112 protein-coding genes (2 of these 112 running past the window's edge) are annotated in these 115,343 nt (G+C 39.8%); 67 read left to right on the top strand and 45 right to left on the bottom strand.

Annotation, left to right across the window (positions count from 1 at the left end):
- Positions 1-659, top strand: the 3' portion of a protein-coding gene (gene hemE, locus EMK97_RS09245; RefSeq protein ID WP_130601502.1) for a uroporphyrinogen decarboxylase. 409 nt of this gene lie to the left of the window's left edge; only the last 659 of its 1,068 coding nucleotides appear in the window; its start codon lies off the left edge, out of view; the stop codon is at positions 657-659.
- A gap of 75 nt (positions 660-734) precedes the next feature.
- Here hemE and EMK97_RS09240 read toward each other — a convergent pair whose 3' ends face one another.
- The 3 genes from EMK97_RS09240 to metJ form a co-directional block, all read right to left on the bottom strand.
- Complete coding sequence (locus tag EMK97_RS09240; protein ID WP_130601500.1) at positions 735-1,655, bottom strand: 1-aminocyclopropane-1-carboxylate deaminase/D-cysteine desulfhydrase; 921 nt, start codon at positions 1,653-1,655, stop codon at positions 735-737.
- A 21-nt stretch (positions 1,656-1,676) separates the two neighbouring features.
- The gene (locus EMK97_RS09235; protein ID WP_211342311.1) at positions 1,677-2,330 is read right to left on the bottom strand and encodes a DUF2959 domain-containing protein; all 654 of its coding nucleotides are present in this window, start codon (positions 2,328-2,330) and stop codon (positions 1,677-1,679) included.
- Between the two features lie 156 nt (positions 2,331-2,486).
- A complete protein-coding gene (gene metJ / locus EMK97_RS09230) occupies positions 2,487-2,819 on the bottom strand; it encodes a met regulon transcriptional regulator MetJ (RefSeq protein ID WP_130601496.1) in 333 nt (110 codons plus the stop codon).
- A gap of 204 nt (positions 2,820-3,023) precedes the next feature.
- Between metJ and metB the strand changes: the two genes are divergently transcribed.
- The 4 genes from metB to EMK97_RS09210 all read left to right on the top strand — a co-directional run bounded on the left by metB (position 3,024) and on the right by EMK97_RS09210 (position 9,444).
- Entirely contained in the window at positions 3,024-4,181 is a 1,158-nt protein-coding gene (metB, locus tag EMK97_RS09225) for a cystathionine gamma-synthase (protein ID WP_130601494.1), read from the top strand.
- Between the two features lie 15 nt (positions 4,182-4,196).
- Positions 4,197-6,725 carry a bifunctional aspartate kinase/homoserine dehydrogenase II gene (gene metL, locus EMK97_RS09220; RefSeq protein WP_130601492.1) on the top strand — a complete coding sequence of 843 codons (2,529 nt, stop codon included), beginning with the start codon at positions 4,197-4,199 and terminating at the stop codon, positions 6,723-6,725.
- A 193-nt stretch (positions 6,726-6,918) separates the two neighbouring features.
- Positions 6,919-8,292 (top strand): hypothetical protein, encoded by a 1,374-nt coding sequence (locus EMK97_RS09215; protein WP_130601490.1) that lies wholly within the window; start codon positions 6,919-6,921, stop codon positions 8,290-8,292.
- A gap of 33 nt (positions 8,293-8,325) precedes the next feature.
- Complete coding sequence (locus EMK97_RS09210) at positions 8,326-9,444, top strand: acetyltransferase domain-containing protein (RefSeq protein WP_130601488.1); 1,119 nt, start codon at positions 8,326-8,328, stop codon at positions 9,442-9,444.
- Here the strand turns inward: EMK97_RS09210 and argE are convergent.
- Entirely contained in the window at positions 9,439-10,587 is a 1,149-nt protein-coding gene (argE, locus tag EMK97_RS09205) for an acetylornithine deacetylase (RefSeq protein WP_130601486.1), read from the bottom strand. The genes EMK97_RS09210 and argE overlap by 6 nt on opposite strands.
- Positions 10,588-10,865: 278 nt before the next feature.
- Here argE and argC point away from each other — a divergent pair, with 278 nt between their 5' ends.
- From argC to argA, 6 genes are all read left to right on the top strand, one after another.
- Positions 10,866-11,900 (top strand): N-acetyl-gamma-glutamyl-phosphate reductase, encoded by a 1,035-nt coding sequence (gene argC / locus EMK97_RS09200; protein WP_130601484.1) that lies wholly within the window; start codon positions 10,866-10,868, stop codon positions 11,898-11,900.
- 9 nt (positions 11,901-11,909) lie between these two features.
- A complete protein-coding gene (argB, locus tag EMK97_RS09195) occupies positions 11,910-12,680 on the top strand; it encodes an acetylglutamate kinase (RefSeq protein WP_130601482.1) in 771 nt (256 codons plus the stop codon).
- Positions 12,681-12,737: 57 nt separating this feature from the next.
- The gene (locus EMK97_RS09190) at positions 12,738-13,703 is read left to right on the top strand and encodes an ornithine carbamoyltransferase (RefSeq protein WP_130601480.1); all 966 of its coding nucleotides are present in this window, start codon (positions 12,738-12,740) and stop codon (positions 13,701-13,703) included.
- A gap of 216 nt (positions 13,704-13,919) precedes the next feature.
- On the top strand, positions 13,920-15,149 hold the full coding sequence (locus tag EMK97_RS09185) for an argininosuccinate synthase (protein WP_130601478.1): 1,230 nt from the start codon (positions 13,920-13,922) through the stop codon (positions 15,147-15,149).
- A gap of 32 nt (positions 15,150-15,181) precedes the next feature.
- The gene (argH, locus tag EMK97_RS09180; RefSeq protein WP_130601476.1) at positions 15,182-17,131 is read left to right on the top strand and encodes an argininosuccinate lyase; all 1,950 of its coding nucleotides are present in this window, start codon (positions 15,182-15,184) and stop codon (positions 17,129-17,131) included.
- A 26-nt stretch (positions 17,132-17,157) separates the two neighbouring features.
- Positions 17,158-18,468 (top strand): amino-acid N-acetyltransferase, encoded by a 1,311-nt coding sequence (gene argA / locus EMK97_RS09175; RefSeq protein ID WP_425462192.1) that lies wholly within the window; start codon positions 17,158-17,160, stop codon positions 18,466-18,468.
- 56 nt (positions 18,469-18,524) lie between these two features.
- On the opposite strand, the gene EMK97_RS09170 is transcribed toward argA, so the two are convergent.
- The gene (locus EMK97_RS09170) at positions 18,525-21,056 is read right to left on the bottom strand and encodes a penicillin-binding protein 1A (protein WP_130601472.1); all 2,532 of its coding nucleotides are present in this window, start codon (positions 21,054-21,056) and stop codon (positions 18,525-18,527) included.
- A gap of 127 nt (positions 21,057-21,183) precedes the next feature.
- Between EMK97_RS09170 and EMK97_RS09165 the strand changes: the two genes are divergently transcribed.
- The 9 genes from EMK97_RS09165 (at position 21,184) to EMK97_RS09125 (ending at position 30,263) form a co-directional block, all read left to right on the top strand.
- A complete protein-coding gene (locus tag EMK97_RS09165; protein WP_130601470.1) occupies positions 21,184-22,263 on the top strand; it encodes a pilus assembly protein PilM in 1,080 nt (359 codons plus the stop codon).
- Entirely contained in the window at positions 22,251-22,841 is a 591-nt protein-coding gene (locus EMK97_RS09160; protein ID WP_130601468.1) for a PilN domain-containing protein, read from the top strand. The genes EMK97_RS09165 and EMK97_RS09160 overlap by 13 nt, the downstream gene beginning before the upstream one ends.
- A gap of 60 nt (positions 22,842-22,901) precedes the next feature.
- Positions 22,902-23,498: a type IV pilus inner membrane component PilO gene (locus EMK97_RS09155; protein WP_246028918.1), complete on the top strand. Its 597-nt coding sequence runs from the start codon at positions 22,902-22,904 to the stop codon at positions 23,496-23,498.
- Positions 23,498-24,037, top strand: coding sequence for a pilus assembly protein PilP (locus tag EMK97_RS09150; RefSeq protein ID WP_130601464.1), 540 nt, complete (start codon positions 23,498-23,500; stop codon positions 24,035-24,037). The genes EMK97_RS09155 and EMK97_RS09150 overlap by 1 nt, the downstream gene beginning before the upstream one ends.
- Positions 24,038-24,048: 11 nt before the next feature.
- On the top strand, positions 24,049-26,139 hold the full coding sequence (locus EMK97_RS09145; RefSeq protein ID WP_130604438.1) for a type IV pilus secretin PilQ: 2,091 nt from the start codon (positions 24,049-24,051) through the stop codon (positions 26,137-26,139).
- Between the two features lie 205 nt (positions 26,140-26,344).
- A complete protein-coding gene (gene aroK / locus EMK97_RS09140) occupies positions 26,345-26,863 on the top strand; it encodes a shikimate kinase AroK (RefSeq protein ID WP_130601462.1) in 519 nt (172 codons plus the stop codon).
- A gap of 23 nt (positions 26,864-26,886) precedes the next feature.
- Positions 26,887-27,951 (top strand): 3-dehydroquinate synthase, encoded by a 1,065-nt coding sequence (gene aroB / locus EMK97_RS09135; protein WP_130601460.1) that lies wholly within the window; start codon positions 26,887-26,889, stop codon positions 27,949-27,951.
- 56 nt (positions 27,952-28,007) lie between these two features.
- Positions 28,008-29,375: an SPOR domain-containing protein gene (locus EMK97_RS09130; protein ID WP_170176740.1), complete on the top strand. Its 1,368-nt coding sequence runs from the start codon at positions 28,008-28,010 to the stop codon at positions 29,373-29,375.
- A gap of 60 nt (positions 29,376-29,435) precedes the next feature.
- Entirely contained in the window at positions 29,436-30,263 is an 828-nt protein-coding gene (locus tag EMK97_RS09125) for a Dam family site-specific DNA-(adenine-N6)-methyltransferase (RefSeq protein ID WP_130601456.1), read from the top strand.
- A gap of 14 nt (positions 30,264-30,277) precedes the next feature.
- Here the strand turns inward: EMK97_RS09125 and EMK97_RS09120 are convergent, their stop codons facing one another.
- The 3 genes from EMK97_RS09120 to EMK97_RS09110 form a co-directional block, all read right to left on the bottom strand.
- A complete protein-coding gene (locus EMK97_RS09120; RefSeq protein WP_130601454.1) occupies positions 30,278-30,490 on the bottom strand; it encodes a DUF2970 domain-containing protein in 213 nt (70 codons plus the stop codon).
- A 17-nt stretch (positions 30,491-30,507) separates the two neighbouring features.
- Positions 30,508-30,813 carry a hypothetical protein gene (locus EMK97_RS09115; RefSeq protein ID WP_130601452.1) on the bottom strand — a complete coding sequence of 102 codons (306 nt, stop codon included), beginning with the start codon at positions 30,811-30,813 and terminating at the stop codon, positions 30,508-30,510.
- A 95-nt stretch (positions 30,814-30,908) separates the two neighbouring features.
- The gene (locus EMK97_RS09110) at positions 30,909-31,574 is read right to left on the bottom strand and encodes a TorF family putative porin (protein WP_130601450.1); all 666 of its coding nucleotides are present in this window, start codon (positions 31,572-31,574) and stop codon (positions 30,909-30,911) included.
- 384 nt (positions 31,575-31,958) lie between these two features.
- Between EMK97_RS09110 and rpe the strand changes: the two genes are divergently transcribed.
- Both rpe and trpS read left to right on the top strand, forming a co-directional pair.
- Positions 31,959-32,633: a ribulose-phosphate 3-epimerase gene (rpe, locus tag EMK97_RS09105; RefSeq protein ID WP_130601448.1), complete on the top strand. Its 675-nt coding sequence runs from the start codon at positions 31,959-31,961 to the stop codon at positions 32,631-32,633.
- Between the two features lie 34 nt (positions 32,634-32,667).
- The gene (gene trpS / locus EMK97_RS09100) at positions 32,668-33,675 is read left to right on the top strand and encodes a tryptophan--tRNA ligase (protein ID WP_130601446.1); all 1,008 of its coding nucleotides are present in this window, start codon (positions 32,668-32,670) and stop codon (positions 33,673-33,675) included.
- A 111-nt stretch (positions 33,676-33,786) separates the two neighbouring features.
- Here trpS and EMK97_RS09095 read toward each other — a convergent pair whose 3' ends face one another.
- Complete coding sequence (locus EMK97_RS09095) at positions 33,787-34,770, bottom strand: FHA domain-containing protein (RefSeq protein ID WP_130601444.1); 984 nt, start codon at positions 34,768-34,770, stop codon at positions 33,787-33,789.
- Complete coding sequence (locus tag EMK97_RS09090; protein ID WP_130601442.1) at positions 34,761-36,017, bottom strand: S1 family peptidase; 1,257 nt, start codon at positions 36,015-36,017, stop codon at positions 34,761-34,763. Before EMK97_RS09090 ends, EMK97_RS09095 begins: the two co-directional genes overlap by 10 nt.
- 217 nt (positions 36,018-36,234) lie before the next feature.
- Between EMK97_RS09090 and EMK97_RS09085 the strand changes: the two genes are divergently transcribed.
- The 5 genes from EMK97_RS09085 to EMK97_RS09065 all read left to right on the top strand — a co-directional run bounded on the left by EMK97_RS09085 (position 36,235) and on the right by EMK97_RS09065 (position 43,921).
- Positions 36,235-37,047 carry a class D beta-lactamase gene (locus EMK97_RS09085; RefSeq protein WP_130601440.1) on the top strand — a complete coding sequence of 271 codons (813 nt, stop codon included), beginning with the start codon at positions 36,235-36,237 and terminating at the stop codon, positions 37,045-37,047.
- A 178-nt stretch (positions 37,048-37,225) separates the two neighbouring features.
- A complete protein-coding gene (locus EMK97_RS09080; protein ID WP_130601438.1) occupies positions 37,226-39,496 on the top strand; it encodes a TonB-dependent receptor in 2,271 nt (756 codons plus the stop codon).
- A 548-nt stretch (positions 39,497-40,044) separates the two neighbouring features.
- Positions 40,045-42,198, top strand: a complete 2,154-nt coding sequence (locus EMK97_RS09075; protein ID WP_130601436.1) for a TonB-dependent receptor — start codon at positions 40,045-40,047, stop codon at positions 42,196-42,198.
- 5 nt (positions 42,199-42,203) lie between these two features.
- Positions 42,204-43,442: an exo-alpha-sialidase gene (locus EMK97_RS09070; protein ID WP_130601434.1), complete on the top strand. Its 1,239-nt coding sequence runs from the start codon at positions 42,204-42,206 to the stop codon at positions 43,440-43,442.
- Between the two features lie 41 nt (positions 43,443-43,483).
- Complete coding sequence (locus EMK97_RS09065) at positions 43,484-43,921, top strand: TlpA family protein disulfide reductase (RefSeq protein WP_170176739.1); 438 nt, start codon at positions 43,484-43,486, stop codon at positions 43,919-43,921.
- A gap of 58 nt (positions 43,922-43,979) precedes the next feature.
- Here EMK97_RS09065 and EMK97_RS09060 read toward each other — a convergent pair whose 3' ends face one another.
- On the bottom strand, positions 43,980-44,264 hold the full coding sequence (locus EMK97_RS09060; protein ID WP_130601430.1) for a hypothetical protein: 285 nt from the start codon (positions 44,262-44,264) through the stop codon (positions 43,980-43,982).
- A gap of 115 nt (positions 44,265-44,379) precedes the next feature.
- Between EMK97_RS09060 and EMK97_RS09055 the strand changes: the two genes are divergently transcribed.
- From EMK97_RS09055 to EMK97_RS09045, 3 genes are all read left to right on the top strand, one after another.
- A complete protein-coding gene (locus EMK97_RS09055) occupies positions 44,380-44,778 on the top strand; it encodes an MmcQ/YjbR family DNA-binding protein (RefSeq protein ID WP_130601428.1) in 399 nt (132 codons plus the stop codon).
- Positions 44,779-44,981: 203 nt separating this feature from the next.
- Positions 44,982-45,245: a DUF3081 family protein gene (locus EMK97_RS09050; protein ID WP_130601426.1), complete on the top strand. Its 264-nt coding sequence runs from the start codon at positions 44,982-44,984 to the stop codon at positions 45,243-45,245.
- Positions 45,246-45,263: 18 nt separating this feature from the next.
- Entirely contained in the window at positions 45,264-45,869 is a 606-nt protein-coding gene (locus EMK97_RS09045) for an HAD family hydrolase (protein ID WP_130601424.1), read from the top strand.
- Positions 45,870-45,902: 33 nt separating this feature from the next.
- Here the strand turns inward: EMK97_RS09045 and EMK97_RS09040 are convergent, their stop codons facing one another.
- From EMK97_RS09040 to EMK97_RS09030, 3 genes are all read right to left on the bottom strand, one after another.
- Complete coding sequence (locus EMK97_RS09040) at positions 45,903-46,535, bottom strand: flavin reductase family protein (protein WP_130601422.1); 633 nt, start codon at positions 46,533-46,535, stop codon at positions 45,903-45,905.
- Between the two features lie 125 nt (positions 46,536-46,660).
- Complete coding sequence (locus EMK97_RS09035) at positions 46,661-47,188, bottom strand: hypothetical protein (protein WP_130604437.1); 528 nt, start codon at positions 47,186-47,188, stop codon at positions 46,661-46,663.
- Between the two features lie 82 nt (positions 47,189-47,270).
- Positions 47,271-48,134: an alpha/beta hydrolase family protein gene (locus EMK97_RS09030; protein ID WP_130601420.1), complete on the bottom strand. Its 864-nt coding sequence runs from the start codon at positions 48,132-48,134 to the stop codon at positions 47,271-47,273.
- A 10-nt stretch (positions 48,135-48,144) separates the two neighbouring features.
- Here EMK97_RS09030 and EMK97_RS09025 point away from each other — a divergent pair, with 10 nt between their 5' ends.
- Positions 48,145-48,609 (top strand): S41 family peptidase, encoded by a 465-nt coding sequence (locus EMK97_RS09025; protein WP_246028939.1) that lies wholly within the window; start codon positions 48,145-48,147, stop codon positions 48,607-48,609.
- Positions 48,610-48,712: 103 nt separating this feature from the next.
- Here the strand turns inward: EMK97_RS09025 and EMK97_RS09020 are convergent, their stop codons facing one another.
- From EMK97_RS09020 to EMK97_RS08990, 7 genes are all read right to left on the bottom strand, one after another.
- Positions 48,713-49,465, bottom strand: coding sequence for a PEP-CTERM sorting domain-containing protein (locus EMK97_RS09020; RefSeq protein ID WP_130601416.1), 753 nt, complete (start codon positions 49,463-49,465; stop codon positions 48,713-48,715).
- 167 nt (positions 49,466-49,632) lie between these two features.
- Positions 49,633-51,297 (bottom strand): RluA family pseudouridine synthase, encoded by a 1,665-nt coding sequence (locus EMK97_RS09015; protein ID WP_130601414.1) that lies wholly within the window; start codon positions 51,295-51,297, stop codon positions 49,633-49,635.
- Between the two features lie 48 nt (positions 51,298-51,345).
- Complete coding sequence (locus EMK97_RS09010; RefSeq protein ID WP_130601412.1) at positions 51,346-51,969, bottom strand: LysE family translocator; 624 nt, start codon at positions 51,967-51,969, stop codon at positions 51,346-51,348.
- A 117-nt stretch (positions 51,970-52,086) separates the two neighbouring features.
- Positions 52,087-53,418 (bottom strand): IS4 family transposase, encoded by a 1,332-nt coding sequence (locus EMK97_RS09005; RefSeq protein WP_130599454.1) that lies wholly within the window; start codon positions 53,416-53,418, stop codon positions 52,087-52,089.
- 176 nt (positions 53,419-53,594) lie between these two features.
- Complete coding sequence (locus EMK97_RS09000; RefSeq protein WP_130601410.1) at positions 53,595-54,422, bottom strand: THxN family PEP-CTERM protein; 828 nt, start codon at positions 54,420-54,422, stop codon at positions 53,595-53,597.
- Between the two features lie 298 nt (positions 54,423-54,720).
- Positions 54,721-55,689 (bottom strand): NAD(P)-dependent oxidoreductase, encoded by a 969-nt coding sequence (locus EMK97_RS08995; protein ID WP_130601408.1) that lies wholly within the window; start codon positions 55,687-55,689, stop codon positions 54,721-54,723.
- A 96-nt stretch (positions 55,690-55,785) separates the two neighbouring features.
- Positions 55,786-56,271 (bottom strand): putative 4-hydroxy-4-methyl-2-oxoglutarate aldolase, encoded by a 486-nt coding sequence (locus EMK97_RS08990; RefSeq protein WP_130604436.1) that lies wholly within the window; start codon positions 56,269-56,271, stop codon positions 55,786-55,788.
- 175 nt (positions 56,272-56,446) lie between these two features.
- On the opposite strand from EMK97_RS08990, the gene prmA reads away from it, so the two are divergent.
- A complete protein-coding gene (gene prmA, locus EMK97_RS08985) occupies positions 56,447-57,328 on the top strand; it encodes a 50S ribosomal protein L11 methyltransferase (protein ID WP_130601406.1) in 882 nt (293 codons plus the stop codon).
- A 748-nt stretch (positions 57,329-58,076) separates the two neighbouring features.
- Here the strand turns inward: prmA and EMK97_RS08980 are convergent.
- From EMK97_RS08980 to EMK97_RS08935, 10 genes are all read right to left on the bottom strand, one after another.
- Positions 58,077-59,768, bottom strand: a complete 1,692-nt coding sequence (locus EMK97_RS08980) for a tetratricopeptide repeat-containing diguanylate cyclase (protein ID WP_170176738.1) — start codon at positions 59,766-59,768, stop codon at positions 58,077-58,079.
- Between the two features lie 191 nt (positions 59,769-59,959).
- On the bottom strand, positions 59,960-60,244 hold the full coding sequence (locus EMK97_RS08975) for a hypothetical protein (protein ID WP_130601402.1): 285 nt from the start codon (positions 60,242-60,244) through the stop codon (positions 59,960-59,962).
- 157 nt (positions 60,245-60,401) lie between these two features.
- On the bottom strand, positions 60,402-60,980 hold the full coding sequence (locus EMK97_RS08970; RefSeq protein ID WP_130601400.1) for a GNAT family N-acetyltransferase: 579 nt from the start codon (positions 60,978-60,980) through the stop codon (positions 60,402-60,404).
- 80 nt (positions 60,981-61,060) lie between these two features.
- Positions 61,061-61,318 carry a hypothetical protein gene (locus tag EMK97_RS08965; RefSeq protein WP_130601398.1) on the bottom strand — a complete coding sequence of 86 codons (258 nt, stop codon included), beginning with the start codon at positions 61,316-61,318 and terminating at the stop codon, positions 61,061-61,063.
- 19 nt (positions 61,319-61,337) lie between these two features.
- Positions 61,338-61,592, bottom strand: coding sequence for a hypothetical protein (locus EMK97_RS08960; RefSeq protein WP_130601396.1), 255 nt, complete (start codon positions 61,590-61,592; stop codon positions 61,338-61,340).
- Positions 61,593-61,608: 16 nt separating this feature from the next.
- Positions 61,609-61,866 (bottom strand): hypothetical protein, encoded by a 258-nt coding sequence (locus EMK97_RS08955; protein WP_130601394.1) that lies wholly within the window; start codon positions 61,864-61,866, stop codon positions 61,609-61,611.
- A gap of 19 nt (positions 61,867-61,885) precedes the next feature.
- Complete coding sequence (locus EMK97_RS08950) at positions 61,886-62,140, bottom strand: hypothetical protein (RefSeq protein WP_130601392.1); 255 nt, start codon at positions 62,138-62,140, stop codon at positions 61,886-61,888.
- Positions 62,141-62,193: 53 nt separating this feature from the next.
- Entirely contained in the window at positions 62,194-63,015 is an 822-nt protein-coding gene (locus EMK97_RS08945) for an SAM-dependent methyltransferase (RefSeq protein WP_130601390.1), read from the bottom strand.
- 123 nt (positions 63,016-63,138) lie between these two features.
- A complete protein-coding gene (locus EMK97_RS08940; RefSeq protein WP_130601388.1) occupies positions 63,139-63,735 on the bottom strand; it encodes a GNAT family N-acetyltransferase in 597 nt (198 codons plus the stop codon).
- Between the two features lie 20 nt (positions 63,736-63,755).
- Positions 63,756-65,117 carry a pepsin-like aspartic protease gene (locus EMK97_RS08935; protein WP_130601386.1) on the bottom strand — a complete coding sequence of 454 codons (1,362 nt, stop codon included), beginning with the start codon at positions 65,115-65,117 and terminating at the stop codon, positions 63,756-63,758.
- A gap of 279 nt (positions 65,118-65,396) precedes the next feature.
- Here EMK97_RS08935 and dusB point away from each other — a divergent pair, with 279 nt between their 5' ends.
- The 10 genes from dusB to acuI all read left to right on the top strand — a co-directional run bounded on the left by dusB (position 65,397) and on the right by acuI (position 75,003).
- Positions 65,397-66,404: a tRNA dihydrouridine synthase DusB gene (gene dusB, locus EMK97_RS08930; RefSeq protein WP_130601384.1), complete on the top strand. Its 1,008-nt coding sequence runs from the start codon at positions 65,397-65,399 to the stop codon at positions 66,402-66,404.
- A 58-nt stretch (positions 66,405-66,462) separates the two neighbouring features.
- On the top strand, positions 66,463-66,750 hold the full coding sequence (gene fis, locus EMK97_RS08925) for a DNA-binding transcriptional regulator Fis (RefSeq protein WP_118958520.1): 288 nt from the start codon (positions 66,463-66,465) through the stop codon (positions 66,748-66,750).
- Positions 66,751-66,976: 226 nt separating this feature from the next.
- Entirely contained in the window at positions 66,977-68,578 is a 1,602-nt protein-coding gene (gene purH / locus EMK97_RS08920) for a bifunctional phosphoribosylaminoimidazolecarboxamide formyltransferase/IMP cyclohydrolase (protein ID WP_130601382.1), read from the top strand.
- Positions 68,579-69,167: 589 nt separating this feature from the next.
- Positions 69,168-69,995, top strand: coding sequence for a class I SAM-dependent methyltransferase (locus tag EMK97_RS08915; protein ID WP_130601380.1), 828 nt, complete (start codon positions 69,168-69,170; stop codon positions 69,993-69,995).
- 45 nt (positions 69,996-70,040) lie between these two features.
- The gene (gene purD / locus EMK97_RS08910; RefSeq protein WP_130601378.1) at positions 70,041-71,333 is read left to right on the top strand and encodes a phosphoribosylamine--glycine ligase; all 1,293 of its coding nucleotides are present in this window, start codon (positions 70,041-70,043) and stop codon (positions 71,331-71,333) included.
- A 166-nt stretch (positions 71,334-71,499) separates the two neighbouring features.
- Positions 71,500-71,814, top strand: coding sequence for a YbjQ family protein (locus EMK97_RS08905; protein ID WP_130601376.1), 315 nt, complete (start codon positions 71,500-71,502; stop codon positions 71,812-71,814).
- 6 nt (positions 71,815-71,820) lie between these two features.
- Positions 71,821-72,285 (top strand): YbjQ family protein, encoded by a 465-nt coding sequence (locus tag EMK97_RS08900; RefSeq protein WP_130601374.1) that lies wholly within the window; start codon positions 71,821-71,823, stop codon positions 72,283-72,285.
- Between the two features lie 26 nt (positions 72,286-72,311).
- The gene (locus EMK97_RS08895) at positions 72,312-73,193 is read left to right on the top strand and encodes a M48 family metallopeptidase (RefSeq protein WP_130601372.1); all 882 of its coding nucleotides are present in this window, start codon (positions 72,312-72,314) and stop codon (positions 73,191-73,193) included.
- Positions 73,194-73,343: 150 nt separating this feature from the next.
- A complete protein-coding gene (gene acuR, locus EMK97_RS08890) occupies positions 73,344-73,976 on the top strand; it encodes an acrylate utilization transcriptional regulator AcuR (protein ID WP_130601370.1) in 633 nt (210 codons plus the stop codon).
- A gap of 46 nt (positions 73,977-74,022) precedes the next feature.
- Entirely contained in the window at positions 74,023-75,003 is a 981-nt protein-coding gene (gene acuI, locus EMK97_RS08885; RefSeq protein WP_130601368.1) for an acrylyl-CoA reductase (NADPH), read from the top strand.
- Between the two features lie 283 nt (positions 75,004-75,286).
- On the opposite strand, the gene fusA is transcribed toward acuI, so the two are convergent.
- Entirely contained in the window at positions 75,287-77,374 is a 2,088-nt protein-coding gene (gene fusA / locus EMK97_RS08880; RefSeq protein WP_130601366.1) for an elongation factor G, read from the bottom strand.
- Positions 77,375-77,660: 286 nt separating this feature from the next.
- Between fusA and EMK97_RS08875 the strand changes: the two genes are divergently transcribed.
- From EMK97_RS08875 to rpsQ, 12 genes are all read left to right on the top strand, one after another.
- Positions 77,661-79,127, top strand: coding sequence for an NAD-dependent succinate-semialdehyde dehydrogenase (locus EMK97_RS08875; protein ID WP_130604435.1), 1,467 nt, complete (start codon positions 77,661-77,663; stop codon positions 79,125-79,127).
- Between the two features lie 291 nt (positions 79,128-79,418).
- Entirely contained in the window at positions 79,419-79,730 is a 312-nt protein-coding gene (rpsJ, locus tag EMK97_RS08870; protein ID WP_130601364.1) for a 30S ribosomal protein S10, read from the top strand.
- 15 nt (positions 79,731-79,745) lie between these two features.
- Positions 79,746-80,384 (top strand): 50S ribosomal protein L3, encoded by a 639-nt coding sequence (gene rplC / locus EMK97_RS08865; RefSeq protein WP_130601362.1) that lies wholly within the window; start codon positions 79,746-79,748, stop codon positions 80,382-80,384.
- A 15-nt stretch (positions 80,385-80,399) separates the two neighbouring features.
- Positions 80,400-81,005, top strand: a complete 606-nt coding sequence (gene rplD / locus EMK97_RS08860) for a 50S ribosomal protein L4 (RefSeq protein ID WP_130601360.1) — start codon at positions 80,400-80,402, stop codon at positions 81,003-81,005.
- Positions 81,002-81,304 (top strand): 50S ribosomal protein L23, encoded by a 303-nt coding sequence (gene rplW / locus EMK97_RS08855; RefSeq protein ID WP_130601358.1) that lies wholly within the window; start codon positions 81,002-81,004, stop codon positions 81,302-81,304. Before rplD ends, rplW begins: the two co-directional genes overlap by 4 nt.
- 11 nt (positions 81,305-81,315) lie before the next feature.
- Positions 81,316-82,140 (top strand): 50S ribosomal protein L2, encoded by an 825-nt coding sequence (gene rplB / locus EMK97_RS08850; protein WP_130601356.1) that lies wholly within the window; start codon positions 81,316-81,318, stop codon positions 82,138-82,140.
- Between the two features lie 35 nt (positions 82,141-82,175).
- Complete coding sequence (gene rpsS / locus EMK97_RS08845) at positions 82,176-82,451, top strand: 30S ribosomal protein S19 (protein WP_118958503.1); 276 nt, start codon at positions 82,176-82,178, stop codon at positions 82,449-82,451.
- 11 nt (positions 82,452-82,462) lie between these two features.
- Positions 82,463-82,795: a 50S ribosomal protein L22 gene (gene rplV / locus EMK97_RS08840; protein WP_130601354.1), complete on the top strand. Its 333-nt coding sequence runs from the start codon at positions 82,463-82,465 to the stop codon at positions 82,793-82,795.
- A gap of 11 nt (positions 82,796-82,806) precedes the next feature.
- The gene (rpsC, locus tag EMK97_RS08835) at positions 82,807-83,502 is read left to right on the top strand and encodes a 30S ribosomal protein S3 (protein WP_130601352.1); all 696 of its coding nucleotides are present in this window, start codon (positions 82,807-82,809) and stop codon (positions 83,500-83,502) included.
- A gap of 12 nt (positions 83,503-83,514) precedes the next feature.
- Entirely contained in the window at positions 83,515-83,928 is a 414-nt protein-coding gene (rplP, locus tag EMK97_RS08830; protein WP_130601350.1) for a 50S ribosomal protein L16, read from the top strand.
- On the top strand, positions 83,928-84,119 hold the full coding sequence (gene rpmC, locus EMK97_RS08825; protein WP_130601348.1) for a 50S ribosomal protein L29: 192 nt from the start codon (positions 83,928-83,930) through the stop codon (positions 84,117-84,119). The genes rplP and rpmC overlap by 1 nt, the downstream gene beginning before the upstream one ends.
- Complete coding sequence (gene rpsQ, locus EMK97_RS08820; RefSeq protein WP_130601346.1) at positions 84,119-84,379, top strand: 30S ribosomal protein S17; 261 nt, start codon at positions 84,119-84,121, stop codon at positions 84,377-84,379. The genes rpmC and rpsQ overlap by 1 nt, the downstream gene beginning before the upstream one ends.
- Positions 84,380-84,513: 134 nt before the next feature.
- Here the strand turns inward: rpsQ and EMK97_RS08815 are convergent, their stop codons facing one another.
- Both EMK97_RS08815 and EMK97_RS08810 read right to left on the bottom strand, forming a co-directional pair.
- Entirely contained in the window at positions 84,514-84,963 is a 450-nt protein-coding gene (locus EMK97_RS08815; RefSeq protein WP_130601344.1) for an REP-associated tyrosine transposase, read from the bottom strand.
- 35 nt (positions 84,964-84,998) lie between these two features.
- Positions 84,999-85,757 (bottom strand): hypothetical protein, encoded by a 759-nt coding sequence (locus EMK97_RS08810; RefSeq protein ID WP_130601342.1) that lies wholly within the window; start codon positions 85,755-85,757, stop codon positions 84,999-85,001.
- 41 nt (positions 85,758-85,798) lie between these two features.
- Here EMK97_RS08810 and EMK97_RS08805 point away from each other — a divergent pair, with 41 nt between their 5' ends.
- From EMK97_RS08805 to EMK97_RS08785, 5 genes are all read left to right on the top strand, one after another.
- Positions 85,799-86,695 (top strand): bifunctional GNAT family N-acetyltransferase/hotdog fold thioesterase, encoded by an 897-nt coding sequence (locus EMK97_RS08805; RefSeq protein WP_130601340.1) that lies wholly within the window; start codon positions 85,799-85,801, stop codon positions 86,693-86,695.
- Between the two features lie 9 nt (positions 86,696-86,704).
- Positions 86,705-87,214, top strand: a complete 510-nt coding sequence (locus EMK97_RS08800) for a nuclear transport factor 2 family protein (protein WP_130601338.1) — start codon at positions 86,705-86,707, stop codon at positions 87,212-87,214.
- Positions 87,201-88,052 (top strand): NAD-dependent epimerase/dehydratase family protein, encoded by an 852-nt coding sequence (locus tag EMK97_RS08795; protein ID WP_130601336.1) that lies wholly within the window; start codon positions 87,201-87,203, stop codon positions 88,050-88,052. The genes EMK97_RS08800 and EMK97_RS08795 overlap by 14 nt, the downstream gene beginning before the upstream one ends.
- 93 nt (positions 88,053-88,145) lie before the next feature.
- Positions 88,146-88,355, top strand: a complete 210-nt coding sequence (locus EMK97_RS08790; RefSeq protein WP_130601334.1) for a hypothetical protein — start codon at positions 88,146-88,148, stop codon at positions 88,353-88,355.
- A complete protein-coding gene (locus EMK97_RS08785) occupies positions 88,355-89,287 on the top strand; it encodes a tRNA-dihydrouridine synthase (protein ID WP_130601332.1) in 933 nt (310 codons plus the stop codon). Before EMK97_RS08790 ends, EMK97_RS08785 begins: the two co-directional genes overlap by 1 nt.
- Positions 89,288-89,289: 2 nt before the next feature.
- Here EMK97_RS08785 and hutC read toward each other — a convergent pair whose 3' ends face one another.
- Positions 89,290-90,018, bottom strand: a complete 729-nt coding sequence (gene hutC, locus EMK97_RS08780; RefSeq protein ID WP_130601330.1) for a histidine utilization transcriptional repressor HutC — start codon at positions 90,016-90,018, stop codon at positions 89,290-89,292.
- A gap of 137 nt (positions 90,019-90,155) precedes the next feature.
- On the opposite strand from hutC, the gene hutI reads away from it, so the two are divergent.
- Positions 90,156-91,391, top strand: a complete 1,236-nt coding sequence (hutI, locus tag EMK97_RS08775; RefSeq protein ID WP_130601328.1) for an imidazolonepropionase — start codon at positions 90,156-90,158, stop codon at positions 91,389-91,391.
- A gap of 51 nt (positions 91,392-91,442) precedes the next feature.
- Here hutI and EMK97_RS08770 read toward each other — a convergent pair whose 3' ends face one another.
- On the bottom strand, positions 91,443-92,465 hold the full coding sequence (locus EMK97_RS08770) for a DUF4382 domain-containing protein (RefSeq protein ID WP_130601326.1): 1,023 nt from the start codon (positions 92,463-92,465) through the stop codon (positions 91,443-91,445).
- Positions 92,466-92,674: 209 nt separating this feature from the next.
- On the opposite strand from EMK97_RS08770, the gene EMK97_RS08765 reads away from it, so the two are divergent.
- Positions 92,675-93,820, top strand: a complete 1,146-nt coding sequence (locus EMK97_RS08765; protein WP_130601324.1) for a membrane dipeptidase — start codon at positions 92,675-92,677, stop codon at positions 93,818-93,820.
- On the opposite strand, the gene EMK97_RS08760 is transcribed toward EMK97_RS08765, so the two are convergent.
- Positions 93,817-94,530, bottom strand: coding sequence for a glycerophosphodiester phosphodiesterase (locus tag EMK97_RS08760; RefSeq protein WP_130601322.1), 714 nt, complete (start codon positions 94,528-94,530; stop codon positions 93,817-93,819). The genes EMK97_RS08765 and EMK97_RS08760 overlap by 4 nt on opposite strands.
- An 80-nt stretch (positions 94,531-94,610) precedes the next feature.
- Between EMK97_RS08760 and rluF the strand changes: the two genes are divergently transcribed.
- On the top strand, positions 94,611-95,600 hold the full coding sequence (rluF, locus tag EMK97_RS08755) for a 23S rRNA pseudouridine(2604) synthase RluF (protein ID WP_130601320.1): 990 nt from the start codon (positions 94,611-94,613) through the stop codon (positions 95,598-95,600).
- 9 nt (positions 95,601-95,609) lie between these two features.
- Here rluF and EMK97_RS08750 read toward each other — a convergent pair whose 3' ends face one another.
- Positions 95,610-97,517 carry an AMP-binding protein gene (locus EMK97_RS08750; protein ID WP_130601318.1) on the bottom strand — a complete coding sequence of 636 codons (1,908 nt, stop codon included), beginning with the start codon at positions 97,515-97,517 and terminating at the stop codon, positions 95,610-95,612.
- A 176-nt stretch (positions 97,518-97,693) separates the two neighbouring features.
- Here EMK97_RS08750 and EMK97_RS08745 point away from each other — a divergent pair, with 176 nt between their 5' ends.
- Positions 97,694-99,988: a collagenase gene (locus tag EMK97_RS08745; RefSeq protein ID WP_130601316.1), complete on the top strand. Its 2,295-nt coding sequence runs from the start codon at positions 97,694-97,696 to the stop codon at positions 99,986-99,988.
- Positions 99,989-100,231: 243 nt separating this feature from the next.
- Here the strand turns inward: EMK97_RS08745 and EMK97_RS08740 are convergent, their stop codons facing one another.
- The 4 genes from EMK97_RS08740 to uvrA form a co-directional block, all read right to left on the bottom strand.
- On the bottom strand, positions 100,232-101,170 hold the full coding sequence (locus tag EMK97_RS08740; protein ID WP_425462184.1) for a spermidine synthase: 939 nt from the start codon (positions 101,168-101,170) through the stop codon (positions 100,232-100,234).
- The gene (locus tag EMK97_RS08735) at positions 101,163-101,822 is read right to left on the bottom strand and encodes a fused MFS/spermidine synthase (RefSeq protein ID WP_130601314.1); all 660 of its coding nucleotides are present in this window, start codon (positions 101,820-101,822) and stop codon (positions 101,163-101,165) included. The genes EMK97_RS08740 and EMK97_RS08735 overlap by 8 nt, the downstream gene beginning before the upstream one ends.
- Before the next feature lie 273 nt (positions 101,823-102,095).
- Positions 102,096-102,647 carry a GNAT family N-acetyltransferase gene (locus tag EMK97_RS08730; RefSeq protein WP_130601312.1) on the bottom strand — a complete coding sequence of 184 codons (552 nt, stop codon included), beginning with the start codon at positions 102,645-102,647 and terminating at the stop codon, positions 102,096-102,098.
- Positions 102,648-102,675: 28 nt separating this feature from the next.
- Positions 102,676-105,501 (bottom strand): excinuclease ABC subunit UvrA, encoded by a 2,826-nt coding sequence (uvrA, locus tag EMK97_RS08725; protein ID WP_130601310.1) that lies wholly within the window; start codon positions 105,499-105,501, stop codon positions 102,676-102,678.
- 218 nt (positions 105,502-105,719) lie between these two features.
- Between uvrA and EMK97_RS08720 the strand changes: the two genes are divergently transcribed.
- Together EMK97_RS08720 and EMK97_RS08715 are read left to right on the top strand one after the other, a co-directional pair.
- The gene (locus EMK97_RS08720; RefSeq protein ID WP_130601308.1) at positions 105,720-107,084 is read left to right on the top strand and encodes an MFS transporter; all 1,365 of its coding nucleotides are present in this window, start codon (positions 105,720-105,722) and stop codon (positions 107,082-107,084) included.
- Between the two features lie 74 nt (positions 107,085-107,158).
- On the top strand, positions 107,159-107,374 hold the full coding sequence (locus EMK97_RS08715; protein ID WP_130601306.1) for a dodecin: 216 nt from the start codon (positions 107,159-107,161) through the stop codon (positions 107,372-107,374).
- A 133-nt stretch (positions 107,375-107,507) separates the two neighbouring features.
- Here EMK97_RS08715 and EMK97_RS08710 read toward each other — a convergent pair whose 3' ends face one another.
- Both EMK97_RS08710 and EMK97_RS08705 read right to left on the bottom strand, forming a co-directional pair.
- On the bottom strand, positions 107,508-110,201 hold the full coding sequence (locus EMK97_RS08710; RefSeq protein WP_130601304.1) for a DUF2339 domain-containing protein: 2,694 nt from the start codon (positions 110,199-110,201) through the stop codon (positions 107,508-107,510).
- Positions 110,202-110,376: 175 nt separating this feature from the next.
- On the bottom strand, positions 110,377-110,883 hold the full coding sequence (locus EMK97_RS08705; protein ID WP_246028917.1) for a GreA/GreB family elongation factor: 507 nt from the start codon (positions 110,881-110,883) through the stop codon (positions 110,377-110,379).
- 168 nt (positions 110,884-111,051) lie between these two features.
- Between EMK97_RS08705 and EMK97_RS08700 the strand changes: the two genes are divergently transcribed.
- Together EMK97_RS08700 and pssA are read left to right on the top strand one after the other, a co-directional pair.
- Positions 111,052-113,085 carry an NADPH-dependent 2,4-dienoyl-CoA reductase gene (locus EMK97_RS08700; RefSeq protein ID WP_130601302.1) on the top strand — a complete coding sequence of 678 codons (2,034 nt, stop codon included), beginning with the start codon at positions 111,052-111,054 and terminating at the stop codon, positions 113,083-113,085.
- Between the two features lie 117 nt (positions 113,086-113,202).
- A complete protein-coding gene (gene pssA, locus EMK97_RS08695) occupies positions 113,203-114,522 on the top strand; it encodes a CDP-diacylglycerol--serine O-phosphatidyltransferase (protein WP_246028916.1) in 1,320 nt (439 codons plus the stop codon).
- Positions 114,523-114,545: 23 nt separating this feature from the next.
- Here the strand turns inward: pssA and EMK97_RS08690 are convergent, their stop codons facing one another.
- Positions 114,546-115,343, bottom strand: partial view of a BamA/TamA family outer membrane protein gene (locus EMK97_RS08690; protein ID WP_211342289.1) — the 3' end only. Its footprint extends 912 nt past the window's final position; 798 of the gene's 1,710 nt are visible here — the last part of the coding sequence; its start codon lies beyond the right edge, outside the window — the gene reads right to left on this strand; its stop codon occupies positions 114,546-114,548.

Raw genomic sequence — 115,343 nt, 5'->3', positions numbered from 1 at the left:
GTCAAGTACCGCTAATTGGTTTTTCTGGTAGCCCATGGACATTAGCAACTTATATGGTTGAAGGTGGTAGCTCTAAAGGTTTTACTAAGATTAAGAAGATGATGTTTGCTGAGCCACAAACATTACACTTACTTTTAGATAAGCTAGCTGACTCTGTTATCAGTTACTTAAATGCGCAAATTGCCGCTGGCGCGCAATCTGTGATGGTATTTGATACTTGGGGTGGTGTGTTATCACCACGCGATTACAAAGAGTTTTCATTGCAATATATGGCGAAAATCGTTGATGGTTTAACTCGTCATAATGAAGGTCGCCAAGTACCAGTAACCTTATTTACTAAAAATGGTGGTATGTGGTTAGAAGATATTGCTGCGACTGGTTGTGATGCGGTAGGTCTTGATTGGACAATCGATATTGAAAAGGCCAAAGCACGTGTTGGTGATAAAGTTGCCTTACAAGGTAATATGGACCCATCTATGCTTTACGCACCATTACCGCGTATAGAGCAAGAAGTGTCGAAAATCTTAGCTGGTTTTGGTGAAGGTGGTACAGGTCATGTATTTAACTTAGGTCATGGTATTCACCCTGATGTTAATCCTGAGCATGCTGGTCACTTTATTGAGTCAGTACACCGCTTAAGTAAGCCTTATCATAAATAAGCATTTAAGCTTTGAGCATAATTTGAAAGGCCTACACAGTGATGTGTAGGCCTTTTTGCTATTTAAGCTGAGTTTTTATTTAGCCGATTCTTGTGGATATTTGAGCTGGTATCTAGGTAGCATGCTTTGATTACCGACTAAACCACCTTGATGAATGTAAATAATATCTTGATTGCTTTTACGCGCTTTTAAAAAGTCCAGTAAGCATAGCCAGCCTAGCGGATCATAGAGTAGTTCAAATTCAATACCCGTTTGTGCTTTTAGTTGCTGCCAAATTTGATAAAACTCCGCATACAGCTTACCAAAGTGATATTTTTTCCGGCTTGGCAGTATTGTCGGCCAATGAGTGCTGTTAGTGTCTAACTCGTTAAATTGCTGTTTTAAGTAGTCAGGCGTGCCCACACAAGCACAGGTCATCACTTGAAAGGGTAAATACTTTTGCAGATACAATGCGGTGGTACCTGTGCCTGCAGGTAACATAAAGACAGGGTTATTAAGCTCAAGTTCCTGGCATTGCTGAATTAACTCATTGGCTAACTGTTTTACACCAAAAGCCGCCTCTTGGCATCGACCACCTTCGGGAACGCTTAGGTGATTACGGTCAAAATCAAGACTTTGTACATAAGCTTCAAGGTTGCTGGTTAGCTCTTTTACTTCAATAATTTTCGCGCCTAGCTTAAGAGCAGCGGAATAATTACCTGTAGGTTGTGCTTTTAGCCAGTGTGGAATGGGTTTGCTATAGAAGTTAAGTTGCCAGCCTTTTAGCTTAGCAAGCGCTGCTAGCGAGTATAATGAATTAGCTTGAACTGAGCCATAACCCACCAGTGTTTTTACGTTAGGAAAGTCATGTGCTAAAAAATAGGCGAATTTACGTGCCTTATTGCCACTAAATTGGGCATGAAGTAAATCATCTCGTTTAATAAATACTTTATGACCGTGAAAATGGCAGGCTTGTATAGGTGAGTTAGCCAGCAGTTGCTCTGCTGGCTGTTGCATTTGGCTCATTACAATTGAGGTTTATGGTTCTTGCAGTAAATCTAAAAATTGTTGAGATTGCTTAATAGCTGAATTCATTTCTTTAATTAACAGTTCAACATCTTTTTTAATTGCGCCATATTCACCTTCTAAAGCGCCAATAGCACGAGCATTTAGATTATGTTTTAAGTACAAGGTGTTATCTTTTAATGCCGCTAACACAGGCGCCATTTTATCGTGTGCTCTATGCATTGATTTGATTAAGGTTTTATATTGACGTTGTGTAGATTTTAACTTGGCCTCGCTTTGTCTTCTGAGTTTAGCGCTGCTGTATTGTTCCACTTCATCTTGCCATTCATCAAAAAGTGCTTCCGCGACATCTTCAATAGCAGCTATTCTACTAGCAACTTCTTCTGACGCTTCTTTACTGGCATCATACTGATCTTTAGTTGCTTGGTATTGCTCTGCAAGATCGCCACCGTCATAGGCTATTAACTGTGAAAGTTGCTCTAAGGCAGACGTAAATTGTTCTTGAGCGTCCTTTTGCGCATCTTGAGCGTTTTCAACGCGATCTAACATGATATCGCGCTTATGTTGGCCAACAGATTCCATGGCGGAGTAATAGGCTGATTGACAGCCTGTTAAAGTGATTAATATAGAAGAAATTAACAACGCTTGTGCTAAAAGTCGCATCAGTTTGTCCTTAGGTTGAATGTTGTTAGCTAATTATAGGTATAGAAAAAGTTTATCAGCTTTGCATTCGATGTGAAATAAATCCGTGCCAAGCTAACAAAAAAGCCATAATGATTCAGTCATTATGGCTTTTTTTGCTAATTCAGTGATAGCAGCTTATTATTCTTCGTCTTTCTCTTCATAAGCACTAAAGTCAGTAATACCTTGTGCTTCTAGTAATCGACGTACGCTCGCCGGCAACTTTTCGTTATTATCTTTGGCTAAATCTTCATCATCTGGTAACGGTTGACCAGTAAAAGCATGTAAAAATGCTTCGCAAAGTAGTTCACTGTTGGTTGCGTGTCTTAAATTATTTACTTGGCGACGGGTTCTTTCGTCGGTTAATACTTTAAGTACTCGCAAAGGAATTGATACGGTAATTTTTTTAACTTGTTCGCTTTTTTTACCGTGCTCGGCATAGGGATTAATATACTCGCCATTCCACTGAGCCATGGAGATTCCTCTATAGTAGCTATTGTAATAATATATATTTTCTGGGGCTAGATTTTACCTTGTCGGAAAAGTGAGTCAAGTAGAAGTTTAGAAGTCTAAAATATCTTGACGCTTACAGTTAAAGTGTTTAGAGTTATAGACGTCCAAACATCTATACGTTTTTTTGAGTAAATGAGCGAATCTAGCTCATAAATGGAGAACACTATGTCGATTAAAAATATTACCACTTCGGCAGTACAAGCAGGCATTAATACTGATGAACATCACGGTGCAGTGGTACCTCCTATCCATTTATCTAGCACATACTCATTAAAAGGTTTCAATGAAAAACGAGAGTTTGATTACTCTAGAACAGGCAACCCAACTCGAGCAACCTTTGCTCAAGCCATTGCAGAGCTTGAGCAGGGTAGTGTTGGTATTGTCACTAGCACAGGCATGTCGGCCGTTCACCTTATTTGCCAGTTATTATCAACAGAAGATACTATTGTTATTCCTCATGACTGTTATGGCGGTAGTTTTAGGCTATTTACTCACCTAGCTCGTCGCGGCCAATTTAAGCTTGTTGTTGTTGATCAAAATGATGAAGCAGCATTTGCCCAAGCTTTAGCGCAAAAACCAAAATTAGTGCTGTTAGAAAGCCCAAGTAACCCGTTATTACGCTTAGTTGATATTGAAAAGCTAACTAAAGCTTGTCATCAAGTAGGCGCACTTGTTGCGGTCGATAATACGTTTTTATCACCAGCATTGCAGCAGCCATTAGCACTCGGTGCTGATATTGTTTTTCACTCCACCACTAAGTATATCAATGGTCATAGTGATGTTGTTGGCGGTGTTTTAGTCACAAAAGAACAGGCACTAGGTGAAGAGCTAGCCTGGTGGGCAAATTGTATTGGTATTACTGGTAGTGCTTTTGATAGTTTCTTAGCGTTACGTGGCTTAAAAACCTTACCGGTAAGAATGAAACAGCATCAAGAAAATGCTAATGAAGTTGCTAAATTCTTAAAACAGCACAGTGCAATTGACGCGGTTTACTTTCCAGGCTTTGCAGATCACCCAGGTCATGATATTGCCAAAAAGCAACAGCAAGGTTTTGGCGCTATGATGAGCTTTGAAGTAAAAGGTGGCGTTGAAGCGGTTAAAAAGTTATTTGCCAATGTAAAGTTATTTACATTAGCGCAATCACTCGGTGGTGTTGAAAGCTTGATAAGTCATCCATCAACCATGACTCATGCTGGTATGGAAATCGAAGCGCAGCTTGAAGCGGGTATCACGCAGTCATTAGTGAGAATTTCTGTCGGCATTGAAGATGTTAATGATATCATTGCAGATCTTAATCATGGTTTGAGCCAAAGCCAGTTGTAGTAGGTAGGAAAATTAATGACACAGACGCAATTAAATGTTGAACAGTCTAACGCAACAAGTTTTGACGCGGTAACAGAAAATCATTTGGCCAAGCATGCAATTCAAGTACATAAATTTGGTGGTAGTTCACTAGCATCAAGTCAATGCATAAATCGTGTGCTTGAAATAATTAAAAGCCACTGCCAAATCAATGATATTATTGTGGTTTCGGCCAATGGTGATACCACAGATCATTTATTTTCTTTATATCAGCTAGCGCAAGAGCAATTACAAGCAAGTTTAGAAGAGCAAGACCCAAGACCGTTAGAGGCTGCCGTAGCGGCGTTAAGCAAGCAGCAGCAAGCTTTAATCACAGAGCTATTAAATGCCAATAATGCTAAGCAGTTAATTCACTCTTTAGCGGCAGATATTGAACAGCTTAAAGCGTGGTTAACTGGTGATTTATCAGCGCATCACAATAATATTTTAGCCTTTGGTGAGTTGTGGTCTGCACGCTTATTATCTGCTTTGTTAAATGAAAAATTATGTCCTAGTAATAGTATTGATGCGCGAGACTTTCTTGTTATCGATAATGAGGTAGATTGTTTAGTTGATACTGCAACTAGTGCTGCGCAATTAAGACAGCATAGGCAATTTGGCAAACTTGCCGTGATCACTGGCTATATCAGTAAAGATGAGCGCGGTCATACCTGTACCTTAGGGCGCAATGGTAGTGATTATTCAGCAACCATTGTCGCCTCATTAGTGGATGCGAGAAATGTCACTCTTTGGACCGATGTTGACGGTATTTATAGTGCCGACCCTCGTATTGTACCAAGTGCGCGTAAATTGCACCGTTTACCTAATGGTGTAGCCAAAGAGCTTGGCCGTTTAGGTAACCCAGTACTGCATGCTAAAACCTTATTACCATTAATTAACCCGTTAACTGAGCATCACACCCATTTGCATGTTGCCAGTAGCTTTGATGCTCAGGTTGCAGGTACTGAAATAGGTAAATTTGGTCAGATAGCCAAACAAGAGCTATCGGTTACTTATTTAAATGATTTATTGCTTGCCCATTCAGAAAGTTTTATTGGCGAAGCGGCTAACAAGGTACGAGCTGAGTTTGCACCTATTTGTGTTGATGATAAGCAAGGCTTTGTGGTGATTACACAGGCTCAACAAAAAGCGTTAAGTCAATGGCTCGCAAGTCATGATACCGAAGTTAAATTTAATCCTGTGTCGATTATTGCCACCGTGGGCCATAAGGTGGCTGAACGTGGTGATATTAAAGCGCGCTTTAAGCGCAGCTTAAGATCTGTAAAACCATTACATTTAGTCAACAGTGACAATAGTCATAGTGTGATTGCGATATTGTCTGAGCCTTGTACACCGGAAATTCTTAATAATGTCCATCATGATATGACTAAAGATGCCCGTCATATTGGTTTAGTTGTTGCAGGTTTAGGTAATATTGGTCAGCGTTTTCTTGAGTTATTACCAAGTCAATTAGCTAAAGTAGAGGCACTTGAGAATACTCACTTGGTTGGTTTACTGTCTTCGAAGAAAGCACTGATTAACAATGATGGTATTGATGTGAACCAAGCTTTGTCTTTATTTGAGCAAGACTCACAAGGCTATGATAACCAGCAATTGCTCTCTTGGCTTAGCCATCACCCTTACGATGAACTTATCGTTGTTGATATTACCCCGAGCGAAGATTTTAGCTTGTTATATGAGCAGTTTTTTCAGCAAGGTATCCATGTTATTGGTGCTAATAAGTGGGCGGCATCTAGTAGCACAGCACATTACAATAATTTAATACAGCAAGCAGAGCGGCATCATAGTATTTGGCTTGGCAACACCACGGTTGGCGCAGGTTTACCGATTAATTTTGCCATTGATGATTTACGCCACAGTGGTGATGAAATTAATCAAATTGCCGGAATTTTCTCAGGCACTTTATCTTGGTTATTTGAAACCTATGATGGTAGTACTAGTTTTTCAAGTTTGATGTTAGATGCGTTACAGCAAGGTATTACTGAGCCAGACCCAAGAGAAGATTTATCAGGGCGTGACGTACAAAGAAAACTATTAATACTTGCTCGCAAAGCTGGTTTTGAGTTATCACTTGATGATATTGATTGTCAAAATTTGGTGCCAGAGCATTTACAAGCATTAGATACACAAGCGTTTCTTGCCAGAGCTGATGAATTAGATGAATTTTTTGCTGATCAGTTAGCCAGAGCAAATGCCGATAATGCATGCATTCGTTATGTTGCTAGATTACAAGCAACACCTCAAGATGATTCCGCTAATGGCCTTAAATTAACGGCGAAGGTTAGTTTAGAGGTATTAGCAAAAACTGATGCTTTTGCCAATTTAACGCCGTGCGATAATATATTTCAAATCAGTAGTCGCTGGTATCAAGATAATCCTTTGATTATTCGTGGCCCCGGTGCTGGGCGAGATGTTACCGCTGGCGGTTTGCATTCAGATTTGGTTAATATTTGCCAACAATTGGCAAGTAAACAAAACCAAGTGAAAATTAAAGGGATAAATTAGCCGCAACTTAGCGCAGTAATAGCTTGTACTGCGCTAAACTTTTTCCTGTTATCGCTATAGGGTTGTCATTAGCACTATAGTGAAAAATTTAGTTTCATCGGGAGTGTTGTAAAGGCTAAGCCACTATTGATTTTCTTAGTATTTGCTAGCATTATAAACTTATCTCAATTTCCGGATTTTGCTTTATTGAAGTATGCCTAGTGAATCTCCTACTCAAACATTCTTTACTCGCCAAGTCGCGCAGCTTTTAGATAAGATTTATGGCCGTACCCGTAAAGATTCTATGCTTGAAAGGGCAATTGCGTTCTTTGAAAATGATGAGTTTAGACCCTCAAATGAGCAGTTATCTGATAATGAGCTAGAGCTACAAAAGTTAGAACAAACAGAGCGTCACTCACATCTTAGCCATCTATGCGAAGAAATCATTGATTTAGCAGAAGGAGAAACCTTCGCTGAAAGTAATCGCAAATCGGCACAGTTATTGGGAACCATTCAATTATTAAGCCCTTGTGAGGGAAAAAAAGTCTCGTTAAATAATGAGTTATGCAAGTCACTCTATAAAGCAGTTTTGTGTTTACGTTTGTTAGATAAGCTTATTCTTGATGGCTTAGTGGTTGATAAGAATATTTTGGCTTATACCCAAGGGCTATCGACAGAACAATTTGAAAACTTTGCTTTGTATGATGCTGATAAACACCAGCGCTTTATTCAGCAAATTAAAGTGCCTTTGGTTATGTCTGCCTTGTTGCAAGATATAGGCAATTATCATCCGCAAGCGCAAGATATTATTTGTGGTAAAGATCGTAAGCAAAACCCGTTTCGGGTATTGGATGTTGAGAGCAGAAAGCAGCTATTGCAGGTAAATTATAAGGAAACTATCAAGTATTTACTGCAAGGCTTAGGCACGCCAAAGTTTGTTGGTAATACTAAGGCAGAAAGAGATCAGTTTCTTCAAGATGAAGCTGAAAAGCAGGCCTTTATTCAGCAATTATTGAAAAGTAGTGTCAACCCAAAAAATACCATAGGCAATTTGCTGAAAGTGCCGCAAATTTACACCTCAATTATTATGTCAACCAAGGATAGCTACAACTACAAGCTCTTGCCTCAGGTTTTTCAGGTGTTAAATAAAAATGCTGAAATTGGTGCCTGTTCGCAAAAGGTTGTTGATGCCTTATATAAAATTACCGGCATGTTTCCACAGGGCTTTGGTATTGTTTATATGCCAATTGATGAGTATGGCAATCAAGGGGATTGCTATGAGTACGCTATTGTTAATAGCTTATACCCTGAAAACCCTAAACACCCTATTTGCCGTATGGCCACAAGAAAGCTAGCTTTTATTGGTTACGGGCAAAACATCATTATTAGCCAAAAAAGTAATTTGTATTTTGCTCAGTCGGCTAAGAAGTTAGCTAGTTTAAGTAAAGAGCGTTTGAATGAAATTTTGGAGTTACTCAGTTCTAACTATAAAGAAAGACAAGAGTTAGATTTGTTGCCACGTTGCTGGCACGCCAATGAATATTTTTCAGTTAAAACAAATCAAAAATTGTGGACTAAGGTCGAATAAGTTTTTAATAGCACTTTAAATAAGGAAGTGAGCATGGCTAACTCTCAACGAATTTCTGCCATTGATTGGATGCGTGGTTTTGTCATGATTATCATGGTGCTTGATCATGTTTCCATGGCCTATAATGCTGAGCATTTAGCCAAAGATTCAGCAGCGAATTATGTGCCGGGCATGGCTTTGCCAGCAGCAGAATTTTTTACTCGCTGGATAAGTCATATTTGTGCGCCTGTGTTTGTTTTTCTAGCGGGTACCGCGCTAGCGATAAGTGTTGAGCGTAAATTGGCTAAAGGTTATGACAGCAAAGGTATAGATAAAGATATTCTACTGAGAGGCGCATTTATCGCCTTACTTGATCCAACAATTACCTCGATTTTTCAAGGGAGATTAACCTTTCAGGTGCTCTATGCCATTGGTGTCGCTATGATGTGTATGGCATTCTTTCGCCGTTTATCTACACCACAGTTATTATTTATAGCCTTTGCCTGGATTCTTGGCGGGGAGCTTGTTACCGCGCAATTTTGGTTTGTTAATGGTCAAGAGCAGTCGATTATCACGGCGCTATTAATTGGTAAATACTATACCTCTGACTTAAGTATTTCTTATGCTGCAGTTCCTTGGTTAGCCGTTATGATTATTGGCTGGGTTTTTGGCCGCTATATTTTAGATTTTGGTCAAGGTAAGGTCACTATGACACCTGCCAAACTATTAGTTATTACCGGTAGTTTAGCTTTAATTGCTTTTGTGGTTATTCGTTATCTAAATGGTTACGGTAATATGTTTTTATACCGTGAAGACTTTTCTTGGCAGCACTGGCTGCATGTGAGTAAATACCCGCCATCAGCCAGTTTTACTTTTCTAGAACTTGGGCTTATGGCGATTATTTTGGCCGGTATGATCAAGTTAGAGCAACGCATAGGTACTCGAGTAAATGGCGTTTTACTGGTATTTGGTCAAACGTCTATGATGTTTTATCTTGTCCATCGAATTTTCCTGACAGGTACTGCGACCTATGCAGGAATGAGTGACTTTACTGACTTGAAGATGACCTATGTGATTACGGGTATTTTACTCTTGTTACTCTACCCGTTTTGTTTATGGTATCGAGGCTTTAAGACAAAGCACCCAGATTCAGTTTGGTTAAAGTACTTATAAACAGTAGTGCTGAATTAAACGTGTTAGCGCTTTATTGGTTTTATCAATTTCACTATGCGCTAAGAACTCATTAGGCTGATGGGCTTGATTAATTGAACCAGGCCCCATCACTATGGTTTGACAACCTAATTGTTGAATAAAAGGTGCTTCAGTTGCATAGTTCACGGCACAGCAAGTATGACCGCTAATTTCTTCAGCAATATCAATTAAAGTGCTCGGCTTTTTTTGTTCAAAACTTGGGCTGCTTGGGTGCAACTCTTCAAACGAGATTCGTCCAGGGAATTTCTCAGCAAGCGGTTTTAATGCTTCGCTTAACCAGTGCAACAATTCATCATCAGTCATGCCAGGTAGCGATCTTAAATCAAGATCTAAATGACAGTGACCACAGATACGATTAGCATTATCACCACCAGAAATCGCGCCCATATTCAAGGTTGGACCTGGCACGTCAAACGCTTCATTTTTGTAGTTTAAATTAAACTTTTCTTTTAGCTGAATTAATTCACCAATAACTTGGTACATAATTTCAATGGCATTAACACCTAAATTTGGTTTACTTGAATGTCCTGATTGACCTTCAACACTTATGCGATGTGACATATGGCCTTTGTGCATGACCACAGGAACAAGCCCAGTAGGTTCGCCGATAACAGCAACATCAGGTTTTATCGTCTGACTTTGAGCAAAAAAGCGCGCCCCTGCCATGGTGGTTTCTTCATCTGCGGTTGCTAAAACATAGAGTGGCTTTTTCAGCATTTTAGCATCGAGGTTTTTACATACTTGCAATATGAAGGCAAAAAAGCCTTTCATATCACAAGTCCCTAAGCCGTAAAACTTATCGTCTTTATTTAAGACTTTATGGGGGTCAGATTGCCAGCGGTTTTCATCAAAAGGTACGGTATCACTATGACCAGCTAATAGTAAGCCGCCTTCGCCACTACCTAACTTAGCCAATAAGTTAAATTTATTGCTGGTGTGCGGTACAGGCTGAATTTCTATGGTGAAACCTAATTGCTCAAACCAAGTTGCCAATAGTTGAATTACCACTTCATTGCCCTGATCCCAACTCGCTTGTGTTGAGCTAATAGAAGAGCAAGCGATGAGTTGACTGAGGCTTTGGCTGAAGTTTGGCAGTTGATTCATAGAGTATTTCCGAACAAATTGAATATTTACTTAAATAATTATGCTTGATAGTTGCATAAGTACCCATAAAGTGCTAGTTTATCGGTACAGTGTAATTAACCTGCTTTCATAAGGCTACTTGAAAATGGCAATGCTTCAAAGAATGCGACGACGATAGAGATGAATTTTTAGTTTAGCTCTTTAGATAAGTAAGCTTGGGAGAGTTAGATTAGTTAGTTATTACTATTGGCATTAAGTTATTTGAATAAGTTTGCAATTGAAAAGTAGAGGGAAAAGGTTTGGCACAAGTTAAAAAAGTTGCCGTTATTGGGGCAAGTGGTTATGTAGGCGCAGAGTTAATCGGTTTACTTTGCCAACATGATAAAGTTTCATTGCAGCATTTAGTTGTTTCTGAAAATAGTACTTCCAAGGGGAAACTTTTCAGTGATCTTCATGGTCGCTGGCAGGGGATCTGTGATGTACCCTTGCAATCTTTTTCTCAAAGCTGGTTCGATGAATATGCAGCATCACTCGATGTTGTCTTTTTTGCTACCCCGCACGAATTTAGTGCTGATTGGGCGCAAGCTTTTGTTGATAAAGGCGTCAAGGTTTTTGATCTTTCCGGTGGCTTTAGACTTAAAAATGCGCAAGATTACCCACAATTTTATGGCTTTGAACATGCCAATACTCAGGCATTAGCTACAGCTAAATATGGCTTGGCAGAATGGCAAGCTGAAGATATTAAAAATACCTCTCTGGTAGCAGTACCTGGTTGTTATCCAACAGCGAGCTTATTAGCACTTAAACCTATTACCACGAATAATTTACATGTGGAAAATTCCCTGATTGTTGTAAATGGCATTAGTGGTGTTAGTGGTGCCGGGAGAAATGCCTCACTAGCGACTAACTTTAATGAAGTTAGCTTAACTGCCTATAACATCTTAAAACACAGACATCAGCCGGAGATTTCACAAGAAGCAGCCGCGCAAGTTATCTTTAATCCACATCTAGCACCTTATAAACGAGGTCTTTTAGCAACAGTTACTTTGCAGTTAAAAGCGGGTATCAGTCAAGCGCAGGTGAAGCAAGCTTTTGACGATGCTTATCAAAACAAGTCACTCGTTCGTTTAGTGGCAAGCTGGCCGAAAGTGGACAATGTCGCTCATACGCCATTTGCCGATATTCACTATCAGTTTGACCAAGATAAAGGTGTGCTCGTGGTCAGTTGCGCCATAGATAACTTGTTAAAAGGTGCAGCATCACAAGCTTTGCAGTGCTTTAACTTATCTCTCGATCTTGAAAGTCATTATTCGTTGTTGAATTACTCACATTAAGGAAAGCTTATGACTAAGCCATTAGTAATTAAAATAGGTGGTGCAATTTTAGAAAATGAATCTGCACTACAAGCGCTTTTGTCAGTTATCGCGACACTTAAGCAACACTCCGTTGTGCTTGTTCATGGTGGTGGTTGTGTCGTTGATGAAATGCTTAGTCAAGCAAATATGACAACAGAAAAAAAACATGGCTTAAGAGTTACGCCAAAAGACCAGATAAATATTATCAGTGGCGCATTAGCTGGCACGGTAAATAAAGCCATTGTCGCTAAAGCAAATAGTATGAAGCTTGCAGCCGTGGGTTTATCACTTAATGATGGTGACATGGTCAATTGTCAATTATCTCCTTTGGCCTTAGGTCAGGTGGGTGTACCTAGCTGTAATAACAGCAAGTTACTTGATGGCTTACTTAGCTCAGGCTTTTTGCCGGTTATTTCTTCTATTGGCGCACTCGATAATGGTGATTTGGTTAACGTAAATGCTGATGATGCTGCAGTTGTTATTTGTCAGTTACTCAATGCACAGTTGTTATTACTTACCGATGTTAATGGCGTCAAGGGCAGTGATGGTGAGTATTTGCCATCGCTAAATCAAGCGCAAGCGGATGAACTTATAGAGCAAGGGATTATTGCGGGTGGTATGACGGCTAAAGTGAATGCTGCGCTTAAAGCAGCAAATCAATTACGACGAAGTATCGCGGTTGCCAGTTGGCAGTCGCCGGAGCAAATTTCCCTTTTATTGGATGGTCAAGGTATAGGTACGCAAATAGCGCCTAATTAATTACTTTGCTCTCGTCTTAATTTGATAACTATAGTTGATAACCAAAGTTGAATAGATATGCCACAAAACAATACAGCATTAAGCCATTTTTTGGCTGATGACCAATTAACAAAAGCGCAAGTACAGGCGCTAATTAAGCTGGCGATTGAGATAAAAGCACAGCCTGAAAATTTTAACCAAGCCTTAGCTGGCAAATCAGTGGCGATGATTTTTGAAAAGCCTTCGCTAAGAACTCATGTCAGTTTTGATATGGGCATTGCTAAACTTGGCGGTCACGCCCTTTATTTAGGCCAGCAAAATGGCAAGTTAGGGGAGCGAGAGCGGGTTAGTGATTACGCAAAAAACTTATCTTGCTACGCAGATGCTATTGTTGCGCGTGTTTTTGAAAATAGCGCAATTGAAGGGTTAGCAGAGCATGCAAGCGTACCTGTGGTTAATGCTTTATGTGATTTATACCATCCATGCCAAGCGCTAGCAGATTTTGTTACCTTAACTGAAATCTTTGCACCTGACGATATACAAGATTTAGCTAAACTGAAACTCGCTTATGTTGGTGATGGTAATAATGTCTCAAATTCCTTGATGCTAATGGCTGCAATGTTAGGCTCAGACTTTACCTTGATATGTCCAGAGAATCATGGCCCTTCCCAAGCTATGCTAGATAAAGTACAGAGTATTGCTGCTCATTCTGGAGGCAATTTTTCATTCACAACTAATATTAATGAAATTGCTCAGCAAGATGCCATTTATACCGATACTTGGGTATCTATGGGCAATGAAGGGGCTGAAGATAAAGCTAAGCTGCTAAGTAAATTTGCGCCTTACCAAGTTAATCATGATTTGATGGCTAAAGCTAAGGCTGGTGTAGTTATGCATTGCCAGCCTGCGCATTTAGAAGAAGAAATTACAACCGCGCTTTTTGATGATGAAAACTACTCTGTAGTTTTTCAACAAGCAGAAAACAGAATGTGGGCTCAGGCGGCGGTTTTAGTTTCATTATTAAATCCTGCTCTAGCTAATTGATGAAATAGCTACGGCGAAAGTGCTCACTTAGGTTAACTAAGCTCCGCGCTTTCTTCTTGCTCTTTCAACTATTAGCTGACGATCAGACATTAATAAATATAAGCAGAATTTGATTTATCAAATTCACAGAAGATTAGAAATATTGAGAATTCAAAATTAATTAGGAGAACGAAATAGTCGCGCTTAGGCGAATATGATGTTCTGAAGGTAAAAAAAATGGCGTTAGCAAAGAAAAAACAGATTAAAAAAGTAGTATTGGCATACTCAGGTGGTTTAGATACCTCAGCAATTATCCCATGGTTGAAAGAGAATTATGATGGCTGTGAAGTAGTCGCTTTTTGCGCCGATGTTGGTCAAGGTGATGAAGAGTTAGAAGGTATTGTTGAAAAAGCTATTGCCTCGGGCGCTTCTGAATGTCACGTAGTTGATTTAAAAGAGGAATTTGTCAAAGACTATATTTACCCAATCTTAAAAACCGGCTCGGTATACGAAGGGCAGTACTTGTTAGGAACGTCGATGGCGCGCCCTGTGATTGCTAAAGCGCATGTTGAAGTTGCCTTAAAGGTTGGCGCGGATGCCGTTTGCCATGGTTGTACGGGTAAAGGGAATGATCAAGTGCGTTTTGAGTCATGTTTTGCTGCGCTTGCACCTGAGCTAACAGTAATTGCTCCTTGGCGTGAATGGGATATGGTGTCACGTGAAGATTTATTAGATTATTTGGCTGAGCGTGATATTCCTTGTTCGGCATCATTAACCAAAATTTATAGCCGCGATGCTAATGCTTGGCATATTTCTCATGAAGGTGGTGAGCTTGAAGACCCATGGTGTGAGCCGTCAAAAGCAGTGTGGACTATGACAGTTGACCCACTTGATGCGCCTGATACACCAGAAACGGTACAACTTAGCTTTGAAAAAGGTGAGTTAGTAGCGGTTGACGGTAAATCATTATCTGCCTATGAAGCGTTAATGTACTTAAATGATAAAGCGGCAGTACATGGCGTTGGTCGCATTGATATTGTTGAGAACCGTTTAGTGGGGATGAAGTCTCGTGGTTGCTATGAAACGCCAGGTGGCACAGTATTAATGGCGGCATATAAAGGTTTAGAAACATTAATTTTAGATAAAGAGTCATTGAAGTTTCGTGAGTCTGTCGGTTTAGAATTTTCTCATGTAATTTATGATGGCCGTTGGTTTACACCATTGGCGAAAGCACAGCTTGCGGCAGCTGCTTCATTTGCTGAGCAAGTTACTGGTGATGTTGTCGTTAAAATGTACAAAGGTAATGCCACGGTTACCCAGCGTCGTTCACCAAACAGCTTATACTCAGAAGAGTTTGCTACTTTTGGTGCCGATGATGTTTATGATCAAAAGCATGCTGAAGGGTTTATTCGTTTATTTAGTTTATCAAGTCGCATCACTGCACTTTCACAAAAAGACACTAAGTAAAACAGGTAAAACAAATTTAAAAGGTAAATATCATGGCATTATGGGGCGGTCGCTTTAAAGAAAAAGCGAGCTTACAGTTTAAAAAATTCAATGATTCCTTGCCGGTTGATTACCGCATGGCAGTGCAAGATATTGTTGGCTCGATTGCTTGGGCGCAAGCAATTCATGAGGTTGGCGTGTTAAATGATGATGAGTTATCACGATTAACTGATGCGCTTAATGAACTTAAGGCTTCTGTTGAACAAGATCCAAAGCAGATTTTACTTTCTGACGCTGAAGATATTCATAGCTGGGTAGAAATCCAGCTGATTGAAAAAACGGGCGATTTAGGGAAAAAGCTGCATACAGGCCGTAGCCGTAATGACCAAGTTGCGACAGATTTAAAGCTGTGGTGTAAAGAAACGGGTGGCGATTTACTGTTTGCCTTGGTGAATTTACAGCAGGCGATGATGAATCTTGCCGAGCGTGAAAAAGATACTGTGTTACCAGGTTATACCCATCTGCAAAGGGCACAACCCGTGACCTTTGGTCATTGGTGCTTAGCTTATGTTGAAATGTTCAATCGCGATATAGGCCGTTTAAAAGATGCGCTATATCGTTTGGATGTCTCGCCATTAGGCTCAGGGGCATTAGCTGGAACTGCTTACCCCATTGATCGTAATGCTTTAGCGCATCGTCTTGGCTTTAGAACTGCGACCATGAATAGTCTTGATGCTGTTTCAGATCGTGATCATGTTATTGAGCTGTTATCTGCGGCCAGTGTTTCTATGATGCACCTTTCGCGTTTTGCTGAGGATCTCATTTTCTATAACTCTGGTGAAGCGGGTTTTGTGGAAATGAGTGATTTGGTTAGTTCCGGTTCATCATTAATGCCGCAAAAGAAAAATCCAGATGCTTGTGAGTTAATTCGTGGTAAAGCCGGTCGTGTTTTTGGCTCATTAACAGGTATGTTAACCACCATGAAAGCCCTGGCTCTTGCCTACAATAAAGATATGCAAGAAGACAAAGAAGGTTTGTTTGATGCTATGGATACTTGGCTTGAGTGTATGGAAATGGCGGTTTTAGTGGCAGATGGTTTAAAGGTGAATCGCTCTCGTACACTAGCGGCAGCGCAGCAAGGTTACGCTAATGCCACTGAGCTTGCAGATTACTTGGTAGGTAAAGATATCCCGTTTAGGGAAGCGCATCATATTGTTGGTGAAGTGGTTTTAGCTGCGATTGATAAAGGTGTACCGCTGGAAGATTTAACGCTGACACAGCTACAAGCTTTTAGTGACACGATAGAGCAAGATGTTTATCAACATTTATCAATAGAATCTACTTTAGATAAGCGTGAAGCACTTGGTGGTACGTCACGAGCACAAGTTGAAAAAGCATTAGCGTCGACTCAGTCAAATTATCAGCAAGGTAAAGAAGATATTTTAAATGAACAAGTGGTTGGCGCGCCGGGTAAGCAGCAAATTAATGTGGCATTAAAGCAAGTGCAGCAGCGTTTAAATGCTCAGCGCGCCGCAGCTATGTCGGTGCGTCGGGCAAAAATGTCAGATGTTGACAGCATTCATGCTTTGGTAAATTACTGGGCTGATAAAGGCGAGATATTGCCACGTAGTCGCGATAATGTCATCCATGATATTCAAAACTTTGTTGTGGCTGAGTTAGATGGCGTTGTTGTTGGCACAGCATCTTTATATATCTACCAAACAGGACTTGCAGAAATTCGTTCGGTTGTTGTTAAGCAAAGTGCTCAGCAGCAAGGGCAAGGTCAAGCGTTAGTGCAATATTTGCTTGAGTTTGCTCATCAGATGGAATTAGAAAAAATTATTGTACTTACCTACATTCCACAATATTTTACTCAGCTTGGTTTTAACTTAATCGATAAGCATTCGTTAGCTGATAATATTATTGAAGATAGTGAGCCAAGCCCGCACAAAGATCCTGATGATGAAGTGGCGATGGAATACATTGTTGGCCAAGGTAAATAATAAGTTGAGCCTAAATGATGGACAATATAACTAATAGCGAACAAAACTACGTTAAGTGGTTTAGAAATGCTGCGCCGTACATTAATGCGCATCGTGGAAAAACCGTGGTCTTGATGTTTGGTGGTGAAGCGGTAACGCACCCAAATTTTGCCAATATTATTCATGATATTTCTTTGTTGCGTAGCTTAGGCGTAAAGCTGGTTGTTGTGCATGGTGCTAGACCGCAGATTGAAGACCGTATTGCGGGAAGGGGCATTGAAAGACGAGTTGAGAATAATGTTCGAGTAACTGACGCTGATACCTTAGTTGCAGTGAAGGATGCCACGGGCTCTTTGCGTTTGCATATAGAAGCGTTATTAACCACAGGCTTAGCTAATTCCCCTATGCATGGCTCGCAAATTCGCGTGAGTACAGGTAACTTTGTTATCGCTAAACCTATGGGGGTACGTGATGGCGTTGACTTTAAGTACACAGGCTCAGTACGAAGAATTGACTCTGATGGCATTAATATGCAGCTTGATTACGGCTCTATTGTGCTGCTCTCACCAATAGGTTATTCACCAACAGGAGAAGTATTTAACCTTGCGCTTGAAGATGTTGCCACGCAAACAGCCATTGCCTTAAAAGCAGATAAGTTGATTGCCTTAACGGATGAAGCGGGCTTGATGGATAAGTCAGGGGAGCTTATTCGTAGTTGCAGTGTTAGAACGGTGCGCACTTTATTAGATGAAAATGATTGTCACGTTAGACAATTGTTATTACGGGCAATTATTCAAAGCGGTGAGCATGGCGTTGAAAGGTGTCACTGTGTTAGCTATCAAAGTGATAGTGCGTTGTTGCAGGAGCTTTTTACCCGAGATGGCTCCGGTACTTTGATTGCACAAGATCATAAAGAGCAATTACGTACAGCAACAATAGATGATGTTGGCGGCATTTTAGAACTCATTGCGCCCATGGAAGCGGAAGGCATTTTGGTTAAACGCTCACGTGAGTTATTAGAGATTGAAATATCGCAGTTTATTATTATTGAAAAAGAGGATGTTATTATCGCTTGTGCTGCGTTATATCCTTATACCGATGCTGGCTGTGGTGAGCTAGCATGCGTGGTGACTCATCCTGATTATCGCGGTGGCAATAGAGCGCTTAGACTGTTAAATGCAATAGAAAAAGAGGCTAAAAAACATCACTTGAATAAGCTGTTTGTGTTAACTACTGTCAGTGCTCATTGGTTTCAAGAGCAGGGCTTTGTTGAAACGGCGATTGCTGCTTTGCCTAAAGGTAAGCAGCAAATGTATAATATTCAACGTAACTCAAAAGTATTTATTAAAGATATTTAATTGCCATAGTTGATTTAGTTGATTTCGTTCGCCAAATGAATATTTGGCGAACGTCTTTAAAATAACTCTTCTTCCTGTTTAGTACCACTGCCATCAAGTATATCGCTACTAGAGTCTTGGCTGACATATTCTGTTGGCGCTGTACCTAATTTAAAGTATTCAAATTGACTGGTTTTATTGGTTGAGGTTGTTAGCTTGCCTGTTGCTTTATCTATTCTGACTGAAACAATTTCAGCAGGTGGTTCAAATGGCTCTACATTTTGATCTTCTAGGGCAACTTTCATAAAAGCAATCCAAGCAGGTTGTGCTGATTTGGCACCAAACTCTTTACCTGTGATCTGGTTTTTGCCCAAATTATTGTTATAAACGGTTTGACCTAAGTTTCTGCTCGGATCATCAAAGCCTATCCAAGAGGTGGTAACTAAATGCTTGCTAAAGCCCGAAAACCACGCGTCTTTTGCTTCATTGGTAGTTCCTGTTTTACCAGCAATGTCTCGACGGTTTAATGTTCTTGCCCGCCAGCCTGTTCCTTGCCAACCGTCAGCTACTGACCAATCTGCTCCCCAAATTGCACTATTTAATGCGTCAGCAATCAAAAAGGCATTTTGTGGGCTAATGACGCGCTCAGCCTCTTTGATTTGAGTTGGTTTTAATTTGTTTGTCTCTACTTTAGTGGGCTCGAGTAATGGCTCAACTTCAGAGGTACAAGGCTGACACGCTAGCGCAGGGTTTGCTTGATAAACAACCTCGCCTTCCGAGTTTTCAATTCGATCAATTAAATAGGGCTCTATTAGAAAGCCCCCGTTTGCGAAAGTCGCGAAACCTGTCGCAACTTCTAGTGGTGTTAATGACGCTGAGCCAAGCGCTAGGGATTCATTGCGAGGTAATTCATCGGGGGAAAAACCAAAAGCTGACAAGTGATCAATGATATTATCTAAACCAACACTTTTAAGTAAACGAACGGCGATGACGTTTTTAGATTGTGCTAATGCTAACCTTACTCGCATGGGGCCAGCGTAAGTTTCTGGTGAGTTTTTAGGACGCCAAACTATACCAGCGCTTTTGTCCCATTGGTTAATGGGGGCATCGTTAACTAGCGAGGCTAGGGTATAGCCATTTTCTAAAGCGGCAGAGTAAATAAACGGTTTAATATTTGAGCCTACTTGTCTTTTTGCTTGAGTTACACGGTTAAATTGGCTTTGTTTAAAGCTAAAACCGCCAACTGCAGCCTGTATTGCGCCATTATCTGGGGAAATAGACACCATAGCAGCACTCGCTTGTGGTAATTGGCTGAGCTTATAGTCTCCGTTTGGGTTTTGAACCACTAAAATAACATCACCATATTGTAAAATTTCGCCTGCGGTTTTTGGGGGAGTATCTTGTTTTTGATCGCTAATAAAAGCTCGAGCCCAAGATAAGCCAGGCCAATTGATTTGAGCTATTTGTTGGTTTTTCAGGGTTATTTCAACTGACTGCTCGTCAACCTTAGTGACAACAGCAGGTATTAGGTTTTGATAAGAAACAACAGAATTTAAAGTTTGTTCAATCTCTTCGCTGGATAAAGGTGTTATTGCAATTGATGTATCACTTTGCTGATCTTGCTCGTTGTTTTTTGCTCTTAAAGAAGCAATTGCGCCTCGATAACCATGTCGCTGATCATAATTGAATAAATTTTCGGTGACGGCTTGTTGAGCCGCTGTTTGTAGCTTGGCACTGACTGTTGTATAAACTTTATAGCCGTTTGTATAAGCTTGCTCTTTGCCGTATCGCTCTAACATTTTTTGATGTGCCATTTCTGCAACATAAGGAGCATCTAATTCTATTTCAGCACCATGCTTTTTAGCTGTGATTGGTGCACTCTTAGCCTCTAGGTATTCTTCTTCTGAAATGTAATCACTTACTAACATACGTTGCAGTACTACGTTTCTACGAGCTTTAGCTCGTTGTGGAGAGCGTATCGGATTTAATGTTGAAGGTGCTTTTGGCAAGCCAGCTAAAACAGCAATTTGCGCTAATGAAAGCTCACTAAGCTCTTTACCATAATATACCTGTGCGGCGGCGGCAAAACCAAAAGTTCGGTGTCCTAAAGCTATTTTGTTAATGTATAGAGAAAGTATTTCATCTTTAGTCAGCAAGCTTTCAATATGGAAAGATAGAAATATCTCCCTAATTTTACGAATATAAGTTTGCTCTCTTGTGAGGAAAAAGTTACGTGCAACCTGCATGGTGATAGTACTAGCACCGCCTTTGTTTTGCCCCATTAATTGACCTAGTACCGCACGTGTCATCCCGATAGGGTCAACGCCAAAATGTAGATAGAATCTGTCATCTTCAGTAGCGAGTAAGGCATCTATCAATTGCTGTGGTACTTGCTCTAACGGTATAGGTTCTCGTTTTTTCTCACCAAATTGAGATATCAGTAAGCCATCGCTGCTGTATATTTGCATGGGGGTTTGCCACTGCACGTCCTTAAGAGAGTTAACATTGGGTAATTCATCGCGCAAATTGAGATAAAGTATAAAAGTCGCTAGACTAAGCAAAAAGATAACTATAAAACTGATTTTTAATAAATTCTTTAAAGAAAACACAATTAAAACTCAAATATTGGATAAAAATGTAAGATAATACTAGTATATCGTGTAAAAGCATGTAATAAATGTATTTATGCGCATTTTGCGTCTAAAATAATTAGAAAAATAAAATTTGTGGGCTGTTATGCTAGACAATTTATGGAAAAAGAAAATCCCGATGATGGTAGGAATCGATATCGGTTCGCATTCAGTGAAAGCTGTACTACTTAGTCAGGGAGCTGAGGGTTATGTACTTGAGGACTATGCGATTGAGCCTATGCCTCGAGGTGCCGTGATCGATCGAGAAATTCAAGATATTGAAGCTGTCGGTAGTGTTATTGAAAAAATTCGTAAGAATATTTCAAGTAAGGCGACTGATGCAGCTGCAGCGGTCTCTGGGCAGACAGTAATCACCAAAGTAATATATATGGATGTATCGCTAACCGAAGAAGAGTTAGCTAGCCAAATTGAAATAGAAGCAGATAGCTTAATTCCATACCCTCTAGATGAAGTAAGCCTTGATTTTGAATCATTAGACGTTAACGAATCAGATCCAAGCAAAATGAATGTACTGTTAAGTGCAGCTCGTACTGAGTCTATCGAAGCGCGGGTAGCAGCACTTGATGCAGGTAATTTTACTGCTAAGGTCATTGATGTTGAGTCTTACGCAGTGGGCAGAGCTTACGATTTATGTTTGCCACAACTGCCCGATGATGCCAAAGATAAAATGGTGGCGATTGTCGATATTGGCGCCACTGTAACCTTATTTTCAGCCACAAACGCTGGCAAGCATATTTACAGCCGTGACCAAATGTTTGGCGGTGAGCAATATACTCGTTCAATTGTTTCTTATTACAATAAATCATTTGATGATGCCGAAGACGCTAAGTTATCTAATGAACTTCCTCCCAATTATACCTTTGAGGTGTTAGCACCGTTTCATACGGTATTGATGCAACAAATTCGACGTGCCATACAGATGTTTTTGACAACTAGTGGTCAAGATAAGGTTGATTATTTGATCATATCTGGAGGGACAGCATCATTAGAAGGCGTTGAATCACTACTTTCTGAAGAGTTAGGGATTCATACGGTTATTGCTAATCCTTTCAATGATATGTTCATTGCAGATTCGATTAATAAAGAACAACTTGCTAATGTCGCACCTCAATTAATGGTTGCTACAGGATTAGCTTTAAGGAGTTTTACGCCATGGCACATATAAATCTGCTTCCTTGGCGAGAAGCAGCGCTCAAGGCAAAAGAGAAGGAATATTATACTATATTGACGGCAGTAAGCTTATTTGCTTTTGTTATTGTACTCGCAGTTAACTTTTACTTTCAGTCACGTATTGATGGTCAAAATAGTCGAAATCAATTTTTGAAAAATGAAATAGCTCAGCTTGATATACAAATTGCTGAAATAAAGACGCTTAATGAGAAGAAGGAAGCGCTGCAAAAGCGTATCGATGTAATTGAGCAATTACAGCGTAGCCGTAACGTTGGTACTCAAGTATTGGATGAAATAGCCAAGATTATTCCAAGCGGTATTTATATAACTGAATTGGAAAAACAAGGTAATAGTGTTCAATTGACCGGAAAAAGTGAGTCGAACAATCACCTTGCAAATATGATTAGGGCAATTGAACTTTCAGATTTATTATCAGATGCAACGCCTGAGTCAATTACTGCAGATGATGGCTCTCCTAAGCTGCTAAGCGAATTTAAGATGAAAGTTAAAATTAAAGGTTTAGTAGATGAATCCGCTACAGCGTCAGTAAATAAAAGAGCGAGGAAAAGATAATGATAAATAATGATTTATTTCATATCCTTGCTACGAAAATGAATGTGCTTGGAGGTCATTGTGAAGTTTGATGCATCTCAATTTGACAACCTAGAGTTAGAGAATATAGGACAGTGGCCTGCTGCGGCAAAGTTGTTGCTGGCTATTTTCGTCGGTGTCGCTGTGTTATTTGGCGGCTACTTTTTTATCATCAGTGATAAGATTGATTTACTTGATAGGGTTCAGAAAGAAGAAGTAAAGTTAAAACAGTCATATCGATCTAAGTATCATATTGCTGCTAATTTGGATTTATTTAGAGCACAAATGATAGAAGCGGAAGATACTTTTGCTAATCAATTACGTAGCTTACCTAATAGTCATGAAACACCTGGTTTGCTTGATGATATTACCTTTGTTGGTACAACAAGTGGTTTAGATTTTGTTAAGTTAGAGTGGCAACCAGAAATTAGTAAAGAAATATATATTGAATTACCAATTGATATTGAAGTGATAGGTCCATATCACTCTTTTGGTCACTTTGTTAGTAAAATTGCAGGTTTACCGCGAATTGTTACCTTACATGATTTTAAAATTAACCTCGCGCAATCTGACAGTGAAACCTTGAACTTGAAGTTACAAGCGAAAACGTATAGGTATCAAGAAGAGGTGACAGAGTAATGAAAAATATTATTCTTAAATTGTGTGTAGTAGCAACTTCACTTCAATTAGCTGGCTGCTTTGATGATACCAGTGATATCAAAGACTATATGGAGCAAGTGAAAGCAAAAACGACTAGACATATTGACCCTATGCCTGAAGTAAAGCCATTTCACCATGTGGCTTATGCTGCTAGTGACTTGCGTAGTCCTTTTGTTTTGCCAAAAGCTGAAGTAATACAGCAGAAAATGCAGCAAATGTCTGGTTGTTTAAGTCCTGATGTTAGCAGAAGAAAGCAACCGCTTGAAAAGTATGCGTTATCTGATCTAACCATGAGAGGGACCTTAGGGGATGAAGGGGCTTTATGGGCATTGGTAGAAGCTTCCGACTTAACTTTACATAGGGTATCTATTGGAAATTACCTTGGGTTGTACAATGGGCGAATTACTGACGTGAACACTAAAAGTGTGAAAATTATAGAATTATCTCCTGATGGAGCTGGATGCTGGGTAGAGAGAGAAGCCGAGTTGAAAATTGTTAAATCAGAGTCAAACAAGTAAAGGACATCATGATGCTATTTAATCTAACAAAAAATTATAAAGGCTTTACTGCTGTAAAAACACTCTGGTTTGCAATGTCCTTATTGGTTGCGTTAATTCCTTTTGTGGCAACAGCTAATGATGAACAACGGAATGAGTTAGTGGATATTTCTCATAATACCATCCAAAGTGATCGCTTAGAGTTGGTTTTTTCATTTGCAGATGAGATATCGACTTTACCAGAGGTTAAGTCTTCTATGTCACCAGCAATGGTGGAGGTATTATTTGAAGCCGGTGCTTTTGCTGAAAAGTTTAAGAATACAGTCATAAACCATGCAGGTGTTAAAGGTGTTACTTTAACCTCTAGAGACGGTATTGTTGTCGCTAAAATTGATTTAGAAAAATTATCGGTTTTTGATGTGGCTTTAAATGCTAACCAATTTTCCGTTACCTTTAATTATGGTGATTCTGCAGAAATTGTGGAACAGTTAAGTCCAGCAGGTGAGCAGTTTATTAATAATGTCAGCTCGATTGATTTTAGACTAAGCGAAGACAATGATGCTCAGGTATTAGTTTATTTAGATGACAGCTCAGTTGCGGTTGATGTAAATGATAAATTAGGCAAGGTAAATATTGAATTTCACAATACAGAAATTGCCGAAGAGTTATTGTATCAATTAGATGTAACTGATTTTGGTACTATTGTTAAAGGTATTGAAACCTTTAAAGAAGGCAGAAATGCTAAAGTTGTAGTAGATGTATCTACAGCCTTTACCTTTTCTCATAAGCAAGAAGCAGATTTATTTGTTTTAACTGTTAAGAAAGAAGCTGAAAAGCCACCGAGTTATTTAGGTGAGACAGATGAATTTAACGGTAAAAATATTTCATTAAACTTCCAAGATATCCCCGTAAGAACTGTTTTACAAATTATTGCTGATTACAATGAGTTTAACTTAATTACGAGTGATACAGTAACAGGTAATATTACCTTACGTTTAGATGGTGTTCCTTGGGATCAAGCTTTAAGTATTATCTTAAAAGTTAAAGGTTTAGATAAACGCATGCAAGGTAATATCTTAATGGTTGCGCCAAGTGATGAACTAGCAGCACGTGAAGCGCAAACATTACAAGCTCAGCAACAGGTTGAAGAGCTAGCGCCTTTATATTCAGAGTATGTTCAAATTAACTATGCTAAAGCAGCCGAATTTGCCGACTTAATTAAGAACGAAGATACCAGTATTCTTTCATCACGAGGCAGTGTTTCTGTTGATGAACGCACCAATACCTTATTAATTCGTGATACGGCTAAAAGTATTGAAGATATCAAGCGTATGGTGACTATACTTGATATCCCAGTGCGTCAGGTGGTTATAGAAGCACGTATGGTAACTGTTCAAGATAATTTGAATGAAGAATTAGGTATTCGTTGGGGGGTTACTAATACTGATGGTGAGTATGCGACATCAGGCTCAATTGAAGGTACACATACAGCAAATGGTATCCAACCGGGAGACAGCCCTAGTGCACCTTCTATTGCAGATGGTATGAATGTTAATTTACCTGTAACTGGAGCTGCTGGTACTATCGCATTTCAGGTGGCAAGGCTTGCCAATGGCACTATTTTAGATTTGGAATTATCAGCACTTGAGAAAGAAAATAAAGGTGAAGTGATTGCTAGTCCGCGTATTACCACGGCGAACCAAAAAGAAGCTTATATTGAACAAGGTGTTGAAATCCCTTATCAAGAAGCAGCTTCAAGTGGTGCCACCTCTGTTTCGTTTAAAAAAGCGGTATTAAGTTTAACGGTAACACCTCATATAACCCCTGATGATAAGATTATTTTGGATTTAGTAGTAACACAAGATACGGTATCAGAAGTTAGAAGTGGTGTGGCACCCGCTATCGATACACAACGTATAGGTACACAAGTATTGGTTAATAACGGTGAGACAATTGTTCTTGGTGGTATATATCAGCAAGCAATAATAAGTTCAGTTACTAAGGTTCCTGTACTTGGCGATATTCCTTACTTTGGTTGGGCATTTAGAACAACTACTGATTCAAATCAGAAAAAAGAATTGTTGATCTTTGTAACACCACGAATCGTAACAGAACACTTCTAATCACCATAACATTGTCGTTAGGTGGTGACTTTTATATCACTTAGCGACAATGTTACTTGCATTTTATAGTTAACAATTGCGATAATTACGCCCTTGAAATTTTCGAGGGAGACCTCTAATACGTCAAAAGCGTAATATTAAGTACTTTATTAAGTCGAAATGCTTTTGTGTGAACTGTTAACTAAACGAGTATTAAGTAAATCTAATGGCAGAAAAACGTAACATTTTCCTAATTGGTCCAATGGGCGCAGGTAAAAGTACAATTGGTCGTGAATTAGCAGATAGACTGCACCTAGAGTTCTTTGACTCTGATCAAGAGATAGAACGACGCACAGGCGCAGATATTGCCTGGGTCTTTGATCTAGAAGGTGAAGAAGGCTTTCGTAAGAGAGAAGAGACTGTTATTGATGACTTAAGTGAGCGTCAAGGCATTGTATTAGCTACTGGTGGTGGCTCTGTTATAAGCTCACAAGTGCGCAATAGATTGTCTGCACGCGGCATAGTTGTTTATCTAGAAACAACCATAGATAAGCAGGTTGCGCGCACTCAAAGAGATCGTCGTAGACCATTACTTCAAACCAAAGAAGATCCTCGTACAGTATTAGAAAACCTAGCTGTTGAGCGTAACCCTCTTTACGAAGAGATTGCTGATATTATTGTTAAAACAGACGATCAAAGTGCTAAAGTTGTAGCACATAAAATTATCGAACGTTTAGACTTCTAACCTACCAATTGGCAAACAAATTTATGACAACGTTAAACCTAGATTTAGGGAAGCGAAGCTATCCTATTTATATAAATTCTGGCCTTCTTGAGCAAAGTGACTTATTAGCAAGTCATATTAAAGGTCAGCGGGTTTGCGTTGTTACTAATGATGTCGTTGCCCCTCTTTATCTAGAGAAATTAAAATCTAGTTTATCTAAGTATTCAGTCGATGAAATTGTTTTACCTGATGGTGAAGCCGAAAAAAGCCTAGCTAACTTTGAGAGAATTATGTCTCATTTACTAAAAAATGAGCATGGCAGAGATTCAACCTTGATAGCATTAGGCGGTGGTGTCATTGGTGACATTACTGGTTTTGCTGCAGCTTGTTATCAGCGTGGTGTTAACTTTATTCAAATACCCACAACAGTACTATCTCAAGTTGATTCATCTGTAGGCGGAAAGACAGCAGTAAACCATCCGCTTGGTAAGAATATGATAGGTGCTTTTTATCAGCCTCAAGCCGTGGTTATTGATATTGATACTATTGATACCTTACCAGCTAAAGAGTTCAGTGCTGGTATGTCAGAAGTTGTAAAGTATGGCATCTTAGGTGATCAAGCATTTTTTGAGTGGCTTGAGCAGCACATTGAACAAATTAATGCTGGTGATAAAGCTATTTTAGCTAAAATGATCGAGCGCTGCTGTCAGTGTAAGGCTGATATTGTTGCTAGCGATGAAACTGAAGCAGGCGTGCGTGCGCTATTAAATTTAGGTCATACTTTTGGCCATGCGATTGAAGCGGAGCAGGGCTACGGTAACTGGTTACACGGTGAGGCTGTATCAGCTGGCATGGTACTTGCTGCTAAATTAGCTGTAACAATGAATTTGTTAGAAGTGTCAGAAGTTCGTCGTATAGAAGTCTTGCTTTCTGCATTTAATCTGCCGATAAATCCACCTGAGGATATGGCTTTTGATGACTTTATGAAGCATATGCGTCGAGACAAAAAGAATATTGCTGGTAAGCTGCGCTTTATAATTCCTACAGCCATAGGCAAGTCAGAAATTCGTGATGATGTCACGCCAGAGATGCTTCAACAAATTCTATAAGTTTTAGTTGGCTTTATATTGAATATATAAGCTATGAAATGATAGAAGAGTTGAGTATGACTGCGTTAGCGCCGAGTATAGATAAGCCCAACGAAAAGAATATCCAAACCAAAGTGACTGCCATTAGTGTAACTGCTCGCATAGATTATGTGCTTAAATTTTCTAAGCAATTGGTGCTAGCTGTTGATGACAATGCACAGAGCTATTCTGCTGTTGCTAGTCAATACCTATCTACCTTAGGCCAGTCACCTGAAAAATCCGAGCAAGCTTTAAATGTAGCTTTTGTTTCAGCTTCAACTAAGCTTAACGATATTCAAATGCGCTGTAGAATAATTGAGCAGCTTTTTGCAAATACCTTATTTGATCCTGAGCAGTCGTTAGCGGTTAGTATCATAAAATTGGCTAATCAGCAGCAGCAAGACATCACCATCGTTTTAGATCATGCGCAAGCATTATCTTTGCAATTAAAATATGAATTAAGTCAACTCGTTGCTATTAGCAGTAAAGCAAAGCTGGCAATTAATGTGGTCTTATTTGCGAGCCAAGATGCTGTTCGAGATATTGTAACCAATAAAGAATTGTTTAAAGGTAAGCTCACAATTGTTGATGCTAATTCGGGGCAAATAATTAAAGCTAGCCAACAACAATTTCCAGATAACTCAAAGTTAATATCACCTGCAACTTTATATAAAATATCATTAGCAGTGCTCGCTTTATTACTGTTCACTGCTTTGAGTTATTTCGCAATATCTCAGTATGAAGAGTTTAGTTTAGCTAATTTGCCTGATAAGGCTATTGAGCTTGGCTCAGAAGCAAAGCCTGCAGCTCAAGAAAAGATGCAGGTATCTAATGTTGAGCAACAAGAATTAACTGTTGCTGAATTAAGTGAGTCGGTTGATATTGCTGTCGCTGTCGCCGATGAGAGTGCCTCTGTGCATAATGATATGTCTAAGGCTGAGCTTGAATCACCTATAGAGCAAGCTAGCAATGAAGAGATAGTCTCTGCAATTGTTGCTGGGGCCTTGCAAGTCGAAACTGCAGAAGTTATTTCAGCAGATACTTCTGATGTACTGCAAGCATTAACGCATAGTGAGTTAACATCGAAAGTGGTAGCGTCAGAGAGTCATGATTTAGATGCAAATTATTATTTAGATACTGGTAATGGTTATACCGTGCAGATAGCTGGTTTTGCAAAGCTTGAATTATGGCAAAAGTTCATTGATGAACATAAAGAGTTAGCTTTGTATAGCTATAAAAGGAAGTTTGCAGACTCCCAAATGATTGTGGTTACCACAGAAGTTTTTGCAACAAAAACAGAAGCTAGTCAGGCGTTAAGTTCATTGCCCGAACAAATTAAGAGCAGAGGGCCTTGGATTAAAGCAAATTCTGCAATTGTGGGTGAAATAAATACCTTTAAGCAGTAAATCAGGCTACAATCCTGCTTCAATTTTTCATTATGATTGAAAGTAAGGCTAATAGGCAGAATGAGCAAAAAACATCGAGCATTTTTAAAATGGGCCGGAGGTAAATACGGCCTAAGTGATGTTATTGTTAAAATGTTGCCTAAAGGTGAGCATTTAATAGAGCCTTTTGTTGGTGCCGGCTCAATTTTCTTAAACACTGATTATAAAAGTTATACACTTAACGATATTAATCAGGACTTAATCAACTTATATAAAATTTTGCAAAAGCAACCTGATGCCTTTATTAAGGATGCTAAAGCATTATTTACCCCAGAAAATAATCAAGCAGAACACTACTATCAATTGCGAGCTGAGTTTAATGCGAGTAATGATAGCTACTTTAGATCATTGGTTTTTCTTTATATGAATCGACACGGTTATAATGGCTTATGCCGCTATAACAAATCAGGTGGCTATAATGTCCCTTTTGGTAAATACAAAAGACCATACTTCCCTGAGTTAGAGCTGAATTACTTTGCAGAAAAAGCGCAAAAGGCCACGTTTGTTTGTGAAGGCTATCGGGATACCTTTGCACGTGTAAAGGAAGGTGATGTTATTTATTGCGATCCGCCTTATGTACCGTTAAGTAAAACAGCAAGCTTTACTAGCTATGCAGGTAATGGCTTTGGTCTAGATGAACAAGCAGATTTAGCTAATGCAGCGGAAGAAGTCTGTGCCAAGTTACCTGTGTCTGTATTGATATCAAATCACGATACCATTTGGACGAGAAAAATATATGAACATGCCTTTAAGGTTAAGCCGATAAAGGTTGCTCGCACTATTAGCCAAAAAGCAACTAAACGAAAAAAAGTCGGCGAGTTATTAGCACTTTATAAAGAGTTAACCTGAGGTTAGTTGCCTCATCAATAGTTTGCGATAACAAACTGTACCACTAACGCCAATATTAAGATAAATACAATAACTCCGATAATACCTGCCAAAATATAGTGGCTAGCTTTACCGTGATTAAAGTCCATCGCTCTATTTTTTTCGCTTTGTACGCCAATAAAGGCAGCAAAAATACTTTTTACCACTTGGAGAAATGAATTTGAATTATGCTGACTTAATATTGGCATAATGCTGATTTCTCACCTTAGTCAAAGCTATAGTGAATTAGTTCAACAAACTCAAGAAAATGGTGGTGTGGTGATTTATTTGTGTTAGTAAGCCATGACCACCAGTTTTTCCTATGTGTTAGCACACTCTGACAAGGGTGGTTACTATGATTAACTGGTAGTGAAGAAGCTTTAGCTAAACAAGTATGCACTGCGGCAGTTTGTTGTCTATCTCGTGCTTCATATTCAAGTGCGGTGATCACACATAAGCTAGTAAAAGTGAGCAACCAAAATGAGCGTCGTATATTGCTAATGAAATGTTTAGTCTTTATCCCTACTGACATCACAAGTTCCACGTTTCTAAACAAAAAATCAAAGGTAACTTGAGTCTAGCAAAAAGTTACCTTGTTGTCTCTGATTGATTTTTAAGCGGTTATGATTAGAGATCGATGTCAATACTGTAGCTGACGTATACCTTCATATCACCTGCTGCTCCATCTAAATCTGTAGCAGAAGCGCCTAAGGTAAAGCCTGCTTTATTAAAGCTGACACCGTAATCGATGTAATCTTCACTTAGCCAATCACCTGAATAAGAGCCAAGGTGAAAGTTTATATCTGAATCATCAGTAACGGCAAAGGCATAATCAGCACTCGCGTATAAAGTATCACCTGCATCAGCACCGTCGCCAGATGTGAGTACGGCCAGCCCTAAGGTTAAGCTTGCAAATGAAATACTGCCATAGACTTCGGAAAAGTCGGCATCGCCACTGGTTTCATCTGGATATGCATAATAGATAAAGCCGACATCAAACGATAAATGTTCATTGATGTCTCCTGCGAAACCACCATAGAGATCTAGCTCGTAACTCATACCGTCGGCCCAATCGGCATTTGATGCCCAAGTGCCAAGATAGAAGCCAGAATTGCTACTATAGTCAATGCCACCAGAGATGGCAGCTTTACCATTAGTTTGTTCAACACCACGCCATAAATAATTTGATGTTGCGGCAACATTGGCAGAAAGGCCATCAATGGCGTAAGCGGAACTTGATACGGCAGAAAAAAGTAATGTTGATAGTGCGATTTTTAATGTTGTTTTTTTCATATTTATCTCTTTAAGTGTGAAAGTGGTATGAATGCCTCGTTGGCATGTTAGCTAGTTCATTAACCTAGTCTTCTTACTTCATGCACGCATAAGAATTAGCAAACTTGATGCCTTTATTATTAAGTCAATCCAACTTTAATATAGCTCAAATAAATCAATTGGTTAGGTAATGCTTTTTTCTGGATGGAGTTTTTACTTATGCTTAATTGCGCGCCATTGGTGCAAGCCCTTAATTTTTGAACGATTTTTGTGCAGAAAAGTTGGCTGTTATGATAATGGCTGCGAATAAGGCTATAGCCAGCAAAGTAGGGTTGAGGTCTGGTGCTCGCATTTGTATATTAGTTGGGTATAATAGCGGCATATTTTATTAGGCTAGTATTTAATATGTCTTCTTTTCTTATTGCTCCTTCTATTTTATCTGCAGATTTTGCCCGTTTAGGTGATGATGTTGCTAAGGTTTTGTCAGCAGGTGCTGATGTTATTCATTTTGATGTGATGGATAACCATTATGTACCAAATCTTACCTTTGGTCCTATGGTGTGCCAATCGTTAAGAGATTACGGTATTACCGCACCAATTGATGTGCATTTAATGGTTAAGCCCGTTGATAGTTTAATTCCGGCATTTGCTAAAGCAGGGGCAGATATTATTACTTTTCACCCTGAAGCGAGTGAGCATGTTGATCGTACCCTACAGTTGATTAAAGATAATGGCTGTAAGGCAGGTTTAGTATTGAATCCGGCAACACCGTTACACTGTTTAGATTATGTAATGGATAAGTTAGATGTCATTTTATTGATGTCAGTAAATCCGGGCTTTGGTGGTCAATCATTTATCCCTACAACGTTAGATAAATTAAAAGCTGTTAAAGCAAAAATTGAAGCAAGTGGTCGTGATATTCGTTTGCAAGTTGATGGTGGTGTAAAAGCAAGTAATATTGCTGAAATTGCACAGGCGGGTGCAGATATGTTTGTTGCTGGCTCGGCAATTTTTTCTCAGACTGATTACAAGCAAGCCATTGATGAAATGCGCGCAGAGCTAGCTAAAGTATCTGGCTAGTATTAATAACAAATAAATTTTTAAGGTAATAAAAATGAGTAGTAAACCTATTGTATTAAGTGGTTGCCAGCCTTCAGGCGAGCTTACTATTGGTAATTATTTAGGTGCATTAAAACAATGGGTTGATATGCAAACCAGCCATGAATGTTACTACATGCTGGTTGATCAACATGCAATTACAGTTCGTCCAGATGCTGCTGATTTACGTAAAGCTACTTTAGATGGTTTAGCGTTATATCTTGCTTGTGGTGTAGATCCAGAGCACAGCACTATCTTTATTCAGTCTCATGTGCCAGAGCATGCTCAACTTAGCTGGGTATTAAATTGTTATACGCAAATGGGTGAACTTAACCGCATGACGCAGTATAAGGATAAGTCGCAAAAATCTGAGGCAAATATGAACTCAGGTTTATTTACTTATCCGGTATTAATGGCTGCTGATATTTTATTATATCGTGCTGATCGCGTGCCTGTGGGTGATGATCAAAAGCAACACTTAGAGCTTGCTAGAGATATTGCTACACGCTTTAACAATTTGTATGGTGATGTCTTTACCGTGCCAGATCCATATATCCCTGAGCATGGCGCACGTGTAATGAGCTTATTAGAGCCAACCAAGAAAATGTCAAAGTCAGATACTAACCCAGGTAACTTTATCGGCTTGTTAGAAGATCCTAAAAAGATTGCTAAGAAGATAAAACGTGCGGTAACTGACTCAGATGAGCAAGCACGTATTTATTTTGATGTTGCTGAAAAACCAGGTGTTTCTAACTTATTGTCGTTACTTTCTTGTGCGACAGGTAAATCGGTTGCTGATTTAGTGCCTGCCTATGAAGATAAAATGTATGGTCACTTAAAAGGTGATGTAGCTGAAGCTGTTGTGGCTATGCTTGAGCCGATTCAAACGCGATTCCATCAGTATCGTGATGATCAAGCCTTCTTAGATCAGGTAATGAGAAACGGTGCGGAAAAAGCGTCTGCAAGAGCAAGTAAAGTATTGTCATCAGTATATGATGCCGTTGGTTTTATACCTCGTCCGTAATTGCGAAACCACATTTAAGGTCGAGACAACTAAAAAGATAAAAAAGGCGCTTAGCTTATATTTTATATAAGTTAAGCGCCTTTTTTGTCGGTGTCCTGCAGTAAATAAGATTTAGTTTTCTTTCGCCGCTTTATTGGCTTTTTCAAATAACTTGCTGCTGTCTTCGATGAATTCGTCAACACTACTTGATGAGGTTAATAAGAAACTTGGCGTCATTATGGTGCTGTCATAATTTGGTCGAGCACTAAATTCTGGCTTGTTACTGTATTGCACTAAATAGCTACCTCCAAAGAGTACCGTTGTTATGCTAGCGGCGATTATCATTCTGCGTTTAGCTGTCATATGAAAACCGATATAACAATTTAACCAGAGTAGACAAAATGCTAAGCCAATGGGCAGAACAGCAATAATATGAGTGAGCATTGCGCCACTAGCTGAATTAAAGGCGACTATGTTCTCCAATAGGTCGCTAAACCACATCAAGTTAAAAAACGCAAAGCTAATGCCCAGTTGTGTCATTACCCGGGCATCGTGTTTACTTAAGTGGGAAATCAGCGCGACACCGCCAGGCCATAAGGCAAATAGCAGGCTCATACCAACAGCAGGCACAAGTAGCTGACTAAAGTTAACTTCGGTTGGTTTATCTAAATAGAAGATAGTACCGGCAACAAAAGTAAATAGCGCAATACTTAATACCAGTGCTAATGGGTGGCGCATTAGGTTGATAAAGCTCTCAAACGGGCTAAAACTAACCGTTGGCGCTACTTGGTGATCTGTAAATAGAATTCTTAAATGGCTTTTACCTAAGCTAATAATATCGCCATCTTCAATAATATGTTTATCCGCAGGTTTCTTTTTCTCTTTAGGGTTTTCTAAAAAGCTGCCATTGACACTGTTGTTATCCTTAACTTGCCAAAAGCCATTGTTCAGCTCAATAGTAAGGTGAGCGGGGCAAATATGCGGGTCAGATAAGATGATGTCATTATGATAACCACGTCCGATAGATACTTTATCTTTACTTAGCTTATGACGATGTAATAGCTTTTGACCGCGACTAATTTCTTCAATAATAATTTCTTTATGTGCTAGTTCCATGATACTGCCTCCATAAATTTACGGGTAAAGGCCATGGCATTTTCTTGATTAACACCGGCTAAAGTAAAATGACTGACTAACGCTTGTTGGCCTTTATCAATTGAAGCGGCCAAATAAAGTACGTCGTAAAGTTCAGGAAAGTCTTTATAAGCTCGCGTACAAAATATGCTTTTATTGGTAATAGCTTTATTTTCTGGCATAACTAAATCATGGTGACATTGGTATTCACTCACATCATCTTTGCCCGCTCTATTGCCTGCGCCTGCACGCGCTATTTGTTGTCGGTAAAGGTGATAAAACTTATTGTCGCTAAGCTCTTTTGCTTGCATATACCTATACTCAATTTCAATACTGCCAGTAAAGAAACGAGAAGAAATATAGGTGTTTTCATCTAACGAGCAATTAGCTACTGCCGCTAAAATCAAGGCATCTTCTTTATCGGCGTTAGAATCTCCCCAACAACGAATAAAAGGTACATCAATAATTGGGATCATACCTTTACCGCCAAGCTGTTTTATTTGCCAGTCACTGTTAAGTAAGGTCGACATTAACTCTTGTTGGCTGGCTGTTAATTGTTCGGCCATTTGTTTGGCTATATTTTCAGGGGGAGATTGCTGATATTGGTTAAACAGCGCGATAAGTTTGTCGTGCGGTACTAAAAAGCCAATTTGATTACCCGATGTAGCAACGTTAATGCCAACCACTTCAGCATCTTTATTAACAACGGGGCCACCACTCATGCCCGAGTTAATTGAGCCAGTAAAGTGAATGCGATCACTAAAAGATTCTTTTTTTAAACCGTTATAAGTACCTGGAACAACTATCATACCTAAGTCATGCGGGTTACCAAGAGAATAAAGTTTTTCACCTTTATGTGGTGTGCTTTTCGATAGCTGAAAGTATTCCATTTGCTCAGTTACCTTGCGCTTAACTAAGGCTAGGTCATTAATCACATCAACACTTTCTAGTGTGAGTGTGTCACTTCTACCTTGGTTGTCTAAATACTCCATACGATACTTATCTGGGTGACGAGCAAAGCTAGAAATTACATGGTAGTTAGTGGCAATAAGTCCATCTGAGGTTATTTGAAAGCCAGAGCCTATGGAGGATTTTTCACCACTGGCTTTATCAATAAGCTTGATCTGATAAAGTGATGGCGTTAATTGAGCAAATATTTCTTCTGCTTGTTCTGTAGCGACGCTATAGCTTGAGACAATGAGCGTGAAAATAAGGGCAATAGCTTTCATTCAGCATCCTTTAAAGTGTGTTGCTTAGCTATTATGCCATTGTTTGTGGGTTTGTCATTAGGGTGTGTTGACCTTTGCTGATAAAATCTTGTTTCAATTCAATAGTTCAAGTTTGCTTGTTTGTTATTTTAAAGCTGCGTATTATTTTTTCATTATGATTATTTTTTAATGTTTCTTGTGCTTTAAAAGCCGACAAGAAAATAGTATCGAGGTGTTTGTGAATAAATTAATTAAACTTATTGGCTTGTCGTTATGTGCCAGCATAAGCTTTTTGCCTTTAGCGCATGCTAAGGCAACAGATAAGGCAAAATTGTGTCAAGAGGGTGATAGTTCTTGTACTTTCGTGTTGTTATCAGAACAAGGCGATAGCTCTGTTGTGATTAATGCTAAACGAGCTAAACAACAAATGACGCCTTATTCAACGTTTAAAATTGCTAATAGCTTAATTGGCTTAGATACCGGCATTATTAAAGATGCCAAGCAAACACTCAGCTATGACAAAGAAAAATACCCTGTGCAAGCGTGGTGGCCGCCAGTATGGAAGCTACCTAAGTATGACTTAGCCAGCGCTTATAAGTTTTCTATGGTGGCTGTTTATCGGCAATTAGCCAATGATATTGGCGAAGCTGATATGAAAAAATACTTAAAATTATTTGCCTATGGTAATCAAGATATTTCTTCCGGCTCAGATAACTTCTGGTTAAATAAAAGTATTAAAATATCGGCCAATGAACAGATTAGCTTCTTGCAAAAGTTATATCACAATGAGTTTTCAGTTAAAGAGAGCGCATTAACGACGTTGAAAGAAGTGATGTTGGCAGAGCAAGGTGAAGACTACAAAATTTTTGCCAAAACGGGGGCTGGTCAAGTGGATGATGGCTCTATGTTAGGCTGGTATGTTGGCTTTGTTGAAAATAAAACCGGTGTACATTATTTTGCTTTTAATTTTAATCGCGATACCTACAAAGAAATGAAGGCAGACCGCATTCAAATGGTGACAAATCATTTAAAAGCAGCAGGTATAATCTAATCTTTACAGGTTAACCAGTTATCTTCATTACACGAAAAAAAAGCTTATTTGCGCTATATCAAATAAGCTTTTTTTTACCTGCGACAATGTGTCGCACTTTACCTATTTCCCTTTGTTTTACGTCTGTTAACTCGTGAAAATATCACCAATTTAACAAACTTATCAAAGTGAAATTATTATGCGCTTTTCTGTAAAACCTTCAGCAATTGCTGTAAAAACAATTCTTCTTAGTGCGGTTACTTGTTCGCCGATGCTTATGGCTGATGATGCGCCAGTAGCTATTGATGATATTGAAGTGATCACTATATCAAACCAACGCCATAACGCTTTAGCTGATAACCAAAGCTATGCCCAAGGCAAAACAACCGAAGCAGATTTAGCTAACTGGTTAGCGTCAGTACCGGGGGCAAACATTAATAGTAATGGTCCAATCACAGGTATTGCGCAATATCGTGGCTTGTTTGGTGATCGCGTGGCAACCACACTAGACGGTCATCCTATCATTGGGGCAGGCCCAAATGCCATGGACACACCAATGAGTTATTCAACGCCATTAATTGTTGATTCTATGACAGTTTATCGTGGTATTGCTCCAGTATCTGCTGGTATGAATACTTTAGGTGGTGCGATTGATGTCAAGATGCGTAAAGCTGAAACTATGGGCTCAGATAAAGCGCAAGTAACTGGTGATGTTCAGGCGGGCTATCGTAGTAATAATAGTGCCACGACATTATCAGGTGTTGCCAATATTGCTAGTGGTGATGTTGCCGTATTACTTTATGGTAATAGCCAAGCTGGCGATAGTATGGAAAGTGGTGACGGTACGCTAATTGAGCCAACCGATTTTGATAAAGTACAAGCTGGTTTTGATGTCAGACATGTCACTGACAATAATTCTATTGGTTTAGGTTATCACTACACCGACACCAATGATTCAGGTACGCCAGCATTACCTATGGATATTGAATATATTACCAGTCACCGCTTTAGTTTAGATGGCAATTTTAGGCTAGCTGACTGGCAAGGTGAGTGGGCATTAGGTTATTTAGATGCTGATCATGAGATGACTAACTTCTTAATGCGTGCCAATAATAACCCGATGAAATTCCGTCGTAATACTGCCGTTGCAGATACCGCAGATTTTAAAGTCGAGATAGAAAAAGAGTTTAGCTTTGGTGAATTAAGTTTTGGTATTGATGGTTACTTTGCTACACATGACTCAGTTATTACTAACCCGAACAATCCAATGTTCAAAGTGGTTAACTTTAACAATGTTAAAGATGAGCGCTTTGCGTTTTATACTGAGTGGCAAAACCAATTTGAGCAAACCACAGTACAACTAGGTGTTCGAGTGAAACACGCCAAAGCTAATGCTGATAAAGTGAGCTCTTCTATGGCAATGATGTCTATGCCAGGTATGGACATGGGCGGTGACATGAATATGGACGATGGCATGGACATGGGCGATGGCATGGACATGGGTGATGGCATGGATATGGGCGATGGCATGGATATGGGCGATGGCATGGATATGGATGACGGCATGGGCGATATGCCGAGCATGGCTGAGCTTGCCAGCGACTTAGAAAATGATTTTAACAATGCAGATCGCAAAGTATCTGACACCAATGTAGATATCGCTTTAAGCACACAAACACAAATTTCAGAGCCATTATCAATTTATTTTGGTTTAGGGATTAAAAACCGTGCACCATCATACCAAGAGCGTTATTTATGGACGCCAATGGAGGCTACAGGCGGCTTAGCAGATGGTCACACTTATATCGGTGATATCAACTTAAAATCTGAAACAGCATACCAAGCTGACTTAGGTTTAACATGGCAGTCAAGCGATTTTATGATTGCACCGCATGTCTTCTATCAAAACATTGACGATTATATTCAAGGTACGCCAATGGAAATGGAAGATATGTCAGCAAAAATGATGGCTTCTATGATGGCCAATGATGACAACCCATTAAAATTCTCTAATGTTGATGCTAAGCTTTATGGTGCCGATGTCAATTGGTATTACAATATTAGCGATAACTTCCAAGTATCGGGTATTGCTAGTTACGTACGCGGTGAGCGTAGAGATATTAGTGACAACCTATACCGTATCGCACCGCTAAACGGTCAGTTTAGTTTTAGTTACCACAATGAAAACTTAATCACTAACCTAACTTTAGTTGCGGTATCTTCACAAGATAAAGTCTCTGCAACCAATACTGAAAAGCCTACCTCAGGTTACGGTTTAGTTAACCTTGATATTGAGTACTTTGTTAACTCATCGTTCACCATTCGTGGTGGTGTAGATAACTTACTTGATAGAGAGTATCAAAATCATTTAGGCGGTTATAACCGTGTTAAAGAAGTGGCAACACCAGTAATGAATCGCTTACCTAGTGAAGGTTTAAGCGCTTGGCTTGAAGCGACTTATTCGTTCTAGCGCTAACTAAACGAACTTAGTCTAGTTAATATCAAGGCCTCGTATAACTACGAGGCCTTTTAGTTTTAAGATACAAGCTTAAATCTAGAATAACTGACAAAGTGCGACAATATGTCACCTTGGTTTTAGCAAAAAACTTGTTAGTATAATGACATTCAAGTTAAGTCTATATGCGAAAACCTTTCATTATAAGACGCTAACTGAACCAAACTCCACTTGTGCTTCGCCAAGTCATAGCTAATAAGTAATTGTTGGTGGCGAAGCGCTACTTTTTTCAATAATTTATCAAACATTCTGGCAATAACCCTAAGCGCCTACTTAAGTAATTTTATTGAAGTAACTCCTTCTTACTAAATATCTATTCAGATAATTTACTTAGCATAAGAAGATTATAATTTTAGTGTTTATCTAGTATTTTTTCATCTGTTGATATTTGATATAAATCAATTAAATCATTGTGTTATGATTGGAAGTGCGACAATGTGTCACGCCTAATTTTGTTGCTTAATTGTTAAAATACTGCCAGTTTAATTACATGGCAAAATATAATGAAATCTCAATTTACACTCTCTCTATTAGCCTTGGTTATCGCCAATGCTAGTTATGCAAACTCAGAAGATACACCTGATGGTGCTAATGGTGCTAATGGTGCTAATGGTGCTAATGGTGCTAATGGTGCTGATGGTTCACTAGAGCGAATCACAGTAACCGCAACAAGAAGGGAAGCGCTTGACACGGACTTGCCGATGTCAGTCCATGGTGTAGGCAAGGAAGAGCTTAAGTTAGATAATGGTCAGCATGTCGCAGAGTCACTAAATAGCATATCTGGCGTATTGATTGACCAGTTATCGGGTGGTCAGGGGCATAAAGCGGCGATACGTATGCCAATTAATACCAGTGGCTATTACCTTTATTTACAAGATAATGTGCCATTACAATCACCGGCATTCTTTAATCACAACGCTTTGTGGTGGTCGAGCTTTAATTCTAACGTAGCGCGCATGGAAGTATTAAAAGGTGCAGGTACTGCACTTTATGGCTCTGGCGCTGTCGCGGCAACGGTAAATATTCTATCGGAGGGCGTGGCAGAAAAGCCACAAACAGATCTTGATATCATGCTAGGTGAAGATAGCTATGGCAAGGTACAAGTAAGTCATAGCAACCGAATAAGTGATGAAAATGGCTTTAGAGCATCAGCATCCTATTTAACCAATGATGGCTGGCGAGATCATACTGGCTCTGAGCGGGCTGAGATCAATTTACGACATGAGTATGATATTTCTGCGCAGCAGCGCATTGTGACCTCATTTGTCGCGTCTGACTTAGAGCAAGAGATGGCTGCAGGCCTAGATGATGAAAAATTTGCCAATGACAGAACGCATTCTGGGCTATCGGATGAAGTACTAGCGAGCGACCCGCTAAGAAAAACTCAATACATGAAACTTTCTAGTCAGTGGGACTACTTTGCTGGTGATGATTACTACTCGATGATTCCATACTTGCGTTATAGAACCAATGACTATACCGCGACATGGAATCAAAATATGCCTAAGGTAGAATCTGATGTGAAAACACTCGGTTTATTAGCCTTGGCGAACTTTCAGCATAGCGGCAATAGTGAAACAACAGTAGGCTTTGATTTGGAGTTAACAGAAGGAGACCAACTTTCCTATCAACCTTTGGATCATGAAACTGAACCAAATTGGAAGGGAGAAACAGACTTTTTTAGCGAAGGAAAAAAGTTTTACGATGATACTACGCGTTATACTAGCATCTCGCCTTACTTTCAGCATCAGCGCACTTTAACTCAAGGGTTAGATTTAACCTTTGGTGCTCGATATGACTATGCTAAGTATGACTTTGATAATCACCTAACCGTGTTTGGTGACATTGGTCATGGCAAAATTAGCATAGCAGATCGTCAAGATGACTTTTCCCACTTAAGTCCTAAGGCTAGCTTGAATTACCATATAAATGAAACCAGCAGTACATATTTGCGCTATGCCAACAGCTTTAGGATCCCTACCGCAGGTAGTTTGTATCATTTAACGACGAAAGATAGCGGCGAAGCTAAAGCGGTTGATCCAGAAACCTCTGATACCTATGAAATTGGATATAAAGCGAACTTTGAAAGCCTAACCTTGGATGCAGCAATTTACTATATGGATGTAGATGATGGCATTGTCCACGCCTATAACGGTGACAGACAACGCTATTTAACTAATGCCACTCGTGTTATTCATAAAGGCTTTGAAGTTGCCGCTGATTGGGTTGTAACAGAAGAGTTCAATGTCAGCTTAGCTTATAGTCAAAGTAAGCATGAATTTGATGAGCATGAAGAGCTCTCTGGCAATGAAATGAAACTGGCGCCAGATTACATTGCTAATTTACGTCTGCGTTATTTACCACAGTTCTTAGCCGGATTTAGTAGCATGTTAGAAGTGCAATCAATAGGTGAATATTGGATGGATGATGCTAACAGTACTGACCCTGAAACTGGCTTAGATCGTACATATGATGGTTACACCATTGTTAATCTAAAAGCTCGATATCAAATGACACCAGAATTAGCGTTTCATGCTCGAATCTTAAATCTCTCAGATAAAGTGTATGCGCAGGAAGCTGAGTTTAGATACGGTAAAAACAGGTGGTCTCCAGGTGCGCCACGAACGGCTTATATTGGTTTAAATTATACGTGGTAATGACGATGAATAAGCTAAAGATATCCTCTATTCCTTTAGCAATGCTACTGGTAGTGTTATTCAATAACACTACCAGTGTTGCGCAAGGGTTTAGTGAAAGAAAAACTGCAATGCCACAGCAAAAACTGGCCAAGAAAACTAGCCAGGGAGACTGTGAACAGATTGATATTCGCTGTGCAAAAACCGCAACCTTAGCGGTAGCGCCAAATGGTGATTTATGGCGTTTATGGAGCCAAAATCAGCACATGTATTTTCAAGTGTCTGACAATGATGGTCAGCACTTTAATCCTGCGCAACAGGTGAATATTCCAGCAGAGAAAATATCAGCCAGAAATGAAAATAGACCTAAAATCGCTTTCGATAAAGCGCAAAACGTGTATTTATCCTGGGCTATGCCCAGAGAGAAAAAATATACCGCAGATATCCGCTTTAGTTATTCAAGCGACTACGGAAAAACATTCTCTCAACCAATCACAGTAAACAACGATAACTTATTAACAGGGCATAGCTTTAATGAGTTAATGGTGACAGACGAAGGTGAAATCTCCATTGTTTGGTTAGATGGCCGCTTAAGAGGTAAAGATAAAAGCAATAACGGTTCAGCTATTTTTTTAGGAAATGGTCAATTAGCTAATGGTGCTATTAACTTTAGCAACCAAGCTTTGGCAAACGGCACTTGTGTTTGCTGCCGACTAGCAACAGATTATGACACTCAAGGAAATTTATCGGTATTATGGCGACATATTTATGGTGATAACATCCGAGAATTTGCTTTGCTAACGCCCTCAAAGCAAAAAGAACCTTATCAAGTGAGTTACGATCACTGGAAGATCAATGGTTGCCCCCATCAAGGCGGCGGTTTATCTATTGATGATAAAAATCGTTATCACCTGGTGTGGTTCAATATTGGCGATAAAGGTAAGGGAATTTTTTATGCCAGTTCAGATAATGCCGGCAAAACCCTTACGACGCCTTTATCTGTAGGAGACTTCACTGCTCAAGCTGCACACCCACATGTCAGTGTTTATCAAAATCAAGTAGATATTGTCTGGACTCAATATACAGGTAGCGAGCATGAGTTATGGTATCAAGTTTCATATGATCGAGGTAAGTCATTTAAGCCCGCTAAAATCATTGCCACTTCTACACATGGCTCTGATAGACCATTTATCGTGAAACGAAATAATAAGCGTTTTATTTCTTGGCATCGAAATCAGCAAGGACATTGGCTAAATAAATTATGATAAAACTCACTAAGTTAATTTTGTTAGTTACAGGGCTTTTGATGAGCCAACATGTGCTCGCAAGTAGTAAAATATTCTCAGCAGATGTTTTGACGCAACTAAAACAAAACTATCAAGGCAAACGCTGGTTGATGCTAATGTGGTCTGTTGATTGTCCGCCTTGTATGAAGGAGCTCGGGGCAATTCAATCTTTGCGAAAAGAACAGCCAAACTTAAATGTGGTTATTGTTAATACCGATGCTAATGCTGAGACTATGTTGCAAGCTGAGAATATTTTAGCGCAGTTTGACGTGAGTGATTTGACGCACTATTACTTTGCTGATGGTCAAAGCGATCAAAGTCGTTATGCTATTGATCCAAGTTGGTATGGAGAACTACCACGTAGTTATTTTATCGATGAAAGTGGAAACTTGTATGGCAAAAGTGGCTTAATAGCAAAAGAGCTATTATCAAGATGGTTGTTGAAAAAGCAATCATAAATACGCTTTTAATGCTTCGCCAAGTCATAGCTAATAAGTCATTGTGGCTGGCGAAGCGCTACTTTTTCCAAGTTTTAATCAGCGATTCAGGCAATAACCACATAAGCCAACTAGGTAATCTTGAGTTGCTATCTTCATCTTTTGCCGCTGATTCATTAGCCACTAGCTTTAATTGATAATTTTGCCCTGCGATTGCTTCTGGCTTTGAGGGGGGAAGGTGAGTATTACTCGCTCTTTTAATAAATTCTTTTTTCGCATTGCTATCCATAGCAGAAAAAATATTAATGACATTATTACAACTGTCCGCTTTTGACTTTCGGTTTGCTTTGGATGCACTATACATAAAAGCCCCCGTTATTTGCGTGCTTACTTTTATTTCACTTAGTATTAGTATAGAAGAGTCTTGATAATCTTGGCTTAAATACATTCAAGCATTTTGTTCTACAGGAGTTATTTTTATGCACTTTAGTCATATTCAGGCACAGGAGTATTTGCTAGCTAAACCAGAAACAACTTTGGACTACCCCTTTGGTGATGAGGTCAAAGTATTTAAAGTTAAAAATAAAATGTTTGCTACCTTGTCACTAGGTACGGGCAATGAAAAAAACACTGATGGGAAAATGGCTGGTCACTACTGCATGAACTTAAAGTGTGATCCTGATGAAGCCTTGATGTTACGAGAGATATTTAACGCAGTGATTCCGGGTTATCACATGAATAGAGCACAATGGAACACCATCATTCTTGATGGCTCAATCCCACAAGGTGAAATTGAACGCATGATAGATAACTCCTTTAAACTCGTTGTCAGTAAAATGACAAAAAAAGACCAAGCTTCATTATTACATCATCTATAAAACCTTGTTATTGCCGCTTAGTGCGAGTAACGGTTTACCGACAATTACTTGCTGTATCACTAAGTTGCTTGCATTTTGTGAGCACGTTAGTTGATCTTTTTAGCTGCTCTATCCGTATATTTATCTTGAAAAAGTCATGACAAAAGCGTCAGTTTTACTGTGTTTTCACGCGCTTATCAGTAACAAAATATTAGGTTCTTTTTATGGAAAAGGTATTACAAGAGCAGCGCAATTTTTTGCAGGTGTTTAATATAGTGTCTAGCCAAGGTGAGAAAATAGATGATAGCTATGAATATCAAGGCATTAAAGCTTGGCATGATTTTGGCGGTTACACTTGTTGGTTGCAGTATAATGATTTAATTGTGACATTGTTGTTTCATAATCGTGTTAAATTTGACTATGAGCACGAAGATACCGTAACTAAATTTATAGGCAAAGTAGATAAGATTCTTGCTAAATCATCGTAGTATTAAGGATTTAACAAATTGTTCAAAGAAAATATATTTGCTGTGGTTTTTGACCTTGATAACACACTGGTTTCCTCCTCTTTAAACTTTAGAGAAATCAAAGCCGCAATTAATTGCCCTGAAAAAGAAGACATTCTCAACTTTATTAACTCGCTTAGTACAGAGCAAAAAAGGCAAGCGCAGCAAGTGGTTAATGATTATGAAATGGCTGATGCTATCGCAGCTAAAAAGATGCCTGGCACTGATGATTTATTACAGCTACTCAACCGTTTAAATATTCCTTGTGCCATTGTTACGCGAAACAATAAAGCGGCAGCAAGTCTAAAAACCAGCAACAACGGCATTGATGTACCTTTACTGATTACCCGCGAACACTTTCCTGCTAAACCTGCACCTGATGCATTAGTCTACTTAGCTAATTACTGGCAAATAAAGCCGGAAAATATCTTGTTTGTTGGTGATTATTTATATGACATTCAAATGGCGATTAATGCCAATACCCAATCATGTTTGCTCAGCTATGGTCAAACTCTAGAATATGCACACTTAGCGACATGTACGGTAGATGACTTAGTTCAGCTCAGCCAATTAATTAAACAAGTAAGTAAAGCGACAGCTAATTAGTGCTGGGTTTCTATCATATATTCATCATTCGCATTAAAAGTATTGAAGTTTTTGCTCAGGCTTGGCGTAGCTTAATCGAGATAGCCGTTGCGTTTCGTGGTAACTATCTAGCCCTGAAATTGCCACTGTGCCTAAAGCTTCAATATCAATATAGCCATCGTTGTGAATGATATCTTTTTGGCAAAAAATATCAGTAACCTCTCCAATAACCAATAAGGTGTTGTTAACAGTTAAAGGAAGGATCTCTTTTAGCATTAATGCGTACTTTAAGGGACTTTCTTTGACAAAAGGCGCACAGATATCAGCAATAAATTGCTTATTTAATCCTGTTTGTTGGAACTCACATTGCTTTCTAGTATAGCGAGCAGAGGTTTGATGTGCTGCGGGCCATATATGGTTACTGACTTGGTTAATTGTGTAGTGCTTTGTTTGCTGAATATTTTCTAGTGTATGGCGAGGTGTGGTATGTGGCCGAACAATAAAGCCAACCAGTGCCGGTGAAGCGCCAATATGAAACACAGAGCTAAACATCGCCAAATTAGTTTGTTCGAGGTTGTTGGTGGTGCCGATGAGGTTAGCACTTTTAAATCCTGATAAGCTGTTTATCAGTTGAGCGCGAAACCTTGTTTGCATATTGATTAAATCATTACTGGTTATATGTTTCATGGTAATTTCAGTAACCTAGTTAAATTGGATTGAATTGAAATAGTAGTAGCAGCTTATTGAGTGATTTTCATTGCTACTTTCAAGCACCCGTTAAGGTGCTATAGCAAACTCACATATTGATTGTTTTATGATGAGCTTGCTAATTGCCTAACGTTATTAAGTGCATCAACAGCAAAGCCTTGATCATAGAAATAAATAATCTTGCCTTGTTTATCCACTAACACAACTCTGGCATTGTTTGGATTTTCATTACCGGTAAATTTTTGTATTTTCTCGCCATCATCGTAAATGGTTATTACGCCTTTCCAGAGTGATTTAGGAATACCTTTTCTCATGCCATTATCTATGTATGTTTTAAACATTCGAGGGAACATGCCTTGAATTGTCGGTAATTCATAGACAGGTAATTGTATTTCTGTCATATCTAATGCGATCAGCCAACGGTCAATGTCAAACTGCGCGTCTTGCTTATAGCCAATTAAAAATAGGGTTAAATTATCTGCAAAGTTATCTGGTATAGAGATTTGTTCAAACGCTAACGACTCGCCCGACACACTCGGGAAAGTTTTTCCTGAAATATCTTTATTAGGGTAGGTGGTAGAGCAAGCGAAGGTTAAAAGGAGCAAGGGGAGTAATAATAAATTGCGCATAATAAACACTCATAAAATAAATGATTTAATCGGTTATACGTTATGCGCGTGAATTTAGTTCATTTATATTAGCGATAAAGTCACTTTAGTGCTCATCTAACCACTTGGTTGCATAAGGCCATAATTGCTTAGACTTTTGACTAAAAAATTTCATGTGACCAATTTCATTGAGATTATAGTCTCTGGCATTCAGTGTTTTAGTTTGTGCTGACATTTGAGTAAACACCTTAAGCATATCGGCGACATTTTTATCGTTAGCGATAAAATCATCTGTCGCGTTAAGCCACATAGCCGGGAGTTCAAGGTGATGGTATAAATGTTTATGCACGCTGGTACCAAAAGCCATTTTTACGTAACCACTGCCGTTGCACCAAGTTTGCCATTGTTTTGCTACTTTTTTAGGTAGCGGCTCACCCATGCCCACCCAGTGAGATTTGGTATAACCAAATAGCCTATTCGTGACAGGAATAAAAAAATTCATAAAGAAGTGCGCTTTTACCTGATGATGTAGCTTCATATTCCTTAGACAACCTGATGAACTGGCAAAATTAAACATAGAGCTTAGTTCGTTAGCGTTAGGCATTAAACCAACTAACTGACCGCCAGCGCTATGACCAATTAGATGATAACGACAATCAGGAAAGCTTTTTTGAAGCTGTTGTAAAACAGCAGGCATGTCTTTTTCTCCCCAGCATTGCAAGGTTACATCACTCTGTTTTACATGCCCATGTAAAGACCCACCTATGCCTCTATTATCAAAAGTAATTACCCCATAACCATGCTCAGCGAGATAGCGAGCAAAATTGCCATAAAACTGGCGCTTTATCCCTGTTGCTGGGCCTATCATAACCGCGCCTTTGAGCTCGCCTTTAGGATGAAAAATGCTTGCTGCTAATTTACATTGATCAGCACAAGTTATGTGAATGTCTTTGCTTGCGATATGAGTCATAGTGGCGCCAATGGATGTCATCATCACTAAATACTACTTCTGGTCATACCAGATTGCAAATCCTGATTATTCCGCCAGTAATTTTTTAGAAATTTATAGCCACGGTGATGAACTCACTTATGCTGAGCATATTGCGTCAGTAAACTTGTATTCTGAAAAGGTTACAGAGCAAGCTAGTTATTTGCATAAGCCAATAGCAATACTTAGCTCTGCTTTTACTCAAGGGAGCGGCGAATTTATCGCTTATGATTTGCAAAAATTACGAGGTGCACTAGTGATTGGTGAAGCAACTATGGGCGTAAGTTATTGGTTTGATGAAGTTGAGCTAAATGAACAGCTAATTTTGAAACTGCCAGTTGCCAGCGTGCACTCCTCAACAGGCAATGAGAGTTGGCAAGATAATGGCGTTATACCTGATAAAGCAATGCCAGCTAATCTTGCTTTAGATTATGTAATCAATAATTATTTCAATTAGTATAGTAGCAATGAGTTTTCTTATTTTTCTTTGTTACTTGCCTAGCAGAAACAAAAAAACGCCGCAAAAAGCGACGTTTCAAAAAGAATTTAACTAAAGCAAACTAAGATTTCTTAACTCGACGAGCTGTTAAACCTAAAACACCTAATGCAAAAATAGCTAAGGTTGATGGCTCTGGAATGTCTGTTACCAGAGAAGAAAGGCCGTACATGTTTAAACCATTGTTGCCAGAGTTGATAACACTGCCATCGGTAGTTGAAACTGTGAACCAAGTACCGTTAGTACCAGCTAAGGCTAACTGACCTTGACCAAGACTTGCAATACCTGTACCACCAAATGATAAGCCCGCTGCAGCATTGTTAATTGTATCCATCAATGCACCTGTAGTAGGGTTGTAAGCAAAAAGACTATTACCTAGCGCCCAAATATTAGTGCCATCAAAGGCTATACCTTCTATGCTGCTTGCCGTATTAAATGATCTTAAGAAGCTACCGTTGGCTATATCGAAAAAGTTAATGCTGTTTTGGCTGTAGATAGCTAATTCATTACCAACTACAGTCATACCTTGTAAGCCGCTTAGTAATTGTGAAGACCATCTATATTGCTCTACACCTGTGTGATCGTAGGCAATAACTTCTTTTGAAAGAAAGTGACCGCTAAAAATGAGCGAGTTATTTGCTGCCACACCATTTGGGTTTGAACCGCCTGTAGTGAAGCTAGTAACACTATTAAACGACTCATCTAAGATATGAATAGAGTTATCATTCCATGTTGAGGAAATCAGCATAGGTGTCGCTAATACTGAGGTTGATACTAAACTGCAAAGCGTTAATGCAAAGGCGACTAGTTTATTCATGTAATCTTGTCCTAATTTTTTATTATAACCAGTTAAGTTTTTTCAAGACTACATAATTAGCAATTGCTGTGCCGTACATTGTATACCATTGCTTTTAATATTGTTTTTATATGATTACTGTTTAATTTCTTTGCTTTTTCTGCGTATTGTAAAAAAAATAGACACTTTTAAAACTCGGCATCTAGCTCAAATGTGAGCCTTTCTTTACTGATTGGGTGGGTAAAACTTAAATATTGTGCATGTAAATGCAATCGGTTAGCACTTTGTCCATATAAGTCATCACCAACTATTGGCATATTCAATCCATCTGGGTGAGCGCAATGCATACGAAGCTGGTGGGTTCGACCGGTTATTGGGTATAACAGTACTTTGGTTTTGCCAGCTATTTTTTCTATAACCTGCCACTTGGTTTCAGCATACTTGCCATGCTCAAAACAAACCATTTGCCTTGGCCTATCGTTAAAGTCGCAGCGCAGTGGTAATCGAATCTCTCCCTGTGCTTTATTTAATTCACCCTCTATTATTGCAACATAGCGTTTACTGACTTCTTTATTAATAAACTGTTGCTGCAAGTGCTTATGGGCGCGCTCTGTTAAAGCTAGCATTAGCAAGCCAGATGTTGCCATATCTAAACGGTGAATGATCAAGCTGCCAGTTGCTTGAGGAAAGCGTGCTTTAATTCGACTATATACTGAATCTTGAATAGTTTTTCCTGGTACGGATAAAAAGTCAGCGGGTTTATTAACAACCACAAGGTGTTCATCTTGATACACTATTTCCAGGTCTTTATTTTTGGCGGGGTTTTCTAATAAAGGATTATCATCAACCGCCATACCTGAAAGCATATGGCTAAGTATTGGCTGGCATTTGCCTTGGCATGAAGGGTAAAAATGACCGTGTTTACGAATTTCAGATTTAGGTTGTGCTCCCCACCAAAATTCAGCCATACATATCGGGGTTAACTTGTGTGCGAAGGCATACTGTAAAAGCTTAGGTGCTGCGCAATCGCCAGCACCAGCAGGTGGTTTTTGTTGGATGGTATCGGCAAATAATTCTGTTAAATCTTTAGTTTCACCGTGAATATTTAACATTTGATATTGCTTAAAGTAGTGCTTTTGTAATTTAGCAGAGAGCTTTTTTCTGGCTTTTTTTAATTGTGATACTTCCTCTGTTAACGCGGTTAATTGCGCTTGTAACTTATCAATGTTGCTAACAGAGCTTTCTTTAAAAGCGAGCAGTGCTTTTTTATCGGTGACACTGGCTCTGGCTAAATCAATGCTGATGGTTTTATATTCATCTGCCGTAAGCTCAGCGGCTTCTAACCAAGCACGTTTTGCTTTACGTGACTTTTTGTTCTCTCGCATAGTGTGCTGATGATGCGCTAATTGCTCACTATAGTTAGCTTTAGCTTGTGCTAGCTCTTGCGTTAGCAGAGCTAGCTGAGGACTGGCTTCAAGTTCGTTAATATGACTATTTAGTTCATTAATTTTAGCTTGCGTAGTCAGTTCAAAGTCTGTTTTCTGCTTCGCTTGATGAATAGCGGGTACAAAAGCAACGCTATGCTCTTCCTTTGATAAAGTCTGGTTGGTATTGCCTGAAAGCGCAGATAAGTAGCCAAGCTCATTGCTTTCATTACGTACCACTAAAACCCCATACATTCTACCTTGGGTTTTGCTATCAACAAGGTGAATTTTGGCTAGCTGTGCCTGTAGCTGCTTAGATGCTGCTAAGGCAAGCGGATGAGTTTTGTAGCAAAATGGATATGTAAACTTTTCTGGTAAAGCTAATTGTGAGATATCTTGTTTGAAGTAGGTAAAACAGTGAGCGTTCATAGATAACTTATTTATTTAGATGTTGCAGGCAAACATATGCGCTAGTTATTAACTTAGTGCCAGCCACAAAGCGACTAGAGCCATTAATGAGCCAGATAACTTGTTGAGTAATTTCACATTATTCTTTTGTGTTAGTAATTTCCCTATAGTTTTTCCGCCTGTTGCATAAATGGTCATACAAAGAAATTCAGAGCATAAAATGACAAAAATCAATACACTAAGTTGCATAGGCAGGGCAATGCTTGGATTAATAAAAGGCGGTAATAACGACACCATAAATGCCCAACCTTTCGGATTTGCTATGGCGGTTATAAAGCCCTGAGTAAATAATTGACTTCTACTGATATTTTTATTTTGCTTGTCATCTTCGCTAAGTGCTAGTTTTCCCTTTGAGCGCCACATATTGATGGCAACATAAGCTAAATAAGCAGCGCCAAATAACTTTAACACATTAAATACTTGTGGAAATTTCAACATAACTGCGGAAACACCTAGTACAGCTGCCAAGGCTACAACGGCAACGCCTAATAACTCACCCCACATCATCCAAAGTGTTTTTCGTATGCCAATCGACATGCCTAGCGTCATCGCTAAGGTCATACACATACCCGGCGTGATACTGACAATGAAGAAAGTAGGGATAAAAATGGATAATAATGTGATGTCTAGCATGAAGGAGTAGGTTTGCTGTAAAGCGCGTATTTTAACCTAACTTTAATTGCTAAGCGAATAACAACAAAGTTTATGTTTAAAGCTAAGAAAAAAAGGCTGCCTAGGCAGTAATGCCAGTCAGTTAAGCTGATTGGCATTTTTTGTATTCCTTGGATACCTTTGGGGTTTTGCCTTAACCCACCTTGGGTATTGCCTCTCTTCACGCCGCTCTGGTAATTTAAAATAAGTCATTTGTGTCAGTAAAGCTTCATAGTGTTTGGGAATATTGCCAGGGCTAGACAGAGGCAATGTGGCAAAGAACTGAGTAATTGCCATTGAGCAACTCGTGAAGCTAAGCTGATTAGGCCAAGTGCTATTAAGCTTTCTTGCTGCCGCTGTCATCCCTTGCCTTATCAAGTTGTAGCACAGAAGGAGTCCCCATAACTCCTGTTCAATCATATCTGGTCGCTTGCTTCTTAAAGTATAAGCGCTGTTAAGTAGCGATTGTTTCATCTCTCGATAGCCTAATTCTATTTCCCAGCGATACCGGTATAACTCAACCATTTCTTCGCTTGGAAAGCGTATTGGGTCGACCATTGAGGTCAGAATACGGTACTCTTTACCTTTAATTTTTTTACTCACTAATCTGGCTTCAATATGTTCTGGTAGGTCATTAAATTTTTTACGAGCTTGAGGCGTTGTTGTTAACCGAATACGTTTATCATTCTTGCCCAAACTCTGGATGACATCGTAATTTAAGTCTTTACGAGCTGGTATCATCCAGTGTCTTTGTTCTCCTGCTTGATGCCATCGATTGAGCAAACCAAGCGAGTAATAGCCTTTATCGAAGATAGTTAATGTATTATCTGGTGTCGTTTCTATTAGCCCTTCTGCTAATTTCATTTCATTAGTTCGGTAACCTGAAAATACGCTGTTGATTAGCTGGTGGCTCGTAATTTCCATGTGACAAACCATACGGATTTGAGGATAAATATTTTCTCTATGCTGGTTACTTTGCGTTTCAAATACTTTGTGGTTTTCAGCAGTATCGGCGACTCGCCATACGACACCATCAACGGCTAGCAGGTTCAAGCCCGCCCATGTTTCAAACTGGTTCGATTCATAACCATGCTGTGCCATCACTTTAAACACTTCTTTAACGGCATCTGCGCCTAACCTTTGTCTTGCTTGAACCAGTGCGCTTGGTGCCACTAATGGCTTTTTATCAGGCAACATGATATCCATCTGAGTGGCTATATCCCAAACCGACTTCTGACGATATAGTGCCATACCGATAATTGACCAAAGCACGGTTTCAAGTGGTAGGCGCCTTTTTCTAATTGTGGCGACGCCAGCTTGTTTAAAGCCTTGTTTAATCAACTCAGGGGAGAGCAACTCTGCGTATTTCTCAAAGGTGTGGAAGGTATTACAAGAACTAAAGGCTGTAGCAAGTTCACTTTCAAAGCGCATAAAAAAATCCGATAAACTTTATTTATCGGATTCTTACATATTGTAGGGATCGTTCAATTGATCCCCAAACTTTTTTGCCTTAACTGATCGGCATTACTGCCTAGGCAGCCTTTAAAACTTACATTGGTGTACGTTTACAATATAGAACACATTAATAGGTAAGCTTGTTATCCTCTTTATATATGCTTGTTACGCATGCTAGCGAATATACCAAGTAGCGCCAAGCTTAATAATAAAATTGATGCTGGCTCTGGAACTTGCGTAATTCTCATATTTACATCAAATGTATTAGCTTGATTTTCTACAGTGGTTAAACCGATACAGCTTGCACCACCTTGAACACCTGCTCTTGCACAAATGTCAGGGTGCAATTCCGCTAAGGTATCAACTAGGATGGCAATGTTATAAGTATATTGACCAATCGAAAACTGTTGGTTGAAGGTGCCAGAAATTGGATCAAATACAATATCGTCGCCACCAGCACCAAATAGATCGATTACGAAAATATCGTTACTACAAGGAATAATACCGCCATAGGTACAAGGGGCAGCGTTTGGTGTTTCCTCGAATAAAATATCAAACATTAGCGCAGGTAACCCATCGTCAAGCGACATGCCATTAGGGGCAACTTGTAACTTAGTGCTAAGTTGTGCTGAACTAAGCGAAGTGCCGGTAATAATAAAGTTGTTGTGGGTTAATGTTGCTGTTAATGCCCAGTCACCACTGGCTAAGCCAGTACCATCTTTATGGCCGCTACTACCACTTGAAACATCGAGCGAGCTTATTTCATCAAAAATATTAGCTTCTGTGCCCCAAGAAAGGAAGGTAGGGTCACTCCACCAGTGATTGTCATCACTTGCGTTAACATCTGCTGCTGGATCATAATCAGTAAAAGCGGTATCAACTTCCCAGTCCCATGAGGTAATAGGTGTCGCATTACTGGTAAAGGCGAGCCCCAGGGTAGAAAAAGTGAGTGTTAGTAAAATCTTTTTAAGCGTGTTCATTATTAACTCCTTTGCAGTATAAAGTTCAAGTACACGTTCAGTAAGTTGTAGTGAAATGGCTTATCGATAATGACGCAGTAACTGCAATTTATGCTGCTTCAAGTGATACCAATAAATCATCACACAATGAAAACTGCATAGTTTGCGCCACAATAGTTATCAAAGTGAAAAATAAGGAGTTTATTTTTTAAACGATTAGAGCTTTAACTTTAAATGTAAAAAATGCTGACAACTAAAGCTAGCTTCGCTATAGCTGTCAGTAATAATGTGATGTGTAGCTTATATCTTTTGGATCTTATCAGCTGCCGCCACTAATAATTTCGCGGGTAGTGATCTTGCTGTCTGCTAAAGCGGCGTTTTTAGGTAGTTCAGCATTACCAGCTAACAAGTAAATTACTTGCTGGCCTTTTTCGGCTAGCTCCAAAGCATGTTGATAATTAATTAAAATATCTGAGCTGATGCTTTGTGGGAATTTTTCCGCATCGCGACGTATATACTCAATCAGCTCTTGGTTTACTTGCTCATCATAAAATACCGCATCGGCAAATTGCATGGCACGATGGGCGTTTAAGGTTAAATGATCAGGATTACCGTCCTTGGTATGAATAAAGGTAATTTCGCTTTGGGGTGGGGCTATTTCTTCTTTTAGGCTGGCAATCAGCTGCTGTTCGGCATCGTGTTGATTACCATCTAAAATCGCTTGTCCAATTGAGCCACGCAGTGTGTTTTCCCAAAAGGTTCTGCGATTACGTAAGCCTTTCACTCTGGCTTTAACGTGATCTCTAAATTTTAAAGAAAAGTCCGCTAAGCGTCCGTAACCTTGCGGTAGTATTTTTTCAATTTGTTCACGCAGCATGCGAATTAAAATCGGCGCGCTACCTGAGCTTGATAAGGCGATAAGCATAGGTGAGCGATCAATAATTGCTGGAGTAATATAAGTGCATAGCTCTGGTTGGTCGACCACGTTAGCAAGAATATTGAACGCTACCGCTTCATTATAAATACTTTCATTAACCGCTTTATCGTCGGTGGCAGCTATTACTAAGGTAATACCTGTAAGCATGCCTGTTTGGTAGTTGTGCTTTAGCCAAGTTAAGTTATTGTCGTTAATTAAACGGGCAACGGCATCATTTACCTCGCTCGCCATTATGGTGATCTTAGTGGTTGTTTTTAGTAGCAACTCAATTTTACGCGCTGCTACTTCACCGCCGCCAACCACCATGGCAGAAATTTTTGCACCATCAAGAAAAACCGGAAAGTATTTCATTTAAAAACCTAAATAACACAATTATTTTTTATTAATGCAGCAACATTAACATAGGAAAAAAGCAAAAACCTTAATCTAGTTTGACTTAATGAAAAGTTACCTTACTTTTAATAGGGTTTCACTTACTGCTATGCCATTTTTATCGGCATAAACAAACTGGCCGGGAATAAAATCAATACCGGCAAAACTCACGGTAATATTCACCTCTCCCACGCCAAGCTTTTCGGTTTTTATGGGGTTACAGCCAAGCGCCTTAACGCCAAGCTTTAGTGTGCCAATAGTGCCGGCATCACGAATACAACCATTAATAATGATACCTTGCCAACCATTAGCTACCGCTTTCTCTGCTAGCATATCGCCAAGTAGGGCATTAGTGGTGCTGGCCTTACCATCAACCACCATCACTTTGCCTGTGCCATCGGTTGCCACTAATGCTTTAACTTTTGAATTATCATTAAAGCAAGACACAGTAACGATTTCTCCCGCAAATACCAGCTTTTCGCCATAATCATTAAACAAAGGCTCAGCTAAGTTTAACTGCTTTGCATAGTCGTCGAATAAATCGGGCAATAAATCTAACATGCCTTGGTAATCGTCATTAGCCATAGCTATTTGCTCTTTTTTGCAGGAATTGCTGCTACTCTAACAGCAATGAATGGTAAACTAGCATCATAGTTATTTATGACTACTATTTATGGCTGATATTTTCCTATAAATAGTCAGTTAGTTCATTCGATACCTTACAGAGAAGCCGAACATGCCTTGGATACAACTACGCCTTAGTGCCAACGAAGACACCGCCGAAAAATACTCAAATATGTTATCGGCCTGTGGCGCACAAGCCGTTACCTTTATAGATGCCAAAGACACACCAATTTATGAGCCATTACCCGGTGATGAAGTCACCTATTGGGCAAATACTGTGGTAATGGGCTTATACGATGCCAGTCATGATATGGACAAGGTGCTGAATTATTTACGTAGCATTCATCCAGACAAACAAGATATGCAATACAAGCTAGAGCAGCTGGAAGATAAAGACTGGGAACGCGAGTGGATGGATAACTTCCACCCAATGAAATTTGGTAATCGTTTATGGGTATGTCCAAGCTGGCGCGATATCCCAGAGCCAGATGCGGTAAATGTTATGTTAGATCCCGGCTTAGCCTTTGGTACGGGTACACATCCAACAACGGCATTGTGTTTAACTTGGTTAGACGGCATCGACCTTGAAGGTAAAACCGTGGTTGATTTTGGCTGTGGCTCAGGCATTTTATCGTTAGCGGCATTAAAGCTTGGCGCGAAAAAAGTTATTGGTATTGATATTGACCCACAAGCACTACAAGCAAGTAAAGCTAATGCTGAGCGTAATGACGTTGCCGATAGATTAGAACTATATTTACCAAAAGATCAGCCAGAATTTAAAGCAGATGTAGTCGTTGCTAATATTTTAGCTGGGCCACTACGTGAGTTAGCACCAACTATTATGGAGTATGTTGGTGATAAAGGCTTATTGGCACTTTCAGGTGTATTAGAAGAACAAGCTGAAACCTTACAAGAAATCTACGGTCAATGGTGTGATATGCAGCCTGTTACCGTGCAAGAAGAATGGGTAAGGTTGAACGGCCAACGTAAGTAGTTTTTCCCCTTTGTAAATTAGTTGGGATTTAGGCTTCAGCTTCAGTTTGGGTTTGAAGTTTGGCTGATATAGCAAGTGTTTGCGGTTGATAATAGGTTTGGCGTCGCGGTGGCGACGGCACCCAAAGGGGGATTAACGCCGATTCCCCTTTGGAATCCCCCGACGCTACGAACCAAACGTAATCTGTAATTCATTCAAGTCTTGTCGAGGTGAACATACTTCAGGACAATATGCTCCTGCATTGTCTAATAAGCTACATCCATGTAGCGACTTGTATGTCATTACTTTTTTCATCATCCCTGATGAAAATACCTGAACACTTTCACTCATTCCAGCGTTTGTTCACGTAGGCTTAGTGTTTTCTTCACTGCATGTACCTTCAACTACCTCGGTGTAAAAGAACAACAAACTCCAAATTATTTTGATAGCTAACAGGGCTACAACTACCCGTTCCCATCTCAGCAATGACGGTATTCTTTAGCAAGCAGGCAATCAATCTGAGACAGGATGTCGAGGACTGCCGTTGTTCATGGATGATAAATCGGCAGGAATTGATTAACTGGCTAAATAATACTGGAATGTTTTGCTGAGTTGGGCTCCGAGGGTTTCCAAAGGGAGGCCGGAGGCAGTCTCCCTTTGGGTGCCGTCGCCACCGCGACGCCAAAATATCAACAAGCACCAGTCTTTTTAGTGATAGCAAGCAGAGCAGAAGCTAATTCAAAGATAGCAGAAGATAGTTAATAGAAAACTAAGAAATACTCCATGAACCATCTAATTGTGCTTGTTTAGGTGCAGTTTCTACTTCATAGACAGTAACACGGTTTCTGCCAGAATGTTTTGAGGTATAGGCCGCTTCATCGGCGTCGGCGAGTAGCTTTTCTAAGTTAAAACCTGAGGTTTTGGCATCGGTTACACCAAAGCTGGCGGTAATTCTAAAGTCATGGCCAGATGCTTCGGTAATAATGTCTTCAATGGCGTGTCGACACTCTTCTGCGCGCAGTGCTGCGCTACGAATATTACAGCTTGGCAATAAAATACAAAACTCTTCACCGCCTAGGCGAGCAAATATATCGTTTTGTCTGCCTAAATTTTTACATACTTTAGTGGCTTCTTTTAACGCCCAGTCGCCGGTTGCGTGACCGTAACTATCGTTAACCGTTTTAAAATTATCTAAATCAAAGATAATGACGCTTAAATCTTGCTCAGCATTTTGACAATATTTCAGTGCACTGTTAGCAACATGAGTAAAGTGACCACGATTAAATATACCAGTTAAAGCATCATATTCTGCAAGTTCTCTTATGCGTTTATGTGCTTTGTATAGTCGACCGCCCCACAAGGCAATTAAAATTAAGCTAACAACTAAGAAGGCGATAATTAGGCGAGTGTTGGCAACTTCGGCTTCAGACAGCGCTTGTTGTGCAGTTAATAAAGCGTTTTTTTCATTTAGCAAGGCTATTTTGCTTTCTTGCTCTGTATTTTGGTGCTCTGCTAATTGGTACGCTAGGTGTTTTGCTTTTTCACCCTCTAAATGTTGTCTGTCCAATTCGCTAAATCGCTCATGGTATTGAAGCGCTAAGGTAAATTTCTTCTGTTGCTTCGCTATTTGATAAAGTAAATAATATGTTTCTACGCCCTGCATTAAGTTAGTAACATTTTTATTGATTTCTAATGCTTCAGTTGCATGTGTGAGAGCGTTATCCAATTCCCCTAATTCAAAGTATGCTTCTGCTAACACATTATTTACACCAGAAATTAGCATGGGGTAGTGGGTGTTTCTTATATCGGTAATTTGTTTAGAGAGAACACTAATAGCTTTGTTAGCGTAACCTTCGTTGAGAAGTAGTTCTGATTTTCTTAAATGAATTATATTTTCAGCAATTTTGTAATTGCCAGTTCTGCAGATTTCTAAGCCATCTACTAGAAATTCACTGGCAGAAGTCATTGTATTTTGATGAAACTTGATATCAATTTCTTGTTGTTTTAATAGGCAAAGATCTTTTGGGGATAATTCTAATCGCGCTAACTTCTCAGTGTAGCTCAATGCCAAGTCATATTGCTGAATTTGGTTATAGAATATTATTGTAATCATTAAGCTTTCTTGGACGTGCTTATTGCTTTGTATTTCAGGCCACAATTCAATATTTTGAGCTACATGAAATAATCCTTCACCCCACTTTTTTTGGGCAGAATACACGTATATTAATAAATTGCTGGCTCTAAATTTCAAAATTTTACTATCGCTTGCCTCCAATATTAGACTTAACTGCTCCTCCGCATTGTCGTAACTACCGCTATAAGCATAGGAGTAGCCTTGCAGTAAATATAAATAGTGTAACTGTTCGGTGTTTAACTTATCTTTTTCAGCAAAAATCTTTTCTAATAATTCTCTAAATAATAAAGGCGAGGCGTGTTTTTGTTCATCAGCCTTTACTAGCATACTGTAGAGCTGTTTAGATGTTATATCTTTGTTCTTTATTTGACTTCTAGGTGAGTCAGATACCGGGGCTGCATTTATATTAGAAGGTATAGATAGGACTATGATAAAAATACAATACAGCCACACATAATAAGAGCTAATACTTTTAACGTTTTTAAATGTGAGGCTGTATTTCATAATTGAGAGTATTATTAATAATTTACTACTTTTGAGGCATTTTCTTTATCTTGTGTCTCGTCATCTGTTTCTTTATTTTCCTGTTCATCCTCTTCGTCTTCAGCAGGAATCATTGGGAAACACTTAATCTCAGGAAGGTCGTAAATAGTTTCAGCTAACTGGTTAGAGTTCTCTTTAAGTAATGCACGCTTTTGCTCTTCATTAATCTCTGTTTCAGCTATCATCGTTAAGATACTATTTTCGTCAATTAACGATGCATTACTAGCTAAATTTACTAGTGCTTTAATTGCTTGGCTCATAGATGTTACTCCAATTTTTATTGTTGAAATTTTGTTGATTGTTGAACTAGTTACATTATCTGAGCATTTAAAGTATCAGATTTTATCTTCGATAAGCAATGGGTTTTTCTCGTTATGAGTGAATAATTGTGCTTAACACTATTGAATAAAGTCAAGCTTATAGCGAATACTCATAAAGTAATATAATGACACTATTTTGCCACTGCTTTTTATCAAAATATTGATAGCTATTGTCAGTAGTATTATCTTGCAAGTTAGGGTCAAAATTAAATTGTAACTTTTTCAAAAAGCGCTTAGTTGCTAAGTTTTTATTAGCGTAAAAGGCATTGATCCTATCAACGTTTTGGTAATTAAAAGCATATTCCATTAAGGCGCCCATTGCCTCTTCTGGGTATTGCTTACCATTAGCCTTGCTAATTAGCATAATGCCAATTTCAACCTGATTGATGTTATCGATGCTAGGTTTAGGTGTTTGCGTTGGTTTTTGCCATGATAAAGCCTGGAAACCAATAAACTGATTGCTGCTTCTCTCAATAATAGCCCAATTTAAAACTGTCTTTTTTTTACGTTGAATGGCCTTTAGAGCATTCCCAAAGTTCTTTTTTGCCTGCGCTAAGGTAAATACCCCACCACAATTACGCATGACTTTTTCATCAGCATACAACTGACAATATGGCTCTTCATCTTCTTGAATAAATGGACGAATAAGCAATCGTGCGGTGGTAAAACTGTGCATAGCAACTTAGGTAGAATTAAGGCAGGTTAAAAATTAAATAACCAGCTAAGTTATTCGCTTAGCTGGTAGCTGCAATGTCTCTAGGCATTAACGGCTTTTTTAGTTGTGTTTGTGACTACCTGCTCAGTTTCATCCTCATCTGCGACTATTACAGGCACAAAAGCTCGAATGCTTGGCAAGTTTATCGTTTCCGCAAGTAACCTAACATCATTGGCTAATATTGCTTGGTGCTGCAATTGGGTTATGTCGGCATTTGCTAGCATTTGCGCAACTGTTTTCTCAGAATCTAGCGAAGCATCACTTGCAAGATTGGTTAGTGTTTGTATTACATTGTTCATGTTATTCATCCTTAAATTATTAAGCGTTTACCACATGTTTATTAGTGATAGTGATGATTTGCTCTTCGTCTTCATCGGCAACTAAAATAGGAAGACACTTTATTACAGACAAGTCATGAACGGTTTCCACTAGGGTATCGATATCATGGGCTGCAATTGCGATTTTCTGCTGTTTTGATAGCTTGGTGCTAGCTAAAAACTGCGCCACTTCTTCTTTAGTAACTAAGGTCGCGGTATTTGCTAATTGTGTTAATACTTGTACTACTTGATTCATTTTATTCTTCCTTAAATTATGAGGCGTTTGCTACATGCTTATTAGAGATGGTGATAATTTGCTCTTCGTCATCATCTGAAACAATAATAGGCACACATTTTATCACTGGTAAATCATGCACTGTTTCCACTAATGTATTGATATTATGTGCTGCAATTGCGGTTTTCTGCTGTGTTGATAGCTCGGAATTAGTTAAAAAGTGCGCCACTTCTTCTTTAGTAACTAAGGTCGCGTTATTGGCTAATTGTGTTAATACTTGTACTACTTGATTCATTTTATTCTTCCTTAAATTACTAGGCGTTAGCCACATGTTTATTAGTGATAGTGATGATTTCTTCTTCGTCATCGTCTGCTACTAGAACAGGGAAACACTTTATTACTGGTAAGTCATGCACCGTTTCCACTAAAGTATCGATATCATGTGCAGCAATTGCAGATTTTTGCTGTGTTGATAGCTCGGTACTAGCTAAAAATTGCGTCACTTCTTCCTTAGTGATTAAGGCCGCATTGTTGGCTAATTGTGTTAATACTTGTACTACGTTATTCATTGTTCTTCCTTTTGTTGTGAAATAATCGTTTTCATTAGCTAGCCAGCACTATGTTATAGCACTAAGGTTAGTGCAGGGCCATTTTTAGCGCGCTGTTCTTTTTTATCTAATTGTGCCAGTTTTGCCAAAATTTCTTCATTGGGTTGCATTTTTTGGCTGGGAGGAATTACTAAGGTGGTTTGCATGTGTAATTCCGCATCAACCAGCTCGGTTAGCGCTATTTTATCGGCGCGCATGGTATCTATGGCGATGCCTTTGGCTTCATATAAAATCACTTGATGATCGGCAGGGTAGTGCTCTAATAATAAGTCGACCAATACTTGGCGATACGCGCTACCTGTTGAGAATTTACCTAGTGATTTATCACCCGCTAAGGCTACTTGCCATAAAATTAAATGCGCTGAATTATCAATGTTGCGCTTATAAAACATAAACTGGCTGGTTTCAAAATGCATACAACCAGTATTGCCTGGGTCGATACCTAAATCGGCATATAAACAGTCTTCTGCTGAAATACCCGGCTCCATAGTGGCAGGTAAGTCTTCTAATTTGGCTTTTTTAATGGCACGATGGGCAACACAGGCAAACACACCAGGGTGACCATAAAAGGCGGCAACCACTTTTTTACCTTCACGCACGGCGGCCAAAATAGTATCGACCATTTCATTATAGGTAATATTGCGGTTTTTACCTTCTTCGTAGAAGTGCTGTAGGCTATGGACGTTATCGTTAATACCTTCAAGCCATTTTTGCGCAAAGCCGTTAGCCATTAATGAAAATACCACATCAGCATGCTCAATATGACTTTGTGCTATCGGGCTTACGTGCGCTCCTAAGGTCATGCCAGTACCGACACAAGTTAAACTACCTGACATTAATTGTCCTTAACACCTTAAATTATATTTTTAAGAATATGGGTTATACAAGATATTAAACTAGCAGAAAATTAACGCTTAAATCAATGAATTTAAGCGTTAATTATCGATAATCCTGATAAGTTAAGTGCAAGATAGCTGCGGCTCGGTTATTTGTTCTACTTTTACTAAATACTTTTTGTCCCATTTATTGTTATCAAAGTAGAGGTAGCGAGAACCACTATTAGCGGTTTGACACTCTTCATCAAAGGTAAAGCCGATACTTTTTACTAAGCCATCTGAGCCAGAATGGTTATTTGCATGAAAGGTATTAATTCGATCTATCGATAGATACTTAAAACCATATTCCATTAAAGCTGATAATGCTTCTTTTCCGTACCCTTTTCCTTGAATGTGTGTCGCTAACATCATACCAATTTCAGCTTGATTAATTGGCTTATCAGTTGCTTTTACTGCTAACTTTGTTTTTAACCAAGATAAGGCTTGCGTACCAATAATTTCAGTCGTAAACCTGTCAAAGATTGACCAAGTTAACACTGTCATTTTGTGGGAATTATTTGCCTTTAATGCTCTAAGAAAGGCTGCTCGTGCTTGTTCATAAGTTAATGGTGCTCCAACTAGGCTCATCATTTGTTCATCGGTATACTGATAAATATAAAAGTCTTCATCATTACTGCTTAACGGCCTCATAATTAAGCGTTCTGTTTCAAATGCTTGCATGTTTATTATTTCCCTGAAGATTATTTCTGCTGAGCGAATTTCACTACGCCCGTTCCTGTTTCAGTGCGATCAAACACCACATAATAGTTATTGATGAGTGGCAAACCAATAATGGATTGATTAGGCCATTGTGGTAGTTGGCTTAACAATTTAAAACTGGCTCTGCCAAAGGCTGGCGTATTTAGCTGCCAATAGGTATGTGGTGCACAGGCTAGCTGTACTGTTGGCTTTTCTTGATTACTTATGTTGCCTTCACTGTTTGCGGAGCTGGCTTCACCAACAAAGTTAAAGTAAATAGTTGGCCATTGGGCTAAATCTATTAAGCTGGCATCTATGCCTGTGTATTGCTCATTAAAATCTTTAAACGGCGAAAGTAGCGCGTCAAAATCAGCATTAATGGCAACTAAGTCACGAATGACTTGCTCATACAGCGCTGCGGTTAATACTAATGCCCCGGCGCCGGTATCAATAATGGCATTGGTGAAGTAGCTTTTTACATGGCTTTGTTCAAGTGGCGCGGCTGTTATTGCCGGCTTATCGCCAACTTGCACTGATATCAACTCAACATTGTAGTAAACATCGTGCTCTACTTGAATGCTTTGAAACTCACCTTGGTATAAGTCGGTTTGTTCTTCACCGCCACCTAATATCAGCTTGCCTTGGTTTTCTGCTAGTTGCATTAGTGGCTCTATCTCGGCCATTGGGCTAGTGGCTACGTTAATGCCTTTATTCGCTTCATCTACATACACGCTTGAGCGCTTACTATAAAAGGCAAACTTGTTGGCAACTAAATGCTCCTCTTCAAGTTCGGTAAAGTAGGGCACTATATCGTGCTCAGGATATTGCCATAAGAATTTTTTAAATGCTTTAAGGTCGCTGCTAGCGGGAGAGAGCTCGGTTGCCTCGTTAAATGGCCAAGGGTAAGTGCTAGCAGGGCTAATATGCTGTTGTTCAAAGTAACTGGTCAGGTTAAAGCCTTTATTAAGGTGATGATAGGCTAGCCCTAAAATGCCATCTGCCTCGGCAAAGGTGGCGATTTGTTGCTTAGCTGAAACAATCGCGATATCGCCTTTAGTTAAAGTAACTTGCTGTTCACCCACTTTGTCTTTATTGGCTAAGTCGTAATTACTCAAGGTGATGCTGCTATGAATAACCGGGCCATTCCAGCCGCCGATGCCGTAATTGACCTCTTGCGCGATAGCGGTTGGCGTTAAATGTTTATCTCTACTTGCTTGGTAGCTGCCTTCTTTTACTACTAAGGTGCTGCTGCCAGAATCTATTAATAAATTGACTGGTGCTTGCTCACTGCCTAAGTGAACAACAAGGCTGTAATCGCCTTTGCCGTATACATTGGTTATGGGGAGTTGTAATGGAGTTTGCATAATTTGTTGTTTTTATTCACTTAGCCAAAATCTTGTAGGCCTTTACCATGCCATAGTGTAGCGTTTTTTAGAAGGGAAACTTTGCACTACAAAAGCACGGCATTTGTCAACCATTTTGTCATGAAATTGTACGTTTTATCGCCTCAAGAAAAGTTTGCAAAATGTCAATATTAAAAAGGCAAAAAAAATCAAAAATTGTTCAAATTCTATGCTTTTCAATTGAAAAAAAAACACGTAAACTTAGCGCCCTTTTGACGAGTAGCTCAAAAAAGCATCAGTGTGAAGATAGGTCCGTACCAATTAAAAAGTCAGGTAATGCTTGCCCCTATGGCCGGAATTACCGATCAACCTTTTCGGGAAATTTGCTGTCAATTAGGCGCAGGTTTAGCTGTGTCTGAAATGATTTTGGCAAACCCTAAAGTGTGGAATACGGAAAAGTCGAAAAACAGAATGGTGCATAGCGATGAAGCAGGCATTCGCAGCGTACAAATTGCGGGGAGTTGTCCTGATGAGTTGGCTTTTGCGGCGAAAGTAAATGCTGATAACGGCGCGCAGATTATTGATATTAATATGGGCTGCCCAGCAAAAAAGGTAAATAAAAAATTAGCGGGCTCTGCCTTATTAAAAGAGCCAGCACAGGTGGAAGCAATTGTGAAATCTGTGGTGCAGGCGGTAGATATTCCGGTGACGCTAAAAATTCGCACAGGATGGTGTGAAAACAGCCGTAATGGCGTGGAAATAGCAAAAATTGCTGAAGATAACGGTATTGTTTCTTTGGCGGTGCATGGCCGTACTCGCAATGACTTTTATAAAGGCAATGCGGAATACGACACCATTAAAGCAATTAAGCAGTCTATTTCTATTCCTGTTGTGGCAAATGGTGATATCACCTCGGTGGAAAAAGCCGAGCAGGTATTAAACCATACTGGAGCTGATGCCATTATGATTGGCCGTGGTGCGCAGGGTCGCCCGTGGATATTCAGAGAAATTAATCATTTCTTGGCAACGGGTAGCAAGATGAAAACACCATCATTGGATGAGGTGCGCGCTATCTTATTGGGCCATGTTAATGCGCTTCATCAGTTTTACGGTGACTTTAAGGGTGTACGATTCGCCCGCAAACATGTGTCTTGGTATATACAAACACTAGCTGCTATGGATGAGGGCTTTAGTGAAGGATTCAACGATGACCAAGGCAAAATGTTTAGAGCAACATTTAATGGTTTAGAGTCAGAAGGCGAGCAGCTTGAGACCTTAAACCAATTTTTAGATAGCTTTGTTGCCTAGCAACAAAAAATCTAACGTATAAAACAATTAATATTTATTTAACAAAGAGTTATATCATATGTTCGAACAAAATGTTTCTTCTCCATTTATTACTGGCGACATTCAAACGCAAACTAAAACATCACCATTGCGCACTCAAGCGAAAATCGCTATCAGCAATTACTTATCACAATTAAATGGTAACGATGTTGACGATATGTATGACCTTGTTTTAAGTGAAATTGAAGCGCCTATGCTTGAAGAAGTAATGAAGTATACTCGCGGTAACCAAACGCGCGCGGCAAACTTATTAGGTATCAACCGTGGTACGCTTCGCAAGAAATTAAAAAAATACGGTATGAACTAATATCGACTTTTTAAAATAAAAGCACCCTCGGGTGCTTTTATCGTTTATATGCTTAGTGTTTTGCGGTTATAAGCCACAATGAAATGAACTAAGCACAGATAAATAGCACTAATTTTTAAACTTTAATCATTTTTACAAGTAACGATTTAGCTTGAGTTGCCTATGAAACCGCCAAGGTTTTATTTCATATTGAAGCTGAAAGTTACCATTAAAAGGTAAATATAAAATGGATAATCCACGTCCGATTAAACGCGCACTGTTAAGTGTTTCAGATAAAACAGGCATTGTAGAGTTTGCTCAACACTTAGCTAATAAAGGTGTTGATCTTCTTTCTACTGGCGGTACAGCAAAATTATTAGCTGAAAACGGCATTAAAGTAACTGAAGTTTCTGATTACACAGGTCACCCAGAAATTATGGATGGTCGAGTGAAAACATTACACCCTAAAGTACATGGCGGCATTTTAGCGCGTCGTGGTACTGATGAAGCGGTAATGGATGAAAACAACATCAGCGCGATTGATATGGTAGTGGTAAACCTTTACCCATTTGCTAACGCAGTTAGCGATGAAAACTGTACACTAGAAAACGCCATTGAGAATATCGATATTGGTGGTCCAACTATGGTTCGTGCTGCAGCGAAAAACCACAAAGACGTTACTATTATCGTAAATGCGAGTGATTATGATCGCGTTATTGCTGAAATGGACGCAAACGATGATTCATTAACCTACAAAACTCGCTTTGACCTAGCGATTGCAGCTTACGAGCACACAGCAAGCTACGACGGTATGATTGCTAACTACTTTGGTAAAATGTTACCAGCGTACGGCGATACTGAAGCAACACCTTCATTTGAACAGAAAGCGAAATTCCCACGTACTTTCAACAGCCAGTTTGTTAAAGCACAAGACTTACGCTACGGTGAGAACTCTCACCAAGATGCAGCATTCTACGTTGAAGCTAATCCAACCGAAGCATCCGTTTCTACAGCCAAGCAAATTCAAGGTAAAGCATTATCTTACAACAACATTGCTGATACTGATGCTGCATTAGAGTGTGTTAAAGAGTTTGATGAAGCTGCATGTGTCATCGTAAAACATGCGAACCCATGTGGTGTTGCTATTGGTGACAACATTTTAGCGGCATACGAAAGTGCCTTTAAAACTGACCCAACATCAGCATTCGGTGGCATTATTGCTTTTAACCGTGAATTAGATGCCGATACTGCCGAAGCAATCGTTTCTCGTCAATTCGTAGAAGTGATTATTGCGCCAACTATTTCTGATGAAGCAGCACAAATTGTTGCCGCTAAGCCAAACGTTCGTTTATTAGAATGTGGTCAGTGGGATACACAAACAACTGGTTTTGATTACAAGCGCGTAAATGGCGGCTTGTTATTACAAGACAGAGACCAAGGTAAAGTAGCCAGCGATGATTTAAAAGTTGTGACTAAGCGTCAGCCGACTGAAGAAGAAATGCGTGACCTAAAATTCTGTTGGAAAGTAGCGAAATACGTAAAATCTAACGCCATTGTTTATGTTAAAAACAGCATGACCATTGGTGTAGGCGCAGGCCAAATGAGCCGTGTTTACTCAGCAAAAGTTGCTGGCATTAAAGCCGCTGATGAAAACCTAGAAGTAAAAGGTTCTGTAATGGCATCAGATGCATTCTTCCCATTCCGTGATGGTTTAGATGCCGCCGCAGAAGCGGGTATTACTGCGGTAATTCAGCCGGGTGGTTCAATGCGTGATGATGAAGTGATTGCCGCAGCAGATGAGCATAACATTGCCATGGTATTTACAGGAATGCGCCACTTCCGCCATTAATTTCTATTTTAGTCGTTGAGAGGTCAAATTTATTCGTTAAAAGTGCTCACGTATAGTTATACGCTCCGCGCTTTTGCCTTTAAATTTAAGCCTCTCAACTTATAAAATCTTTATTAATGTAATGTGTTCTTGTCGTTATAGGGCTAAAACTCTGCACGATAAGTACTCACGTATAGTCATACGCTCCGGGCTTATAGTTTGTTTTTTAAACCCTATAACTTAAAAAACTATCATTAATTGGAGTTGGTTGAGGGGAGGAATTAAAGCCTCTCAACTTATAAAATCTTTATTAAGAATGATTCGCTCTGTGGTTAATACCTTAGAGCGATTGTAACAATGAGTAGTGTTGCTAGTTGGTGGCTACTCATTTTGGATATGGTGTTCATGTATACAAGTGCTTCAATCATTTGAAGAAATCTTGTTACAAATTAGCTTAAGCAGTGCCCTTAGTTCACGCTAAACGGCACTGTTTCTTTATTTAAAATCTGCTATAAATGTTGGTGAAATTATTACCCTAAGTGGAAGGTCTGATGGTTGAATATTCATCTTGCCTGAAATTTTGGCTTAAAACTCAACAATGGAAATAGTTATGTTATTAAAAAAGAAAAGTTTAACTACCTTATTAGTAAGCGCTACTTTAGCCTGTGGTGCTTTAGTTGGTACGAGTGTTAACGCTCACAATCATGCTGATGCTAAGCTTGAAAAAGCGGTTGCTGGTGATCATAGATCAGCTCAAAACAAAGCGCGTGATAAGTATCGTCACCCAATCGAAACGTTAAGCTTCTTCGGTTTTAAATCAGACATGACGGTAGTAGAAATCACCCCAGGTGGTGGTTGGTACACAGAAATTTTAGCTCCAGCATTAAAAGGTTCTGGTAAACTATACGGCGCACATTACCCAGATACTGGTGAAGACAACTATTATAGTAATTCACGTAAAAAGTTAGAGAAAAAGCTTGCCTCTGATGTAGTATTTAGCGAAGTGGTATTAACTGACTTTGTACCGCGTAAGCAAAGTGAACTAGCGCCGCAAGGTAGTGCTGATTTAGTGGTTACCTTTAGAAATTTACACAACTGGAAAGATGCTGGTGTTGAGCAAGTATTTAAAGATGCTTACAACGCCCTTAAGCCAGGTGGTGTATTAGGTGTGGTTGAGCACAGATTACCGGCAGATGGTGACCCTAAAGTAGCGATTGGTTATGTTTCTGAAGCAAAAACCATTAAGCAAGCAAAAGCGGCTGGCTTTAGGTTTGCAGGAGCGAGTGAAATCAACGCTAACCCGAAAGATTTAGCACAATATAAAGTGTGGACTTTACCACCGTCATTAGCGAACGGTGATAAAGACAAAGAGAAATATTTAGCGATTGGCGAAAGCGATCGTATGACATTAAAATTTGTTAAGCCTGAAAATAAGTAGTTAAGTTGTTTGCTGCTTTTGCTTGGGCAAAAATAGGAAAATTAAATGAAAATTTTAGTTATTGGTAGTGGTGGTCGTGAACATGCATTAGCGTGGAAAGCGGCTCAGTCTTCTCAAGTAAGCAAAGTATTTGTTGCTCCGGGTAATGCGGGTACAGCAACAGAAGCTAAGTTAGAAAATGTTGCCATCAGTGTTGGTGATTTAGATGCTTTAGTGGCTTTTGCGCAAAAAGAAGACATTGCTTTAACTATTGTTGGCCCTGAGCAACCACTGGTTGATGGTGTGGTTGATGCATTTCAAGCTCAAGGTTTAGCTATTTTCGGCCCAAGCGCAAAAGCAGCACAACTTGAAGGTTCTAAATCTTTCACTAAAGATTTCTTAGCACGTCACAAAATACCTACAGGTAGCTATGCAAACTTTACTGACGTTGGCAAAGCATTAGCTTATGTTCGTGAGCAAGGCGCACCAATTGTTGTTAAAGCTGATGGTTTAGCTGCAGGTAAAGGCGTTATTGTTGCATTAACTTTAGCGGAAGCAGAAGATGCCATTAAAGACATGCTTGCTGGTAACGCCTTTGGTGAAGCAGGGCATAGCGTGGTAATTGAAGAGTTTCTTGAAGGTGAAGAAGCCAGCTTTATTGTTATGGTAGACGGTAAAAACGTATTACCTATGGCAACCAGCCAAGATCACAAACGTGCCTTAAATGGTGACTTAGGTCCTAATACCGGTGGTATGGGCGCTTATTCTCCTGCTCCTGTGGTAACGAAAGAAATTCACGAGCGCATTATGGCTGAAGTTATTATGCCAACGGTTGAAGGTATGGCATCTGAAGATGCGCCGTATACTGGCTTTTTATACGCGGGTTTAATGATTGCAGCTGATGGCACACCAAATGTAATCGAATATAACTGTCGTTTTGGTGACCCTGAAACACAACCAATTATGATGCGTTTACAGTCTGATTTAGTTGAGCTTTGCTTAGCAGCAACGCGTGGTGAATTAGACAAAGTAACAGCAGAATTTGATAGCCGTGCAGCGGTTGGTGTTGTTTTAGCAGCCCAAGGTTACCCAGCAAGCTATCCAAAAGGTGATGTGATTTCTGGTTTAGAGACCAACACCAATGACGCTGCCAAAACCTTCCACGCAGGTACTGCATTAAATGAAGCAGGTGAGGTAGTTACTGCCGGTGGTCGTGTACTTTGTGCCACTGCCTTAGGTAACAGTGTGACTGAAGCACAACAGTGTGCTTATGAGTTATTACATCAAATAACTTGGCAAGGTGTTGAGTTTAGAACTGATATTGCTTATCGCGCCATTGAGCGTGAGCAAAATGCTTAATTGATAAAGCTTTAATAATATATGGAAGGGCTGATAAGTAATTATCAGCCCTTTTTTTGTCTCTAGCGAAATGGCTTGAAACATTTTACTGGAGAATTATTTTGACATAATATGTCACGTGCTATAACGTAATTGTCAGTTAAACAGGAAGTAAAGGAACATTTATATGTTAGTGAGTAATTTAGAGATCATCCCAGGAAAAGAAATCACCGAACATTTTGGTTTAGTGCAAGGCAGTACGGTTCGAAGTAAGCATGTTGGTCGTGACTTAATGGCCGGCATTAAAAATATCTTTGGTGGTGAGTTAGTTGGCTACACTGAGTTATTGCAAGAAGCACGTGAAGAAGCCGTAGAACGTATGAAAGAGCAAGCTCGAGCTATAGGCGCCAATGCTGTGGTCAATGTGCGCTTTTCAACCTCATCAGTAACCCAAGGTGCGGCGGAATTGTTTGCTTATGGTAGTGCAGTTAGATTGAGGTAAGAGACTATGGCACAGTTTCAACTAGAAATTGCAATTACCTTACTGCTGTTATTTCTTGGTTATATATTTGGTCGTCATGCTGAAAAGTCGCACTTTAAATCCATTATTGCCAGAGAAGAACAGCATCAAGGCTTGGTTGCGGTATCTGTAAAAAGCCCTACACAAGATGATTCAACTAAGCCGGGCATGTTAGTTACCGGTAGTGTGGTCATTTCAGTAGATTATTTTAAGCGTTTTCTTGCCGCGCTTAGAACCATTTTTGGTGGTCGGGTGACATCCTATGAAACCTTATTAGATAGAGCGCGCCGTGAAGCAATATTACGGATGAAAGAAGAGGCAAAAAAGCTTAATGCAGAGCGTATCTATAATATTAAGTTAGAAACCTCGTCCATTTCAAAATCCGCCTCAGGCAATATTGGCGCGGTTGAAGTGCTCGCATATGGTACTGCGGTATTGCGTGTTAACCAGTAACGCTACTTAAACGATATAGGCATTAGATGAAGTTTACGCCAGCAAAAGTACCAGAAGGTATTAATTACAGCCAAAGCAACCCTATCAAGGAGTTTTTACTGCTGGGTAGTGGTGTGCTTGCTGTGATATTACTGATCGTATTTTTGCTTGGCAGCTTACTTGATTGGAGCAGCAAGTTTATTCCGTTCTCATATGAAAGCGCTATGGCTGAGCCTTTTGTGCAAGAGTATGTTGATGAATATGGCAAAGGATCAGCTGAAGTTTCTCAATACCTGCAAGGTTTAGCAGACGAAATTGCCCCTTTAATGTCGTTAAATGAAGACATTCAGCTTACGCTGCATTATGTTGATAATGAAACCATTAATGGCATGGCGACTTTAGGCGGCCATATTTTTATCTTTCGCGGTTTGCTAGAAAAACTCCCCAGTGAAAATGCTTTAGTGGCTTTGCTTGCCCATGAAATTGCCCACGTTAAGCTTAGGCATCCAGTAAAAGCGCTCAGCAAAGGGGTATCAATTGCTTTGTTAATGGCGGTTGTGAGTGGTCAAAGCAATACTGATGTTACTGGCTTACTCAGTAATACCAGCCAGTTAGCCTTTTTAGGCTTTAGCCGCTCTCAAGAGCAAGCGGCGGATGATGAAGCAATCGCTGTTAGTCAGCGTTATTATCAGCATTTACAGGGCGCACATGAATTATTTGCTATTTTACTCGCTGAAAGTGAGCAAGCTACGCTTGATACTATCAGTTGGTTTCGAAGTCACCCAGAAGTATCGGCGCGGATAAATAACGTTGCAGAATTAGCAAACAACAATGGCTGGCAACAACACGGACAGTCTACACCAATACCTAACCATATCATTGAGCAATTAGCGCAAGATAAAGCGGCTTTCCAATTAAAGAAGCATTAGTTTGTGTTGGCAGCTGACTCATCCCCATTTTAGCATTTCCCTAGCCTTAGTGCCTTTCAAAAACGCGTAAAGCACACTGTAACGTTGAACTGTTGGTATTAGACTTTTTGCTAATAGCATTTAACTAGACGATCGGTCTATTATATAAATATGACAACACCAATTACTAAACCTCGAAGAGGTAGACCACCAAAAGCTGCTGCAAAGAGCAGAGATACCAAAGCAGAGTTGCTTCGCAGTGGCCTTGAACATTTAACGGAAAATGGTTTCGCCTCATCAGGGATAGATAAAATCCTTAAGAAAGTAGGCGTACCTAAAGGCTCTTTTTATTTTTACTTTTCCAGTAAAGAAGCGTTTGGTCATGCGGTATTAACAAGTTACGCAAACTATTTCGAAAAGAAATTAGATGCTTGCTTACTTGATACGTCTTGTCCCCCTTTACAGCGCATTAACAACTTTGTTGAAGATGCAAAGCAGGGCATGACTAGACACAACTTTACACGAGGTTGCTTGGTTGGAAATCTAGGACAAGAAGTTGGTCTATTACCGCATAGCTTTAGAGAAAAGTTACTTGATATTTTCGCCAATTGGCAAAGTCGTGTCGCGACTTGTCTTAAAGAGGCGCAATTACAAGGTGAGCTTGCAAAAGAGGCTGACTGTGATGCTATTGCAGAGTTTTTCTGGACAGGTTGGGAAGGCGCCGTTAGCCGAGCAAAGCTGGAAGAAAGTGTTCAGCCACTAGATAACTACTTGGCATTTTTTATTCAAGGTTTACCAAAGTAAAAAATTTTAATAACCACTAGACGATCGGTCTATATTGGGAGGAAACATGTTCAAAGGCATACTGATAGAAAAAGACGAGCAAGGCTATCGTGCAGCAGTGAAAGAGTTAGATGATAGCTTTTTGATGGATGGTGACACTGTTATAAGCGTGTCTTACAGCACAGTTAACTACAAAGATGCATTAGCAATAACGGGTAAGTCTCCGGTTGTCAGGAAGTTTCCTATGATCCCTGGAATAGATCTGGTAGGTAAAGTTGAAAGTTGTCAATCAGGAAAATTTAAAGCGGGTGATGAAGTTCTACTTAATGGCTTTGGTGTTGGCGAGGTTCATTGTGGCGGACTTGCTCAAAAGGCAAAATTAAATAGTGACTGGTTAATTCCTCTGCCAAAAGGAATATCTGCAAAACAGGCGATGGCCATTGGTACCGCTGGCTATACTGCAATGTTATGTGTGATGGCGCTTGAAAAACATGGTGTTACGCCAGAATCTGGAGAAATTTTAGTAACCGGTGCTAATGGCGGTGTTGGCAGTTATGCTATCGCTATTTTAGCAAAGCTTGGCTATTGTGTTGTTGCTTCAACAGGTCGAGTTGAAGAATCTTCTTATCTAAAAACACTAGGCGCTAGTGAAGTCATAGATCGTAATTTACTTTCTGAGCCGGGACGACCTTTAGCTAAAGAGAGATGGGCTGGCGTTATCGATTCTGTCGGTAGTCATACATTAGTGAATGCATGTGCTAGCACTCAATATGGCGGTATAGTAGCTGCTTGTGGTTTAGCTCAAGGTATGGACTTACCTGCCACAGTGGCGCCTTTTATTTTACGTGGTATCACTTTAGCCGGTATTGATAGTGTTATGCGGCCAATTGCTGATAGGGAAGAAGCATGGCAACGACTGGCTAGCATTTTGGACTCAGATACTTTTGAGCAGGTGTCGAAAGAAATAAGCTTATCTCAAGTCATAGATACTGCAGCGCAGCTAATAGAAGGTAATGTTCAAGGACGTATTGTTGTAAACCTTGATTGATAAGTTTCTCTTATAAGTTCCTTTACTTGCTATTAGACAATAAAAAACCTCGCATATGCGGGGTTTTCAATAGAGGGTTAAGTAAATTACTTCTTATCAACACCTGCCTTAACTTCAGCGATTACTTCTTCAGCGACCTTTGAGCTGCTGCTGGATGTGAACTGGCTGAATTCCATTTGTTCGCTCTACCAATATAAAAATCGGCAGATACAAAAAAGCCCCGACTTTCCATAGGAAAAGACGAGGCTTTCAAATCAGTTTAGAAAACTAATGTAATACTAAATTACTTAGCTTCTTTACGTGCTTTAACTTCAGCGATTACTTCTTCAGCTACGTTTTGAGGTGCAGCTGAGTAGTGGCTGAATTCCATAGAGAATTGACCACGACCTGAAGTGATTGTACGTAAGTGACCGATGTAACCAAACATTTCTGAAAGAGGTACGTCAGCTTTGATGCGAACACCAGTAGTACCAGCTTCTTGGTCTTTGATCATACCACGACGACGGTTAAGGTCACCGATTACGTCACCAACGTGATCTTCTGGCGTGAACACGTCAACTTTCATCACTGGCTCTAATAATTGAGCGCCAGCTTTAGGCATTGATTGACGGAAAGCGCCTTTAGCAGCGATTTCGAATGCAACAGCTGATGAGTCAACCGCGTGGAAGCCACCGTCGAATAATTCAATTTCAACGTCTAATACAGGGAAACCAGCAACTGGGCCTTCTTCCATCATACCTGCGAAACCTTTTTCGATTGCAGGGAAGAATTCTTTAGGAACGTTACCACCAACAACTGTTGAAGAGAACTTGAAGCCTGAGTTTGGCTCGCCTGGCTTGATGCGGTAGTCGATCTTACCGAATTGACCAGAACCACCAGATTGTTTCTTATGCGTGTAAGAATCTTCGATTGCTTGCGTGATAGTTTCACGGTAGGCAACTTGTGGCTTACCAACTTCTAATTCAACACCGTAAGTACGCTTAAGGATGTCTACTTTGATATCTAAGTGAAGTTCACCCATACCTTTAAGGATGGTTTCACCTGAATCTTCGTCAGTTTCAACTTGGAACGTAGGATCTTCTGCAACCATCTTACCGATAGCGATACCCATCTTCTCAGCACCACCTTTCTCTTTTGGAGAAACAGCGATTGAGATTACTGGCTCAGGGAATACCATAGCTTCAAGCGTACAAGGTTGTTTAACATCACATAAAGTGTGACCAGTTTGAACGTTCTTCATACCAACGATAGCTAAGATGTCACCAGCTTGTGCTTCTGAAAGTTCTGTACGGTCTTCAGCTTGCATCTCAACCATACGGCCGATACGCTCAGTCTTACCTGTGAATGAGTTAAGTACTGTGTCACCTTTCTTAAGACGACCTGAGTAGATACGTACGAAAGTAAGAGCACCGAAACGGTCATCCATAATTTTGAATGCTAATGCACGGAACGGCTCTTCAGCATCAACGATGGCGAATTCACCAGTAGGTTCACCTTCTTCGTCAGTTAACGGTTGAGGTGGAACTTCAGTTGGCGAAGGTAAGTAGTCAACAACAGCGTCAAGAAGAAGTTGCATACCTTTGTTTTTGAAAGCTGAACCACAGTATGTAGGGAAGAACATTAATTCGTTAGTACCTTTACGGATACATGCTTTGATTTGCTCTTCTGTAGGCTCTAATTCACCTTCTAAGTATTCCATTAATAGATCTTCATCAGCTTCTAAAGCTGTTTCGATCATTTCTTCACGGTAAGCAGCAGCGTCGTCTACCATGTCAGCTGGAATATCTTGAACTTCATAGTTTTCTGGTTGACCTGAATCATCCCAAACGTAAGCTTTTTGAGATAATACGTCGACAACACCTACGAAGTTATCTTCTTCACCAATTGGTAAAGTCATAACTAATGAACGCGCACCTAGTACGTTTTCTACTTGGTCTTTAACGCGGTAGAAGTTAGCACCTAAACGGTCAAGCTTGTTTACGAAGATTAAACGAGCAACTTTTGATTCGTTAGCGTAGCGCCAGTTAGTTTCTGATTGCGGCTCAACACCACCGCTGCCACAGAATACACCAATACCACCGTCAAGTACTTTAAGAGAACGGTAAACTTCTACTGTAAAGTCAACGTGACCCGGGGTGTCAATTACGTTAAAACGGTGTTTTTTCCACTCACATGTTACAGCAGCAGACTGGATAGTAATACCACGCTCAGCTTCTTGTTCCATGAAGTCAGTTGTTGACTCACCATCATGTACTTCACCAATCTTGTGGATCATACCTGTTAGCTTAAGGATACGTTCAGTTGTTGTGGTTTTACCCGCATCAACGTGAGCGAAAATACCAATATTTCTGTATTTTGATAAATCTGCCATTAGTTTACTCTATTTAGTTAGTGTCTATTCTGCTTTTCCTTTCCTTTATATAGGTAAGGTCTCAAGCAGAACTGTTGAAAATTTGCGCGCGAGTATAGCATTAGTTGAAGAAGATCGGTAGACGATTGACAAATAAAATGTCAGATTAGGTAAAATTACCCGAAGATTTGTTTATTTCTGCTTATATATAGGTATTGAAAATAGCAAAAAACGCTAACAGGTCTTATGTTAGTGAGAAATGATCTAATAAGGTTGCACTTTAATGCAAAAGTTAATGCAAAAGTTAATGCAAAAGTTATCTCAGCCGTCGCTTTTGAAAACGACAAGCTATATTAATGGTCAATGGCAGGCAAGCCCTGAGCAATTTGCTGTGCTTAATCCTGCGACCGATGAAGTGATCACTAAAGTGGCTGATGCTGGTGTTGAGTTGGTTGAAAAAGCCATTGCAGCAGCTGTACAAGCACTACCAAAGTGGCAAGGGCTTTCAGCTAATGAACGCGCTACTTTATTAAAGCGTTGGTATGAACTAATAATGCAGCATCAAAATGATTTAGCGATATTGCTAACATCAGAGCAAGGTAAGCCTTTGACAGAAGCTGCGGGTGAAATTGCCTACGGTGCCTCTTATATAGAGTGGTTTAGCGAGGAAGGTAAAAGAGCATATGGCGATGTAATTCCTGCTCCTTCATCTGATAAGCATATAAGCGTAGTTAAGCAAGGGGTTGGTGTGGTTACCGCGATAACGCCATGGAATTTTCCCAATGCTATGATTGCCAGAAAAGCAGCTGCGGCTTTAGCGGCAGGCTGTACTTTTGTGGTTAGGCCGTCAGAGCTAACGCCTTTATCTGCGTTAGCATTAGCAGAGCTTGCTGAGCAAGCGGGCATTCCCGCTGGAGTGTTTAATGTTGTGATTGGTTTAGATGCACCTGCTATGGGCAAAGTACTGAGTCAGCATAAAGATGTCGCCAAAGTGAGTTTTACTGGCTCAACAGCCGTTGGTAAATTACTCGCCAAACAAAGTGCTGATTCGGTTAAGAAGCTATCGTTAGAGTTAGGTGGTAATGCACCCTTTATAGTTTTTGACGATGCCGATATAGATGCCGCAGTTAAAGGGGCTATTGCAGCAAAATTTAGAAATGCCGGACAAACCTGCGTTTGTGCCAATCGCTTTTTTGTTCATGAAAGCATAGAGACTGAGTTTACCAATAAACTCATTGCGGCAATTAAAGTGCTTAAAATCGGTAATGGTTTGAGTGCAGGGGTAAACTTAGGCCCGTTAATTGATCCTAAGGCAAAAGCCAAAGTTGATAGTTTAATTGAGCAAGCCGTTGCTGATGGTGCCCAGCTTCACTATAAAGGTGAAAGTGAGTTAGTGGTTAATGTCAGTGAAACTAGCTTTGTGCAACCACATGTGCTCACCCAGGTCACTAATGAGATGTCGATAGCACAACAAGAGGTGTTTGGCCCTGTGGTGTCGATAATTTCCTTTCATGATGAAGCAACAGTGATTAAACAAGCCAATGATACTGATTATGGGCTGGCTGGTTATTTTTATACTGAGAATTTAAAGCGAGTTTTTCGTGTTGCCAAGGCGCTTGATTTTGGCATGCTAGGTATTAATGAGGGCATTATCTCAAATGCTGCCGCACCATTTGGTGGTGTAAAGCAATCAGGTTATGGCCGAGAAGGTTCTAAATATGGTTTAGAGGATTACATGAGTATTAAGTATTTATGTTTTGGCGGTTTAATTTGAGGAAGGCAAACTTCAATTTAATCTGCGGCTATTCTTAATTGTAGAGAAAGTAAACTAATGCTTGTGTTCATCTTTCATTTATGTATAATACGCGCTCACGTTTGGCTTGACTAAGCGCGACTTGTTAAAAGTCTTTAAGATTTTAACAAGATTAAACAAGGCAAAAGGCTTTGTTTAATTTACAGCAACTCTAATCTTGAGTTGAATGTTTTTATAGTAATACACCCCCTTCCGGCACATAAGGAAGCAGAGGGATGTATTTTTTTGTTCTTTTTAAAGGGGATTTGTTTCATGACAAATCAAAGAATTCGCATTCGTTTGAAAGCGTTCGATCATCGTTTGATTGATCAATCTACAGCAGAAATCGTTGATACTGCAAAGCGTACTGGCGCACAGGTTCGTGGTCCTATTCCACTTCCTACTCGCAAAGAACGTTTTACAGTTTTGATTTCTCCACACGTTAACAAAGATGCGCGAGATCAGTACGAAATTCGTACTCACAAACGCATGATTGATATCGTTGAACCAACTGAAAAGACTGTAGACGCTTTAATGCGTTTAGATCTTGCAGCTGGTGTTGACGTTCAAATCAGCTTGGGTTAATAGGGGGTTTTAACAATGACTATAGGTCTAGTTGGACGTAAAGTGGGTATGACTCGCATCTTCACTGAAGATGGTGTTTCTACTCCTGTTACAGTTCTAGAAGTTGAAGCGAACCGTGTTGCTCAGGTTAAAACTGTAGACAACGATGGTTATTCAGCACTACAAGTTACTACGGGTGTTCGTAAAGCAAGCCGTGTTAACAAACCAGCTGCGGGACATTTCGCGAAAGCAGGTATCGAAGCAGGCCGTGGCTTGTGGGAATTCCGTTTAAACGAAAATGAAGGTGAAGGTCTTGAAGCTGGCAGTGAAATCACTGTTGAGTTATTCAATGACACTAAATTAGTTGACGTAACTGGCACCTCAAAAGGTAAAGGTTTCCAAGGTGGTATCAAGCGCTGGAACTTCAGCATGCAAGACGCTACTCACGGTAACTCGATCTCTCACCGTTCAAACGGTTCGATCGGTCAGTGTCAAACACCAGGTCGTGTTTTCAAAGGCAAAAAAATGTCTGGTCACATGGGTGCTGCGAAAGTTACTACGCAAAACCTTGAATTGGTTCGCGTTGATGCAGAACGTAACTTGCTTCTTATCAAAGGTGCAGTTCCGGGTGCTATCAATGGCAACGTAATCATCAAACCAGCTGTTAAAGCCTAGTCCAGGAGATTTGTGATGGAATTATCATTAAAAGACGCATCAGGCGCTCTTGAAGTTTCTGAAGCAACTTTTGGACGTGAGTTTAATGAAGCTTTAGTACACCAAGTAGTAGTTGCATACGCAGCTGGTGCTCGTCAAGGTACTCGTGCTCAAAAGACTCGCTCAGAAGTTAGCGGCGGTGGCAAGAAGCCATGGCGTCAAAAAGGTACTGGCCGTGCACGTGCTGGTACAACTCGTGGTCCAATCTGGCGTTCTGGTGGCGTAACTTTCGCTGCTAAACCTCAAGATCACAGCCAAAAAGTTAACCGTAAAATGTACCGTGGTGCTATTGCTAGCATCCTTTCTGAACTAGTACGTCAAGAGCGTTTAGTTGTAGTAAATGAATTTGCGGTAGAAACGCCTAAAACTAAAGACTTAGTTGCTAAGTTAAAAGGTTTAGAGCTTAAAGACGTATTGATTGTAACGAAAGAAGTTGATGAGAACTTATTCTTATCTGCACGTAACTTATACAAAGTTGACGTTCGTGACGTTGCAGCAATCGACCCAGTAAGCTTAGTAGGTTTCGAAAAAGTTTTAATCACTGCTGATGCAGTAAAAGAAATTGAGGGGATTTTAGCATGATAAGCGAAGAACGTTTGTTAAAAGTGCTTTTAGCACCGAATATTTCTGAAAAGAGCACTATGGCTGCTGAAGCTAACAACACTGTTGTTTTCAAAGTTGCTACTACTGCTACTAAAGCTGAAATCAAAGCCGCTGTAGAGAAGCTTTTTGAAGTTTCTGTTGAAGGTGTTCGTACACTTAATGTTAAGGGTAAAACAAAACGTACTGGTGCTCGTTTTGGTCGTCGTAGCGACTGGAAGAAAGCTTACGTTACTCTTGCTGAAGGTAGCGACATCGACTTCGTTGGCTCAGAGCAATAGGAGATAGAATAATGGCTATCGTAAAATGTAAACCTACTTCTCCGGGTCGTCGTCACCTAGTTAAAGTGGTAAACAAAGACCTTCATAAAGGTAAGCCTTACGCTCCATTACTTGACACTAAGTCTAAGTCTGGTGGTCGTAACAATACTGGTCGTATTACAGTTCGTCACGTTGGTGGTGGTCACAAGCACCATTATCGTATGATCGACTTTAAACGTACTAAAGATGGTATCCCTGCAAAAGTTGAGCGTTTGGAATATGATCCAAACCGTAGTGCTAACATCGCGTTAGTATTATACGCAGACGGTGAGCGTCGTTACATCTTAGCCCCTAAAGGCTTAAAAGCTGGTGATACGATCCAGTCTGGTGTAGATGCGCCTATCAAAGCAGGTAACACAATGCCACTTCGCAACACGCCATTAGGTAGTGTTGTTCACGCAATCGAACTTAAGCCAGGCAAGGGCGCGCAAATTGCACGTGCTGCTGGTACTTACGCACAATTAGTTGCGAAAGACGGTGCTTATGTAACTTTACGTCTTCGCTCTGGTGAAATGCGCAAAGTTGAAGCCGATTGTCGTGCTACTTTAGGTGAAATCGGCAACGCTGAACACATGCTTCGCTCTTTAGGTAAAGCTGGTGCTTCACGCTGGCGCGGTGTTCGCCCAACCGTTCGTGGTGTTGCTATGAACCCGGTTGACCATCCACACGGTGGTGGTGAAGGTAAAACTTCTGGCGGTCGTCACCCGGTATCACCTTGGGGTGTACCAACTAAGGGTTACAAGACTCGTAAGAACAAGCGTACAGATAAATTTATCGTACGTCGTCGTACTAAGTAATTAGTACCAATTAACTAAATATTTAAGGAATCACCATGCCACGTTCCCTCAAGAAAGGTCCTTTTATTGACCTACACTTGTTGACGAAGGTAGAGAAAGCGGTGGAAAGCGGGAATAAAAAGCCAATTAAAACTTGGTCCCGTCGTTCAATGATCATCCCTAACATGATCGGATTGACCATAGCTGTCCATAATGGCCGTCAACACGTTCCTGTATTTGTTACCGAAGAAATGATCGGTCACAAATTAGGAGAATTTGCACCAACTCGTACTTATCGCGGCCACGTCGTAGATAAGAAAGCTAAGAAGTAAGGGGAAATTAAATGGAAGCTAAAGCTATACATAAATTTGCCCGCGGTTCTGCTCAAAAAGCACGTTTAGTTGCGGATCAAATCCGTGGCGAGCATGTTGAGAAAGCACTTGAAATCTTAACTTACAGCAACAAATCAGCTGCTGTTTTAGTTAAGAAAGTACTTGATTCAGCAATTGCTAACGCTGAGCATAACGAAGGTGCAGACATTGATGAATTATTCGTTAAAACCATTATGGTTGACGATGGTCCAACAATGAAACGTATTAGACCTCGTGCGAAAGGCCGTGCCGATCGTATCATTAAGCGCACAAGTCACATCACTGTGATTGTGTCTGATAGCTAGGAGATATTAGTATGGGTCAAAAAGTACATCCTACCGGTATTCGCTTAGGTATCACTAAACCTTTCGCGTCTACTTGGTTTGCAAGCAGTGCAGACTACGCAAACAACTTAGACGGCGATCACAAGGTTCGCGAATATTTAAAAGAGAAGCTTAAAAAAGCATCATTGTCTAAAGTTGTAATTGAGCGTCCAGCTAAGTCTATCCGCGTAACAATTCACACGGCTCGTCCAGGTGTTGTTATCGGTAAGAAAGGCGAAGACGTAGAGAAATTACGTTTAGCAGTATCTAAAATTGCTGGTGTTCCTGCGCAAATCAACATTGCTGAAGTACGTAAGCCAGAAATGGATGCGCAGCTTGTTGCAGACAGCATCGCTAGTCAATTAGAACGTCGTGTTATGTTCCGTCGCGCTATGAAGCGTGCTGTACAAAACGCTATGCGTTTAGGTGCTAAGGGTATCAAAGTTGAAGTTAGCGGTCGTTTAGGCGGCGCTGATATCGCACGTTCAGAATGGTATCGTGAAGGTCGTGTACCTCTACATACATTACGTGCTGACATCGACTACGCAACTGCGCGTGGCGAAACAACTTACGGTACAATCGGTATTAAAGTTTGGATCTTTAAAGGTGAAGTTATTGGCGGTATGCCTTTACAAGCTGAGCAACCAGCTGCTAAGCCTAAAAGAAAGAACAACCGTAAAGCTAAGTAAGAGGAATAAGTAATGTTACAACCAAAACGTACTAAATTCCGTAAGCAAATGAAACTGCGCAACCGTGGCTTATCGCACACAGGTAGCACAGTTAGCTTCGGTACTTACGGCTTAAAATCGGTTGAACGTGGTCGTATGACTGCGCGCCAAATTGAAGCCGCTCGTCGTGCCATGACTCGTCATGTTAAACGTCAAGGTAAAATCTGGATACGTGTATTCCCTGATAAGCCAATTACTAAGAAGCCTTTAGAGGTTCGTATGGGTAAAGGTAAGGGTTCTGTAGAATATTGGGTATGCCAAATTCTACCTGGTCGTGTTCTTTATGAAATGGAAGGTGTTTCAGAAGAATTAGCGCGTGAAGCATTTGCTTTAGCTGCTGCTAAACTTCCGTTCAAAACAACTTTCGTAACTAGGACGGTAATGTAATGAAAGCTAGCGAACTTAAAGAAAAAAGCATTGAAGAGTTAAATGCTGAATTATTAGAGCTTTTACGCGAGCAGTTTAACTACCGCATGCAAGCAAGCACTGGTCAATTAGCACAAACTCACTTGCTAAGACAAGTACGCCGTAATATCGCGCGTGTTAAGACTATCATAACTGAAAAGGCAGGTAAGTAATGAGCGAAGCAAAAATCCGCACACTACAAGGCGTTGTTATCAGTGACAAAATGGATAAGTCTATCACTGTAATGATCGAGCGTCGCGTTAAGCACCCTATGTACGGTAAATTCATTACGCGTTCAACTAAGTTGAAAGCACATGATGAAGCTAACGTATGTAACGAAGGTGATGTAGTAACAATTCGTGAATGTGCTCCAATTTCTAAGTCTAAATCTTGGACATTGGTAGACGTTGTAGAGAAAGCTAAAGTAATTTAATTTCTCTGCTAGCGAATAGCTACAAGAAAGCCTCTATCTTTTGATAGGGGCTTTTTTTATGCTTGATGTTTGCTGTGTGTCGTAGGGGCGAATTTATTCGCCCAAATGATAATCTTAGGCGAATGAATTCGCCTCTACAGCCATTTGGCATCCCAAAAAGGGTAATAACCTATGTTATCAACGATATGTGCTCTTAATGGGTTAGCAACTATGTATCTTGCTGTTTTAATAATATCTTCTTCATGTCTTATTGCTTGATCATAAAAGCCACGTTGCCAAATACTTCCTGAAGTCCCGTGGTAGCTATTTATTTTTTGACTACTCCGAGCTTTAACTTGCTTTAAAATTACAGAGAGCTCTGCCTTATCATTTAGTGTGAATAACCAATGTAAATGGTCAGGCATTAGCACCCAAGCAAGGTTGTCAACATAGCCATCAGCCTTTGCCAAAGTAATTTCTTCTATAAGTAATCTGGCAATTGAAAATTCTAGAAATAGTGGCTTTCGACCTTTAGTACAACTTGTTACGTGATAGACTTGATTGGCCGCTGAATAGCGCCCCTTGAGCAAGTTATCTCTACTCATAATTACAATTCCTTTTGCATTGATTTTTCCCGAAATTAAACCATTACCCCATGTTGCCAAAACGTTCGCCAACGTTTGTATAACCTTTTAGGTAAATAGCTTTTTTTGTTGTGCTTAACCAGACTGTGAATATTCCACTGTGCTGGGCATAAATGGATAATGATATTTAAGTAATTTGGGATATGAAAATAAACTAATTGATGGTTTGGTAATAACTGCTGTAATGCCGTTAAGGCAATATTAACTTCACTATCACTAGCATCAGGTAAATTCAATGATAGGCAAGTGTGCTGTGCAATTTTGCTCGATATGTGTTGCAGCTGCTCAATGGTATTTTGAAAAGATTGATATTCGTCTTTGTAGATATCGCAGATTAGCCAATCACTGGTTAGTTGCTCATATTGTGATAACCAGCTAATGCCTTCTTGGTTAACTGTGTCTATTGTTATTTTTTCAGGATTAAAATATTGCTCAAAGCAAACTATGACCCGCTGATTAAACTCGACACTGGTGACCTTGATGTTGCCATCTAAATGGCAAAGAAACCTATCTAGATTACCGCCACCAAGGCCTAATTCAGTAACATGCTCAGGGCGAAAAAATAAAAGCGGTAATAAAATTGCGGTTTGATGCGGTAAAGTAAGCTGCCAAGGAATGCGCTTGTTCATAACACTTTGCACTACATCACCAAAAGCAAGCCAACGATAATGGTCGTTTTCTGATACTGATATTGCATCATGCTCTTGGCTTAAATACACTAAGTGCCCTTGGGCGAGATGTTTTGCTAATTGCATGGCATGTAGTAATTAGAATGAGATAAGAGTAAGAATAGCCAATGTACCCTTGTAGATCACCTAAAAATGCAGAAGAGTTTGATAAGTACTATCAATTGCGCTGGCAAGTGTTGCGCAAGCCTTGGCAGCAGGCTAAAGGCTCAGAGCAAGATGAGCTAGAAGGGCAAAGTTTTCACCGTATGATTACAGATAGTCATGGTGAAGCACTTGCCGTTGGCCGCTTAGAAAGAACGGGACAATTTACTGGGCAAATTCGTTATATGGCTGTTAGCCCTGAGGCTCAAGGTAAAGGCTTAGGTAAACAAGTTTTAACAGCATTAGAGCAGCTAGCAATAAGATTAGGTATAAAAGAGCTAGTGTTTAATGCTAGAGAAGCAGCGCTGCCATTTTATCTCGGTTTAGGGTATAGCGAGCAAGGCTATTCACATACCCTGTTTGATGAAATCAAACATTTAAAAATGACAAAAAGCTTAGTTGCTCAGGTCAATGATGACACTGAACTTGTTACTCAGCTTGAGCAGACTTGGCACGATACCATTCCTGTTAGCAAGGCTATGAATATTCAAATTAGCCATTATGATCGCGCTAAACTTATCACGCATTGTGACCCTGAATTTAACAAGAATCTACATAATACTATGTTCGCTGGTAGCATATACACTTTGGCGACATTAACTGGCTGGGGTTGGGTTTACTTGCAACTGGCACAAGAGAAGTTAACGGGTGATATAGTGTTGGCAAATGCTGATATTCGATATCATGCGCCAATTCATGGTATAGCGAATGCTGAAGTTGATTTTGAAGAAGTAAGTGGTGATTTGCAGACTTTAGCTGAGGGCAAAAAAGCTAAGATGGCATTAACCGCTAGGCTCTTTTGTGGTGATAAAGTTGCGGCGACCTTCAATGGTACTTTTTATGTGCTACCAAAATCAAAATAAGGATACCTGATGAAAGTACTAATCCTCATCTTTACACTTTTAATAACGACTAGCTGCTTAGCAACAGACTTTGATGCTAAGCAGGAACGTGAGGCAATAACAAATACGTTAACATCCTTTCATTTAGCGGCAACTAAGGCTGAAGGGGAAAAGTACTTCTCTCTATTAACCGACGATGCAATTTTTTTAGGTACCGATGCTAGTGAACGTTGGAGTAAAACAGAGTTTAAAGCCTTTGCTTTACCTTATTTTAGTCAAGGTAAGGGCTGGGAGTATGTAGCTCAAGAGCGCAATATTAGCTTTACTCCCGCGAACAATATCGCCTTTTTTGATGAATTATTGTTTAACAAAAATTATGGTCTTTGCCGAGGCTCTGGTGTGCTGGTTAAAACTGCTCAAGGTTGGAAAATCAGTCAATATAATTTAGCGGTAATGTTGCCTAATGCTATTGCAAAAGATATTAGCAAACAAATACAAGCCTACCAAATCAAGGTAAATAAAAGCAATGAAAGCAAATAGTACTAATTTAAGTGATAGCTTGGGCATTGTTGGTTGTGGTTGGGTTGGTAAGCCATTGGCTGAGCAGTTACTACAACAGCAATTTAGTGTTGTTGTTACCAGTAGTCGGGCTGATAATGTTGCTAAGCTAATCGATAAAGGCTTAACTGCTGAGCAGTTACACTTACCTTGTTCACAAGAAGAGCTTGTAGATAAGAAGGTGTTTGCGCAACAGACGCTCTTGATTGCGATAACACCATTATTTAGGCAAGGCAGAACAGATTATGCCGATAAGGTTAAAGCGCTCGTTCAGGCTGCAAAAGCTCAAGGTAAAGTTAAGCGACTGATTTTATTAAGCTCATCTGCGGTATATAACGGCCTAGTTGGTGAAGTGACAGAAGCTAGTCAATTAGATTTAACCGCTGATAAAGTGGCGATATTACAGCAAGCAGAGCAAGAAGTACTTAGCTTTAGTGCTAACTCTGTTGTCATGAGGTTGGCTGGCTTAGTTGGGCCTGAGCGCCACCCAGGCAATTTTTTACGCAAGAAACTACAAAGTAATAACAATGTCTTTCATGATGGTCATGCTCACGTTAATTTGATTCATCAGGCCGATGTTGTTGGGCTGCTTTTAGCCATACTGCAACATGGAAATTTAGGTGGCATTTACAACGGTGTTAGTGAAACTAATGCCAGCAAGCAAATGTATTACCAAACAGCAGCTAAGTCGATTGGTTTACCTGTGCCGGAGTTTGCAGTCCCGGAAAACATAGCAGCAAGTAAAGTTGTGCTGGGAGATAAAGCAAGGCGCGATTTTAATTATCAATTTGTTTACCCTGACTTGTTAGCTTGGTTATAATAGTAATCCTGCGCTTAGTTGCTATAGCTATAACTCTCGGACACTTCGTTGAAATCTTACCTTGCTAATATCATTGCTCGCCACCAGAAAAAGATGCTGTTTGCTATTTTTTGGCTGCATGTGTCTTTGCTCGATTTTATTAATGTTTCCCAGCGCGGTTCATTATTTCTTTGGCAAGAAAATTTACAAATTAAACCGATTGTCTTGCACATTGTTATCGCTGCTAGCGCACTAGCTTTTTATATTTTAATAAGCTGGCTTTTTGCAAAACTTTCTCAATTATCTGAACGAGCTAAAAGCTAATGCGTGTAATTTTAGCGCCGATGGAAGGCGTACTTGATCATTTAATGCGTGATTTACTCACTCAAGTTGGCGGCTATGACCTATGCGTAACCGAGTTTGTTCGTGTGGTTGATCAGGTTATTGCTGATAGAGGCTTTTATCGCTTATGCCCTGAATTAAAACATGCGGGTGTCTATGGCTGCACTACGCGCTCTGGCACGCCCGTTCGAGTTCAGTTGTTAGGGCAACATCCAGAGTATTTGGCTGAAAATGCGGTAAAAGCAATTGAGCTTGGTTCAAATGGTATAGATCTTAATTTTGGCTGCCCGGCGAAAACAGTGAACAAAAGTCGTGGTGGCGCTATTTTGCTTAAAGATCCTGACAACCTGTATCGTATTATATCTGCTGTTAAGCAAGCTGTGCCTAAAGATGCGATTGTTAGCGCTAAAATTCGACTTGGCTATGAAGATAAATCATTGGCAATTGAAAATGCACAGGCGGTAGAAAGTGCCGGAGCTAATGAGTTAACTGTACATGCCCGTACTAAATTGGAAGGTTATAAGCCACCTGCACACTGGCAGTGGATAGCAAAAATTAAGGATGAAATTGCCATTCCTGTTATTGCTAACGGTGAAATTTGGGGCTTGGCTGATGCGCTTAAATGCCGTGAAGTATCACAATGTGCTGACATTATGGTGGGTAGAGGCGCATTGGCTATGCCAAACTTAGCGAAGGTCATTAAGCAAGAAAGTGCTGTTATGCCTTGGCAAGACGTTCGGGCATTATTGGCAAAATATACTGAATATGAAACTTACGGCGCTAAAAGCAAATACTATCCTAACCGCATTAAGCAATGGCTGAAATATTTAAAACTGCAATACCCGCAGGCTGAAGCGCTTTTTCAAGAGATCAGAACGCTAAAAACCGCAACCGATATTACAGCGGCTCTATAACGCTAGAATTTTAAATGACTGCCGAGTCGGTATTTATTTCCTGGTGACGTCAATATCGCCACACTAACGACACCTTGTTTTGACCAAGTTCTACGCTTTACTTGTAGGCAAGGGGCACTCGTCTCTATTTTCAATAAGTCACATATTTCAGCTGATGTTAATACCGCTTCTACTTCATGCGTTGCTTCGGTTAATGGTGCAACTGAAGATAAGTATTCATGTGGCGTGATTTCAGTAAAGGTTTGTAATAAATACTCTGGTACTAGCTTAGCATTGACGTAACGTTGCTCTAACTGAATAGGCTGATTATCTTCAAAATGTAAAATTTGCGAAAAGTAAGCGTGCTCACTGCTTTTTAGGTTCAGTAAAATGGCAATTTCTTCTGTTACCGCAACAGATTTAAGCATTAATTGCTTGGCGTGATGTTTATGACCACGTTCGCTAATTTCATCGCTAATATTACGGATTTCAAGTAATGATGATTGTGACTTAAAGGTTGCGACAAAAGTACCTGAGCCTTGAGAGCGAACTAAAATTCCTTGCTCGGTTAACTCTTGTAGTGCTCGCCTTGCCGTCATACGGCTGACGTCAAATTTCTGGGTTAGTTCATTTTCTGAAGGGACTTTTGAATGTTGAGGCCAATTACCTGATTCAATATTTTCACAAATATATTGCTTAATCACTGTGTATTTAGCTGGCTTGTTATTTTTAGTCGACACTGAATTACTCATAGCTAGGTTTTTTATCAGTTTTATTCTACATTCTCACAGTTTTACCACGGGTGCAATAGTTGTATATACAAGCTTGATTAATTACCTGTCCTTAGGTAGAGTTAATGCTATTAAGAGAGCAATATTGATGGCAATTTATGACAACTACTAAGCAAGAATGGCAGACTCTGTGGGTAAATGTAAACATAGCAACTATGTCTGATGCTGGCAATAGTTACGGTGAAATTAAGGCGGCTGCTTTAGCCGTTGCAAATGGAAAAATTGCTTGGCTTGGCAAGCAAGCGGATCTACCTGATTTTGATGACAACAAAACACAAGTGATTGACGGTCAGGGTCAATGGTTAACACCTGGATTAATTGATTGTCATACTCATCTTATTTACGGTGGCAATCGTGCCAATGAATTTGAAATGCGCTTGCAAGGCAAGAGTTATCAAGAAATTGCCGAGGCTGGCGGTGGTATAGTCTCAACCGTTAAAGCAACACGAGAGGCCAGCAAAGACCAGCTATTAGCCAGTGCTTTACCGCGTTTAACTGCCCTGCACCAGCAAGGTGTAACTACCTTAGAAATTAAATCAGGTTACGGCTTAGATACTGAAACCGAAATAAAAATGCTTGAGGTTGCAGGTACGTTGGCTGAGAAACTGCCGGTGACTATTAAACGTACCTTTTTAGGTGCGCATGCGCTACCTGTTGAATATAAAGATAACCCAGAAGCTTACGTTGATTTAGTATGCAATGAAATGATGCCGCTTGTGGCTAAACGCCAATTAGCTGATACCGTGGATGTGTTTTGTGAAAACATTGGCTTTAACTTAAGCCAGACTGAACGAGTTTTTGCTAGTGCGCAAAAGCATGGCCTGGCAATTAAAGTGCATGCTGAGCAATTATCAGATTTAGGTGGCACTGAATTAGCGGCTAAATATAGCGCTAAATCATCTGATCATGTTGAGTTTTTGTCAAACCAAGGTATTGCCGCCATGAAACAAGCTGATATGACAGCTGTTTTATTACCGGGTGCTTTTTACTTTTTACGTGAAACGCAACTACCACCTATTACTCAGTTGCGAGAGCAAGGCGTGGCAATGGCCATTGCTACGGATGCCAACCCAGGATCATCACCAATTTGTTCTATTCAACTCATGCTTAATATGGCGTGTACCTTATTTAGATTAACACCAGCAGAAGCTTTAGCTGGCGTTACCTGCCATGCGGCAAAAGCATTAGATTTAAGCGATAAAAAAGGCATATTGGCTGTAGGTTATGATGCAGATATTGCCCAGTGGAATATCACTCAGCCAGCAGAGCTGTGCTACCAGTTTGGTGTGAATCCGCTAACTTCGTTAATAAAAGCGGGTAAAAAAGTATTATAATGACCAGACTAAAAAGGTGAGCAATGTAGTTATTGCTCACCTTTTTTGTGGTTAACTTTCTGTAAAGTTTTGTTCTAATTCACCAGCAGCTTCAATAGTAACTGTATGAATTTGCTGATCAGGATTAGCAATTTTGATTTGGTCATAACTATCAGAGTCATCACCGACAGCGCTACAAGAAAACGCTAAGGTATATTCGCCCGCAGGCAAGTGGGCAAAGTTATAACGATAGCTTTCGCCGTCAAAAGTTATCGAGTCAGAGGCATAAGGTTTGGTGACACCTGTTATATCATTTGTTTGCTCTTCTTCTGGGTCAAACTCGTCACCTAATATTGCACCTTCAGCTGGTATGCCTTGGTAGATGTAAACAATTTTGCCATGGTCCGTATCAGGTGCGAATACGGTTTCACAGTTTTCTCCTGCGGTGAGTAAATTCACATCTACTGTACCTGATACCTTACCAACTAAGTCACTATTTACGATGCGAACACCGTGCGGTTTTAAATTATATGAAGCACCATTAGCGGTAGAAACTAGTGAAGAGCGCAAATTAAATTCTATGGTAAATGCTTGCTCTGTCTCTTCTGAAATAGTTATAGCGCCTAGCCTTAATTTATTGCTTGGGGTTTTTAACGGTTTGTCACCATCACTGTCAACTACCCAACAAGCGCTAGTATCGCCATTTTGATTCTGTGGGCAGTCTAATGTATTGATAACTAGGCTTTTATACTCGCCAGCAGGTACTTCAACACTATCAATAATAAGTTTTTGTTCACCATCTTGATAGTTCATCAAGTCGATAGTCATGGCAGTTGGTTCACCATTTTCATCGAGTAATGGTAATTCTAGGCCTGAGTTATCATCGTCATTATCATCAGCTGACTTTAAGGTGATAGAGTTGAAGGTAACATTAACTGAAGTAACAGAATCAGCCGGAGCATCAGCAACAAAAAATGTCACTAAAGGTGTAGCTGTTGGCTCAGGTAGTACGTCGGGGTTATTTTCTTGTTCGCTACTACTACCTCCGCATGCAGATAATAATAAACAAGTAGATATAATGGCAAAGGTGCGCATGGCAGGCTCCTAATAAAACTTTGATGGGTGAAAATTTTGTGCATTGTAGCAATAGTTAAAAAATAAAACATAGCTAATTTATTTAGTATAGATGCAGTTATTAACTCTGTAGATTCTTCTTGCAGCAAGAGCTTGCAATTTGGTATCTAACTACTGTTTGGATATGCTATTGTGGCTGTCATAATCAAGATATTAATTGGGATAAACTAATGAATAAACGTGAATTTTTAAAGGCGCTTAGCTCGATGACAGCGGTTGCGGCATTGGGCGCATGTAGCTCTAGCGTATCAATAGCTGAACAAGGTAAGGTCAGTGCTTTAAAAAAACGTCGTTTATACATAGATGGCCTATCCTTTATTCCCAAAGAGCACCTTGATGTTAAAGCGTCAGAGCTTAATGCTTACATTGCTGATATTTCAGATATTGAAGCGATAACAATGGCAGATAGCAGCACTAACTATAAGCGTACCTATAAAGCTTGTATGGCTAGCATTAAAAGGCATCTAAAAAGTATGCAAGAAAATCCCGATGTCTATTTTCTAGCAAGTAAGGGCAGTGATATAGCGCTTGCTAATGAGCTTGATAAATGCGCTGTGTTTCTACAAATTCAAGGTGCAGATTGCGTAGAAGAAGATTTAAACCAGTTAGATGAGTTTTATGATTTGGGTTTGCGGGCGCTGCAACTGACGCATCATTATAATAATGTTTATGCTGGCGGCGCTTTATCAAAAGGAAATATTGGTTTGTCATCACGAGGGCAAGCGCTGATTGAACGCTTAGAGCAAAAACGCATGCTTATTGATTTATCCCATTCATCCGTTGCAAGTGCAGAGCAAACCTTGGCATTAGCAAAAGGGCCTGTTGTGCAAACTCATGGCGCAGCAAGGGCGATTGTTAATAATGCTCGTTGTACGCCAGATCATGTCATTAAAGCCATTGCTGATAGTGGTGGTGTGTTTGGCGTTTTTATGATGTCGTGGTGGTTAACTGATAGTAATGTGCCAAGAGCTGAGGATTATATTAAACATTTAGCTCATATCAAGAATATCGCTGGTGCGCAGGCGGTAGCAATTGCTAATGATTACCCTTTGCGTGGCCATGAAAAAGCACTGGCTAGCGGCAATAATAATGATCTTGCCATTGAGGGTTATAAGTCTTGGTGGCAAAGTAATGGTGACAAAGGTATTTTAGGTTTTGACAAAGACGTTAATCATATTGTTATTCCTGAGCTTAATCATATTAAACGCATGAGAAGTATTGAACACCTGCTTGAGCGAGCTAAATTTACCAGTGATGAAATTGATTTAGTCATGGGAGAAAACTGGCAACGCGTACTGGTTGATATATTAGGCTAACTCGCGCCATTGTCTATTAAGTGGGCGATATGCGCTTTGGTGCGCGTTGGGAAATTAGAGAAAATACCATCTACGCCCATAGCCTTAAGTGCTTTAATATCGTCAAGTTCGTCAACTGTATAAACAAATACTTTTAGGCCGCGCTGATGAGCATCACTGACAAAGTGCTCACTAATAAAATCGACATCTAAATGTACTGAATAGGCATCAAGTTTTTCGGCAAATTTTGCGTATTCAAGTGGGTAGCAGGAAGTTAAGGCGCCAATAGTAAGTTCGCTTCTCTGCTGTTTAATTAAATGTAATAGCCTATGATTGTATGATGAAATCAGTAATTGTTGATGCTCAAAACCATGTGTTGCTTTGGCATTATCTAAGCAATTAAACAGCACTTGAATATCGTTAATACCTTTTAATTCAATATTAACAAGGCATTTATTTGCTGTAAGTTCCAAAACTTCATCTAAGGTTGGAATAACTTCGCCCTTACCGGCATCTAGCGCTCTAAGTTGTTCAAAGCTATAGTGTTTGATCTGACCATTACCTGATGTGGTTCTGTGCAGCCAACGATCGTGAATAACCACTAGTTTATCTTCTACTTGATGGATATCTATTTCAATGCCATCTACATTAGCATCAAGCGCAGTACGAATAGCACGCAAGGTATTTTCTGGTTCAATGCCACTGGCACCGCGGTGTGCAAAAATCAACATAGTAAGCGCCTAAGAAGATACATTAGCGATTGTTTTCTAGTATAATAGCAAATTCACTTTTTAATGAATGCATTAACTTCATGACAGACAATACTTCAGCCACTGGCGGTAAACGTTTAAATAAATATATCAGCGAATCGGGTTTTTGCTCTCGCCGTGGCGCCGATAAACTTATTGAAGAAAACCGCGTGACTATCAATGATAAAGTACCTGAATTAGGTACAAAAGTGTTTGCTGGTGATGTAGTCAAAGTGGATGGTAAGGCAATTGCTGCCAGCAGTGAAGATAAGTCTGATCGCATTTATATTGCTTATAATAAGCCTATTGGCATTACCTGTACCACAGAGCGACATGTTAAAGGTAATATTATTGATGCCATTGGCCATAAAGAACGTATTTTTCCCATTGGCCGTTTAGATAAACCCTCAGAAGGCCTGATCTTTCTAACCAGTGATGGTGATATTGTTAATAAAATATTGCGCGCTGAAAATGCTCACGATAAGGAATACATAGTTACGGTAGACAAGCCAATTAGTGAACGCTTTATTGAGCGTATGTCGCGTGGTGTTCCCATTCTTGGAACTATCACTAAACCCTGTATTGTCAGAGTGAAAAGCCGTTTTGTTTTTACCATTATTTTAACGCAAGGCTTAAACCGACAAATTCGCCGTATGTGTGAATATTTAGGTTATGAAGTAACTAAGTTAAAGCGTTCTAGAATTATGAATGTTGAGCTAGGTAAGCTAAAGCCAGGTCAATGGCGTGATTTAACCGCGAGTGAAATGCAGGAGATCAATCAAGCGGTGGCGCATTCAAGTAAAACAGCTAAGCCTGAGCAAATTGGTAATAGTGTCACTAAAAAGTCGCCACCTGCAAAAAATCAAAAAACACTTGGCTTAAATGATAAACAGCAAGCGCCATCAAGTGCAAATAAGCCAAGTAAAACAAAACGCACTAAGCCACAAGGGCAGGGCAAAGCGCAAAAGCCAATAAAGCCAAAAACTTCTTCAGCGAAGCGCCCCCAAACAGGTAAGCCAGCAAAGCGGGCTAAACTCTCGCTAAAAAAGTAAATTCACTTGTTATGCTGGCGTGAGTTTATCTTGCTTAAACTTGGCGGATAACTCTTTGATCACTTCAGGATCATCTATGGTTGATGGTATGTCTATTTGCTGACCATCAATCATTTGTCTTAAAGTTTTTCGCAATATCTTACCTGAGCGTGTTTTGGGTAAGCGTTCGATAATCAGTAAGTCTTTAAGTGAGGCGATAGCGCCAATATCATCGCGAATTTTTTGTTTAAGCTCTTTCGCAAGCGCTTCATCACTTGCTTCTATGCCATTTTTAATAACCACTAAGCCAAGCGGCACTTGGCCTTTTAATTCACAGTGAATACCAACAACAGCACATTCAGCTACGGCGCTGTGCTCTGCTAGTACTTCTTCCATCTCGCCGGTAGATAACCTGTGGCCGGCAACATTAATAACATCATCGGTGCGCCCCATAATAAATAGGTAACCATCGTCGTCGATAAAGCCACCATCACCTGTTACATAATACCCAGGGTAGGCATTTAAGTAGCCAGATTGAAATCTATCAACATCATTGTAAATTGTTGCTAAACAGCCCGGAGGCATAGGTAATTTGATGGCGACTGTGCCTTGTTGTCCCGCTGCGACTTGCTTACCTTGCGCATCGAGAATTTCAACATTAAAACCTTTTACTGGAAAGCCAGCAGAGCCTGCTTTCGTTGGCAGAGGTTGATACTCACCTGTTTCTTTGCTTAGTGGTGTACTAGCAATAGCCCAGCCTGTTTCAGTTTGCCACCAGTGATCTATTACCGGCAGGTTAGTTTTTTCTTGTAGCCAATAGTAAGTGGCAGGATCTAAGCGCTCACCAGCGAGATACAAGCGTTTTAAATGCGATAAGTCATAATCTTTAATTAACTTACCATCAGGATCTTCTTTCGCTATAGCTCTAAATGCGGTTGGTGCACTGAATAAGGCATTAACTTTATATTCGGCACATACTCGCCAAAAAGCACCCGCATCTGGGGTTTTAATAGGTTTGCCTTCATATAAAATAGTGCTACAACCAGCCATAAGTGGTGCGTAGACAATATAGGAGTGACCAACAACCCAGCCGACATCAGAAGCTGCCCAAAAGGTATCACCAGTTTCCATACCATAGACATTTTTCATACTATAGAGCATAGCTACGGCATGGCCGCCATTATCTCTTACCACGCCTTTAGGTTTACCTGTTGTGCCTGAGGTATAAAGAATATAAAGAGGGTCGGTACTTTTTACTGGCACTGGCGGGATTTCAACGGCAACATCAAATAGGTCTTGCCAATTATGATCTCGCCCTGCAACTAATGACGCTTCAAGCTCTGGTCTTTGGTAAATTATGCAGTTGCTGGGTTTATGGCTGGCGATGTCAATGGCTTGGTCAAGTAATGGCTTATAAGGAATGACTTTACTAATTTCGATTCCACAGCTTGCGCTAACAACTGCCTTAGGCTTGGCATCATCAATACGAACTGCAAGCTCGTTAGCAGCAAAGCCACCAAAAACCACAGAGTGTACAGCGCCAAGTCGAGCACAAGCCAACATGGCAATAGCGGCCTGCGGTATCATTGGCATGTAAATGAGTACACGGTCGCCTTTGCTGACATCTTGTGCTCTTAGTACATCAGCAAACTTTGCTACTTGCTCTTTGAGTTCAAGGTAGGAGAAGGTTAATTTGTTGCCCGTTACTGGCGAATCATAAATCAGTGCGGTTTGCTCGCCGCGACCTTGTTCAATGTGGTAATCAAGCGCTAAGTAACTAGTATTTAACTCGCCGTCGGCAAACCAATCATACCAACCGATGTTATTTGTCGACAATGTTTGTGTGGGGTTAGTAAACCAATTCACTAATTGCGCTTGGCTCTGCCAGTGTTTCTCGTCTTCAATTAAGCCTGTTTTGCTCGTGTTGTCATTGTTCATGAATTTGCCGCTTTAAGTTGCTCTTCGATGTTACTACTTTAGAACTGTCGACAAAATATCGCCATTAGACTTTTGGCTAGTGCTATTTGTTGCTTACTTATTGCTCTACACAGGGTTTTGTTGTTATATTGTGTATTGTATGCAAATTATAACTATTAAAAGCAGAGAGAAACATAATGAAGCATAAATTAAACAAATTAACCCTAGCCATGGCTAGTTCACTTTTCTTAGTTGCCTGTGGTGGCTCTGATAAAAATGGTCCTATGGTCATTGATGACTTGGTAATCAATGAAGTTATCCCATTAGAGGATAGATCAACTCCTATTAATCTGGAAGAAGCTGTTGAGCATATTAACTTAACAGAACAAGCCTTGTACTATGTGGACGTACCTGCTGATTCTGCGACTCTTACGGTTAGCTTTGCAACAGGTCTAGCTAATAAAGAGCTTGGCGATCCTGATGTTTATGTTCGTTATGAAGCAGAGCCTAGCGCAGGTGAAAGTGGCGAGTTTGATTGTGTTTCATATAATGGTCCTAACTGGAGTGAAACCTGTATTTTAGATAACGCTAAAGCAGGTCGTTATTACATTTTAGTGGATGCTTATGATCAAGGTGATGGTGTTGGTGTATCTGATGGTACATTATGGGCATCAACTTCTTTATTTCCAACGGGGAAAGCCTGTGATATTCCAGTGAACCTTCGTGCCCAAGAAATGACAGAAGAAGAATTGTCAGCTGCCTGTGATGTATTAGCTAATACAAAAGTGATATTTGATGAAGTACTTAATGCAGGTATTGCCCCTGAATTCCAGATGCCTGTTGAAGGTGATTTAAATGAATATACTGGTTTTAATATTTTCGCGAATTTAACCAACCACAAAGCTTGGATGGGTTATTTATTTGATAGTGACAATGAGTCAGGTATTTATTACGAAACAGAGCCAACTGAGTTTTATCACAACTCAGAAGTTAATACCTTTAATGCCATTGAGTGGAGTGGTGGTCGCGATGTTATTCGTTCTTTAGCCCATGAATATGTGCACGCCCTAGATGGTCGATATAATAAAGAAGGCGCTTACCGTGCAGATATGGGCTGGTGGTCAGAAGGCTTAGCTGAATATATAGGTACTTACTATCAGCAGCCTTACCAACGCTTTGAAACCTCAGTATGGAGTAACACAAAATATACTCTAGCAGAGATATTTGATCAGCATAATAATGGCGGAACGCCAAGCCCTTATGATTGGGGACAACTTGCGGTAGCCTTTTTACTTGAGAAACACCCTAGTGATGTCACGACTATGCTGACCCATATGCGCGCTGGTGAATGGGATGAACTGAAAGCGCTGCTTAATACTTTTGCGACAAATTATGAAGCAGAGTTTGTTGACTACTATACCAATGAAACACGTGCTCAATATGAAGCTAGTGCGATTGAATTACCACTCAATAGTTATTTAAAAGCGGAAGGTCGTGGCGGTTGGTTATATTCAGTTGATGTAGCTGAAGGTGATACCGATATCACTATTGCGACAACAGGTGGTTCAGGTAATGTTACCTTAATGGCAAGCAAAGATTCGGTTCCTCATTGGAGTTACACTGAATATGCCGATTGTGATACCTATAACGATGGTAATTCAGGTAATGAAGAAACTTGTACTTTTACTAATGTAACACCAGGCACTTATTATGCCTTAGTTGATAGCGGCTTCTCTGGTGCTGATATCGTTGATATGTATATCACGGCGTGTTCAGGTGTTGACTGTGCTGTGGAAGTGCCTGCACAAAAACCACTGCGTGAAATTACTAAACCACAACTGCCTGTTTCAGTTCCTTTACCTGAGCCTGGTACTATTGGTGGTTGTGAGTTAGCGACCGCTTATTATGATAGAACAAGTATTCCTGCTACAGGCTTTAGTGTTACTAACCCAACAGATGTACCCGTTAACTTATATTGGATTAGTACTGATGGTGAAGCGAATTTCGCTAATAAATATGCGACATTAGTCGCTGGAGAAGTTTATTCGGAAGACTTTTGGAGTCAAGGTGATCGCATGATGATTACTGATGCAACGAATAATTGTTTAGGTGTTGCCGTACTTAACAATGAAAACAATGAGTTCACTATTTCTGAAGAACTTGTTGCTGATGTAGTTGAACTTGGACCACCTACAATCGGTAGTTGTGATTTACTTGTGCCGTATGAAAGAACAAATGCAAGTGCTGCTAACTTTAGCGTAACTAATACCACAGATACACCTGTGACACTGCACTGGGTGAGTGATGAAACCGGTCAAATGAGCTTAGGTAGTGACTATGGTACTTTGTTAAATGGTGATTCGTACTCAGCAGATTATTGGGTTGCTGGTGATAGAATGGCGCTAGTTGACTCAAATCAGCAATGTCTGGGGGTTATCGATTTACGTGCCACGGATAATGGCTTTGTTATTGATGACAGCTTGTTTGAATAAGCTTTAAATCAATCTTAACGATTAAGGGCGATAGCTGTGTAGCTATCGCCCTTTTTTATGCTTATCATTTAAGCTTGATACTAGCCTAGCTTTATTATGCATCATATTGATTGAGGCTAGGGTTAAGGTATGGTTGAGGTGAAAAAAGGCAGCAACTGATTGAGTTACTGCCTTTTAAAAGTGGTTGTAAAAGCCAGGTTAGAGGGATTAATTAAAGTGGTTGTAAAAGCCTGGTTAGAGGGATTAATTGGCTTTGGTATTTAATAAATTAGCTGGCGAAAATTGATCGGTTAAAATTTTACTATCATCACGCCAATCTTGATGTGTTTTGGTTGAGTACATATGCGTTGAAAGTTGCTCTGCGTTCACGCCAAATCGCTTAAACAGCTCAAAATAGTGCTCTACATTCGCTTGAGTTAATTGCTCAATATCCGTTAGGTGAGCTTTACTCTCTTGGTTTATCGCCAGTATTACACGGTTGCTGTTGGCGCGATTGCGAACTTGATAAAAGTCGCCAAAAACTGCTTTATAAGTGGCAGATTCAATCTTATAGAGTTTGCTCATTGAAAAGGTATTCGCGGTTAATACTCCGTTATGTGTCAATAAGCCTTTCACTTCTTCTAAGAACTCTTTGGTCATTAAATGTTCGGGAATATAATCACCGTTAAACGCATCTAAAATAATCCAATCGTATTGTTGTTTTTTCAGTAGCGCTCTTTTGACAAAAACACGACCATCTTGGCTATGCGTTTTTATGGTATCGTTTTCAAAAAAACTAAAGTATTCACGCGCTACTTTAATAACACTTTCGTCTATTTCAACATTATCGATATGACTTTCAGGAAGTAACTGATGCAATGTGTTAGACATAGTGCCGCCACCTAAGCCAATAATTAAAATGCGCTTTGGCTCAGGGTTCACCAGTAGGCTGGTCATCAGTAGTTTAGTGTAGTTAAAGAATAATCTGTCCGGCTCGCTTTTTAAAAAACAGCTTTGTTGGGTTTTATTGCTTTTGACATTGAACTTTAAGCAGCGTAAATCGCCATGATCTTCCACTAAAATATTACGATAAAGTGAGCGTTCACTGTGAATTACTTTGGCATTAACAGAAGCACTGGTTAGGCTGAGAAAAAGTAAACTCATCAGCGCCAGTAGGGTATTGTGCATCATAGAATTAAGCATGATTCACTCCTTCTTGGCTTGCGGTGATTTTACTTGTTACGGTTAATTTAGACACAGCCACAGCAATTAGACCAAGCATGCCAAGTAGTAAGCTAAAGCTAATAATAATGGTGTCGACATCAAACCAGAGTACAAAGTAGAACGAGGTGATAATAGTGCCTAATGCGCTACCTAATGTTGAAACAAAATAAAGCTTTCCTGCCACTTGGCCGCTTTCATTTGATGTGGTCACTAAAAGGCGTACTGAGTAGGGTGATAACATGCCAAGGAATATTGTTGGAATAAAGAACAGGCAAGTAGCAGCAACTAAAGAGCCGTATCTAGAATCTTCAATGGCAAGAAATACCGTTTCCATTAACCACTGGCTAGAAGTGACAATAGGCAAAATGGTGATACTGGCGATAATAAAGATTAAACCATAGCGGGCTAGTGATGCTGATTTAGTGGATAGCTTTCCACCTAGTAAATACCCCAGTGATAAACTGAGCATAAATACGGTAATAATACTGCCCCAAATATGGACACTACTGCCAAAAAATGGTGCCAGTATTCTGCCAGCAAGTAATTCTATCCCCATAATAGAAAAACCGCTGGTAAAGGCTAGTAGGTAAATAAATGGGTTGCGCCATGCATTAGCTTTTGTTGTTGTCATTTTTGTCCTTAATTATTTTTGTTATCAGGCTATCTTAGCTTGTCGCTGCTAATGACGCTAGTAGCTAAATCTTTCAATAGGGCAGGTTAGTTGAGTTAAGGAGAGTAAGCTGCGTGTTTAAAGGGGTTACAGGGAAGGAGGGAGAAAAATAGCAGGTAATTATATTGCCTTCTTTTGTGTAAAAGCTTTTGATGTAAAAGGTGTTTGCTGTAAAAGCTTTTGTAGTATGAAGTATATATAAAAAAGGATGGTAATTGACCATCCTTTCTCTTGCTATACTGGCATTTGATAAAACACTAACTCTGTTTCACCAAGTGGGTCTTGATGAAGCGCTTTTTTGATAAATTTCATGCCTAGCTTTTTCATTATATTGATAGAGCCGAGGTTTTCTTCTACGGCAATCGCTGATAAGTAATCAATATTAGTTTGCGCAATTAAGGCATCTTTGATGGCCATTGCTGCTTCGCTTGCATAACCTTTGCCCCAAGTCTTTTGGAAAAAACGCCAGCCAAGCTCGATATCTTTTTCATGAGCAGCTTTAATTGCAGCATCTTCATTAAAGAATTCCATCGGCCTAACCAAAATCCAACCTAAGTATTCTTGCGTGCTTTTATCTGATACTTGCCATATGCCCCAGCCTTGTTCAGGATTAGTATATTTAGCCATACGCGGTAAAAAGATAGTATTAATATCATCCATGGTGTTAATTTTACCACCGCTGACATATTTCATTACCTCAGGGTCTTGATCCAGCTGCCATAACAATTTGCCATCATTTTGATCAAATAAACGAAAACTTAATCGTTCTGAGTCTGCTACATGCATATTTATTCTCCTTATTATTGGCTAAATGCTAGCCTAACATAGGTTTTAAAAAGTGCGCTGTGTGTGATGTTTTATGTTTAGCAACCTGCTCAGGTGTGCCAGTAACTAAAATTTCACCACCACCTGAGCCACCTTCAGGACCTAAATCAACAATCCAGTCTGCGGTTTTAATCACATCAAGGTTATGTTCAATCACCACAATAGTATTACCGTGATCACGTAAGCGATGAATAACCTGTAAAAGCTGTTTGATATCGTGAAAATGCAAACCTGTGGTTGGCTCATCCAAAATATATAAGGTTTTCCCGGTATCGCGTTTTGATAGCTCTTTAGAAAGCTTAACTCGTTGTGCTTCACCACCTGATAAGGTTGTTGCTGATTGACCAAGTTTGATATAGCTTAAACCAACATCCATCAGTGTTTGCAGCTTACGTTTAACCGCAGGAATGGCGTTAAAAAACTCAAAAGCATCTTCTATGGTCATATCTAGCACTTCGTGAATGTTCTTGCCTTTATAAAGTACCTCTAACGTTTCACGGTTATAGCGTTTACTCTTACAAACATCACAAGGCACATAAACGTCAGGTAAAAAGTGCATTTCGACTTTAATTACGCCATCACCCTGACAGGCTTCACAGCGACCACCTTTAACATTAAAGCTAAAGCGGCCTGGCTTATAACCACGTGAACGTGCTTCTTGAGTTGCAGCAAAAATTTCACGAATGGCAGTGAAAATACCTGTGTAGGTAGCTGGGTTGGAACGTGGCGTTCTACCAATTGGGCTTTGGTCGATATCAATAACCTTGTCTAACTTATCTAGGCCTTTGATTTCCTTATAAGGGGACGGCTCTTGTGTGGTAGCACCATTGAGTTCAATATGCGCCAATTTGTATAAGGTATCGTTAATTAAGGTAGATTTACCTGAGCCAGAAACACCGGTAATACAGGTCATTAAGCCATTTGGAATAACTAAATCGACATCTTTTAAGTTATTGCCGCTAGCGCCAATAAGCTCAACAACATTGTCTTTATCAAACGGATGACGTTTTTTAGGTACTTCGATACATTCTTTACCTGATAGGTATTTACCCGTTAGTGAGTCATCACACGCTAAAATATCATTAACATTACCATGGGCAATAACATTACCACCGTGCACACCAGCGCCTGGACCTATATCAATAACAAAGTCGGCGGCACGAATCGCATCTTCATCATGCTCAACCACTATTACCGTATTACCTAAGTCGCGTAGGTGAATTAAGGTGTTAAGCAGGCGCTCATTATCACGTTGGTGTAAACCAATTGAGGGTTCATCCAGTACATACATAACACCAACAAGGCCAGCGCCAATTTGGCTGGCTAAGCGAATACGCTGAGCTTCCCCACCTGATAAAGTATCGGCGCTGCGTGATAAGTTTAAGTAATTTAGGCCAACGTTAACTAAGAAGCCTAAACGATCGTTTATCTCTTTTAGAATCTTTTCAGCTATTTGGCCTTTTTGTCCGGTTAAATTTAAACCTTGGAAAAACTCTAAAGCATCAGCAATAGCGAATTCGGCAACGGTCGGTAATGGCGTGTTGTCAATAAAGACATTGCGTGCCTCAAGGCGTAAGCGGCTGCCATTACAATCTGGACAGTGTTGGCTATTTAAATATTTAGATAGCTCTTCGCGCACCGCGTTAGATTCGGTTTCTTTATAGCGGCGCTGCATGTTATTTAAAATACCTTCAAATGGGTGCTTGCGAAAAACCACATCACCTCTATCGTTCATGTATTTAAATTCGATTTCTTGTTTACCGCTACCGTATAAAACGACTTTTTGCGCTTCTTTGCTTAGGGTATTAAATGGCTCATCGATGGCAAATCCATAATGTTCTGATAGCGCTTGCAACATTTGGAAGTAGTAAAAATTGCGTTTATCCCAGCCGCGAATTGCACCGCCCGCCAAGCTTAATTCATCATTGGCAATAACGCGTTTACTATCAAAAAATTGCTCTATACCTAAACCATCACAGGTTTGACAAGCACCTGCTGGGTTATTAAATGAGAATAACCTTGGCTCAAGCTCTTGCATGCTATAACCACAATGTGGACAAGCAAAATTAGCCGAGAAAATAAGCTCTTCTTTGTCGCTATCATCCATAAAAGCAACTTTGGCCGTACCTGAGGTTAAGCCAAGTGCGGTTTCAAATGATTCAGCCAAACGCAGTTGAATATCGTCGCGTACTTTTAATCGATCAACGACTACTTCAATGGTGTGCTTTTTATGTAGCTCAAGTGTTGGTGGATCAGATAAATCACATACTTCACCGTCTATTCGAGCGCGAATAAAACCTTGTGCGGCAAGGTTGTCCAATAACTTAACATGCTCACCTTTACGATTTTGCAGTACTGGCGCTAGTAGCATAACCTTAGTGCCTTCTTCTAGCTCAAGTACTTTATCAACCATTTGAGAAATGGTTTGTGCCGCTAGTGGCGCATTGTGCTCAGGACAACGTGGCTCACCTACGCGCGCATATAATAAACGTAGGTAATCGTATATTTCAGTAATGGTGCCCACAGTTGAGCGCGGGTTATGAGAAGTCGATTTTTGCTCAATGGAAATTGCTGGAGATAAGCCTTCAATATGATCAACATCGGGCTTTTCCATTAACGATAAAAACTGGCGCGCATAGGCTGACAGTGACTCTACATAACGGCGCTGACCTTCAGCATATAAGGTGTCAAAGGCAAGTGATGATTTACCCGAGCCAGAAAGCCCTGTAATCACGACAAGCTTATCGCGCGGGATTTCTAAATTGATATTTTTTAAATTGTGGGTGCGAGCCCCTCTTACTTCGATACTCTTCATACGGAAAATTCAAATCACTGACCATTAAACAGAACCGATTATTATGCCATAAAAAATAGCTTAAAACCTAGCCAAGAAAAGCAATTAAACGTGTTTAACTTTATTGTCACTTTTTACTGATTCCTTAAGGCAAATCATAATGTGCGCTAGGCGTAAAAACTAATTGCATGTTAAGATAACGCCGTTTATTGAATGATTTTTTAGGTTCCATTTTTGCTATGAGCGTTTCAGGTTTAAACCGTATTGAGAAAAAAGCAGCCTTTTCCTTAGCCAGTGTTTTTGGCGTGCGCATGCTTGGGTTGTTTATGATTTTGCCGGTGTTTGCCATTTATGGTGAGCAGTTAACTGGCTATAGCCCAATTTGGCTAGGTTTAGCTATTGGTGCCTACGGTTTAACACAAGCGTTATTACAAATTCCTATGGGGATTTTATCTGATAAATACGGACGAAAACCGGTCATTTTAGCAGGCTTATTTGTCTTCTTAATTGGTAGTGTTATTGCTGCCATGTCAGAGAGTATTTATGGGGTTGTTATCGGTCGAGCTATTCAGGGCATGGGCGCTATTGCTAGTGCCGTGTTAGCCTTAGCAGCAGATTTAAGCCGAGAAGAGCAGCGTCCTAAGGTAATGGCAACCATTGGCATGTTTATTGGCTTATCTTTTACCTTTGCTATGATTTTAGGGCCAATAGTTGCAGAGTCATTTGGTTTAAGTGGCTTGTTTTGGTTTACTGGCATATTAACCATCATCGCCATGTTATTGATAAAGTTTATGGTGCCCTATTCAGTTAACAAGGCGCCCCGTGGTGATAATGTTGCCCTGCCAGATCAAATTTCACATTTAATCAGACATCCGCAATTATCAAGATTAAATTGGGGCGTGTTTATTTTGCATATGGCACTTACCGCCTGTTTTGTTACCTTGCCTAAGCAGTTTGTTGAAAGTGGTTTAGCGTTAGAAAGCCATTGGAAAATTTATTTACCTACCTTACTTGGTTCCTTCTGTTTGATGGTGCCTTTTATGATCATCGCCATTAAAAAACAAAAAGAAAAAGCCATGTTTAGCGCTGCGGTCACCCTGTTTACCGTGTCATTATTGTTGCTTTGGTTGATGCCTATGGGCTTGTGGAGTTTAGTTTTTTCTGTGGTGCTATTTTTCACCGCCTTTAATTATTTAGAAGCCACTATGCCGTCGATATTATCGCGTCTTGCGCCTGCTGGCGTTAAAGGTAGCGTTATGGGTATCTATTCAAGTAGCCAATTTTTAGGTGCTTTTGTTGGTGGTATTGTCGGCGGTGTTATCGCCAGCCAATATGGCGAGAAAGCGATATTTTTAGTAATGGCATTAGTAAGCTTTGCTTGGTTATTATTAACTTTTGGTATGCAGCAACTGAAGAAATCAAAAAGCTTTAGTTTTGCTACCAATATTACCTGTGAAGAAAAGGCTGATGAAGTCGCCGAGTTATTGATAAATATGCCTGGCGTAATTGAAGCAACCTTAGTGCATACCGAAGCGGTGGCTTATTTAAAGGTTGACGATAAAACCGTTGATTTAACTAAAGTTAAAACCTTGCTACAGGGCTAATTCCCACGTAATTGGCATAAGATTTAATCTTCTACTAGTGTTTAAGTACATCACTTACTTTTAGAGAAAATCTTATGTCAGACCATCATAGTTATAAAAAAATTGAAATAGTCGGCTCATCTAAAAACAGCATTGAAGATGCCATAGAAAATGCTTTGGCTGAATGTGCAAAAAGCATCAAGCATATGGATTGGTTTGAAGTGGTTGAAACCCGTGGTCATATTGTTAACGGCAAAGTAGGGCACTATCAAGTAACCATAAAAGTCGGTTTTAGAATTGCCGATAGTTAAGTGTTAGGAAAAGCCGTTAATAACGCTTTAGCGCAATCTGATCAGGGTAAAAAGATTGCGCATCCTGTATTCTTCTTTGGTAAAGCATAATGGCTTATAGCAAGTGAAATAGTTAATTCAATTGCTATTATATTTAACTTTTAGCCGTTACTAGTTCTCTTTTATTTTGTACTTTTTGAAATAGCCAGCCGATACCTACCAGACATAAGCCCAAGCCGATAAAGGAAAGTGATCTCAATAGCCCTTCAAGGTGAGACATATCAACCGCAAATGCCTTTAATGTCACTAAGGCTAAGCCAATAAAACCAGCATGATTTAAATGATTATTGGCAAAATATTGCGCGGAGAAAATTGTGATTGTCGAAATCACTAGCCAAACAATTGAATAGCTATATAACTCAGCTTGTTTCAGTGGCGTTGTCCAGAAGATATAACCGTCATTGTACAGGCTACGTATTTCACCATTTATAAATAAAATAGTTAACATAGCGATAATGCTGTAGAGCACTTGATGATATTGGCTCTCGAGTAATTTAAATTTGATAAATAAATACAACACACCAGCAGGTACTAGCCATTGTAAAAATAGCCAGTTGACTACGCCAGCACCGACATAATGGTTTTCTATAAATGGATTATTGATTAAGGTTATATCTAGGTGAATTAGTCCTGCGCCAATAAGTAGTAGCATGCCGCCTGTTTTATATATTTGTGTCATGCTGGAAGTCAGTTGACTTCGCCATAAATAAACGCCTGATAACACTAACCAATTTAATGAGAGTAAAATCGCTTCTTTATACGATAAGTGAGTAAAGTCTGGGTAGTCACCCACTAATAGATAACTTGTTTCTGTGGTTATTAGTAAGGCAAGTACGTGAATAAATACGCCTGTATACCAAGCTTTCAAAGGGATGGAGTAGGTATATTTTTTAGCGAACCAGATAATGGCTAATACCGTAGGGTAAACAACTAAAGTCCAGTGTAGGCTAAATATCAACTCATCTTGATAGTTTGCAGTCCATGGCGCCAAGGTTAACCTAGCCACGACTACCAATAATGCAAGCTTATATAGCCACTCAGGTAATGTTACTTTGTATTTCCAACTTAAATAACTCATAGAAGCAACTTGAGTGACAACCGCTAAGGTGAGTGTGCTGGCTGACAGTAACATGGTTAAGCAAAGTGTTAGCATTGAATTAGCCAGAATTAAATAACTGACTTGATGCAATTCAATTCTTGATTTTATGGCCCCATAAGATGCGATAGCGCTGATGATTAACATGTCTAGCACCCAAACTGGGTATAAGTAAGTTTCTGCATCAGAGCTTGCTGTTATATAGCTTATGCCATATAAGGAAATGGGTGTGATCACCAGTAGTAGCAAATAAGCGTTACGCTTAATATGCTGAGTTATCATGTAGAGACTAAAGGCTATACCTGCTAATACTGACACTTGGATAAACAGATACTTATTTGAGAAAGGAAACAAACTCGTGTCAAACGAAACTGTATTTGGCATTAAATGGAAAGAGTACAGTGTAAAGGCAAGCATTAAAAAGGGCCAAAAGTCTAAGGCACTGTGCTTGTTGGCTGCTAAGATAACTAGGCTAGCAATAATGACGCAGGCCCAGACAATATGATTAAAATCATTATATAAGCTTAGATAAGCGGCTAGTAATACTAAGGTTGCTAAAATACCTGCTTGTTCTTTTTTTGGGGTTAATAATGCTTTTATGGTAAGCGCTGATTTCATGCCGATTGTTAATTTCCAACCAGTAATACTTACCAAGGCATACAAGTACAGTGATGTTATTGCAAAGCAAAGTACTATCCAAAAGTCATGCTTGTCACTTAAGATAATAGCGGCAATAAACCACATAAAATGACCCGTAAAGCTTTGCCACCATAGCCATTTTTGTTTTACATATTCGGCAACCCAAATCGCAGAGCAAGAAACAAAAGCGATATAAAGTAATAAAGCCAAGATCTCGTTAGCACCTGTAGAGATCAGCGCAGGTACGGCATATGAGCCTATTATTCCTATACCAGCTAAAACGGGACCGAACCTTAGTGCTAAATAAGTCGCGGTTAATGCAATAACTGCAAGTAAAGCAAAGGCAATATTTGGCGTGATAAAGCTATAAAAGTCAAAAGAGACAAATGCCATGGCAAAGCAGGTTATGATTCCGCCGCTAGCGAGTGCTGCCGAGATATGTGGCGTGTGTATGTTAAATCGTTGTTTATGTTTGTGAGCTAGTTCAGCGGCTAGGATTAAGGCTAAGCCGAATATTGAGCCAAGTATCACTCTGATACTCGGTGGCAGTAGGCCTGCTTCGATAGAATACTTAGCTAAAAAGATGCCGCCTATGGCTAATATGATAGCTCCGAGCCAAAAAATGCCATTACCTTTGAGTAGAGACTCAAAGCTAATGTTAGTGGTTTTATTGTCTACAGGAGCAGATTTTGTCGCTGTATTTTTGGGAGTTGTTAACCACAATGAAATAGTTTCATTAGACGAATCTATAGGCTCTTTGCTGCTAGTGTTTTCTTCATTTTGATGTTGAGATGGTGTGTTAATTTCTGCCGTGGCTTGCGTGGCTTGCGTGACTTCTGTAATTCTTGTGTCGTCAGAGACTGGTTTATGGGAATTTAACTCTTTAATTTTTTCTTTTAGTCTGTCTATGTGAGAAGCTTGAAGATCTATGACTTTTTGCAGGTGATTTAGTTTATTAATTAATAGCTTTATACGGCCGCGATCTTTAAGTGCTAGGACGACACCAAAAAATAAAAAAGCATTAAAAAGAAACGAAAATAGGTCAGCATCCATACAATTTCCTAATTGTTATTATTCATTTAGTACAAGGCTAGTCTGCTTTAAAAACAATGAGATATCAATAAAGTTGTTGTCTTAACAGTTTATAGAAGCCTGTAGCGGTAACTTATTGTGCCACTTATATTGAGCAGCTTGAGTAACACTGATCTAGCTTAGCAGCGTGTTGCGTTTAAATGATGTTGGCAATGTAATCTTCAATGTTATGATTCGCGAGTCGCACCTCAATATCATCATCAAGCTGCTTGCCTAATAAGGCTTGTGCTAAGGGGGATTGTGCGGTGATTACGGTAATTGTTTGTCCGTTAAGCTGACAACGCATGCCGCCAGCGCTAGGGCCAATAAAGTACCAATGCTGTTTAGCTACATCATCACCCAGCTGAATAAGCGCCGTAAGCTGTACTTCTTCTAAAGGCAAATGTTCTGATTTTGCTAAGGCTTCATAGGCTGAAATCGCTTGCTGAAACTCTTGTACGCGCCTAGATTGCCCTTCAGCTAAATAACCTGCTTCTATTGCTAAAGTATCGTACTGTGTTTCCGCCACGCTTTGATCATCTATAGCTGCCAAGTGCGCTTCATTGGCGGCATTTATGGCTAAAGATAACTCTTTTCTAAGTTGCTTAATCACCTCGTCAATAATGTCTTGTTTACTGACAATGGTTTGGTTTGTGTTCTTCATGGGTCAACAATAGCTTTCTTAGAATATTGTTACTATACCTTAATCTATATCTTAATTATCGATTTAATCAGGCTAATTAACTCAATCTGACAGGTGTCAAAATTAACTTGTATTTTGCCGTGATTGCGATTATTTTATTAATAACTGGTTAGACCAATGAGAGCAATTATGACAACTTCACCTTACCCTAAATTACTTGAGCCATTAGACTTAGGCTTTACTCAGCTTGCCAATAGAACCTTGATGGGCTCGATGCACACAGGCCTAGAAGAAGAGAAAGGTGGCTTTGCTAAGCTGGCAGCGTTTTATGAAGAGCGTGCTAAAGGTGGAGTGGGCTTAATTGTTACCGGCGGTGTTAGCCCGAATATGCGTGGTCGTATTGCGCCTTTTGGTTGTGAAATGAGTCATTTTTGGCACGTGAAAAAGCACAAGCAAGTCACTGAAGCTGTGCATAAGTACCCAACAAAAATTTGTTTACAGCTGCTTCATACTGGTCGTTATGCTTACCATCCATTTAGTGTCGGTCCGAGTAAAGTTAAATCACCAATAACACCATTTACGCCAAAAGAAATGTCGGTAAGACAAATTAAAGGCACCATTAAAGATTATGCTTATTCAGCTAAGTTAGCTGCTAAAGCGGGTTATGACGGTGTTGAAATTATGGGCTCAGAAGGTTATTTGATTAACCAATTTGCCTGTTTGCGCACTAACCAGCGAAGTGATGAATGGGGTGGCAGTATTGAAAATCGTATGCGCTTTGCCGTAGAAACGGTAAAAGCAGTACGTGAAAAAGTTGGCGCTGAGTTTATTATAATCTTCCGTTTATCTATGTTGGATTTAGTGGAAGGCGGTAATAGCTGGGATGAAGTGGTTGCTATGGCAAAAGCGATTGAAAAAGCCGGTGCTACCTTAATTAATACCGGTATTGGTTGGCATGAAGCAAGAGTGCCTACAATCGTTACTTCAGTGCCAAGAGCTGCCTTTACCTGGATAACAGAGCGGATGAAGAAAGAGGTATCTTTACCGCTTGTTACCACTAACCGTATTAATACCCCAGAGGTTGCTGAACAGGTACTTGCTTCAGGGCAGGCTGATATGGTGTCAATGGCAAGGCCTTTCTTAGCTGATGCGCATTTTGTTAATAAAGCGGCTGAAAATAAAGCCGATGAAATAAATACCTGTATTGGCTGTAACCAAGCCTGTTTAGATCATGTCTTTCAGCAAAAGCGCGCATCATGTCTAGTGAATCCAATGGCCTGTTACGAAACTGAATTGCAACTTGAAAAGAGTAAGCAAAGTAAACGCATTGCCGTTATTGGTGCAGGCCCTGCTGGTTTAGCCTTTAGTGTTTATGCAACTGAGCGTGGTCATAAAGTTGAGATTTTTGATAAGCAAAGTGAAATTGGTGGTCAGTTTAATGTTGCCAAACAAATTCCTGGTAAAGAAGAGTTTTACGAAACACTACGCTACTTTAATAAGCAATTGACGCTATTAGAGATCCCAGTGCATCTTAATACGGAGCAAACCAGCGAAAGTTTACTAGCTCAAGGCTTTGATGAAGTTGTTTTGGCAACCGGCATAAAACCTAGAAAGTTAGATATTCCGGGCATTGACCATGAAAAAGTTAAATCTTACCTACAAGTGTTACGTGATAAAGAGCCAGTAGGTAAGAAAGTCGCCATTATCGGCGCAGGCGGTATAGGTTTTGATGTTGCGAGTTATTTGTTAGATGAAAAGTCCTTGTCGCTTGATCTTGAAGCTTGGCTAAAAAACTGGGGCGTTGATAAAAACTATCAACACTCAGGTGCTTTACTGAATAAAGAAGAGTTAAGTAAACATCAACCTAAGCGTGAAATTACCTTGTTACAACGTAAAATCACGAAAGTGGGTAAAGGTTTAGGTAAAACTTCAGGCTGGGTTCATAGAGCGCATTTACAAAAAAATGATGTCACTATGATCCCTGGGGTGACTTATAAAGCTATTTCTGATGATGGTTTACTTATTGAGGTAAACGGTAAAGAAAAATTGCTTGATGTTGATAATGTTATTATCTGTGCCGGGCAAGAATCTAATCGCGATTTACAACAAAGCCTAGAGCAAGGTGGCATGAAAGTGCATTTGATAGGTGGTGCTAATGTTGCTGCAGAGCTTGATGCTAAACGAGCCATTCGCCAAGCGGCAGAGCTTGCAGTAGTTATTTAACCAGCAAGACGCTTAGTTAAATCGTTCGCTTTTGTTAGCTGTGGTAAAAAATCTGGTGTACCACAGCTTTATCTTGATATACTCAATGTAATTAACCATTTATCAAATCATACAGCAGTGAAAGAAATTGTCGTTAACGGTAAAGATATTGCCGTTTACTCTTCGCCTAAACAATACAAACAACAACTTATGTCGCTTATCAATAATGCTGATAAGCGTATATATATCACTGCACTATACCTTCAAGACGATGAAGCAGGTCGAGAAGTGCTTCATGCGCTTTATCAGGCCAAGCAGAATAATCCTAGTTTAGATGTTAAAGTCTTTGTGGATTTTCACCGCGCGCAACGCGGCTTAATCGGTGAGCAAGAAAGCTTAGGAAATAGAGCCTTATACTTAAAATTAGCTGAAGAATATCAGCATGATATTGCTATTTATGGTGTTGCTGTTAAACGTAAAGAGTTATTTGGCGTTTTGCATCTTAAAGGTATGGTTTTTGACGATACACTTTTTTATACCGGCGCGAGTATTAATGATATTTACCTACAGCAGCACGAGCGTTATCGCTTAGATAGATACAGTGCCATCAGCAGCGAAGCTCTCGCCAATAGTTTTTGTCAATTTCTTGATAGTAATTTTGTCGATTCAGGTTATGCGCCTTTACTAAATCAGCCAGAGTTACCTACATTAGCCGAGCAAAAGAAAAATGTTGTCTCACTTAAAGCCTTGCTTAAGCGCTCAAACTATGAGGTTGATAATACAATTCATTCTACCGTATTACATGAGCAAATAACGATACAGCCGCTTGTTGGTTATGGTCGTCGAGGCAATAAGCTTAATCGCACTGTCCGCCAATTAGTGCAGCAAAGTGAAAAAACGCTGACAATTTTTACTCCTTATTTTAATTTACCGCCTGTGTTAGCGCGTGATGTTATCAAAGCATTAAAACGCGGAGTGAGCATTACCTTAATTGTTGGCGATAAAACCGCGAATGATTTTTACATTGCTGATGAAGAAAGCTTTAGTACCATAGGTATAGTGCCTTATATCTACGAAATGCTCCTAAAGCGCTTTATTAAACGTTATCAACGCTTTATTGATAACGGCTTGTTGAATGTGCACTTGTGGAAACATGAAGGCAATAGCTTTCATTTAAAAGGTTTGATTGCAGACGAACGTTTTCATTTATTAACCGGCAGTAACCTTAACCCACGGGCTTGGTCACTTGATTTGGAAAATGGCTTATTACTTGATGATGTTAGTAAACAGTTACAAGAAAAGTTTACTGAGGAAGTGCTAGGCATCTTAGTGCAAACCAGCAAAATCAATCACTATTCTGATATTGAGTCGGTAGATGATTACCCTGAAAAACCACATAAATTGCTTAATAGAATACGCGTTACCCAAATTGATCGCGTTTTAAAGAAATTTTTGTAGTCTACTCCCGAAATTACTGAATTCTAGAAAGCCTTTTTTGCTTGTACTCTAATTTCAAAGTTATCTATATCAGGGTTGTCGCTTTGCGGAAAGGCAAAATCTAAGTGAATAACTTGGTGGCCACCACCTGAATGTGGTGAATAGATGCGTAAGCCGACACCAGCTGAGCTTAACCAACCATTTTCAATATTATTGACGATAGAGCCACCAAAAGCTCTACCAGTATCAAAAAAAGCAACGCCAGCTAAATCAAATAGTTTAAATAAGTTAATTTCAGGGTAGTAGCGAATTTCCGTGGTGAATTTTATGCTATTTTCGCCGTGTTGGTACTGTAATGGAAAACCGCGTAGCCCAGTATTGCCACCCATAGTAACAGGCTTATCAAGATATTGGTTTTCACTTAAATAATTGGTGTTGTTGAAATAAAAACCCCAAGTTTTATTAAAGCGATAAAAGTATTCCGCATTGAGCTTTGCTAGGTAGCGATTATCTCGTTCATCATAAATGTCGCCAGCTAGATAAAGATCAACCAGTAATAAGCCGTTAGTGTGTGGGTTGAAGCCTTTTTTGATGGCAAAATCCCACAATGCCCACGCGGCATTTTCGTCGTTACCATTACCAATACCTAAACTGGAGTTTACTTGCCAGCCATGATTGAAATCTTCAATTTGAGAAATTAAATGAATATTGGTGAGTTTTCTGAAATCTTTTTCCATGTATTCAAAAGCAAACCAAGGGTAGATAAATTCTCTATCAAGCGGTAATTGCTCTGTTTGTGTTGGCTTTGCTATGTTGACGGCAAGTTTAGCTTGTGAAAATAG

The sequence above is a fragment of the Litorilituus sediminis genome (genome assembly GCF_004295665.1).
Lineage (GTDB): Bacteria > Pseudomonadota > Gammaproteobacteria > Enterobacterales > Alteromonadaceae > Colwellia > Colwellia sediminis.
This window is presented reverse-complemented; position numbering and strand designations above follow the sequence as displayed.

Coding starts and splice junctions, on each gene's coding strand:
- EMK97_RS09240 (WP_130601500.1), bottom strand. CDS start 1,655: ATGCAACAGCCAGCAGAGCAACTGCTGGCTAACTCACCTATACAAGCC.
- metJ (WP_130601496.1), bottom strand. CDS start 2,819: ATGGCTCAGTGGAATGGCGAGTATATTAATCCCTATGCCGAGCACGGT.
- metB (WP_130601494.1), top strand. CDS start 3,024: ATGTCGATTAAAAATATTACCACTTCGGCAGTACAAGCAGGCATTAAT.
- metL (WP_130601492.1), top strand. CDS start 4,197: ATGACACAGACGCAATTAAATGTTGAACAGTCTAACGCAACAAGTTTT.
- EMK97_RS09215 (WP_130601490.1), top strand. CDS start 6,919: ATGCCTAGTGAATCTCCTACTCAAACATTCTTTACTCGCCAAGTCGCG.
- EMK97_RS09210 (WP_130601488.1), top strand. CDS start 8,326: ATGGCTAACTCTCAACGAATTTCTGCCATTGATTGGATGCGTGGTTTT.
- argE (WP_130601486.1), bottom strand. CDS start 10,587: ATGAATCAACTGCCAAACTTCAGCCAAAGCCTCAGTCAACTCATCGCT.
- argB (WP_130601482.1), top strand. CDS start 11,910: ATGACTAAGCCATTAGTAATTAAAATAGGTGGTGCAATTTTAGAAAAT.
- EMK97_RS09190 (WP_130601480.1), top strand. CDS start 12,738: ATGCCACAAAACAATACAGCATTAAGCCATTTTTTGGCTGATGACCAA.
- EMK97_RS09185 (WP_130601478.1), top strand. CDS start 13,920: ATGGCGTTAGCAAAGAAAAAACAGATTAAAAAAGTAGTATTGGCATAC.
- argH (WP_130601476.1), top strand. CDS start 15,182: ATGGCATTATGGGGCGGTCGCTTTAAAGAAAAAGCGAGCTTACAGTTT.
- EMK97_RS09165 (WP_130601470.1), top strand. CDS start 21,184: ATGCTAGACAATTTATGGAAAAAGAAAATCCCGATGATGGTAGGAATC.
- EMK97_RS09160 (WP_130601468.1), top strand. CDS start 22,251: ATGGCACATATAAATCTGCTTCCTTGGCGAGAAGCAGCGCTCAAGGCA.
- EMK97_RS09150 (WP_130601464.1), top strand. CDS start 23,498: ATGAAAAATATTATTCTTAAATTGTGTGTAGTAGCAACTTCACTTCAA.
- EMK97_RS09145 (WP_130604438.1), top strand. CDS start 24,049: ATGCTATTTAATCTAACAAAAAATTATAAAGGCTTTACTGCTGTAAAA.
- aroK (WP_130601462.1), top strand. CDS start 26,345: ATGGCAGAAAAACGTAACATTTTCCTAATTGGTCCAATGGGCGCAGGT.
- aroB (WP_130601460.1), top strand. CDS start 26,887: ATGACAACGTTAAACCTAGATTTAGGGAAGCGAAGCTATCCTATTTAT.
- EMK97_RS09130 (WP_170176740.1), top strand. CDS start 28,008: ATGACTGCGTTAGCGCCGAGTATAGATAAGCCCAACGAAAAGAATATC.
- EMK97_RS09125 (WP_130601456.1), top strand. CDS start 29,436: ATGAGCAAAAAACATCGAGCATTTTTAAAATGGGCCGGAGGTAAATAC.
- EMK97_RS09120 (WP_130601454.1), bottom strand. CDS start 30,490: ATGCCAATATTAAGTCAGCATAATTCAAATTCATTTCTCCAAGTGGTA.
- EMK97_RS09115 (WP_130601452.1), bottom strand. CDS start 30,813: ATGTCAGTAGGGATAAAGACTAAACATTTCATTAGCAATATACGACGC.
- EMK97_RS09110 (WP_130601450.1), bottom strand. CDS start 31,574: ATGAAAAAAACAACATTAAAAATCGCACTATCAACATTACTTTTTTCT.
- rpe (WP_130601448.1), top strand. CDS start 31,959: ATGTCTTCTTTTCTTATTGCTCCTTCTATTTTATCTGCAGATTTTGCC.
- trpS (WP_130601446.1), top strand. CDS start 32,668: ATGAGTAGTAAACCTATTGTATTAAGTGGTTGCCAGCCTTCAGGCGAG.
- EMK97_RS09095 (WP_130601444.1), bottom strand. CDS start 34,770: ATGGAACTAGCACATAAAGAAATTATTATTGAAGAAATTAGTCGCGGT.
- EMK97_RS09090 (WP_130601442.1), bottom strand. CDS start 36,017: ATGAAAGCTATTGCCCTTATTTTCACGCTCATTGTCTCAAGCTATAGC.
- EMK97_RS09080 (WP_130601438.1), top strand. CDS start 37,226: ATGCGCTTTTCTGTAAAACCTTCAGCAATTGCTGTAAAAACAATTCTT.
- EMK97_RS09075 (WP_130601436.1), top strand. CDS start 40,045: ATGAAATCTCAATTTACACTCTCTCTATTAGCCTTGGTTATCGCCAAT.
- EMK97_RS09070 (WP_130601434.1), top strand. CDS start 42,204: ATGAATAAGCTAAAGATATCCTCTATTCCTTTAGCAATGCTACTGGTA.
- EMK97_RS09065 (WP_170176739.1), top strand. CDS start 43,484: ATGAGCCAACATGTGCTCGCAAGTAGTAAAATATTCTCAGCAGATGTT.
- EMK97_RS09060 (WP_130601430.1), bottom strand. CDS start 44,264: ATGTATAGTGCATCCAAAGCAAACCGAAAGTCAAAAGCGGACAGTTGT.
- EMK97_RS09055 (WP_130601428.1), top strand. CDS start 44,380: ATGCACTTTAGTCATATTCAGGCACAGGAGTATTTGCTAGCTAAACCA.
- EMK97_RS09050 (WP_130601426.1), top strand. CDS start 44,982: ATGGAAAAGGTATTACAAGAGCAGCGCAATTTTTTGCAGGTGTTTAAT.
- EMK97_RS09040 (WP_130601422.1), bottom strand. CDS start 46,535: ATGAAACATATAACCAGTAATGATTTAATCAATATGCAAACAAGGTTT.
- EMK97_RS09030 (WP_130601420.1), bottom strand. CDS start 48,134: ATGACTCATATCGCAAGCAAAGACATTCACATAACTTGTGCTGATCAA.
- EMK97_RS09025 (WP_246028939.1), top strand. CDS start 48,145: ATGGATGTCATCATCACTAAATACTACTTCTGGTCATACCAGATTGCA.
- EMK97_RS09020 (WP_130601416.1), bottom strand. CDS start 49,465: ATGAATAAACTAGTCGCCTTTGCATTAACGCTTTGCAGTTTAGTATCA.
- EMK97_RS09015 (WP_130601414.1), bottom strand. CDS start 51,297: ATGAACGCTCACTGTTTTACCTACTTCAAACAAGATATCTCACAATTA.
- EMK97_RS09010 (WP_130601412.1), bottom strand. CDS start 51,969: ATGCTAGACATCACATTATTATCCATTTTTATCCCTACTTTCTTCATT.
- EMK97_RS09005 (WP_130599454.1), bottom strand. CDS start 53,418: ATGCGCTTTGAAAGTGAACTTGCTACAGCCTTTAGTTCTTGTAATACC.
- EMK97_RS09000 (WP_130601410.1), bottom strand. CDS start 54,422: ATGAACACGCTTAAAAAGATTTTACTAACACTCACTTTTTCTACCCTG.
- EMK97_RS08995 (WP_130601408.1), bottom strand. CDS start 55,689: ATGAAATACTTTCCGGTTTTTCTTGATGGTGCAAAAATTTCTGCCATG.
- EMK97_RS08990 (WP_130604436.1), bottom strand. CDS start 56,271: ATGTTAGATTTATTGCCCGATTTATTCGACGACTATGCAAAGCAGTTA.
- prmA (WP_130601406.1), top strand. CDS start 56,447: ATGCCTTGGATACAACTACGCCTTAGTGCCAACGAAGACACCGCCGAA.
- EMK97_RS08980 (WP_170176738.1), bottom strand. CDS start 59,768: ATGCTAGTAAAGGCTGATGAACAAAAACACGCCTCGCCTTTATTATTT.
- EMK97_RS08975 (WP_130601402.1), bottom strand. CDS start 60,244: ATGAGCCAAGCAATTAAAGCACTAGTAAATTTAGCTAGTAATGCATCG.
- EMK97_RS08970 (WP_130601400.1), bottom strand. CDS start 60,980: ATGCACAGTTTTACCACCGCACGATTGCTTATTCGTCCATTTATTCAA.
- EMK97_RS08965 (WP_130601398.1), bottom strand. CDS start 61,318: ATGAACAATGTAATACAAACACTAACCAATCTTGCAAGTGATGCTTCG.
- EMK97_RS08960 (WP_130601396.1), bottom strand. CDS start 61,592: ATGAATCAAGTAGTACAAGTATTAACACAATTAGCAAATACCGCGACC.
- EMK97_RS08955 (WP_130601394.1), bottom strand. CDS start 61,866: ATGAATCAAGTAGTACAAGTATTAACACAATTAGCCAATAACGCGACC.
- EMK97_RS08950 (WP_130601392.1), bottom strand. CDS start 62,140: ATGAATAACGTAGTACAAGTATTAACACAATTAGCCAACAATGCGGCC.
- EMK97_RS08945 (WP_130601390.1), bottom strand. CDS start 63,015: ATGTCAGGTAGTTTAACTTGTGTCGGTACTGGCATGACCTTAGGAGCG.
- EMK97_RS08940 (WP_130601388.1), bottom strand. CDS start 63,735: ATGCAAGCATTTGAAACAGAACGCTTAATTATGAGGCCGTTAAGCAGT.
- EMK97_RS08935 (WP_130601386.1), bottom strand. CDS start 65,117: ATGCAAACTCCATTACAACTCCCCATAACCAATGTATACGGCAAAGGC.
- fis (WP_118958520.1), top strand. CDS start 66,463: ATGTTCGAACAAAATGTTTCTTCTCCATTTATTACTGGCGACATTCAA.
- purH (WP_130601382.1), top strand. CDS start 66,977: ATGGATAATCCACGTCCGATTAAACGCGCACTGTTAAGTGTTTCAGAT.
- EMK97_RS08915 (WP_130601380.1), top strand. CDS start 69,168: ATGTTATTAAAAAAGAAAAGTTTAACTACCTTATTAGTAAGCGCTACT.
- purD (WP_130601378.1), top strand. CDS start 70,041: ATGAAAATTTTAGTTATTGGTAGTGGTGGTCGTGAACATGCATTAGCG.
- EMK97_RS08905 (WP_130601376.1), top strand. CDS start 71,500: ATGTTAGTGAGTAATTTAGAGATCATCCCAGGAAAAGAAATCACCGAA.
- EMK97_RS08900 (WP_130601374.1), top strand. CDS start 71,821: ATGGCACAGTTTCAACTAGAAATTGCAATTACCTTACTGCTGTTATTT.
- EMK97_RS08895 (WP_130601372.1), top strand. CDS start 72,312: ATGAAGTTTACGCCAGCAAAAGTACCAGAAGGTATTAATTACAGCCAA.
- acuR (WP_130601370.1), top strand. CDS start 73,344: ATGACAACACCAATTACTAAACCTCGAAGAGGTAGACCACCAAAAGCT.
- acuI (WP_130601368.1), top strand. CDS start 74,023: ATGTTCAAAGGCATACTGATAGAAAAAGACGAGCAAGGCTATCGTGCA.
- fusA (WP_130601366.1), bottom strand. CDS start 77,374: ATGGCAGATTTATCAAAATACAGAAATATTGGTATTTTCGCTCACGTT.
- EMK97_RS08875 (WP_130604435.1), top strand. CDS start 77,661: ATGCAAAAGTTATCTCAGCCGTCGCTTTTGAAAACGACAAGCTATATT.
- rpsJ (WP_130601364.1), top strand. CDS start 79,419: ATGACAAATCAAAGAATTCGCATTCGTTTGAAAGCGTTCGATCATCGT.
- rplC (WP_130601362.1), top strand. CDS start 79,746: ATGACTATAGGTCTAGTTGGACGTAAAGTGGGTATGACTCGCATCTTC.
- rplD (WP_130601360.1), top strand. CDS start 80,400: ATGGAATTATCATTAAAAGACGCATCAGGCGCTCTTGAAGTTTCTGAA.
- rplW (WP_130601358.1), top strand. CDS start 81,002: ATGATAAGCGAAGAACGTTTGTTAAAAGTGCTTTTAGCACCGAATATT.
- rplB (WP_130601356.1), top strand. CDS start 81,316: ATGGCTATCGTAAAATGTAAACCTACTTCTCCGGGTCGTCGTCACCTA.
- rpsS (WP_118958503.1), top strand. CDS start 82,176: ATGCCACGTTCCCTCAAGAAAGGTCCTTTTATTGACCTACACTTGTTG.
- rplV (WP_130601354.1), top strand. CDS start 82,463: ATGGAAGCTAAAGCTATACATAAATTTGCCCGCGGTTCTGCTCAAAAA.
- rpsC (WP_130601352.1), top strand. CDS start 82,807: ATGGGTCAAAAAGTACATCCTACCGGTATTCGCTTAGGTATCACTAAA.
- rplP (WP_130601350.1), top strand. CDS start 83,515: ATGTTACAACCAAAACGTACTAAATTCCGTAAGCAAATGAAACTGCGC.
- rpmC (WP_130601348.1), top strand. CDS start 83,928: ATGAAAGCTAGCGAACTTAAAGAAAAAAGCATTGAAGAGTTAAATGCT.
- rpsQ (WP_130601346.1), top strand. CDS start 84,119: ATGAGCGAAGCAAAAATCCGCACACTACAAGGCGTTGTTATCAGTGAC.
- EMK97_RS08815 (WP_130601344.1), bottom strand. CDS start 84,963: ATGAGTAGAGATAACTTGCTCAAGGGGCGCTATTCAGCGGCCAATCAA.
- EMK97_RS08810 (WP_130601342.1), bottom strand. CDS start 85,757: ATGCAATTAGCAAAACATCTCGCCCAAGGGCACTTAGTGTATTTAAGC.
- EMK97_RS08805 (WP_130601340.1), top strand. CDS start 85,799: ATGTACCCTTGTAGATCACCTAAAAATGCAGAAGAGTTTGATAAGTAC.
- EMK97_RS08800 (WP_130601338.1), top strand. CDS start 86,705: ATGAAAGTACTAATCCTCATCTTTACACTTTTAATAACGACTAGCTGC.
- EMK97_RS08795 (WP_130601336.1), top strand. CDS start 87,201: ATGAAAGCAAATAGTACTAATTTAAGTGATAGCTTGGGCATTGTTGGT.
- EMK97_RS08790 (WP_130601334.1), top strand. CDS start 88,146: ATGCTGTTTGCTATTTTTTGGCTGCATGTGTCTTTGCTCGATTTTATT.
- EMK97_RS08785 (WP_130601332.1), top strand. CDS start 88,355: ATGCGTGTAATTTTAGCGCCGATGGAAGGCGTACTTGATCATTTAATG.
- hutC (WP_130601330.1), bottom strand. CDS start 90,018: ATGAGTAATTCAGTGTCGACTAAAAATAACAAGCCAGCTAAATACACA.
- hutI (WP_130601328.1), top strand. CDS start 90,156: ATGACAACTACTAAGCAAGAATGGCAGACTCTGTGGGTAAATGTAAAC.
- EMK97_RS08770 (WP_130601326.1), bottom strand. CDS start 92,465: ATGCGCACCTTTGCCATTATATCTACTTGTTTATTATTATCTGCATGC.
- EMK97_RS08765 (WP_130601324.1), top strand. CDS start 92,675: ATGAATAAACGTGAATTTTTAAAGGCGCTTAGCTCGATGACAGCGGTT.
- EMK97_RS08760 (WP_130601322.1), bottom strand. CDS start 94,530: ATGTTGATTTTTGCACACCGCGGTGCCAGTGGCATTGAACCAGAAAAT.
- rluF (WP_130601320.1), top strand. CDS start 94,611: ATGACAGACAATACTTCAGCCACTGGCGGTAAACGTTTAAATAAATAT.
- EMK97_RS08750 (WP_130601318.1), bottom strand. CDS start 97,517: ATGAACAATGACAACACGAGCAAAACAGGCTTAATTGAAGACGAGAAA.
- EMK97_RS08745 (WP_130601316.1), top strand. CDS start 97,694: ATGAAGCATAAATTAAACAAATTAACCCTAGCCATGGCTAGTTCACTT.
- EMK97_RS08740 (WP_425462184.1), bottom strand. CDS start 101,170: ATGCTTAATTCTATGATGCACAATACCCTACTGGCGCTGATGAGTTTA.
- EMK97_RS08735 (WP_130601314.1), bottom strand. CDS start 101,822: ATGACAACAACAAAAGCTAATGCATGGCGCAACCCATTTATTTACCTA.
- EMK97_RS08730 (WP_130601312.1), bottom strand. CDS start 102,647: ATGCATGTAGCAGACTCAGAACGATTAAGTTTTCGTTTATTTGATCAA.
- uvrA (WP_130601310.1), bottom strand. CDS start 105,501: ATGAAGAGTATCGAAGTAAGAGGGGCTCGCACCCACAATTTAAAAAAT.
- EMK97_RS08720 (WP_130601308.1), top strand. CDS start 105,720: ATGAGCGTTTCAGGTTTAAACCGTATTGAGAAAAAAGCAGCCTTTTCC.
- EMK97_RS08715 (WP_130601306.1), top strand. CDS start 107,159: ATGTCAGACCATCATAGTTATAAAAAAATTGAAATAGTCGGCTCATCT.
- EMK97_RS08710 (WP_130601304.1), bottom strand. CDS start 110,201: ATGGATGCTGACCTATTTTCGTTTCTTTTTAATGCTTTTTTATTTTTT.
- EMK97_RS08705 (WP_246028917.1), bottom strand. CDS start 110,883: ATGAAGAACACAAACCAAACCATTGTCAGTAAACAAGACATTATTGAC.
- EMK97_RS08700 (WP_130601302.1), top strand. CDS start 111,052: ATGACAACTTCACCTTACCCTAAATTACTTGAGCCATTAGACTTAGGC.